This window comes from Variovorax sp. GW531-E2 (assembly GCF_059423125.1).
In genome coordinates this window covers 111,119-198,389 of sequence record NZ_JBWKXQ010000004.1, presented here as the reverse complement: position 1 = coordinate 198,389, position 87,271 = coordinate 111,119, and the positions used below count along the sequence as shown (strand labels likewise).

Below are 87,271 nucleotides of genomic sequence, written 5' to 3'. Positions count from 1 at the left end.
CCGCCGCCACCACCGTAGCCGCCGCCGCCACCACCGCCGTAGCCGCCACCACCGCCGGTGCGGGGGGGACGTGCTTCCATCGGACGGGCTTCGTTCACCGTCAGGGCGCGGCCCTGCAGCGATGCGCCGTTCATGCCTTCGACAGCTGCGAGTGCTTCAGCGTCCGTGCCCATTTCGACGAAGCCGAAGCCCTTCGAACGGCCGGTGTCACGTTCCATCATGACCTTGGCGCTGACGATCGAGCCGAACTCGCCGAAAGCCTGTTCCAGGTCGTTGTCACGCACGGAGTAGGCGAGGTTGCCCACGTAAAGTTTCTTGCCCATGGAGGGACTCCTAATTCAAACCAAAAAAACACAAAGCGATGGAGTCCCAGAATCACAACAAACTAATGCGCTGTGGCGCGAAACTGACCGATCACCAAATTACGTGCACGGGAGCCGAAGCTCGCAGACACGTGAGCCGGATTATCCGGCCCGATTTCCGAAAAAAGGGGGGAAATCTTGTGTTATCGAGAAACATTCCGACCCGACGGGCGGTTTCGCAACGGTTTCAGGAGGTCGGACAGGCCGTTGTGGTCTATTTCATGCATCAAAGCGAGCAGCCGGCCAATTTCTCCCGCGGGAAAACCCTCGCGCGCAAACCAGGTCAGGTAATTTCCGGGCAAATCGGCAATCAGCGTGCCCTTGTGCTTGCCAAAAGGCATTTCGAGCGTCACCAGGCGCTGCAGGTCTTCGGGGTTCATGCGATCTTCAGCCGCCCGCGCGCTTGACCGTGTGGCCCTGCTTCACGAGGGCGGCGATGACCACCTCGCGGTGATCGCCCTGGATCTCCACGGTGCCGTCCTTCACCGTGCCGCCCGTGCCGCAGGCCGCTTTCAGCTGCTTGCCCACGGCCGCCAGCGCCGCCGCGTCGAGCGGCAGGCCCTTGACCACGGTCACGCCCTTGCCCTTTCGGCCCTTGGTCTCGTGCGATACGCGGACAATGCCGTCCGTGGCCGCCGTGCGGGCCTTCGCGAGTTCCTTGCAGCGGCATTGCGCCATCGGGGCGCCGCAGTCGGGGCACATGCGCCCGCCCGCCTCGGTGGAGTACACCAGCGTGCTGCCGGTGCGGCTGTTCTTCATCGTTCCCATTCGATCCGTCTTTCTTTCGATCTCTCTCTTTTTCCCGGTGCCCGTTCCATGCCATTCGATACCCTGGGCCTGACCCCCGCGCTCGCGCAAGCGGCCGCCGCGAGCGGCTTTGCCGCGCCGACCGCCATCCAGGCGGCGGCCATCCCTGCCATTTTGCAGGGCCGCGACCTGCGGGGCTCGGCACAGACCGGCTCCGGCAAGACGGCCGCATTTTCCCTGCCGCTGCTGCAGCGCCTGGCCGTGGAGCCCGCCGCGTCGGCGTCGCGCCGGCTGCGCGCGCTGGTGCTCGTGCCCACGCGCGAACTCGCGGCCCAAGTGGGCGAGACGCTGGAAGATTTCGCACGGCACCTGCCCGAGCGCCTGAAGATCGTCGTCGCGGTCGGCGGCGTCTCGATCAACCCGCAGATGATGCGGCTGCGCGGCGGCGCCGACATCGTGGTCGCCACGCCCGGCCGGTTGCTCGACCTGGTCGAACACAACGCGCTCGCGCTCGACGCCGTGTCGACGCTCGTGCTCGACGAGGCCGACCGCCTGTTCGACCTGGGCTTTGCCGAGGAGCTGCAGCGCATCCTGGCGCTGCTGCCCGCGCGGCGCCAGAACCTGCTCTTTTCGGCCACCTTCCCGATCGCCATCCAGGCGCTGGCCGACGACATGCTGCACGACCCGGCCCTGGTCGACGTGCAGGGCGAGCCCGGCACCCGGCCCGACATCGTGCAGCGCGCCATCGAGGTCGACGCCGCCCGCCGCACCCAGCTGCTGCGCCAGCTGTTGAAGGACAACGAAGGCACCTGGGACCGCGTGCTGGTCTTCGTTGCCACGCAGCACGCCGCGCAGACCGTGGCCGAGAAGCTGTACCGCAACGGCATCTACGCCGTGCCCTTCCACGGCGACATCGCGCAGGGCACGCGCCGCGACATCCTGGCGCAGTTCAAGCAGAGCCGCTGGGACGTGGTGATCGCCACGGACCTGGCGGCGCGCGGCCTGGACATCGCGCAGCTGCCCGTGGTCATCAACTACGACCTGCCGCGTTCGCCCACCGACTACATCCACCGCATCGGCCGCACCGGTCGCGCGGGCGCGAGCGGGCTGGCGATCAGCTTCGTGAGCCCCACCACCGAGGCGCACTTCCGCCTGATCGAGAAGCGTCAGGGCCAGCGCGTGCCGCGCGAGCGCATCGCGGGCTTCGAGCCGACCGAGACGGCACCGGTGGTGGTCGACACCTCGGGCAACGGCGGCATCAAGGGTGCGCGGCCGAGCAAGAAGGACAAGCTGCGCGCGGCGGCCGCGCTGGCCGCCGCCGTGCAGCGCGACGACGCCGAGCCGAACGACTAGCCAGCGCTTCGAATCCGCATCGCCCCGCCCTGTCTGGCGGGGAGCGATATGTATCATCCCTCGCAATCAAAAGAGGAGCGAGGATGAGGAATGTCGTGAGCAGCGGCGTGGCGAATGTTCGTCGCGTACGGGGATGGCTTGGCCGCGGATGGGTTGCGAGCGCAGTCGCATTGGTCTTGATCGGCTGCGGTGGCGGTGGAGGCGGCGGGGGCGGCTCGGCGTTGCCTCCGCTCGTCATCGGGGGCGGCAATCCGCCCGGCGCGACTTCATATGTGATCGGTGGCGAGGTGGCTGGCCTTTCGGGCGCAGTCGTCCTGCAGAACAACGGGTCCGATGACCTGAACCTGAGCGCCAGCGGCCCCTTCAAATTCGCCAAGCAAGTCCCCGCAGGAAATCCCTATGCAGTGACCGTGGCACGTCAGCCCACCGGTCAGACCTGCGCGGTCAATGGCGGCGTCGGCTCCGCAGCGGGACCTGTCGACAGCGTGCGTGTCGTGTGTTCCCACCAGACATTCGAACTCGGCGGCACGGTCTCGGGGCTGACGGGCACGGTGGTGCTGCAGAACAATGACGGGGACGACCTGAGCCTGAGCGGAAGCGGGAGTTTCCGGTTTGCGTCCGTTCTTCCGCTCGGCAGTGCCTATCGTGTGACGGTGCGCACACAACCGGCATCGCAGACCTGCACGGTCGCGCAGGGAGAAGGGCGTGTGGAGGGCGCCGTCGGCAGCGTTGCCGTGACCTGCGTGAATGTCGGTCCCCCACCTGTGCCTTCGGTGCCCACGGGTCTGAGCGTCGGCTACGACATCAAGACCTACAAGTTCGCCTGGAACGCCAGTGCAGGGGCCACGCACTACCGGTTGTTCGAGGCGTCCCTGGGCCTGTTCATCACGCCGAAGGTCGACAACATCGGCTCGACGAGCTACGAGTACCAGGACGCACTTCTGTTGTCGAGAGCGGACGTGGTCTTTCCCCCCGTGTTTGGGGTGGCCGCATGCAACGCCTCGGGCTGCAGCGCGGTGTCTTCGCCGCTGCAAGTTGATCTAAGCAAGGCCATCGGCTATTTCAAGGCACCGGTGTCCAAAATCGGAAGTTCCTTTGGGAACCGGGTCGCGCTCTCCGGAGACGGCAAGGTCATGGCCGCGGCGACGGCCAGGACGGGCGAAGTGCATGTGTTTTCGCGTGCCGGAACCAACAAATGGCGAATGCAAGCGACGCTGACGGCTGCAAATGCCGACATCGACGACGAGTTCGGCGCCTCCTTGAAGCTGTCCAGGGACGGCTCGGTCCTGATTGTTGGCGCACCGAGCGAGGCCAGCGTTTCGGGTGACCCTTCCGACAACAGCCAGGTGGGGGTAGGTGCCGCGTATGTCTTCGAGCGCTCGGGCGACAACTGGACGCAGCAGGCCTACCTGAAGGGGTCAGCGCACCGCGGGAACTTCGGCAGGGATGTGTCCATTTCCGATGATGGGCGCACGGTGGCGGTGGGAGCCCCTCACGACGTGAGTGATGTGAACCACGGATATGCCTATGTCTTCCAGCGCAACGGCGGAGCATGGGCTTTGGAGGCCAGGGTGCAGGCGCACAACCGTGATCTGGGCGACCAGTTTGGCGGCGCGGTGGCCTTGTCCGGAGACGGCAAGGTGCTGGCCGTGGGTGCGATCGGCGAGTCGAGCGGCGCCGTCGGCAATGGTGCAGACAATTCGGCCCTGTTGGCTGGCGCGGTCTATGTGTACGGGGCGTCGAGCGGGACGTGGACGCAATCGGCGTACCTCAAGGCGGGGACACCGCAAGCTTTCGCTTTCTTCGGCAACGCGGTTGCGCTGAACGCCAACGGCAGCCGCTTGGCCGTGGGCTCTACGGGCGAAACGAATGCGGGCAAGAACGTGGGGGGATTCGATCCCTCTTCGCCTGTCGTGCAGTCTGCCGGGGCCGTGTTTACGTTCACCCGCAACGCCGATGCGTGGCCACTCGAAAGCTACGTCAAGGCCTCCAACACACATGCATCAGCCGTTTTCGGTTCGTCCGTGGCCTTGTCGGCGGACGGCTCATTGCTGGCCGTAGGGTCTTCGGGCGACAGCGCGGATTCTTCCGGCATCAATGGCAATCCCACGCCTGGAAACACCTTCCTTTCCGGTGCTGTCCATTTGTACGACAACCGGCACGGCAGCTTCATGCATCAAGCGTTCATCAAGGCACCGAACGTCGAGATGGCGGACATGTTTGGACTCTCCGTGGCCATGTCTGGCGATGGGTCCCTGCTGGCCGTGGGCGCCCCTCGTGAAGATGGTGGAACCACAGGCATCAATGGCAATCAGGCAGACAACAGCGGCCCGGAGTCCGGCGCGGTCTACCTGTACTGAGGCTTGTTGATCGGCGGTTGCGGGTGGGTGGAGGGGAGCCCTGGGCTCCCCGACATCCGATCGGCTACACCCACCCCAGCTGCCGCGCCGCCAGCTCCTTCATGATCTCCTCGGCCCCGCCGCCGATCATCATCACCTTGACCTCGCGGTAGATGCGCTCGCTCACCGTGCCGCGCATGAAGCCCATGCCGCCGAGGATCTGCACCGCCTGGTCGGCGCAGAACTGCACGACCCGGCCCTGGTCGACGTGCAGGGCGAGCCCGGCACCCGGCCCGACATCGTGCAGCGCGCCATCGAGGTCGACGCCGCCCGCCGCACCCAGCTGCTGCGCCAGCTGCTGAAGGACAACGAAGGCACCTGGGACCGCGTGCTGGTGTTCGTCGCCACGCAGCATGCCGCACAGACCGTGGCCGAGAAGCTGTATCGCAACGGCATCTACGCCGTGCCCTTTCACGGCGACATCGCGCAGGGCACGCGCCGCGACATCCTGGCGCAGTTCAAGCAGAGCCGTTGGGACGTGGTGATCGCCACCGACCTGGCGGCGCGCGGCCTGGACATCGCGCAGCTGCCCGTGGTCATCAACTACGACCTGCCGCGTTCGCCCACCGACTACATCCACCGCATCGGCCGCACCGGTCGCGCGGGCGCGAGCGGGCTGGCGATCAGCTTCGTGAGCCCCACCACCGAGGCGCACTTCCGCCTGATCGAGAAGCGTCAGGGCCAGCGCGTGCCGCGCGAGCGCATCGCGGGCTTCGAGCCGACCGAGACGGCACCGGTGGTGGTCGACACCTCGGGCAACGGCGGGATCAAGGGCGCGCGGCCGAGCAAGAAGGACAAGCTGCGCGCCGCGGCCGCGCTGGCCGCACAGGCGGGCGGTGGGGAAGACGCGGACTGACGCGCGTCAGGCGTCAGCCGGCATGAAGGGATGCCAGCGGGTGCTTCGAATGGCTTTCCGCTTCCGTGCGTTGCACGCTATGCGTGCTGCTTGCCGAGAAAGCTCGCCATCAGGTCCACCGGCAGCGGAAACACGATGGTCGTGTTCTTGTCCGAGCCGATCACCGTGAGCGTCTCCAGGTAGCGCAGCTGGATGGCCTGCGGCTCCTGCGCCAGCACGCGCGCGGCCTGGAACAGTTTATCGGACGCCTGCAGCTCGCCCTCGGCATGGATCACCTTGGCGCGGCGTTCGCGTTCCGCCTCGGCCTGCCGTGCGATGGCGCGGATCATGGATTCGGTGAGGTCGATCTGCTTGATTTCGACGTTCGACACCTTGATGCCCCATGACGCCGTCTGCACGTCCAGCGATTCGCGCACATCCAGGTTGAGCTTTTCGCGTTCGGCCAGCATGTCGTCCAGCTGGTGCTTGCCGAGCACCGAGCGCAGCGTGGTCTGGGCCAGCTGGCTGGTGGCGTTGAAGAAGTCCTTGACCTCGATGATGGCCTTGGCCGCATCGACGATGCGGAAGTAGACGACCGCGCTGACCTTCACCGACACGTTGTCGCGCGAGATCACATCCTGCGTCGGCACTTCGAGCACCACGGTGCGCAGGTCGACGCGCACCACCTGCTGGATGGCCGGAATCACGAACACCAGCCCGGGCCCTGCCACCTTCGAGAAGCGCCCCAGGGTGAACACGATGCCGCGCTCGTACTCCCGGAAGATCCATATCGCCGAAAAGAGCAGCGCCGCCAGCAGGACCAGAACGACGGCGCCGATGCCATAAGTGAAAGAGAGCATGGTGATCTCCCGCGACTCAGCAAAGGTGCTGAACGGTTGGACACCCGCTGCGCAGCGGCGTTCCGGTCGGGCCGGAAGAAAGGTCGGCGCCGCCGCTACACCCACCCGAGTTGGCGCGCCGCCAGCTCCTTCATGATCTCCTCGGCGCCGCCGCCGATCATCATCACCTTGACCTCGCGGTAGACGCGCTCGCTCACGGTGCCGCGCATGAAGCCCATGCCGCCGAGGATCTGCACCGCCTGGTCGGCGCAGAACTGCATGGTCTGCGTGGCGTGGTTCTTGAGCAGGCAGACCTGCGCCACCCACTCGGGCGCGTTGATGCGGCCCGCCGCCTCGTGCGCGTCGCCCTCGGCGGACACGGCCTCGAGCCAGGCCTCGGTCGAGGCGATGCGCATCTGCATGTCGACCAGCTTGTGGCGCACCGCTTGGTGTTCGATGAGCGCGGCGCCGAAGGTCTTGCGCTCGCGCGACCAGGCCAGCGCCTCGTCCAGGCAGGCCTGCGCGAAGCCCAGCGCGCCGGCCGCGAGCCCGACGCGCTCGCCGTTGAAGTTACCCATGACCATGCGGAACCCGCCGCCTTCTTCGCCGAGCAGGTAGCGCGCGGGCACGCGCACGTTGTCGAAGTGCAGCGTGGCGGTGTCGGAGCACAGCCAGCCCATCTTCGCGAGCCGGGTGCGCGAAAGGCCGGGCGCGTCGCCCGGCACCAGCAGCATCGAGAGCCCGCCCGCGCCGCGGCCTTCGCCGGTACGCACGGCCACGGTGATCCAGTCGGCGCGCATGCCCGAGGTGATGAAGGTCTTCTCGCCGTTGAGCACGTAGTGGTCGCCGTCGCGCTTGGCCGTCGTGCGCACCGCGGCCACGTCGGAGCCGCCGCCGGGTTCGGTGATCGCGAGCGCGGCGATCTTTTCGCCGCGCAGCACGGCCGGCACGACCTCGTGGCGCACCGCGTCGCTCGCATGCAGCACCACGGGCGGCAGGCCGATGTTGTGCGAGAACAGGCTCGCGAGCACGCCGCCGCTCTGGCCGTGGCGCGCGAGCGCGCCCCACGCCGGCAGCTTCAGCGCATACGAGGCCGGCGTGCCGCCGAGTGCTTCCGGATAGCCCAGGCCCAGCAGGCCCAGCTCGGCCGCGCGGGCGTACAGCGCGCGCGGGAATTCGCCGGCCTCGTCCCAGGCCTGCACGTTCGGTGCGATCTCGGCCTGGGCGAAGCGGCGCACCGTGTCGGCGAGCGCCGCACGGTCGGCCTGCAGTTCCGCGTCCATGGCGGTCAGCCGCGCGGCGGGCGCTTGGCGATGCCCATGGTCTTGGCGAGGATGCCGAGCATCACCTCGTCGGCGCCGCCGCCGATCGAGCCCAGGCGGCCGTCGCGGTACAGGCGCGAGACGCGGTTCTCCAGCGTGAAGCCCATGCCGCCCCAGAACTGCAGGCAGGTGTCGGCCACCTGGCGCGTGAGGCGGCCGGTCTTGAGCTTGGCCATCGAGGCGAGCTCGAGCACGTCCTCGCCCTTCACGTGCAGGTCGCAGGCGCGGTAGGTGAGGGCGCGCAGCGCTTCCACCTCGGTCTTGAGCTCGGCCAGCTTGAACTGCACCCACTGCTGGTCGGCCAGCGTGGCGCCGAACATCTGGCGCTGCTGCGCCCATTCGATGGTCTGCGTGATGCAGTCGTCCATCGGTGCGAGCGAGCTGGCCGCGCACCACAGGCGCTCTTCCTGGAACTGCTGCATCTGGTAGACGAAGCCCTGGCCCTCCTCGCCGATGCGGTAGCGCTGCGGCACGCGCACGTTGTCGAAGTAGATGAGGCCGGTGTCGCTCGAGTCCATGCCGATCTTGCGGATCTTCTTGGCCTTCTCGATGCCGGGCAGGTTCATCGGCACCATCACGAGCGACTTGTTGCGGTGCACCGGGCCCTCGCTGGTGTTGACCAGCATGCACATCCAGTCGGCCTGCAGGCTGTTGGTGATCCACATCTTCTGGCCGGTGATGAGGTAGTCGTCGCCGTCCTTCTTCGCGTAGGTCTTCAGGCCCGCCACGTCGCTGCCCGCGCCGGGCTCGCTGACACCGATGCAGCCGACCGTGTCGCCCGCGATGGCGGGCACCAGGAACTCGCGGCGCAGTTCGTCGCTGCCGAAGCGTGCGAGCGCGGGCGTGCACATGTCGGTCTGCACGCCGATGGCCATCGGCACGCCGCCGCAGCTGATGTGGCCCAGGCCCTCGGCGAAGGCCATCGCGAACGAATAGTCGAGGCCGGCACCGCCGAAGGCCTCGGGCTTGTTCAGGCCCAGCAGGCCGAGGTTGCCGAGCTTCTTGAAGACCTCGTGCGCGGGAAAGATCTCGGCCTCTTCCCATTCGTCGACGCGGGGGTTGATCTCCTCGTCGATGAACCGGCGCAGGGTGTTCTGCATCTCGAGGTGTTCATGGGTGTACTGCATCACTGGTCTCCGTTCGTTCGCTCGTTACTTGTCCTGGAACACGCGCGGTGTCTGCGCGAGGTGAAAGCCGTCGTAGGGCCGCACCGCGGGGCGCTGCTGCGCTTGCGCGTCGGGCAGCGCCATGGGCCAGCCCATGCGCGCCTGCGGGCGTGCGCCGTCCACGCGCAGCACGGTGCCGCTGATGAACGCGGCGGCCGGGCCCAGCAGGAAGGCGATGGCGGCGGAGGTCTCGGCCTCGTTGCCGAAGCGGCCGGCCGGCACGGTCTTGCGCATGGCGCGCAGCATGTCGCCGGCCTCGGGCGGGTAGTGGTCCATGCCGCTGGAGGCGATGTAGCCCGGCGCCACGGCGTTCACGCGCACGCCGCTCACGGCCCATTCGGCGGCGGCGGTCTCGGTGAAGCTCACCATGCCGGCGCGCGCGGCGCCGCTGTGGCCCATGTTCGGCATCGACCCCCAGATGTCGGCCACGATGTTGACGATGGCGCCGCCGTGGGCCTGCATGCTCTGCAGGTAGCACTCGCGCGCCACCAGGAAGCCGCCCGTGAGGTTGGTGTGGATCACCGCCTCCCAGCCCTTGGCCGAGATGGCGGACAGCGGCGTGATGTACTGGCCGCCCGCGTTGTTGACCAGCCCGTCGATGCGCCCGTGCGCCGCGACGATGGCCTTCACCGCCTCGCGCACGGCGTCTTCTTGGCGGATGTCGAAGGCCTGCGTGCTGGCGTTGCCGCCGGCGGCCTCGATCTCGGCGCGCACCGCGTCGAGCTTCTCGGGCTTGCGCCCGACCAGCACGACGTGGGCGCCGAGCGAGGCCAGCTCGTGCGCGGTGCAGCGGCCGATGCCCGAGCCGCCGCCGGTGACGACGATGCATTGCCCGGCGAACAGGCCGGGCGCGAAAACGGAGCGGTAGTGGGGTGCGTTCATTCGACAGGTTCTCGAAAAAGGGGAGGGGCCTTCAGGCCTCGGCGATCTCGGCCACGATGTGGCGCGCGGCCACCTGCGTGCCCACGGCCACATGCAGCGCCGCGACGCGGCCCGCGCGCGGTGCGCAGTGCACGTGTTCCATCTTCATGGCTTCGAGCGTGACCAGCGGCTGGCCGGCCGAGACGGTGTCGCCCTCGGCGGCGAGCAGCGCGACCACGCGGCCGTTCATCGACGCGCGCAGCAGGCCGTCGCCGCCGCCCGCGCCGGCGCGCGGGACGGCCACGTGCGTGAGGTCGTCGAGGCGGTGGGCGCGGCCGTCGAAGTGGAGGTCCGTGCGTTCGCCGCGCCGCACCACCCATGCCTGCGCGGCCACGCCGTCGCAGGCGAAGCGCAGCAGGCCGTCGTCCGACAGCGCCAGCAGCGCGAGCGTGGCCGGCGCGGTGTCGTCCAGCACGACCTCGAAATGCGCCGCGCCGCGCGGCGTCACGCGCGCCGTGTGCACGGCGCCGTCGAGCGCAAAGCGCAAGGCGTTGGGCAGCGTGTGCGCCAGCGGCGAGGGCCAGCCGCGTTCGCCGGTCTGCAGCAGCAGGGCCGCGAGCAGGGCGGCGCGCGTGTCGCTCGCGGTGTCGGCGGCGAGCAGCGCGTCGAGGTGGTCGCCGACGAAGGCGGTGGTCGCACCGCCGCTTGCGAACACCGGGTGCGCGAGCGCGCGCTGCAGCAGCGCCTGGTTGGTCGGCAGGCCGAGCGCCACCGTGTCGCGCAGGCCCGCCAGCAGCCGCTGCCGCGCTTCGTCGCGCGTGCGACCCGACGCGATGAGCTTGGCGATCATCGAGTCGTAGAAGGGCGGCACCTCGACGCCGTCGCGCAGCGCGTGTTCGGTGCGCAGCGTGGACGACGGGCGCCACGCCGTGAGCGTGCCGCTCTGCGGCAGGAATCCCTGCTGCGGGTCTTCGGCGCACAGCCGCACCTCGATCGCGTGGCCGGTGATGCGCACATCGTCCTGCGTCAGCGGCAGCGGCTCGCCGGCCGCCACGCGCAGCTGCAGTTCGACGAGGTCGAGGCCCGTCACCGCTTCGGTCACGGGGTGCTCCACCTGCAGCCGCGTGTTCATTTCCATGAACCAGTACTGGCCCTGCGCGTCGAGCAGAAACTCGAGCGTGCCCGCGCCTTCGTAGGCGATGGCTTTCGCGGCGGCCACGGCGGTGGCGCCCATGCGCGCGCGCAGCGCGGCATCGACGGCCGGCGAGGGTGCTTCCTCGATCACCTTCTGGTGACGCCGCTGCACCGAGCAGTCGCGCTCGCCGAGGTGAATCGCGTGACCGTGGCGGTCGGCAAACACCTGGATCTCGATGTGGCGCGGCGCGACGATGGCGCGCTCCAGGATCACGGTGGCGTCGCCGAAGGCATGCAGCGCCTCGGACTGCGCGCTCTGCAATTGCTCGGCAAAGGCGCCGGCCGAGGTCACGAGCCGCATGCCGCGCCCGCCGCCGCCGGCCGTGGCCTTGATCATCACGGGCCAGCCGATGCGCTCGGCCTCGGCGGCCAGCGTGGCGGTGCTTTGATCGTCGCCCTGGTAGCCGGGAATGCACGGCACGCCGGCCGCCTGCATGAGCCGCTTGGCGCCGGCCTTGTCGCCCATCGCGACGATGGCCTCGGGCGATGGCCCGATGAAGACCAGCCCCGCGTCGCGGCAGGCCTGCGCGAACGCGGCGTTCTCGGCGAGGAAGCCGTAGCCCGGATGCACCGCGTCGGCACCGCTGGCGCGGGCCGCGGCAACGATCGATTCGATGGCCAGGTAGCTCTGCGCGGGCAGCGGCTCGCCGATGAACACCGACTCGTCGGCCTGGCGCACGTGCTCGGCGTCTGCATCGGCACGCGAGTACACGGCGACCGTGCGGTAGCCCATGGCGCGCGCGGTGCGCATCACGCGCACGGCGATCTCGCCGCGGTTGGCGATCAGGATCTTGTGAAAGGTGCTCATGGCCGTGCCACCGAAAACTGCATGGGTTGCGGCGCACGCGCCTCGGCGTCGCGGCAGATCGACAGCGCCTCGGCCAGCACGGCGCGCGTGTCGCGCGGGTCGATCACGCCGTCGTCGAGCAGCAGTGCGCTGGTGGTGAAGACGCTCATCTGGCGCTCGAAGCGCTCGACGATCTGGCGCTGCATCGCGTCGATCTTGTCGCGATCGACAGCGCCCTTGCGCGCCATGCCGGCCTCCATCACGATGGCCATGGTCTGCGCCGCCTGCTCGCCGCCCATCACGGCGGTGCGCGCGTTGGGCCAGCTGAAGCAGAAGCGCGGCGCAAAGCCGCGACCGCACATGCCGTAGTTGCCCGCGCCGTACGAGGCGCCGCAGTGCAGCGTGATCTGCGGCACGTTGGCGCTGGTCACGGCCTGGATCATCTTGGCGCCGTGCTTGATGATGCCGGCCTCCTCGTGCGCGCGGCCCACCATGTAGCCCGTGATGTTCTGCAGGTAGACGATGGGCGTGCGCGACTGGCAGCAGGCCTGGATGAAGTGCGTGGCCTTGGTGGCGCCGTCGGAATCGATGGGGCCGTTGTTGGTGATGATGCCCACCGCGTGGCCTTCGAGGCGGATGTGGCCGCAGACCGTGGCGCTGCCGTAGTGCTCGCTGAAGGCCAGGAACTCCGAGCCGTCGGCGATGCGCGCGATGACCTCGCGCATGTCCACCGGCCGGCGGCCGTCGGCGGGCATGAGGCCCATCAGCTCTTCGGCGTCGTGGCGCGGCGGCGCGAAGGTGCGCGGCACCTCGTCGCGCGCCCAGTCGATGCCGCCGAGGATGGCGCGCGCGATGCGCAGCGCGTCGCGGTCGTCCTCGGCCAGGTAGTCGCCCAGGCCCGAGATGTGGGTGTGCATGACGGCGCCGCCCAGTTCTTCCTCGGTGGCGATCTCGCCGGTGGCGGCCTTCAAGAGCGGCGGCCCGGCCAGGAAGGCCCGCGTGCGGTCGCGCACCATCACGATGTAGTCCGACAGGCCCGTCTGGTAGGCGCCACCCGCGGTCGACGAGCCGTGCGTCACGGTCACCACCGGCAGGCCCGCGGCCGAGAGCCGCGCGAGGTTGCGGAAGATGTTGCCGCCGCGCACGAAGTCCTGCACGCGGTACTGCATGAGGTTGGCGCCCGCGCTTTCCACCAGCTGGATGAAGGGCAGCTTGTTCTCCAGCGCGATCTCGTGCAGGCGCAGCTGCTTGTCCAGGCCCATGGGCTGCAGCGCGCCGGCGTCGATGCCGGAGTCGGAGGCGCTGATCATGCAGCGCACGCCCGCCACGCGCCCGATGCCGGCGATCAGGCCGCCGCCGGGCACGCTCTTGGCGAGGTCGGGGTTGTCCTGGCCCAGGCCCGCCAGCGTGGCCAGCGGCAGGAAGGGCGCGCCGGTGTCCAGCAGCAGCGCGAGCCGTTCGCGCGGCAGCAGCTGGCCGCGCTTGGCGAAGCGCTCGGCCGAGGCGCTGGAGGCGGCCACGGCGCGGGCTTCGTGGGACCGGACCTGCTCCAGCAGCGAGAGCATGCTGGCGCGGTTGGCCTGGTAGCTGTCTCCGGCGGTGTGCAGCCGGGATTCGAGGAAGGGCATGGGGGTCTGTGCGGTGCGCGCGTGTCGTTTCGCACAGACTTTAGGAGGCGGGCCCCTGGCCCGCTTGCGCCAACTAGCTGGGGCGCACGCGCCGTTGTGCAGCGGGCGCGGCGTCGAGGCTGCTGCCCGTGACCACCCAGTAGATGAAGATCAGCACCGCGCCGGCCGTGCCGAACACCGTGAGGCCCATGTAGCTGCCGCCCAGCGAGAGCGCGTCGACCGGGGCGGCCGCCGTGCAGATCATGCTGGCCGCGCTCATGCCCACGTAGTGCATGGTGCACACCGCCACGCCCATCACGGCGGCGGCGGCCACCTGGTGGCTCAGCTTGCGCAGGTTGAAGGCCAGCCACAGCGCCGCGGCGGCGGCCGTGATGGCGATGACCACCGACAGCGCGACCATGCTGAAGTCGAAGCTCATCGTGGCCCGCATGTTCATCGCGAACATGCCCATGTAGTGCATCACGCACACGCCCAGGCCCGCCAGCAGGCTGCCCGCCAGCCAGCCCGAGCGGCTGAACTTGGCGCGCCCGCCCGCCAGGTACAGCGCAATGCCCGAGATCAGGATGGCCGCCACCAGCGACACGATGGTCAGCGGCATGTTGTAGGCGATGCCGAAGGGCAGCCGGTAGGCCAGCATGCCGATGAAGTGCATCGACCAGATGCCGATGCCCCCCAGCGCCACCGCGGCGCAGGCCACGATGGCCAGGTTGGGTTTGCCGTCGGCGCCGACCATGCGCCCGGCACAGATCAGGGCCACCAGCGAGCCGAAGAAGGAAATGACGAACGAAAGCGCGACCAGCCCCAGGGAGTATTCGGGCGATAGCACTTGGCCTACGACGAGTGGAGTCATGCGATGTCCCTTCGGAAAGAGCGCTTCGCAGACCCCGACTGCCCTATGCGATCGGAACGCTGCGACGCGTCCCGACCAGTTTGTAATATGTGTTTATAAAAGTAAACAGAAACTTGTACTAATTGTTACCCTGAATAACAGGACGAATTCGATAGATCGAATTGTTCCTGTCGGCCGCCACGTAGACCGTGCCGTCGCGGCCCACGGCCACGCCCGTCACCACGTAGGGCGGGGGCAGGCCGGGCCCGGCCGCCAGGCCGATGGGCAGGTTCTCGGCGACGGTGCGGCGGGTGCCGGTGGCCGGGTCGATCTCGACCAGCCGGCGCGCCGCGCTCTCGGCCACGATGAAGCTGCCCCACGGCGTCTGGGCCAGGCCCTCGGGCAGCGCCAGCCCGTCGGCCACGGTGCGCAGCGGCGCGCTGGCGTCCAGCGGAATGCGCAGCAGCTTGCCGGCGGCCTCGGTCACGTAGAGCGCGCCGTCCTGGCCGACCACCAGTTGCACCGGGCCGTTCAGGCCGCTAGCCAGCACTGACTTCTCTGCAAACTTCGGCCCGCTGGCGCGGGTGATGCTGCCGGTGGCGAGTTCGGCGTAGATCACGCTGCCGTCGGGCATGGGCAGCGCGTCGAACGGGGCCTTCAGGCCGTGGATCGTCTCGACCGTCTTCAGCGTCTGGCGGTCGACCAGCTGCACCGAGCCCGTGAACCACGAGGTGAGCGCGAAGAGCCTGGGCGACAGGCCGACCGCGAAGGGGTAGTCGAGCTCGGGGTCGCGCTGCATGCGGAACACGTCGCGCACCTCGCCGGTGCGCACATCGACCTGCCGGAAGCCGAAGACGTCGGCCACCCACAGGTCGTTGCCGTCGATCTTCAGGCCCGCGGGCACCGCCACCTTGCCGCTGGTGAGCGTGCGCAGCTCGCCGGTGGCGGGGTTGAAGGCCTGCACCTCGTTGTTGGCCATGTTCGAGACGTAGATCGTCCCGTCGGGCGTGTCCTTGGCGATGGCCAGGTTGTCGAGCGACGGACGCAGCTGCTTGGCGACGGTCTTGCGGCCCGTGGCGAGGTCCACCTTCACCAGCTCGCCGCTGCGCGCATCGACCACCCACAGGTTGCCCTTGCCGTCGAGGTTGGCGGCCGCCGGGATCTTGAAGCCGTCGGCGATCACGGTCAGGTTGCCGTTCGCCGGGTCGATCTTCACGACCTGGCCCTTGAACCACAGCGGGCCGTAGAGCAGGCCGTCGGGCCCGACCTCGAAGCCGTTGAAGCCGCCCATGTCCTTCTTGATGAGTCGGGGCGGCTGCTTGCCTTCGCGGTCGATTTCCCACAGCGCGTCGCCCAGGAACACCTGCGAGGCGTAGAGCTTGCCGTTCTTGCGATCGAAGTCGAGGGAGTTCAGGCCGGGCAGGTCCTTGGCGAGCACGCGCAGCGGCGCGCTGTCGTTCTCGCGGTAGCGCAGCATGCCCATGAGGTAGTTGGTCCAGGCCAGCTCGCCCTTCGGGCCGACCGCGATGTCGTCGGCCTGGCCCTCGGGCGCATCGATCAGCACCTTGGCGGCGCCGGTCTGGCGGTCGACCTCCCACAGCGTGTTGCCGAGCACGGAGCCTGCGAGCAGCCGGCCCTTCGCATCGATGGCCAGGCCGTGCACGCCCGCGAAGGACGACGGGGCCACGAGCACCTCGGGCGCAGCCCAGGCGGCGGGGCGCTTGGGCGGTGGCGACAGCGAGCTGCAGGCGGCGAGCAGGGCGAGGGCGGCGGTCAGCGCGGCTGCGCGGATCGAGCGACGGGGCATGGCGATCTCCTCTGGGGTTGGCGTTGTGGATGCGGCAGTGCGCCCGCAGTCTAGGAGCCGGAGGAGGCCGCGCAGTCGCTCGCGGGACAAGACGCGGACTTTCGTCCGCTGCGGATAACCCGCAGCGCCCGGTGATTTTTCAGCCGCGCAGCAGCTGCGTCGCCGTGTGGATCAGCAGCCCCACCAGCCCGCCCACCAGCGTGCCGTTGATGCGGATGAACTGCAGGTCGCGCCCGATGTGGCGCTCGAGCTCGTCGGTCATCTCGTGCGCGTTCCACTCGCCCACGCGCTCCTCGATGTAGCGGCGGATGTCCTCGCGGTAGCGCTCGATGGCCGCCGGCGCCGCGGCTTCGAGCTGCTCGTTGATCCAGGCGCGGATGGCCGCGTCGTTCTGCAGCCGCTGGCCCAGCGCGCCGGCCATCGTCGCGATGCGCTGGCGGATGGTCGAGTCGGGGCGCCCCAGGTCGTCGTGCAGCCAGCCCAGCAATTCGCCCCACAGGCCGTGCAGGTAGTCGCCCAGCGCGGGGTGCGCGATGAGCTCGGCGCGGATCTGTTCGCCGCGCTGCTGGAACTCGGGGTCGAGCTTCAGGCGCACCACGAAGTCGTCCACGAAATGGTCGAAGCGCCGGCGCATCGGGTGGTCGGGCTCGGCCGCCAGTTCGGCCAGCGTGCGCGCGATGGCAGCCACGATCTTGCGCGTGGCGAGCTTGGCCGCCACCTGGTCCAGGCCCACGTAGCGCAGCGTCTTGATCTCGCGCGCGATGGCCTCGGTGATGTGCGCCTGCACCTCCTCGCCGTCGAGCAGCTCGGCCACCTGCTGCAGCACGTCGTCGAGCAGCGCCTGGTGGCGCCCGCCGGCCGTGAGCGCATCGAGCGCCTGGCCGGTGAGGCGCGAGAGGTCGATCTTGGCCAGGCCGGCCGCGGCGGCGCGGCCCATGAAGTCGCGCACCCGTTCGTCGTCGAAGGCGGCCAGGCCGTAGCGCGTGGCGGCCACGCCCCATTCGCCGAGCCGCTCGCCGCTGGCGGGCCGGGCCAGCCACTCGGCGATGCGTCCCGCCGCATCGAACTGGCGCAGCTTGGCCAGCACCTGGGCGGTGCTCAGGAAGTTGTCGCAGATGAAGCCCGCGAGCTTGGCACCGATGCGGTCCTTGTTGCTCGGGATGATCGCCGTGTGCGGGATCGGCAGGCCCAGCGGGTGGCGAAACAGCGCCACCACCGCGAACCAGTCGGCAATGGCGCCGACCATCGCGGCCTCGGCAAAGGCCGCCACGTAGCCCCAGGCCGGGTGCTGGCCGTGCAGCGCGCTGGCCAGCGCATACAGCGCCGCCGCCGCGCACAGCAGGCCGAGCGCGACGCGTTTCATGCGTTGCAGTGCGCCGCTGCCGGGGTCTTCAGCCAATGGTGTGCGAGGTCGCGAGGCGCTCCATGAACAGCTCGCAGCGCGCGAGCTGCTCAAGACTCACGAACTCGTCGGGCTGGTGCGCCTGCTCGATGCTGCCGGGGCCGCACACCACCGTGGGGATGCCGGCGTTCTTGAACAGGCCCGCTTCGGTGCCGAAGGCCACCAGCGTGGTGCGGTCTTCGCTGGCCAGGCGCTGCGCGAGCAGCGTGACCGGATCGCCGGCCGCGCCCAGGAAGCTCGGGATCTCGCAGATCGTTTCGAACTTGAAGCCCGCGTCGGGCGCCACCTTCTTCATGGCGGGCTCGATGCTCGCGGCGTACGCCAGCACGTCGGACTGCATGCGCTTGGCGTCGGCCGTGGGCAGGTCGCGGAATTCGTAGCGGAACTCGGCGTCGCGCGGCACCACGTTGTCGGCGATGCCGCCGTGGAACTGGCCCACGCTGGCGGTGCTGAAGGGCACGTCGAAACCGGCGTAGCGCGGCTCGCTGCGCTCGAAGTCTTCGGCCATGTCGCGCACCTTGCCGATCACGCGCGCCGCCATCTCGATGGCGTTGACCGATTTCGGCGTGAGCGACGAGTGCGCCTCCTTGCCGCGCACGCAGCACTTGTAGCGGTACACGCCCTTGTGGGCGATGGCCGGCACCATGCTGGTGGGCTCGCCCACGATGCAGGCCAGCGGCTTGATGCCGGCGTCGCGCATGTCGGCGATGAGTTCGCGCACGCCGAAGCAGCCGATCTCTTCTTCGTACGTGAAGGCGAAGTGCACGGCGAAGGGCGCGTCGCCCTCGAGGAAGCGCTGGGCGTTGGCCAGCGCGATCGCGATGTAGCTCTTCATGTCGGCCGAGCCGCGCCCGTACAGGCGCTCGTTCTGCACCACGGCCGACAGCGGGTCGACGCTCCAGGCCTGGCCGTCCCAGGGCACCGTGTCGGTGTGGCCCGAGAGGATCACGCCGGCCGGCTTGCCCTCGCCCAGCGTGGCGAACAGGTTCGCCTTGGTGCGTTCGGCGTTGTAGGTGATGCGGCTCTTCACGCCGAGGGCGGCGAGATGCGCCTGGGCGAAGTCGATCAGCTCGAGGTTGCTGTTTGCGCTCACCGTGTTCATGCGAACCAAGGTTTGCGCCATCAAGAGGCTCTGGGGAGAAAGCGTGTGCTGCATGCAACAGATTGTCCGGGAAGTTGAACGCCCGCGCAGATGGGTATCGGCGTTGTCACGCGCAGCGGGTAGCCTGCCTCCTCTTTTTTCTTTGTTTGGATGGAGAAGACAACATGCGCATGTCCCTGCAGATCACCCTGACCGCCGCGGCCGCCCTGAGCCTGGCCGCCTGTGGCACCACCGGCCCGGCGGCGAACAAGCTGCTCACGCTGGACGGCAACCCGCCGCTGGTCATCGCCCACCGCGGCGCCTCGGGCTACCTGCCGGAACAGACGCTGGAGTCGTACGCGCGCGCCATCGAACTGGGCGCCGACGTCATCGAGATGGACCTGGTCTCCACCAAAGACGGCGTGCTCATCGCCCGCCACGACCCCAACCTGGCGATCAGCACCGACGTGGCCAAGCACCCCCGCTTCGCCTCGCGCAAGAAGACCATCCAGGTCGACGGCGAAACCCAGACCGGCTGGTTCAGCAACGACTTCACGCTGGCCGAGATCAAGACCCTGGGCGGCATCTCGACCGACGCGGAGCGTCCGCAGGAATTCAACGGCAAGTTCAAGGTCGTGACCTTCCAGGAGATCATCGATTTCGCCAAGGCCAAGACGAAGGAGACCGGCCGCACCATCGCGATCTACCCCGAGACCAAGAACCCGACCTACTTCCGCGATCTTGGCATGCCCATGGAAGACAAGGTCATCACCGCCATCAACGCCGCCGGCTGGAACAGCAAGACCGCGCCCATCTACGTGCAGTCGTTCGAGCCCGGCAGCCTCAAGTACATGAAGAGCAAGGGCCTGAACACCCGGCTCATCCAGCTGATCGACGGCGACGGCATCGACATGAAGACCGGCGCCATGACCTACGCCGTGCCGGTCGACCGCCCCTACGAGTGGACCAAGGCCGGCGACAAGCGCAACTTCGACGTCATGGTCACGCCCGCCGGGCTGGCCGAGATCAAGACCTACGCCGACGGCATCGGCCCCTGGAAGCGCTACATCGTGAGCGTCAAGGGCACCGTGGGCGCCGACGGCAAGGTGGTGGACGTCAACAAGGACGGCAAGATCAACGACGCCGACGCCACCTCGACGGCCCCCACCACGCTGATCGCCGACGCCCACAAGGCGGGCCTGTTCGTGCACCCCTTCACGTTCCGTAACGAGTCGCGCCGGCTCGCGTCCGACTACAACAAGGACGGCAAGAACGAATACGCGGTCTATTACAAGCTCGGCGTCGATGGCGTTTTCACCGACTTCACCGACACCGCGCTGGCCGCGCGCGCCGAGTACCTGAAGAGCATCGGCCGCTGAGGGTTTGCCCGGCACGGTCTTTGCGGCGCTGATCGCAAAGCCTAGACTGTGTCCTATGAAACTCATCGACTCGCTCGTCACGCAGGCGGCCGGCATCGCGGCCGTCCGGCGTGACCTTCATGCCCACCCTGAACTCTGTTTCGAAGAAGTCCGCACCGCCGACGTGGTGGCAGGCAAGCTCACCGAATGGGGCATTCCCATCCACCGCGGCCTGGGCACCACCGGTGTGGTCGGCATCGTCAAGAACGGCACCAGCAACCGCGCCGTCGGCCTGCGCGCCGACATGGACGCGCTGCCCGTCACCGAGCTCAACACCTTCGCCCACGCCAGCCAGCACCACGGCAAGATGCACGCCTGCGGCCACGACGGCCACACGGCGATGCTGCTCGCGGCGGCCCAGCACCTGGCCAAGCATCGCAACTTCGACGGCACCGTCTACCTGATCTTCCAGCCGGCCGAAGAAGGCGGCGGCGGCGCGCGCGAGATGATCAAGGAAGGCCTGTTCGAGCAGTTCCCCATGGACGCCGTCTTCGGCATGCACAACTGGCCCGGCATGAAGGCCGGCCAGTTCGCCGTGAGCCCCGGCCCGGTGATGGCCTCGGGCAACAAGTTCCATGTGAACGTGGTCGGCAAGGGCGGCCACGCCGCGCTGCCGCAGACCGGCATCGACCCGGTGCCGATCGCCTGCGAGATCGTGCAGGCCTTCCAGACCATCCTCACGCGCAAGATGAAGCCGACCGATTCGGCGGTGATCTCGGTCACCACCATCCACGCCGGCGAGACCAACAACGTGATCCCCGACAACTGCGAGCTGTCGGGCACCGTGCGCACCTTCTCGCTCGAGGTGCTCGACATGATCGAGGCCAAGATGAAGCAGATCAGCGAGCACATCTGCGCCGCGCACGACGCCACCTGCGAGTTTCGCTTCGAGCGCTACTACCCGCCGACCATCAACACCGAGGCCGAGGCTGACTTCGCGCGCCGCGTGATGGGCGGGATCGTCGGCCCCGAGAACGTGCTCAAGCAGGAGGCCGCCATGACCTCGGAAGACTTCGCCTTCATGCTGCAGGCCAAGCCCGGCGCCTACGCCTTCATCGGCAACGGCGACGGCTCGCACCGCGACGTGCACCACGGCGAAGGTCCGTGCACGCTGCACAACGCCAGCTACGACTTCAACGACGACCTCATCCCGCTGGGCGCGACCTGCTGGGTGCAGATCGCCGAGCAGTTCCTCCAGCCCGGCGGCACCGCAGCATGATCGGCATCGGCGAGGCCTTTTCGCCGCGCTACGCCCAGGCGCGCCAGAAGTTCCTGCAGGGCTGCGTCAGCGCCGGCCTCACGGTCGAGCCGCACGCGCACCCGCTCAAGGGCCGCGACGGCGAAGAGCTGTCGATGGACGTGGCGCTCGACGGCGATGCCAACGCCGAGCGGCTGCTGGTCGTCACCAGCGCCTGCCACGGCGTCGAGGGCCACTGCGGCAGCGGCGTGCAGGTGTTCGCGCTGCACGACGCCGAATGGCGCGAGAAGGCCAAGGCGCAGGGCGTGGCGGTGCTGTACGTGCATGCGCTGAACCCGCACGGCTTTTCGTACGGCCGCCGCGTGACGCACGAGAACGTCGACCTGAACCGCAACTTCCTCGACTTCTCGAAGCCCGTGCCGGTGAACGAGCCCTACGCCAAGCTGCACCCGCTGCTGCTGCCCGACACCTGGCCGCCGACGCCAGACAACCAGGCCGCGATCGAGAAGTGGATCGACAAGCACGGCGCCACCGCCTACCAGGCGGCGGTGACGAGCGGCCAGTACCAGTTCGACGACGGCCTGTTCTTCGGCGGCAAGGCGCCCACCTGGAGCAACAAGACGATCCGCAGCGTGCTGCGCCGCCATGCAGGCCACGCGAAGCGCCTGGCCTGGATCGACCTGCACACGGGGCTCGGCCCCAACGGCCTGGGCGAGCGCATCTTTGCCTGCCGCGACGACAAGGTCGCCTATGCCCGCGCCAACGCGTGGTGGGGCACGCCGGCGGCGCCCGTCACCTCGATCTACGACGGCTCCTCGACCTCGGCGCTGCTGCGCGGGTTGATGTGGGACGCCGTGTACGAAGAGTGCCCGCAGGCCGAGTACACCGGCATCGCGCTCGAATACGGCACGCTGCCGATGCTCGAGGTGACCGGCGCCCTGCGCGCCGACCACTGGCTGCACAAGCACCCCGACGCGCCCGCCGACCTGGCCGATGGCATCCGCGCGCGGATGGTGGAGGCGTTCTATACGGACAGCGACGCCTGGCGTGGCCAGATCGTGAGCCAGGCGCGGCAGGCGATGTTCCAGGCGGTGGACGGCCTCTCCGCCTGACCGCTTCCCAGCGCTGCATCCCGTGCCCAGGACACTGGGTGCTTCCCGCAGCGAAATAAAGGGGGAGGCCGCAGGCCGGAGGACATTCGCGGAGGGAAGTACCCGGTGGCCTGGGCACGCCCCCTGGACAAACTAGGTCCGCACCCGCCCATCCCCCGTCAGCATCGACAGCTCGACAAACTTCGAAGCCACATGGCTCTTCGAAGAGAACGACACCTCGAAGCCACCGAACTGCTGCCGCTCGATGCTTTCCAGCCCCGCGATCAGCCCGTCGCGCGTGCCCTTGCCGCCCGGTGCGCGGCGCAGCCCCTCGGTCAGCACCTTGGCGGCCAGGTAGCCTTCCATGCTCGAGAAATTGGCGCTCGCGCCGCCGCCCGCCTTGCGCACCGCTTCGGTGAACTCGCGGGCCAGCGCATTCGCCTGGTTGTAGGGCGAGGGCACCACCTGCGTGACCATCACGCCCGCCGCTTCCTTGCCCAGCTCGTCCGCCAGCGCCTGCGTGCCCACGAACGAGAGGTTGAAGAACACGCCGCCGTAGCCCGCCTTGCGCATCTCGCGGATGAACGCCGCGCAGGCCTTGTAGGCACCCACCTGCACCACCGCCGCCGGCTGGCTCGCCATGATCGTCTTCACGGCGGCGGCCACGTCGGCCGAGTTGCGCTCCACCGTGGCCAGCGCCACGGGCTTGAGTTCCTGCTGGGCCAGTGCCAGCGTCACGCCGTCGAGCCCGGCCTTGCCGTAGGCGTCGTTCTGATAGAAGACCGCGATCTTCTTCATGCCCAGGTGGGTGAGCTGTTTCACCATCAATGCCGTCTCGTCGTTGTACGAAGCGCGCAGATGGAACACGTTGCGGTGAAAAGGCTCGCGCAGCGACATCGCGCCCGTGAACGGCGCGATGAACGGCACCTTGTCCTTCACCGCCAGCGGCAGCGCGGCCAGGCTGGTCGGCGTGCCGATGTAGCCGAACAGCGCGAACACGTCCTCGCCGATCAGCTTCTGCGTGTTGGCCGCGCAGCGGTCGGGCTCGTAGCCGTCGTCCAGATTCTTGATGACCACGTCGCGCTGGCCCGGCTGGGCGTTGTACTGGTCCAGGAACAGCTTGGCGCCCTGGTGGAACTGGATGCCCAGCTGCGCGGCCGGCCCCGTGAACGGCGCCGACTGGCCCAGCACCAGCGGCGTGTCGCCCTGCGCCCGGGCGATGCCGAAGCCGCCCAGCGTGGCGGCGGCCGCCGTGGCGATCGAAAAATGCCTGCGATTCAATTGCATCGTCATGGTGAAATCCTCCCTCTGCCCTGTGTGTTGATACTCAAATTAGACTTGTCCGATGGCCCACGCAACGGATTCCTTCCTCGACACGCCCGACGCCACCGCACCCTCCACGGTGCTGGGCGCCTGCCCGCACGATTGCCCCGACACCTGTGCGCTCGTCACCACCGTCAAGGACGGCGTGGCGGTGAAGCTGCAAGGCAACCCCGCCCACTCGCACACCGGCGGCGTGCTGTGCACCAAGGTGTCCCGGTACATCGAACGCAATGACCATGCCGAGCGGCTCGTGCAGCCCCTGAAACGCGTCGGTCCCAAGGGCAGCGGTCGCTTCGAGCCCGTCTCGTGGGAGACGGCATTGGACGACATCGCCGCGCATCTTCGGGGATTGCAGTCGGAACCGGAAGCAATTCTCCCCTACAGCTATGCGGGCACCATGGGCCTGGTGCAGGGCGAATCGATGGACCGGCGCTTCTTCCACAAGCTGGGCGCCTCGCTGCTGGACCGCACCATCTGCTCGATGGCGGGCGGCGAAGCCATGGTCTACACGCTGGGCGCCAAGGTCGGCATGCGCATCGAGTTCTTTGCCGAGGCCAAGCTCATCCTCATCTGGGGCAGCAACTCCATCGCCAGCAACCTGCACTTCTGGCGCCACGCCCAGGCCGCCAAGCGCGCCGGCGCACGGCTGGTGTGCATCGACCCGCGCAAGACCGAAACCGCCGACAAGTGCGACGAGCACATCGCACTGCTGCCCGGCACCGACGCCGCGCTGGCGCTGGCGCTCATGCACGAACTCATCGTGCACGACTGGCTCGACCACGACTACATCGCCAACCACACGCTGGGCTGGGAGCAGCTGCGCGAGCGCGCGCTGCAATGGCCGCCGTCGCGCGCGGCCGAGGTCTGCGGCATTCCCGAGGCACAGATCGTCGCGCTGGCCCAGGCCTACGGCACGACCAAGCCGGCCGCGATCCGCCTGAACTACGGCATGCAGCGCGTGCGCGGCGGCGGCAACGCGGCGCGCGCCATCGCCTGCCTGCCGGCGCTGGTCGGCGCCTGGCGCGACCGCGCGGGCGGCCTGCTGCTCAGCAGCTCGGGCCACTACCCGGTCGACCGCGCCGCGCTGCAGCGCCCCGACCTGCTGGCCGGGCGCAAGCCGCGCACCATCAACATGAGCACCATCGGCGATGCGCTGCTCGACACCGCCAGGCCGGTGAAGGCCGTCGTGGTCTACAACAGCAACCCGGTGGCGGTGGCGCCCGAGTCGGCCAAGGTGGTGGCGGGCTTCGCGCGCGAAGACCTGTTCACCGTGGTGCTCGAGCAGTTCCGCACCGACACCGCCGACTACGCCGACTACCTGCTGCCCGCCACCACGCAGCTCGAGCACTGGGACATCCACTGCAGCTACGGCCACACCGACGTGCTGCTGAACCGCCCGGCCGTGGCGCCGCGCGGCGAGGCCCGCAGCAACGCCTGGGTGTTCCGCGAACTGGCGCGCCGCCTGGGCTTCGACGAGCCCTGCTTTTCGGAGAGCGACGAGTCGCTGTGCCGCACCGCTTTCGCCGAGAAGGCGATCGACTTCGACCAGCTGCGCGCCCAAGGCTTCACCAGCCTGAGGCTGGCCGAGGCGCCGTTCGCCGAAGGCACGTTCCCTACGCCTTCGGGCCGCTGCGAGTTCTTCAGCGAGCGCCTGCAGGCCATGGGCATGGACGGCCTGCCCGACCACGTGCCCAACTGGGAGCCGGCCGGCAGCTCGACCGAGTTCCCGCTGGCGATGATCTCGCCGCCGGCGCGCAACTTCCTCAATTCGACCTTCGTCAACGTGACCAGCCTGCGCGCGATCGAGGTCGAGCCGCTGCTCGAGATCCACGCCGACGACGCCGCCGCGCGCGGCATCGAGGACGGCGCCACGGTGCGCGTGTTCAACCAGCGCGGCGAGCACCGCTGCCGCGCCGAGGTGTCGCGCCGCGCGCGCCAGGGCGTGGTGCACGGCATGGGCATCTGGTGGCGCAAGCTCGGCATGGACGGCACCAACGTCAACGAGCTGACCAGCCAGCGCCTGACCGACATCGGCCGCGGCCCGACCTTCTACGACTGCCTGGTGCAGGTCGAAAAGGCGTGATGCGACGGCTGCGCGCGCCCGCGCTGGCATTGGCCGGCGCGCTTTTCTTGAGTGGCTGCGCCGACCTCGGCTACTACTGGCAATCGGCCAACGGCCACCTCGACATCCTGCGCGCGGCCAAGCCCGTGCCCGAATGGCTGGCCGATCCGGCCGTGGGCGCGCCGCTCAAGGCCAAGCTCGAACTCGCGCAGCGCATCCGCCGTTTCGCATCGAGCGAACTCGGGCTGCCCGACAACGCCAGCTACACCTCGTACGCCGACCTGCACCGCCCCGCGGCCGTGTGGAACGTGGTGGCCGCGCCGCCGTACTCGCTCACGCTCAAGAGCTGGTGCTTCCCGGTCGCGGGCTGCGTGGGCTACCGCGGCTACTACGACGAGGCCGCCGCGAAAACCGAGGCCGAGGCGCAGAAGACGAATGGCCTCGAAGTGGCCGTGTACCCCGTGCCGGCCTACTCCACGCTGGGCTGGATGAACTGGGCCGGCGGCGATCCGCTGCTGTCCACCTTCATCGGCTACCCCGAGGGCGAGCTGGCGCGCCTCGTGTTCCACGAGCTGGCGCACCAGGTGCTCTATGTGCCGGGCGACACCGTGTTCAACGAGTCGTACGCCACGGCCGTCGAGCGCATTGGCGGCGCGATGTGGCTGCAGCGCGAAGCCGGCGAGGCGGCGCGCGCCGAGTACGCGCAGTTCAATGCACAGCGGCAGGACTTCCGTGCGCTGGCGCTCAACACGCGCCGCGCGCTCACGCAGGTGTACGAATCGCCCGAAGCCAAGGCCAAGGACTGGACGAAGGTCGAGGCGCAGAAGCAGGCCGCCATGGCCGACTTCCGCGAGCGCTATGCCGCGCTGAAGGCGGCATGGACCGGTCCGCGCCAGAACGCCTACGACGGCTGGGTGGCGCGCGCCAACAACGCGGCCTTCGGTGCGCAGGGCGCCTACGACGACCTGGTGCCGGGCTTCGAAGCCCTGTTCGAACGCGAGGGCCGCGACTGGCCGCGCTTTTACACTGCGGTGCGGCGCATTGCCGCGCTGCCCACGACGGAAGAGCGCCGCAGCGCCCTGCAGGCCGCCACGGGTATCCTGCACACCCACGCGCGCCAAGGCCGCACACACAACGACAACGGAGACGACGGTGCCTGACATCCAAATCGAACGCAACCACACGCTGGGCATTGCCGGCGCCCGCGAAGTCGCGCGCCAATGGGTGCATCAGGTCGAGCAGGACTACGGTCTCGAATGCACCTACACCGAGGGCACCGACTGCGACCGGGCCCAGTTCAGCCGCGCGGGCATCGACGGCACGGTGGAGGTCACGGCCGACACCTTCCGGCTCGAGGCGACGCTGGGTTTCCTGTTCAGCAGCTTCAGCGACCAGATCGAGCAGAAGATCTCGCGCAACCTCGATGCGCTGCTCGCCGAACCGCAGGGCGGCACCCGCTTCGCCTGACGGGCGACGGTCTAGACGATCGTGTAGCCACCGTCGATGGGCAGCGCCACGCCGCTGACCATCGCCGCACCGTCGGACAGCAGGAACAGGATCGGCGCGACCACTTCCTCGACCTGCGCGAAACGTCCCAACGGAATGCTCTTGAGCGCTGCCGCGCTTTTGGCCGGATCGGACCACGCCTGCTCGGCCATCGGCGTGAGCGTGACGGTCGGGTTCACGCTGTTCACGCGGATGCCGTGCGGCCCGAACTCGAGGCACAGCGCACGCGTGACGGCGTCCATCGCCGCCTTCGAGGCGCTGTAGCAAAGATGGGCATCGAGCGCGACCAGCGAGGCCTGGCTCGACACGTTGACGATGCTGCCGCGCACGCCGGCCGCGATCATGGCCCGGCCGCAGCGCGCGGCCACGAGCGCTGCGGCGCGTGCGTTGACGGCCATCACGGCGTCGAAGCTCCTGGCCTGCAGGTCGATGGCGCGCTCGATGCGTGTGGTGCCGGCGCAGTTCACTACGAGGTCGAAGGCGGGCAAGGGGGCGAGCGCTTTTTCCAATGCTAGGACGTCGGCAACGTCGAGCGCCAAAGGCAGGCAGCCGGACTCGGCCTGCAATGCTTCCAGTGCGTCGGCGTTGCGGCCCACGGCGGTGACCTGTGCGCCTGAATGGGCGAGCTGTGCGGCGACCGCGCGGCCGATGCCGCTGCTGGCGCCTGTCACGAGGGCGCGCTTGCCTGAGAAGTCGTAGGTGGGTGTCATGGTGTTCTGCTCATCAAAGGTTGTGGTTCAGGGCGTGTGCACAGGCCACCGGGTACTTCCCTTCGCGAATGTCCCCCGGCCTGCGGCCTCCTCCTTGATTTCGCTGCGGGAAGCACCCAGTGTCCTGCGCACGGGAAGCGGCGCTGGTGTGCAGCTGCTCAACGACCGCACTGCCCACGCTCACGTCGATGCGGTGCCTTGCGCAGCGAAATCAAGGAGGAGGGGCGAAGCCCCGGGGGACATTCGCGGAGCAAGGTACCGCGTCGGCGGGAGCGTCGCCCTGGACAGCGCATGCCTCATCCCAACCGATGCATCGCATCACGCAACGCCGGGTACAGCGAGGTGTAGATATCGAAGCGCTCCCGGTAGACCGCCTGCGCCGCAGGCTCGGGCCGCGCGCGCTCTACCAGCGTGACCCAGCCACGCTCGGCGGTGGCTGCATCGACCAGCCCGGCACCGAGCGCCGCGAGCATCGCCGCGCCGAGGGCGGCCTCGACCTCTTCCTCGATCGTGAACACGCGGTAGCCCGTGACGTCCGCCACGATCTGCATCCACAGGTCGGAATGCGCGGCGCCGCCGACCACGATGAGGCGGTCGTCCAGCGGTTGGCCGCTGCGTCGGCCGGCCTCGATGTTGTGCTGCAGCGCGAAGCTCACGCCTTCGAGCACGGCGCGGTACAGGTGGGCGCGGCTGTGCGCGAGCGAGAGGCCGAGGAAGGCGCCCTTGGCTTGCGCGTCCCAGATCGGGCTGCGCTCGCCCATCAGGTAAGGCAGGAAGACCAGGCCGTCGGCGCCGGGCGGCACCTCGACCGCGCGGCGTTCGATGAGGGCGTGCGCGTCTTCGCCGGTGCGCGCGGCCTCGGCCACTTCGGCCTGGCAGAAGGTTTCGCGGAACCAGGTGACGGCAGCGCCGGCCGTGATCGCACCGCCGAACACGTAGCTGCGGTCCGCGCCGCGGTAGACGTGCGGCATCGTGATGAGCTGGTGGCGCGCGTCCACGGTCGGGCTCACGAAGCCCCAGCACATGCTGGTGCCGATCATCGCGACATGGTCGCCGCTGCCGGTGACGCCCGCGCAGAAGGTGGCCACCGCCGCATCGACGCCGCCGGCCATCAGCGGCATGCCTTCGCGCAAGCCCAGCTGCGTGGCCCACTCGGCGCTCAGATGGCCCACTACCTCGCTCGATTCGACGAGCCGCGGCGGCATCATGCGCGCCGGAATGCCGAGCATGTCGAGCGCCTGCGCCGACCAGCGCCGCCGCGCCGCGTCGTACACGCCGCCGATGTTCCCCGCCGAGCTGTGGTCGACCGCGAGCTGGCCCGTCAGCCGCCAGTTGATGTAGCTGTTGGGCGGCAGGAAGTGGTGCGTCTTCGCCCACACCTCGGGCCGGTGCTCGCGCAGCCACAGCATCTTGGTGAAACCGTAGTAGCTGTCGACGCCGTTGCCCGTGATGGCCTGCAGCCGCGCCACGTCGACCGTCGCGTTCACCGCGTCGACCTCGGCGGTGGCGCGGCGGTCCATCCAGATGAGGCAAGGGTGCAGCGGACGCATGGCCTCGTCGACCGGGATGCCCGCGCCGCCGTAGAGGCTGCTCACGCACAGAGCGGCGATGTCGGCGGCAGCGACGCCGCTTTGCGCCACGCAGGCACGCACGCTCTCGCACACGGCGTCGAACCAGACCTCGCAGTCCTGCTGCGCCCACAGCGGCTTCGGCGTCTCGGGCTGGTAGGCCACGCTGGCCTGCGCATGCACCTTGCCGTCGATGCCGACCAGCAGGCACTTGGTGCTCTGCGTGCCGATGTCGACGCCGACGACGTACTTCATGACACTGCGCGGGGCTGCGGCTTGAGCAGCACCTTGATCGAATCGAGCGAGTTGGCCAGCGCGAAGGCGTGCTCCCATTCGGTCAACGGAAAGTCGTGCGTCACGATGCCCTTCGACGTGACGAGCCCGCGCGCCAGCAGGTCGATGGCGACCGGGTAGCAATACGGGCCCAGGTGCGCGCCGCGCACGTCGAGTTCCTTGCGGTCGCCGATGATCGACCAGTCGGCACTCGTCTCCGAGCCGAACACGCTGAACTCCACGAAGCGGCCGAGCTTGCGGATCATGTCCAGGCCCTGCGTCACGCCGATGGGCGCGCCGGTGGTCTCGATGTACACGTCGCAGCCGTAGCCTTCGGTGAGGCCCTTGACGATGGCGTCGGCGTTCTCGGTCTTCGGGTTGATGACGACGTCGGCGCCGTACTGCTTCGCGAGTGCCAGGCGCTCGGGCACGAGGTCGATCACGATGAGCTTCTTGGGCGTCTTCAGCGCCGCCACCTGCGTCATCATCAGGCCGAGCGGGCCGGCGCCGGCGATCACCACCACGTCGTCGAGCTGGAGTTCGCCGCGGTTCACGGTGTGGATCGCGCAGGCCAGCGGCTCGATGATGGCCGCGTCTTCCAGCGAGATGCCGTCGGGGATCTTGTGCACGCGCGAGGTCGGCGGCAGGCGCATGTAGTCGGCCATGCCGCCATCGGCCACGACGCGCTGGAAGCCGAAGATGTGGTGGACCTCGCACATCCAGTACTTGCCCGAGGTGCAGAAGCGGCACTTGCCGCAGGGCACGATCTGCTCGGCGATCACGCGGTCGCCCTTCTCCACGCCGAAGTGCTCCGCCGCGCCTTCGCCCAGCGCCTCGACGTAGCCGAAGAACTCGTGGCCGGGGATGACCGGCGCCTTGACCCACGAGGGCTGGCCGTCGCCGCCCCAGAACATCTTCGCGCCCGAGTGGCACTTGCAGTCGGAGGCGCAGATGCCGCAGGCCGCGATGGAAATGAGCAGTTCGTTCGGGCCTATGGTGGGCATCGCGACGGTTTCGAGCCGGTAGTCCTTCGGGCCGTGGCACACGACGGCCTGCATGGCGGCGAGTTCGCCGATGGCGCCCGTGGCGCCGGGTTGGAGCTTTTGATAAGACATGGATTCCTTGGGATCGGGAGGGGTGCGAAGAAGCGAAGGAGAAGAGGTCAGCGACGGGCTTCGCGGCTGATGAAGATGGCGAGCAGCACGATGCCGCCCTTGATGATCAGTTGCAGATACGGCGACACGCCGATCATGTTGAGACCGTTGTTCAGCACCGCCAGCAGCAGCGCGCCGACCAGCGTGCCCACGATGGCGCCGCGGCCGCCCGCGATGGACGTGCCGCCCATCACCACCGCCGCGATGGCGTCGAGCTCGAAGCCCACGCCCACGCCGGGCTGGCCGCTGGTGACGCGCGCGGCCTGCACGATGCCCGCGATGGCGGCCGTGAGGCCGCTGAGCACATACACCAGCAGCTTGTAGCGCGACACGCGCACGCCCGACAGCCGCGTGGCTTCCTCGTTGCCGCCGATGGCGTACACGTAGCGGCCGAAGGGCGCCATGTTGAGCAGCACGTAGGCCACGAGGTAGGTGGCCAGCATGATGAGGATCGGCACCTTCAGGCCCGCGAGCGTGCCGCTGCCCAGGAAGGCGAACGACTCGGGCAGCCCGTCGATCGGGTAGCCGCCGGTGTAGATCAGGGCGATGCCGCGCGCGATGCCCATGGTGGCCAGCGTCACGATGATCGGCGGCATGCGCAGGTAGGCCACGCAGTAGCCGTTGAACAGGCCGATCACCGCACCCACGCCGAGCCCGAGCGGCACGGCGAGCACGGGCGGCAGGCCGAAGTGCACCATCAGCCCCGAGGCCAGCGTGCCCGACAGCGCCACCACCGCGCCCACCGACAGGTCGATGCCGCCCGTGAGGATCGCGGCCGTCATGCCCACCGCGATGATCGCGTTGATGGACGACTGCAGCGCGATGTTCTGCAGGTTGCTCACCGAGAGAAAGTTGTCGGTCGCCACGATCATGAAGACCGAGATGGCGATGAGCCCGACCAGCGGCAGGAAGGCCGTCGAGCGGCGCAGCTGCGTGAAGAACCCGCCTGCAGGAACGGGCGGCGTGGGATGGGTGGCGGTGGCAGTCATGGGGGGCTCCCGGAGGAAGAGGGAAGGGAGGGAGCGGACGACGTCGCGTGGCGCATGATTTCGCCCGCGTTGATCGCGTCGCCCGTGAGCGTCGCCACGATGGCGCCGCCCGAGAACACCGCGACGCGGTCGCACAGGCCGACGATCTCGGGCAGCTCGCTGGAGATCATCAGGATCGACTTGCCCTGGCGCGTGAGTTCGCGCATCAGCTGGTAGATCTCGGCCTTGGCGCCCACGTCGATGCCGCGCGTGGGCTCGTCGAAGATCAGCACCTCGCAGTCGTGGCCGAGCCAGCGCGCGATCACCACCTTCTGCTGGTTGCCGCCCGACAGCGTGGCCACGCGGGTGTCGATGCCCGGCGCCTTCACGCCCACGCGGCGCGAGAGCTCGTCGGCCGCGCGCTTTTCAGACGCCGTGTCGACCACGCCTGCGCGGCGGTGCCGCCCGAGGTTGTTCAGCGAGATGTTGAAGCGGATCGTGAAGTCGGTGATCAGCCCTTCCACCTTGCGGCTTTCGGGCAGCAGTCCGATGCCGTGCGCGAGCGCCTGCGTCGGGTCGTCCAGGCGCACGGGTTGGCCGTTGCGCAGCACCGTCTTGCGGTGCGCGCGGTCGGCGCCCATCATGCCCAGTGCGAGTTCGGTGCGGCCCGAGCCCACCAGCCCCGCGAAGCCGAGGATCTCGCCCGCGTGCAGGTCGAAGCGGTTGACCGGGCCGTCCTTCACGAGCTGGATCTCGGGCACCTCGAGCACCTTGCGGCCGTTCGGTGCGGGCTGCGGCTTGGGCGGAAAGCTCTGTTCGATGCGCCGGCCCACCATCATCTCGACCAGCGCGTCGACGGTCGTGGCGGCCACGTCGACATGCCCGGCGTTGGCGCCGTCGCGCAGCACGCTGATGCGATCGCACACCTCGAAGATCTCATCGAGGTGGTGCGAGATGAAGATCATCGCCACGCCCTTGGCGCGCAGCGCGCGCATCACCTTGAACAGGTGCTCGGCCTCGTTGGGCGTGAGCGTGGCGGTGGGTTCGTCGAGCACCAGCAGCCGTGCCTTCAGCGACAGCGCCTTGCCGATCTCGACGAACTGCTGCTGGGCCACCGAGAGCTGGCAGATCGGCACGCCGAGGTCGATCTGCACGCCCAGCTCGTCGAACACCGCGCGGGCTTCGCGCTGCATCGCCGCCTGGTCCATGAGGCCGAACCGGTTCGTGCGGTAGCGGCCCAGGAAGATGTTCTCCACCGCGTTCAGGTACGGCACCAGGCTGAACTCCTGGAAGATGATGCCGATGCCCGCCGCGATGGCGTCGCCGTAGCCGGCGAAGTGGCACTCGGTGCCGTCGATGACGATGCGGCCCTCGTCGGCCTGGTGGATGCCGCCGAGGATCTTCATCAGCGTCGACTTGCCCGCGCCGTTCTCGCCGAGCAGCGCGTGCACCTCGCCCTGGCGCACCGAGAGGTCGATGTTCGACAGGGCCTTCACGCCCGGGAAGCGCTTGGACACGCCTTCCAGCCGCAGCATCTCCCGGGGTGGTTCGTACGTGACGGTCACGGGCGGCGCGTCCGGCAACTTACCAGCTGAAGGTCTTGGCGCCTTCGGCGTCGATGAGCTTCACGTCGACCGGCACGGCCGCGGGCACGTTGGCGCCCCACTTCTTGGCCAGCGCGATGCCGATGGCCAGGCGGATCTGGTCGCGCGGGTACTGCGCGGTGGTGGCGATGAACTTCGAGCCCGCCTTCTGCATCGCCTTGATGGCCTCGGGTGCGCCGTCCACGCTGGTGAGCTTCACGTCCTTGCCGCTGGCTTCGATGGCGGAGAGGGCGCCCATCGAGCCGCCGTCGTTCACGCTGAACACGCCCTTGAGGTTCTTGTTGGCCTGCAGGATGTTCTCGGTCACGGTGAGCGCGGTGGCGCGCTCCTGCTTGCCGTTCTGCGTGCTCACGACCTTGATGCCGGGGTACTTGGCCAGCGCTTCGCGGCAGCCCTTCACGCGCTCCAGGATCGGCACGACCGGGATGCCGTCGAGGATGGCCACGTCGCCCTTCTCGCCGATGTTCTTCGCGAGGTACTCGCAGGCCAGGCGGCCGGCGTCGAGGTTCTTGGAGCCGACGAACGAATCGACCGGGCCTTGCGCGTTGGCATCGACCGCCACCACGATCACGCCGGCCTTCTTGGCCGAGCGCACCGCCGACTGCACGCCGGCCGAGTCGGTCGGGTTCAGCAGCAGGATGTCGATCTTCTTCTGGATCATGTCTTCCACGTCACCGATCTGCTTGGCCACGTCATGGCGCGCATCGGTGGTGACCACGGTGGCGCCGATGCTGGCGGCGGCTTCTTCCAGGGCCTGCTTCATCGTCACGAAGTAGGGGTTGTTCAGTTCCTGGAAGGTCATGCCGATGCGCAGCGGCTGCTTGGGCGCCTGGGCCAGTGCGGCGGTGGTGCCGCAGGCCAGGGCGGCGACGAGGGCGGTGGCTTTGAGAAGGCTCTTCATTGGGTTGTCTCCTTGAGGTTGGTTGTGTGACGGTCTGCAAAAAACGCGGGCAAAGGGGCGCCCTGCGCGGCGCGAAGTGCGCCGCGCCAGGAACGACGCGGGGAACACGGGGGGGCGCGCTACGGCGGGCTGTTGGCGGCGCGCGATGCAGCGAGCTGCATGCGATGGAAATGGCGGAACTTGGTTGGCGGCATGCGCTTGTGCAGCAGGAACTGCCGGTTGAAGTTCGACACGTTGTTGAAGCCCACGTCCATGCAGACGTCGAGCACGGGCTTGTCGCTGTTGGCGAGCAGTTCGCAGGCGCGGCCGATGCGCAGCCGGTTCACGTAGCGCACGAACGACTGCCCCGTGTGCTTGCGAAACGACCGCGAGAACGCGCTCGGGCTCTGGCCCACCAGCTCGGCCAGCATCGGCTCGCGCAGCTCGTCGCCCAGGTTGGCGGCGATGTGGGCCAGCACGTTGTTGATCGCGTGCGACATGAAGGCCTTGGGGTCGGGCGTGAACGCGGGGCTGGCCAGCCGCTGGCGGTCGTCGCTGGCCACCAGCAGCTCGAACAGCGACAGCAGCAGCACCACGCGGCGCAGCCCGCGCGCCTCGAGCAGCGCTTCCATGATCGGCTTGGCGGCGGCGGCGGTGGCGGCCGAGAAGAGCAGGCCCGAGGCCGACTCGGCCAGCAGCGGCTCGATGCGGCGGAACTCGGGGAAGGTGGCCGCCATGTTGCGCACCAGTGCGGCGGGGAACTGGATCACGATGCCGCGGCGCTCGACGCTCTGGCCGGCGGGCACGTCGCTGATCCAGTTGTGCGGCAGGTCGGGGCCCATGAACACGAGGTTGCCCGGCTCGAAGTGGCCGACGTGGTCGCCCACGAAGTACACGCCCTGGGTCTCGACGATCAGCTGGATCTCGTACTCGGGGTGGAAGTGCCAGCGCACCGTGCGATACGGATAGCCGTGCGCCCAGGCGGTGAACGATTCGTCACCTTGGACTTCGACGATTTCCAGATCGGGTTGCATGGCCGGCGGTCTTTCCTCTGTGGTTGTGGCCCCGGGGTGGGGTGAGGCGGACTGTACGAATCGCTCCGGATGCCAACAACCAGCGTTGGGGTGCGCAACTGATACTTTTTTGAGTCGCGGTCCTGCCCGGTGGCGAGGGGTACGGCGGCTCGCTGCGCTGCAGCAAACCCCTTTCTCCTCGGGGCGTGGCGCGTGCGGGAGTGCAATTGCTGCAGTGCAAAAGAGCCGCGTCGCGCCGTGTCAAGATTTCATAGGTGTTTTCCCGGCCTGACCCGGTACTCCGGGCGGCACGGCACACTCGGAAACCATGACGCAAAGCTCTCTTTCCCCTCCGGCCGCGGGCCCGCTGGCCGGCCTCAAGGTCGTCGAACTCGGGCAACTGATCGCCGGCCCCTTCGCAGCGCGCACGCTGGCCGACTTCGGCGCCGACGTGGTCAAGATCGAGCCGCCCGGCGCAGGCGATCCGCTGCGCACCTGGCGGCTGCTGAAGGACGGCACCTCCGTCTGGTGGCAGGTGCAGTCGCGCAACAAGCGCTCGCTGGCGCTGGACTTGCGCCAGCCCGAGGCGCAGGCCATCGTGCGCCAGCTCGCGGCCGAGGCCGACGTGCTGGTCGAGAACTTCCGCCCCGGCGCGATGGAAGGTTGGGGCCTCGGGCCCGACGAGCTGCTGGCAGCCAACCCCGCGCTCGTGATGCTGCGCATCAGCGGCTACGGCCAGACCGGCCCCTACCGCGACCGCCCCGGCTTCGGCGTGGTGGCCGAGGCCATGGGCGGGCTGCGTCACCTCACGGGCGAACCGGGCCGCGTGCCGGTACGCGTGGGCGTGTCGATCGGCGACACGCTGGCCTCACTGCATGGCGTGATCGGCGTGCTGATGGCCATGCAGCATCGCCACGCCACCGTGAGCGCCGAATTTCCGAAGGGGCGGGGCCAGGTGGTCGACGTCGCGCTGTACGAGGCGGTCTTCAACTGCATGGAAAGCCTGCTGCCCGAGTACGCCGAATTCGGCGCGGTGCGCGAGGCCGCCGGCAGCGCGCTGCCGGGCATTGCGCCCACCAACGCCTACCGCTGCGCGGACGGCGGCTACGCCATCGTCGCGGGCAACGGCGACAGCATCTTCAAGCGGCTCATGGCCTGCATCGGCCGGCCGGACCTTGCGGCCGACCCGGCGCTGGCCGGCAACACGGGGCGCGTGGCGCAGGTCGGGATGCTCGACGCCGCCATCGGCGACTGGGCCGCGCAGCGCACGGTGACCGAGGTGCTGGCCGCGCTCGATGCGGCGCACGTGCCGGCCGGGCGCATCTACACCATCGCCGACATCGCGGCCGACCCGCACTACGCCGCGCGCGGCATGCTGCAGGAGGTGAAGATGCCCGACGGCAGCGCGCTCGCGGTGCCCGGCTTCGTGCCCAAGCTGTCGCTCACGCCGGCCGGCCACCGGCGCAATGCGCCGGCGCTGGGGGCGGACACGCAGGCGGTGCTGGAGGAGATCGGGTTGAGCGCCGGGCAGATCGCCGCGTTGCAGGAACGCGGGATCGTCGGTTGATCGACGCGGCCGGTCAGGCGCGCAGGGATTCGATCAGGTCGATGTACTTCTGCTTGGCCTCGTCGGCCGTGGCGCCCTTCTGGGCGGTCCACGCGTCCCACTTGGCGCGCGCGACGATGTCGCTGAAGCTGGGCTTCTTGGCGGTGTTGTCGCCTTCGGTCGCCTGCTTGAACAGGGCGTAGATCTTCAGCAGCGTCGGGTTGTCGGGGCGCTCGGCCAGCAGCTTGGAGTTGGCCTGGGCGGCTTCGAATTGGGCGTTGAGGTCGGACATGGCGGTCGGGAAGAAGGTCAGAAACCGCGCATCTTAAATGGATTGGTACCAAGTGGTACCAATCGTGAGCGTTCAGGCCCTTCAGTCCGTCAGGCCTGCGCGCGCCAGTTCCACGTCCAGCCGCTCCCGCGCATCCGCCGGCGTCAGCGCCGCCGCCTTCTCGTACAGCCCGTTCGCCTCGCCGAGGCGCGACTCGCCGTGCAGCATCAGCAGCGCACGCGCGTACTCCATCATCCCGGCCGCCGACTGCGGGTGCAGCGTCAGCCCGCGCTCGAACAGCTCGATCGAGGTTTCGGCGCGCACGCCATACGTCATGCGCCCGACCAGCGCGCCGACCTTGTCGATCACCTCGGCGTGGAAGGCGGCCAGCGCGAGGTGCGCGTCGCCGTGTTCCGGCTGCAGTTCGATCACGTGCTCCAGCGCGCCCTTGAGCTTGGTGCCCAGGCCCTGCGCCAGGGCGCGCGCCACGCTGATGCCCTGGCTGTAGCGGCCCAGCGCGTAGGCCTGCCAGTACAGCGCCTGGCAGTTGTCGGGTTCGGCCGCGACCTGCGCGCCGGCGCGTTCGATCACCTGGCGGAACATGGCGAGCCGCACGGCCTCGCGCGGCTCCAGGTAGTTGGCGTAGATGGCGGTCGCCTGGTTGGCGAGCGCCAGGCCGTCGGGGCCGTGCCGCAGGCCGAGGGCGGCGGCGCGTTCGAACTCGCCGCTGTGGTACAGCGCCCAGCCTTCAGCCAGCGGCGCGTCGGGCGCGGGCGGCGGCAGCGCGTGGCCGGCGTGCAGGCGCTGCCAGTGGGCGAGCAGGCTGCGCGCGTCGTAGCGGGGCACGTCGGGGTAGGGAAGGGGCGTCCAGGGTTCGGTGCCGGCGGTGGCCGTGGCCGCGGCAGGGCCGGCGGACAGCAGCGAGAGCGGTTTGAAATCGGAGTGGGGCATGGATGTTCTAGGCCGCCATATCGACAGTCGGTGGCACGGGGCTGGGGTTGCTGGCGGCGCTTTCGCCGTTGTAGGCATTGCTCAGCGCCAGCAGGTGGCGGCGCTGGTCGCGTGCGAGGTAGGGCGCGAGCAGATGCAGCGTGTGGTGGCCGCCGCGCATCAGCGCGCCCTGCGCGTGCGCGGGCTCCAGCGCCTGGCGCGGGTTGCGCACGTACTCGTAGCTGAGCCAGTAGGTCAGCACGACGACCATGCTCTGGGCCAGCGTGTCGACCTCGTGCGCGTCGATGTCCAGGTGGCCGGCGCGGCTCAGGCCGGCGATCAGCTGGCGGATGGCGCGCGCCTTGTTCTTGAGCACGAGTTGGAACTGGGTCTCCAGGTGCCGGTTCTTGCTCAGCAGGTCGTTGAGGTCGCGGTACAGGAAGCGGTAGCGCCAGATCAGCTCGAACAGGCTGTGCATGAAGAACCAGGCGTCCTCCACGTCGTGCACGCCTTCGCTGGCGTGCAGCAGCTCGTTGAGCTCGGCTTCGTAGCCTTCGTAGAGCTTGTTGATCAGCTCTTCCTTGGCGGGGTAGTGGTAGTAGAGATTGCCGGGGCTGATGTTCAGCTCGCCGGCCACCAGCGTGGTCGACACGTTCGGTTCCCCGAAGCGGTTGAACAAATCCAATGCGGCTTCGAGGATGCGTTGCGCAGTGCGGCGTGGCGCCTTCTTTGCCATGTCGGTGCCCCCGTGGTTTCTCTTGGTCTTGGGGGCACTCTAGCGCATGTGCGCTGCACCATGAACGGTGCGGGACATGTTTTGCGGCGCTGAATTTTTGTGCAGTGCCGCAATTACAGAACGATGTCAGCCGGCCTTGGTGCGGCGCAGGGTCTTCTTGGCGGCGGGGGCCGGCGCGGCCTTGCGCGCGGCGGACTTGCGGGGCGCCGTGGCGGCGGCCTTGGCGTCGCGCTGCTTGAGCTGGGCTTCGAGCGCCTCGACGCGCGCCTGCAATGCAGCCACGTCGGCGGCCGAGGGCACACCGAGCTTTTCGAGCGCGCGTGCCACGCGGTCTTCGAAGATGTTCTCGAGCTTGCCCCACTGACCGGCGGCCTTGGTGCCGAACTCGCTGGCGAAGCCGGCCATGCGCTGCTGGGCCTGGGCCAGGGTTTCCTCGGCGGCCTGCTGGGTCTTCTTCTGCATGCCGGCGCCGTCCTTGACCAGCGCCTCGAAGGCCTTGCTGCCTTCCTGCTGCATCTTGGCGAAGGCGCCGAGGCCGGCCAGCCAGATCTGCTGGGCCGAGTCCTTGATGCGGTCGGTCTTGTCGTTGCTGTCGTCGTCTCGGGAGGTGGCCATGCGGTGTGTTCCTTGGGATGCAATCACACGACTCTAGCCGCCCGGGCGCGCCGTGGTTAGGGCGCGCCGCCTATCCCCGCGCCCGTGATCAGGGCGTGCCGCCGGCGGCGCGGCTGGCGTCCAGGTGCGCCTTGGCGCGCTCGGCCAGCGCCATTTCGCCGGGGGTGCCGGGCACGAAGGCTTCCACCGGCAGCGGCCGGCCGTGCGAGTCGACCGAGACGAAAACGATCAGGCATTCGGTGGTCTTTTCCATCACGCCGCCCTTCATGTCGCCGCTGCGCACCTCGACCGAGATGTTCATGCTGGTCTTGCCGGTGTAGGCCAGGCGGGCCTCGACCTCGACGAGGTCGCCGATCATGATCGGCCGGTGAAAGCGGATGCTGCCGATGAAGGCGGTGACGCAGTAGCGCTTGGCCCAGCTGGTGGCGCAGGCGTAGCCGGCCTCGTCGATCCACTTCATGACCGTGCCGCCGTGGACCTTGCCGCCGAAGTTGACGGTGCTGGGTTCGGCCAGGAATCGGAGGGTGATGGAAGACATGGGGCGCCTTTTTTCTGTGGGCTGTGGGTGGGGAGCCGCGATTATGCGAGCGCCCGGGCGCCCTTTGGCGTCTGCCCGCCGCCGTTCAGCTGCCGCTGAACAGCTGGGCCAGCGTGCGGCGCAGCCAGGCGTTGCCCGGGTCGGCATGAAAGCGCTCGTGCCAGTGCTGCTTGACCGCATAGGCCGGCAGCGTGAAGGGCGGCGCCAGCACCTTCACCGGCTCCTGCGTGGCCAGCACGTTGCCCAGGATGCGCGGCACCACCACGATCAGCTCGGTGTGGGCCACGATGCGCGCCACGCTCAAAAAGCTCGACAGCCGCACCACCACGTTGCGCTTGAGGCCCAGGCGCGCGATGGTGGTGTCGACGATGGCGTGCCCCGTGCCCGAGCTGGACACCACCGCGTGCGCTTCTTCCTCGAAGCGCTTGCGCGTGAGCTTGGCACCGATGCGCGGATGGTTCTGCGCCGCCAGGCAGACGAAGTTCTGCATGAACAGCACCTGCTGGTAGAAGCCCGCGTCCAGCTGCGGCATGAAGCCCACGGCCAGATCGACGTCGCCATCCTGCAGCCGGCGGCCGCTGTGGGTGGAGATGATCTCGGTCTCGATGTGCACGCCCGGCGCCGCATGGCGCAGGTGGTCGAGCAGGCCGGGCAGCAGCACCACCTCGCTGATGTCGGTCATGCAGATGCGAAAGCGCCGCTGCGCGCGCGCCGGCTCGAAGCTGCTGCGGTTGCCCTGCGCCTGCGCCAGCTGCGCCAGCGCCTCGCGCAGGTTCGGGTAGATGCGTTCGGCGTGGGGCGTGGGCTGCATGCCCTGCGCGGTGCGGGTGAACAGGCGGTCGTCGAAGTGCGCGCGCAGCTTGTTCAGCGCCGTGCTGGCCGCCGCCTGCGCCATGCCCAGGCGCTCGGCCGCCTTGGTGACGTTGCCGGTCTTGTAGACCTCGTCGAACACGGCGAGCCATTCGAGATCGAGCTTGGACATGGGATGAGGCGGGACGGAGCCCTGAAGGCGAAAGGCACCATTATCGAAATTTCGAATTCCGTGTATTGGCACGCGGTCTTGAGGAAATAGTGGTGCAGGTCAACAATGCCGCCAACGGAGACACCGACCCCATGAACCCCGCTTCTTCCCATGCCGCCAGCGCACCGGCCAACGCCGCCGAGCGCCGCGACTACTACGCCCGCATCCGCCCGCTGAACCTCTCGCCGCTGTGGGAGTCGCTGCACGCGCTGGTGCCGCGCGAGCCCGCGAGCCCGTGCGTGCCCGCGCTGTGGCGCTACGACGAGATCCGCCCGCTGCTCATGGAGTCGGCCGACCTCATCACCGCCGAAGAGGCCGTGCGCCGCGTGCTGGTGCTCGAGAACCCCGCGCTGCCCGGCAACGCGTCGATCACGCAGTCGATCTACGCCGGCCTGCAGCTCATCATGCCGGGCGAGGTGGCACCGTCGCACCGCCATGTGCAGTCGGCGCTGCGCTTCATCGTGGACGGCAAGGGCGCCTACACCACCGTGGGCGGCGAGCGCACGACGATGCACCCCGGCGACTTCATCATCACGCCCTCGTGGGCCTGGCACGACCATGGCAACGAAGGCATCGAAGGCGTGACCGAGCCGGTGATCTGGCTCGACGGGCTCGACATTCCCATGCTGCGCTTCTTCGACGCCGGCTTCGCCGAGAACGACGACGCCAAGGTGCAGCACGTGGCGCGCCCCGAAGGCCACAGCCTGACGCGCTTCGGCCACAACATGGTGCCGGTGCGGCACGACCACACCTCGGCCACCTCGCCGATCTTCAACTACCCCTACCTGCGCAGCCGCGAGGCGCTGGCCCAATTGCAGAAGCAGGAGGCGCCCGATGCCTGGCTCGGCCACAAGCTGCGCTACATCAACCCGCTGACGGGCGGCTCGCCGATGCCGACCATCTCGACCCAGCTGCAGCTGCTGCCCCAGGGCTTCGCCGGCCAGGCGCACCGCGCCACCGACGGCACCGTCTACAGCGTGGTTGAAGGCCACGGCACGGCCGAGATTGCCGGCCAGCGTTTCGACTTCGGCCCGCGCGACACCTTCGTCGTGCCCTCGTGGGCGCCGCTGCGCCTGTCGTCGCCGAACGAAGACACCGTGCTCTTCAGTTTTTCCGACCGCCCCGTGCAGCAGGCCATGGGCATCCTGCGCGAAGCCTTTCTCGAAGACGCCTGAAAGCGCGGCGACCTTCTTTCCTTCCTTTTCTTGTTTGTCTGATGTGCCGTCCCACGCGGCAGGAGCTTCCATGTCCTTCGTCTTCACGCCCCCTTCCATCGTCGGCCTGCCCATCATCGGCTCCGACCGGCAGTTCCCCGTGCGCCGCGTCTACTGCGTCGGCCGCAACTACGCGGCGCATGCGCGCGAGATGGGCTTCGACCCCGACCGCGAACCGCCGTTCTTCTTCTGCAAGCCGAACGACGACGCCTCGGTCGTGCCCGTGGCCGAAGGCGCCACCGGCGCCGTGCCATACCCCTCGCTCACGAGCAACTACCACTACGAAGCCGAGCTGGTGGTCGCCATCGGCAAGGGTGGCAAGGACATCCCGGTCGACCAGGCCGCCAGCCACATCCACAGCTACGCCGTGGGCCTGGACATGACGCGCCGCGACCTGCAGATGAAGATGCGCGAAGCCGGCCGCCCCTGGGAGATCGGCAAGGCCTTCGACTTCTCGGCCCCCATCGCGCCGCTGCGCTCGCTGGCCGACGTGGGCGAGATCAACGCCGGCGCCATCACGCTCGAAGTGGACGGCCAGGTGCGCCAGAACAGCGACATCACGCACCTGATCTGGTCGGTGAACGAAGTCATCGCCAACCTCTCGACCTTGTTCGCACTGCAGCCCGGCGACCTGATCTTCACGGGCACGCCCGAAGGCGTGGGCGCGGTGAAACCGGGCCAGACGATCAAGGTCAGCATCGAGCGCCTGCCGTCCCTGACTGTTCGCATCGACTGAGCGCCCCGGCCCGCGCATGACCCTCTCGAAGCAACCTCCTTCCGTGCTGCTCGTCGGCGGCGGCATCGGCGGCATGGCCGCCGCGCTGGCGCTCGCACGCCTGGGCGTGGCCATCGACCTGCTCGAACAGAGCGCTGTCATCGGCGAGATCGGCGCCGGCCTGCAGCTCGGCCCCAACGCCTTCGCGGCGCTTGACGCGCTGGGCGTGGGCGAGGCCGTGCGTCGCAGCTCGGTGTTCACCGACCGGCTCGTGATGATGGACGCGGTCGATTGCAGCGAAGTGGCCTCGGTGCCCGTCGGCGAGGCCTTCCGCGCGCGCTTCGGCAATCCGTATGCCGTGAGCCACCGGGCCGACCTGCACGGCGCGATCCACGAGGCCGTGAAGCAGCATCCGCTGATCCGCTTCCACACCTCGGCGCAGGTCGAGGCGATCGACATCGGCGCGCACGGCGTCACGGCCGTCACGCGCGACGGCCGCCGTTTCCAGGCCGACGCCATCGTCGGCTGCGACGGCGTGAAGTCGGTGGTGCGCGCCACGCTCATCGGCGACGCGCCGCGCGTGTCGGGCCACGTGGTCTACCGCGCCGTGGTGCCCGCGGCCGACATGCCCGCCGACCTGCAATGGAACGCGCCCGTGGTCTGGGCCGGCCCGAACTGCCACCTGGTGCACTACCCGCTGCGCCACGGCGAGCAGTACAACCTGGTCGTCACCTTCCACAGCCGCGATGCCGAAGAATGGGGCGTCACCGACGGCAGCAAAGAAGAGGTGCTGTCGTACTTCGAAGGCGTGCACGCGCGCCCGCGCCAGCTGCTCGACCGCCCGACCTCGTGGCGCCGCTGGAGCACCGCCGACCGCGACCCGGTCGAGCGCTGGAGCGTCGGCCCGGCCACGCTGCTGGGCGACGCGGCGCATCCCATGATGCAGTACCTCGCGCAGGGCGCCTGCATGGCGCTCGAAGACGCCGTGACGCTCGGCGAGGCCGTGAAGGCCTGCGACTTCGACATGGCCGCCGCCTTCCAGCGCTACGAGCAGGCCCGCATCGCACGCTGCGCGCGCGTCGTGCTGTCGGTGCGCGAGATGGGGCGCCTGTACCACGCCCAGGGCGTGGAGCGCCTGGTGCGCAACAGCCTGTGGACCGGGCGCACGCCCGAACGTTTCTACGATGCGGTCGAATGGCTTTATGCCTGGCGACCCGAGCACTGTCTGGGCGATGCGCCCATGCCGCGCTGACACGCGTTTTTCTACGATATCCCACCAACGAGGCCGAAGGCCCAGGAGACAACCCATGAACTTTCCGCGCGCATTGCTGACGACCGCCGTCCTGGCCCTGACCGCCGCTTCCGGCGCCTGGGCGCAGGGCAGCGACTACCCGAGCAAGCCGGTGACGCTGATCACCCCGTTCGCGGCCGGCAGCGGCCCCGACGCGGTGCTGCGGCTCGTGTCCGACAAGCTCTCGCGGCTGTGGAACCAGCGCGTGGTGGTCGACAACCGGCCCGGCGGCGGCGGCTTCATCGCCATCGACCAGGCGCGCCGCGCCGCGCCCGACGGCTACACCTTGCTGCAGCTGGACAGCGAGCACATCGCCGCGCTGCCGCACCTGTACAAGTCGCGCAACTTCGTGACCTTGCAGCACTTCGACCCGGTCGCCTCGCTGTTCCGCACGCCCTTCTTCGTGGCCGTGGGCACCGAGTCGAAGTGGAAGACCATGGGCGACCTGGTCGCCGCCGCCAAGGCCAACCCCGAAGGCGTGGTCTACGGCTCGTGGGGCGTCGGCAGCCCGGGCCACCTGGGCGCGCAGCAGCTCGAGGCGCTCACGGGCATCCGCATGCGGCACGCGCCGTACCGTGAGGTGTCGCAGCTGTATTCCAACGTGGGCACCGGCGAGGTGCCGTGGGCCTTCGCGAGCATCCCGTCGAGCCAGGGCATCTACAAGGCCGGCAAGCTGCGCTACATCGCCGTGGCCGCGCCCAAGCGCATCCCGCAGATGCCCGACGTGCCCACCATGGCCGAGGCCGGCGGCCCGGCTTCGCTGGAGGTCAACTCCTTCGTGTCGCTGCTGGCGCCCAAGGGCGTGTCGGCCGCCGTGAAGGCCAAGATCAACGCCGACGTGGCCAAGGTCATCGCCGATCCGGACATCCGCGCCCGCTTCGACACCTTCGCCTTCGAGCCGCTGGCCTGGTCGCCCGAGGAGATCGAGCGCAATGCCGAGGCCAAGTCGAAGGTGTACGGGGAGCTGGTGCGCCGGGGCAACATCAGCCTCGACTGACGAGGGTGCGCCTTGCCCAGGGCTCGGCGCGCCAGTTAAGCTGGCTCTCTTTGCATTTTTGTTTACCTTTTAACTGTCTTTTTCCATGCAAGCCACCAAGAGAGCCCTCCTGATCGCCTGCGGCCTGGCCGCCACCGCGGCGCTGCCGCTGTCCGCCAGCGCCGACACCCCCGCGTGGCCGACCAAGCCGATCCGCCTGCTGGTGGGTTTCCCGGGCGGCTCCACGCCCGACATCGCGGCGCGCACCATCGCCGAGCCGCTGTCCCGCGCGCTGGGCCAGCCGGTCGTGGTGGACAACAAGGCCGGCGCCTCGGGCAACATCGCGGCCGACCAGGTGGCCAAGGCCACCGACGACCACACGCTGGGCATCGTCATCAACGGCAACCTCACGTCGTCGAAGATGCTGTACCCCAAGCTGCCGTACGACCCGGCGAAGGACTTCACGTACCTGTCGCTCATCGCCACCGCGCCCCTGGTGCTCGTGGCGCAGAACAGCCTGCCCTCGGGCACCGCGTTCTTCGACGCCGCGCGCCAGGCCGGCGACAAGTGGAACTACGGCTCGGTGGGCGTGGGCTCGGTCGGCCACCTGGGCATGGAACTTCTCAAGAGCCGCGTGAACGGCTTCAAGCCCGAGCACGTGCCCTACCAGGGCAACCCGCAGGTCGTCACCGGCATGTTGGGCGACCAGGTGCAGATGGGCCTGATCCCGCCGGGCGTGGCCATGCCGCAGATCCGCGCCGGCAAGCTCAAGGCCGTGGGCCTCACGGGCGGGCGCAGCGCGCTGGTGCCCGAGATCGCCCCGCTGGCCGACGCCGGCGTGAAGGACTTCAGCCTCGAGGTGTGGGTGGCGCTGCTCGGCCCGGCCAGCCTGTCGAAGACCGCGCAGGCACGCATCAGCCGCGAGATCGAGATCGTCATGAAAGACCCCGACGTGCGCCGCAAGCTCTTCGAGCAAGGCTGGCAGGCCGTGGGCACCTCGCCCGACGGCATGCGCACGCGCGTGAAGGAAGAGGCGGCGATCATGAGCAAGATCATTTCGACCCGCGGCATCAAGCTCCAGTGATGGCGACGACGCAGCAACAACACACCCTGACCGAACCGGCACGCGCGCTGCCGGTGTTCGGCGACTTTGACGTGGTCGTGGTCGGCGGCGGCCCCGCCGGCATTGCCGCCGCCGTGAGCGCCGCGCGCCACGGCGCGCGCACGCTGCTGGTGGAGCGCTACGGTTTTCTCGGCGGCATGGGCACCGCGGGCGGCGTGACCAACTTCGCGGGCCTGTACGGCAAGCGCCGCGGCGAGATGACGCAGCTGGTGCGCGGCGTGGTCGACGACCTCATCGACCGCATCGCCGGCTTCAACGGCATGAACGCGCCGCAGAACGGCATGGGCGGGCGCATCTGCGTGCGCTCGTACGACACCTCGGCCTACAAGCTGGCCGCTGACCAGCTGCTCGAAGCGGCCGGTGTGCAGATGCTGTTCCACGCGTATGCCGCGGCGGTGCTGCACGATGGCGCGCGCATCGCCGCGCTGGTGGTCGAAACGAAATCGGGCCGCCAGGCGATCCGCGCCAACGCCTTCATCGACGCCAGCGGCGACGCCGACGTGGCGGCCTTCGCGGGCGTGCCCTTCGAAGTGGGCGACGGCCACGGCAGCGGGCTGTTCCCGACCACCATGTTCCGCATCGGTCAGGTCGACGCACCGGCCGCGCTGGAGGCGGTGGGCGAGTTCTCGGCCATCAACGGCTTCATGGCGCGCGCCGAGCAGCAGCACCCGGGCAAGTACAGCTTTCCGCGCGAAGGCGCGATCCTGCGGCCCAACAAGGACCCGCGCGAATGGCGTGCCAACGTCACGCAGATCCGCAACGCCGAAGGCCGCGCGATGAACGGCGTCGATGCGCGCGAGCTCAGCGACGGCGAGCTCGAAGGCCGGCGCCAGATCGCTGCGTACTTCAAGTTCCTGCAGGCCGAGGTGCCGGGCTTCGCGCCGTCGGCCATCGTGGAGATCGCGCCGCAGGTCGGCATCCGCGAGACGCGGCGCATCCAGGGCCTGTACGCGCTGGGCCGCGAGGACATCCTCGGCTCGGCCACCTTCGACGACACCATCGGCCTGAACGCCTGGCCGATGGAAATGCACGCCGACGGCCGCATCGAGTGGGCCTTCCCGCGCGACGAAGCCAACGCCTACAACCACCTGCCGTGGCGCATGCTGGTGCCGCAGACGCTCGACAACCTGCTGGTGGCCGGGCGCTGCGCCTCGATGACGCACGAAGGCCAGTCGGCCGCGCGCGCCAGCGGCGGCTGCTTCGTCATGGGGCAGGCGGCGGGCACCGCGGCGGCCTCGCTGGGCAGCGGGCGCTTCGCGGCGATCGACGTGGCGGCGCTGCAGAAAAAGCTGCTGGCCGACGGCGTCGACCTGGACCGTTGAGGGCTGCGCGGCGCTAGAGTCCGGGGCTGGATGAACTCGAACCCCGGACACACCGTGCCTCTTTCTTCTTCGCTGTCGACCCCCGCGCGTCGATTCTTCCTGGCGCTGGCCTGCGCCGCCTTCGGCCTGCTGCAGGTGGGCTGCGCCAGCACCCCCGAGGGCGACCCCGTCCACGGCAAGGACCGCGTGCTGAGCTTCGTCGCGGCCAAGGACGGCCGCAAGGTCGCCATCGCCGGCGACAAGTACCACTACGTGTTCGACGGCGACCCGTCCGTGGCCGCGCTGCTGCGCTGGGACGGCCGCACCAAGGTCACGCCCGCGCTCATCGGCGAACTGAAGGTGGCTCGCAACCAGAGCTTCGAAGGCCAGTACGTGCTGATGGCCTTCGACGCCGACCTGACCCCCGAAGACCGCAACTTCCTCGTCCAGACCGGCTTCGCGAAGGCCGAGGTGAAGTACGGCGACCGCACCGGGCCGGTGCTGCGCTACTTCGGCACGGTCTACGGCAAGCGCTACGCGGCGGTGGCGCTGAAGTCGGCCGACACGGTCGATTTCTCGCGGCGCCAGTACCTGAAGTACGTCGAGCAGGAAACGCTCAGCGGTCCGTTCACCCAGGCCGCGCGTTCGCCGCTGACGTACGGCGCCGACGGCGCGATGCTGCTGGGCGGCGTGCCGGTGCGCATGGTGGACGGCGGCACCGACCACGGCTGCAGCCTGCGCCTGATGCTGGACATCTGCTTCTTCAAGTAGGCCCGCCGGGCGCCGCTGACCGGGCCGCGACAGCGCGCGGGCCCGGCCTTTGCTATCGTCGTGGATTGCTTTTCTGCGCCGAATCCCTTCCCCCGATGACCCCTGAACCCGTCCTTGCCGCCCGCCTCGTTGCCGACCTCGTCGCCCTCATGCAGCTCGAACCGCTGGGCGGCGACCGTTTCCTGGCCCAGAGCGAGGACATCGGCACGCCCGCCGTCTTCGGCGGCCAGGTGCTCGGCCAGTCGCTCATGGCCGCCAGCCTCACGGTGGGCGCCGAGCGCCCGGTGCATTCGATGCACGCCTACTTCCTGCTGCCCGGCGAGCACGCGCCCATCGAGTACAGCGTCGACCGCGTGCGCGACGGCCGCAGCTTCACCACGCGCCACGTGGTGGCGCGCCAGCAGGACCGCATCATTTTCGAGATGTCGGCCTCGTTCCAGACCGTGGACGAGGGCGTCGAGCACCAGTTCCCCATGCCCGCGGTCGAAGGCCCCGAGGGCCTGACCAGCGAACTCGACCAGCGCATCGCGCTCGGCGACCGCCTGCCCGAACCCTGGCGCTCCAAGGCGATCCAGCCGCACGGCATCGAGTACCGGCGCGTCGACCCCGAAGACCTGCTGCGGCCCGAGGTGCGCCCCACCGAGAACCAGAGCGCCATCTGGATGCGCGCCATCGCGCCGCTGCCCGACGACCTGACGGTGCACCGCGCGCTGCTGGCCTACGCCTCCGACCACGGCCTGCTGCGCGCCGCGATGCTGCCGCACGGGCTGAGCTTCATGAGCGGCCAGGTGCGCCCTGCCAGCCTGGACCACGCGATGTGGTTCCACCGCGATTTCCGTTTCGACGACTGGCTGCTCTACGTGGTCGACTCGCCCAGCGCGGGCGGCGCGCGCGGCCTGTGCCGCGGCAGCCTCTACACGCGCGACGGCCGCCTCGTGGCCTCGGCGGCGCAGGAGGGCATGCTGCGCATCCGCAAGCCGGGGTCGCCGCGCACGCCGATCACGGGCTGAACGGCCTGCCTCCTTTTTCAACACCTACTCGCTCACTCCGGCCATGAAGATCTTCTTCTCTCCCGCGTCTCCCTTCGTGCGCAAGTGCATGGTCGTGGCCCACGAGCTGGGCGTGGCCGACCGCATCGAGAAGCTGCCCAGCGCGGCCGGCCCGGTGAAGCGCGACGCCCGCATCCTGCCGACCAACCCGCTGGGCCAGGTGCCGACCTTTCTCACCGACGACGGCCAGGCACTGTTCGACAGCCGCGTGATCTGCGAGTACCTCGACACCGCGTACGCCGGCGGTCTGTTCCCGGCCTCCGGGCCCGCGCGCTGGGCGCGCCTGACCGAGCTGTCGCTGGCCGACGGCATGACCGGCGCCGCGCTGCTCGCGCGCTACGAGACCATGCTGCGCCCCGAGGCGCTGCGCTGGAGCGACTGGACCGATGGCCAGCTCGACAAGGTGCGCACCGGCCTCGAATGGCTGGAAGCGGCGGCGCCGTCGTTCGGCGATCGCGTCGACATCGGCACCATCGCCTTCGGCTGCGCGCTGGGCTACATGGACTTCCGCTTTCCCTCGGTGGACTGGCGCGCCCAGGCGCCGAACAGCGCGAAGTGGTTCGCGGCGTTCAACCACCGGCCGTCGATGCAGGCCACGTTGCCGACGGCCTGAGCGATGACGTTCGACGATCTCTCGCGCCGCACCGGCATCGAAATTCCCCCGCTGCTGCAACAGCTCCTCGCCAGCGGGCCGCCTGATCTGGTCGGCTTCCCCGACTTCGAGTGGCTGGACGCCGAGCAGGCGGCCAACGACCTCGATGAGTGGCTCGACGCCAAGTGGCAGGACGGCCGCCGCTTCCTGCCCTTTGCGCAATCGGGCGCGGGCGACGCCTACTGCCTCGTGCCGCTGGATGGCGGCGCCGTGGGCGTGGCCTTCGTGTGGCACGACGATGAGGAAAGCAGCGTCGGCCACGGCTCGTTCGCCGATTTCGTCTGCGCGAAATTCCTGGAAGCCTTTGTCGACCTGAGCTACCTCGGCGACTGGGACCTGTCCGAGCCCGAGATGGCCGAGCGCATCGCGGCCGACGTGGCCACCGTCACGGCTTTCATGGACGACACGGAAACCGCCGCCTACCTGCGGGCGCTGAGCCGGCAGCCGCTGGTGTCGCGGCCTTTCAAGACGGGCCCGCGCGCCAGGCCCGAGCAGGTGCCCTCGCTGATGCCGCAGGCCGAGTTCGACGAAGACCTGAAGCGCTTCACCCTGCAGGACAGCGCGCCTTTCCCCGTGAAAGCGCGCTGGGACATCGAGGGGTAGGCTACGGGGTTTCATCCGAAGGAAGAACCCACCATGTCAGATCAGAAAGTAGCCATCGTCACCGCCGGCGGCAGCGGCATGGGCGCCGCCGCGGCGCGCAAGCTCGCGGACGACGGCTTTCGCGTGGCCATCCTGTCCTCGTCGGGCAAGGGCGAGGCGCTGGCGCAGGAACTCGGCGGCCTCGGCGTCACCGGCTCCAACCAGTCGAACGACGACATCCAGCGCCTCGTGGACCAGGTCATGGCCGAATGGGGCCGCATCGACGTGCTCGTGAACAGCGCCGGACACGGCCCGCGCGCACCGATCCTGGAGATCAGCGACGACGACTGGCACCGCGGCATGGACGTCTACTTCCTGAGCGCCGTGCGCCCCGCGCGCCTCGTGGCGCCGCACATGGTGAAGCAGGGCGGCGGCGCGATCATCAACATCTCGACCTTCGCCGCCTTCGAGCCCGACCCGGTGTTCCCGACCTCGGGCGTGTTCCGCGCCGGCCTCGCGGCCTTCACCAAGCTCTTCGCCGACCAGTACGCCAAGCACAACGTGCGCATGAACAACGTGCTGCCCGGCTTCATCGACAGCCTGCCCGAGAAAGAAGTGTTTCGCGAACGCATCCCGATGGGCCGCTACGGCCGCAGCGCAGAGATCGCCGCCACCATCGGCTTCCTGGCCTCCGAGGGCGCGGGCTACATCACGGGGCAGAACCTGCGCGTGGACGGCGGCATCACGCGCTCGGTCTGAACCCGGCAAAGGCGCCCATGACCGCCCCCACCCCGGTGCGCGAGCACATGGACCGCACCCTTGCGTCCTACGAAGCGTCCGCGCGCGACTACAACGCGATCGTGGCGGGCCACCGGCCGCCCGAGATCGAGGAGGCGGTGCGCCGGATGATGCAGCGCGTGCCCGCCGGCGGCACCGTGCTCGAGATCGGTTCCGGGTCGGGGCAGGACGCCGACTTCGTCGAATCCCTGGGCGGGGTCGTGAAGCGCACCGATGCGGTCCAGGCGTTTCTCGACCTGCAGGCCGAACGCGGCAAGCAGGGCGAGCTGCTCAACGTCGTCACGGATGCGCTGGGCGGGCCCTACGACGCAGTCCTTGCGATGTGCGTGCTGATCCATGTCGATCGCGCGCAGATCGCGCCGGTGCTGCGCAAGGTGTTCGATGCGCTCGCGCCCGGCGGGGTTTTTCTCGCGGCCATGCGCATCGGCGAAGGCGAGACCCTCGGCGACTACCAGACCGTGTACTGGGCGAAAGACGCGTTCGCCGAAGCGCTGGCGACGGCGGGCCTTGACCTGCAATGGGACAGCCAGTGGATCGGCCGCGACGACGTGACGTGGGCCAACTTCCTGGCGTGCCGTCCGCGCTAGCAGCGAACGGACGAGCGCCGGCTCACACGCCCAGGTAGCGCGTCCACAGCGACCGGTCGGCATCGAGCGCGGCCGAGTCGCCCTGCCACACCACGCGTCCGCGTTCGAGGATCACGTGGCGGTCGGCCAGCGGCAGCAGGCGCTGCACGTACTTGTCGACCACGAGGATCGCCTCGCCCTCCGACTTCAGCGTGGCGATGCAGTGCCAGATCTCCTCGCGGATCACCGGGGCCAGGCCCTCGGTGGCTTCGTCGAGGATCAGCAGGCGCGGGTGCGTCGACAGTGCGCGCGCAATGGCCAGCATCTGCTGCTCGCCGCCCGAGAGCTGGTTGCCCGCGTTGGCCTTGCGCTCCGACAGGCGCGGAAAGAGCTTGTACAGCGCCTCCACGGTCCAGCGTGGCGCGCTGCCGGGCCGGGGCCGTGCGAAGGCGCGCAGGTGCTCGTCCACGCTGAGGTTGGGGAACACGTGGCGCCCCTCGGGCACGATGGCCATGCCGCGCCGCGCGATGGCGTCGGGCCGGTGGCCGCCGATGGCCGCGCCGCAGAACTGCACGCCGCCGCGCATCGGCGCGATGGTGCCGGTCAGCACCTTCAGCAGCGTGCTCTTGCCCATGCCGTTGCGGCCCAGCAGCGCCATCACTTCGCCCGCACCGACGCGCACGTCGATGCCGAACAGCACCTGGCTGGCGCCGTAGCCGGCCTCGATGGCGGTGGCCTCGAGCAGGGTGGATGTCGTGGTCGTCGTGCTCATGCGTGTCCTTCCGCTTCGGTGCCGAGGTACACGGCTTGCACATCGGGGTGGCCCCGCACTTCGTCGGCCGTGCCGCTCATCAGCACCTTGCCCTGCACCAGCACCGTGAGCCGGTTGGCGAGGCGGAACACGGCGTCCATGTCGTGCTCGATGAGCAGGATGGCCATCGAGGCGCGCAGCGATTCGATCAGATCGACCATGCGCGCCGACTCGTCGGGGCCCATGCCGGCCATCGGCTCGTCGAGCAGCAGCAGCTTGGGTTCGGCGGCCAGCGCCAGGGCCACGTCGAGCGCGCGCTGCGCGCCGTGCGGCAGCGTGCCCGCGATGCGGTGGCGCTCGCTGCCCAGGCCCACGCGGTCGGCCAGCGCGTGGGCGCGGTCGACCAGGTCGCGTTCGTTCGCACGCGGTGCCAGGAAACGCAGGCTGCTCCCTGCATGGGCCTGCGCCGCGAGCATCAGGTTGTCGTGCACCGTTTCCTTGGCGAACACGCGCGTCACCTGGAAGCAGCGCGACATGCCGGCGGCCACGCGCTGGTGGTCCTTGTAGGCCGTGATGTCCTGCCCGTCGAGCATCAGCCGGCCCGCGTCGGCCTCCAGCAGGCCGGTGATGAGGTTCACCAGCGTGGTCTTGCCCGCGCCATTGGGGCCGATGAGCGCATGCACTTCGCCGCGCTCCACCGTGAGGCTCACGTGGTCGGTCGCCAGCAGGCCGCCGAAGCGCTTGACCAACCCTTCGATTCTGAAAAGGCTCATGGCTTGGCGCTCCCTGCGGCAGTTGCAGCGGAAGCCGCTGCTGCTGCGACCGTGCGGCGTTTCGTCGACAGCGCGGCCAGGCCGCGCGGGGCCCAGAGGGCGACGGCGATCAGCAGCAGGCCCAGCGGCATGTGCCAGTGTTCGGTGTGCTGCTTGAGCGCTTCCTCGAGCACCAGCCAGACCACGGCGCCCACCGGCCCGCCCCAGCTGCGGCCCAGGCCGCCGATGACGACCATCACCACCAGCGTGGCCGACTGCGTCCAGTGCATGGTCGCGGGGCTCACGAAGCCGTTGCCGCCGGCCAGCAGCGCGCCGGCCAGCCCGGCGATCGCGCCCGCGATGGCAAAGGCGACGAGTTGCAGCCGGAACACCGGGTAGCCCAGCGCGCGCATGCGCGTCTCGTTGTCGCGGATGCCCATCAGCGCATGGCCGAAGCGCGCCTGCGTGGCGCGGTGCAGCCACCACAGCGCGAGCGCCACCACCACGAGCACCACCCAGTAGAAGGTCGATTCGTTGCCCAGGTCCAGGCCCGGCAGCAGCGTGGGGCGCGACATCAGCGTGTAGCCGTCGTCGCCGCCGTACTTGCGCAGCGACACGACGACGAAGTACAGCATCTGCGCGAAGGCCAGCGTGGTCATGATGAAGTACACGCCGCGCGTGCGCAGCGCCACCGTGCCGATCAGCGCGGCCACCAGGCCGGCCACCAGCGCGGCCATGGGCCACAGGATCCAGGCCGACATCACGCCGGCGTCGCTGAGCGCCACCACCGTGTAGGCGCCCATGCCGATGAAGCCCGCATGCCCGAGCGCCACCATGCCGCCGAAGCCGAGGATGAAGTTCAGGCTCGCGGCGGCCAGCGCGACGACGAGCACGCGCCGCACGAAGCCGATGTAGAAGTCGAGCCCGAACAGCGGCGCGACCAGCGGAAAGGCCGCGAGCGCCACGAGGAGCAGCCCGAGGCCGAAGGTGCGTGACGAGGGTTTCATGCGCGGGCGGAGAAGAGGCCGGAGGGCCGGAAGATCAGGACGACGACCATCAGCGCGTACATCGCCACTTCGGCGAACAGCGGCCCCAGGTCGGCCGCCGTGGCGGGCGGCAGCGTGGCGCGCAGCAGCATCGGCACGAAGGCGCGGCCGATGGTGTCGACCACGCCGACCAGCAGCGCGGCCACGAAGGCGCCGCGCACCGAGCCGATGCCGCCGATCACCAGCACCACCAGCGCCGGGATCAGGATGGCTTCGCCCATGCCCACCTGCACCGCGACGATCGGGCCCATGAGCGCGCCGGCCAGCGCGGCCAGCGCCGCGCCGAGCAGGAACACGCCGTTGAAGATGCGGCCCACGCGCACGCCCATCAGCTCGGCCATCGGCCGGTCGGACGCGCCTGCGCGCACCCGCATGCCGATGCGCGTGTGGTTCACCAGCACGTACAGCGCCAGCGCCATCAGCAGGCCGCCCGCGAGCACCACGAGGCGGTACGAGGGGTAGGGCAGGCCGTCCATCAGCTCGACCGGGCCCGAGAGCGCGGCCGGCGTGGGCGCCATCACGGGCGAGGGGCCCCAGATCATCTTGACGATGTCGTCGGCCACCAGGATCACGCCGAAGGTGGCGAGCACCTGCGCCAGGTGGTCGCGCTTGTAGAGGCGGCGCATCAGCAGCACCTCGATGAGCAGCGCCACCACCACGGTGACGAGCACCGCCACCACGATGGCGGCGGCGAACGAGCCGGTGCGCGTGTGCGCCTCGGCTGCCACATACGCGCCGGCCATGAACAGCGAGCCGTGCGCCAAGTTCAGCACGTCCATGATGCCGAACACCAGCGTGAGGCCCGCCGCCAGAAGAAAGAGCATCAGGCCGTAGCCGATGCCGTTGAGCAATTGCTCGAGGACGAGGATGCCGCTCATGGAAAGACGAGCCGCATCACTTCATGTTGCACTTGGCGGCATAACTGTCGCCATAGTTCGTGAGAACCGTATTGATCAGCTTGTTCGTCACCTTGCCTTGCGCGTCCTTGCCGATCACGCGCAGGTAGAAGTTCTCGATGGGGAAGTGGTTGTTCGCGTACTTGAAGGTGCCGCGCGTCGAGGCGTAGTTGGCCTTCTTCAGGGCGGCGACCACGGCGTCGCGGTTCTGCGCGTTGCCGCCCGATTGCTTCACGGCGGCGTCCATCGCGAGGATCGCGTCATAGGCCTGCGCGGCGTACACCGACGGGTAGCGGCCGTTGTATTCCTTGCGGAACGCGGCCACGAAGGCCTTGTTGGCGGCGTTGTCCAGGTCGTGCGCCCAGTGCGAGGTGTTGAACAGGCCGAGCATGGGCTCGCCCACGGCGCCGATCACGTCCTCGTCGGCCGAGAAGCCGCTGGTGACCAGCGTGATGTCCTTCGACAGGCCCGCGCCCACGAACTGCTTGATGAAGTTGATGCCCATCGCGCCGGGCAGGAAGAAGTAGATCGAGTCGGGCTTGGCCGCGCGCAGCTGCGCGAGTTCGGCGGCATAGTCGATCTGGCCCAGCTTGGTGTACAGCTCGTCGGCCACCTGGCCCTTGAACTGGCGCTTGAAACCGCCCAGCGCATCCTTGCCGGCCGGGTAGTTGGGGGCGATCAGCACGATCTTCTTGAACGCGCGGTCTTGTGCGAACTTGCCGGCGGCCTCGTGGAACTGGTCGTTCTGGTAGGCGGTGCCGAAGAAGTAGGGGCTGCACTGCGCACCGGCGAACTGGCTCGGGCCGGCGTTGGCCGACAGGTAGGGCACCTTGGCGTTGAACAGCGTCGGGCCCACGGCCAGCGCCACGTTGGAGCCGATGGGGCCGCTGAAGATGTCGATCTTGTCGCGCTGGATCATGCGGTCGACCAGCTGCTTGGCCTGGTCGGGGCTGCCGGCCATGTCGGCCTGCACGAACTCCACGTCCTGCCCGCCGAGCTTGCCGTTCAGCTGCTTGATGCCCAGCGCGAAGCCGTCACGCGCCTCGGCGCCCAGGGCCGCGAAAGGCCCCGAGATGTCAAGGGCCAAACCCACCTTGACCGGCGCGGCCACGGCCGACACCGAGGCCCCGAGGGCGGCGCCGCACAGCAGCAGCGAGATCAGGGTGCGCGGCAGCGCGGGCGATTTCAGGAACGTGGGGCGCATCGGGTTCTCCGGCTAGGGAAGGGTTGAGACAACTGAACTGTTGATAGTTAAATACTTTAGCCGTAAACAATTCGGTGTCAACGGTACTAGCACGAATGGTGCCAGTGAACCGTGTCGCCTTCGCCGCGCCGGACCCTCGCGAAAGGTTACGCAAACGTCAACCGAACGGACTTGCAGTGGCGAACCAGAGGCCGATGCCGGTCGCGATGATGAAGGCCCCGTCGGTCACGCCTGCGACCAGGAAGAACTTGGTCTGCAGCGTGTCGACCAGCTCGGGCTGGCGCGTCGTGCCTTCGAGGAACTTCTGGCCCACCAGCGCGATGCCGATGCACGACCCCAGTGCGGCAATGCCGATCAGCAGGGCGACGGCGAGCGGGAGGATGTTGAAGCCGGTCATGGTTTTTTCTCCTGGTTGGTGAATCGATGGACCCACTGTTCCAGAACGGGTGCATCGAATCCATGACGCGGGAGGTCATGCGCCAGACGAAAAAAAGGCCGGCCGTCGAAACGGCCGGCCTGGGCTCAGGCGCGAAGCGAAGAGCTTACGGCAGCTGTGTCCAGTTCTGGTTGTTGCCGCCGTTGCAGGTCCAGGTGATCAGCGCCGTGTCCTGCGTGGTCGAGCCGTTCGGCACGTCCAGGCACGAGCCCGAGGCGCGGTTGCGCACCGTGCCGCCCACCAGGCTCCACTGCGCCGTGTTGCCCGACGAGCAGGCCACCTGCACCACGGCCGCGTTCGTGGTCGCCGTGCCGTTCTGCGCCAGGCACAGGCCGCTGTGCTCGGCGATGAACTGCACGTAGCCGCCGGTGACGGGCGTCATCGTGAACTTCTCGTTGCCCGCGTTGCCGCACGGCCACTGCACCGCCGTCGCGCCGCTGGTGGTCGAGGCCCCCTTGATGTTCACGCACATCGTCGGGTTGAGGTCGGAGCGCAGCCGCGTGACCACCGCCGGGGCGGTGTCCTGCGAGCGCACGTACTCGCGCAGCGCCACCACATCGTTCGCCGGCAGGCTGGAGGCGTTGCCGTGGCCGCCCGCGAGCAGGTCCTGCAGCGTGGCCGCCTGGCCGTTGTGGAAGAACGCGGTGGTGTTCCAGGTGCCCGACAGGGTCGGCGTGTCGAAGCCCACGCCCGCCAGCGGCTGGTTGCTGCCCTTGCCCGACGAGGCCTGGATGGTCCCCACGTCGTGCCGCAGGCCGTCGCGGAAGGTGGCGCCCGTGTGGCAGGTGGCGCACTGGGCCGTGTTGAACACGGTCTGTCCGCGCACCGCGTCCACGCTCAGGCTGCCGTCCGCGGCGCGCGCCGGGCTGCGCATGTACTTGTTGAGCGAGCCCAGGTACACGGCCAGGTCGTCCAGCTGCGCGCTCTTGCCGGCCTTCGGCGCCCCCAGCGGAGCCTGCGTGGCGGCCCAGTCGGCGTTGCTCAGGAAACCGGTGCCGCCGAACTCGTTGCGGATGTCGTTCTCGAAGTCCTGCACCTCGTCGAAGTTGGCCGTCCAGTGCAGCTTGCCGTGGCTGGTGCCGCGCCGGCCCTGCAGGCTGATGGTGCGACGCAGACCCTCGCCGCGCTGGGTGAAGTCCCACACCATGCCGTCGTCGCCGCCGTCCGCGTGGCAGCTGGCGCAGGAGATGTAATTGTCCTTGCTCATGCGCCGGTCGGCTGCGTTGTAGAACACCTGCTTGCCGCGCAGCGCCGCGGCCGCCATCGGCTCCTGCGCCACGGTGGCCACGTTCTGCAGGAAGATCGCCGCGTTGGTCTCGGCCGACAGCACCTTCGCCACGTCGTGCACCGACACCGAGCGCGCCAGGAAGTTGTTCACGAACAACCGCTTGCGCGCCGCGTCCAGGTACAGGCCGTGCGGGGCGCTGCTGGCGTTGATCTCGCCGCGAATCGCGCGGGTGTAACTGTCGACGATGGCGACGCGGTTGCCTTCCATCTGCGCCACGAACAGGTAGTCGCCGGCCGGCGAGTACAGCGCGGCGCGCGCGGGGGCGCGGTCGTCGAAGTCGATCTGCTCGGAGAACACCTCGGCGGCGTTTTGCAGGTTCACCTGCGACAGGATGGAGCGCACCGTCTGGTCGTGCGGCAGGTCCTTGCCGTCGCGGAAGCGCCCGCGCACGATGTTGTCCTTCTTCGAAGGCAGCACGGCACGCGAGCCGTCGGGCGAGATCACCACCTGGCTCAGGTAGTTGGCCACGCCGCGCGCGCGGCTCTCGGTGTCGACGGTCGTGGTGTCCACCGGCAGCGGGATGGTCTGCAGCGCGGTCAGCGACTGCAGGTTCACCTTGTGCAGCTGGCCGCCCGTCATCTTCGACTTGAAGCGCGTGACGTAGGCCACCTGCGAGTCGGCGCTCACGGCGATGCCGCGCACGCCGCCCTCGAGCGCCAGCGCGCCGGTGGTGGCGCCGTTGCTCGGGTCGAAGCTCATGAGCACCGACTTGCTTTCCAGCGTGAGCAGGCCCTTGGCGCCGTTGGGCGTGAAGGCCACGCCGTAGGGACCGCTGCCGTAGGCCAGCGGGATCGACACCGACTGCGAGCCGTCGGCGGCGTTGAGCGCCACCAGCTTGTCCTCGCCCTGCACCGCGACCCAGATGCGGCCGTCGGGGCCCACAGCCAGCGTCTTGGCCTCGTCGCCGACGCGCACTTCCCACAGCTTGGCGAGGGTCTGCGCGTCGATGGCGGCCACCGTGCCGCTGTCGGGGTTCACCGAGTACACCCGGCTCGCATCGCCCGCGATGTTGGTCGTGTGCGTGGGCGCGGTCGCGGTGACCGGCGCGATGACGGTCACGTTGTAGGTGTAGTAGGTCTCGCGGCCGCTGCTGTCCTTCACCGTCAGGGTCACCGTGTAGTGGCCGGGGGTGGTGTAGGTGTAGCTCGTGTTCGGCTGGTTCGAGAAGGCCGTCTGCGTGCCGTTGCCGAAGTTCCAGCGGAACTGCACGCCGCTGGCGCCGAGCGTCGCGGGGTTGAAGCTCAGCTGGCCGTTGACCAGCTTGGGCCCGCCGCCCAGGCCCGGGTCGCCGATGATGGCCTGGCCGCGCAGCGTGTCCACTTCGGCCTGGCCGAGCACGCGGCCGTACACGCGCACCTCGGCCAGCGTGCCCTTGAAGAGCGCGGTGTTGCCCTGGATCTGGCCCATGACCTGGAACTTGGTCGACAGGCCCTTGGTGCCGGTCGGCCCGGTCGACGTGGTCTTCACGCCGTCGACGTACACCGCCTGCGCGCCCGAGGCCGCGTCGCGCGTGAGCACGACGTGGTGCCAGTTGCCGTCGTTCACGGCCGCGGTGGAGGTGGTGCCGCCGTCGTTGCCCACCGAGAGCTTGATGCGACCGCCGGTGTCCAGCCAGCCCCAGAACACGTCGTCGGTGCCGCCCGACTGGTCGCGACCGAAGATGCCGGGCGCGGTCCACGAGTTGGCAGCGCCGGCCTGCGTGGTCTTCATGTAGAAGCTCAGCGAGGCGGTGCCGCCCAGCGCGCTGGCCACGGTGTCGTTCTTCAGCGGCACGCCGGCGGTGCGGTTCGCGAAGTTCAGGCCGATGCTCTCGAAGGCATCGCCGGTGGCGGGCGTGCCGTTGTTGGCGCCGATCTGGTCGCCCAGGTTGCCCGTCAGCGGCCAGTGGTGCATCAGGTTGATGTCGCTGGCGTTGCCGGTGTTGAAGGTGGAGCGGTAGTCGGCGCCGATGGCGTTGCCCGCATAGTCCTTCACGCCGTTGGCCGGCAGGAACACCTCATAGCTGGTGCCCGGCAGCAGCGGCTGCGCGGGATGGAAGTTGACGATGCCCAGCTGCACGCTGTAGGTGCCCGCCAGCGTGTTGCCGCCCACCGGACGCACGATGAAGGTGTTGCTGTTCACGCTCTCCGGCAGGATGTTGTCGGTCATGCCCAGGCCGATGCGCGAGCTGAGGGCCTGCTGCTTCGCACCGTTGGCGGGCGAGACCTGCTTCACTTCGGGCTTGGTGGTGTCGGGGTCTACCGCGTGCACGACGAAGCCGCTGCCCGAGCCGTGGTCGTTGCCCACGAAGACGAGGTTGCCGAACATCGCGACCTGGCCGTTGTCCGAATGCGAGAAGTTCGGGTCGTCTTCGCGCAGGATGCTGCCGCGGCCCACTTCCACGTGGTTCAGCGGGTTGCTCACGTCGACCTTGTGGATGCGCGTCTGCGCGCCCTGGATGACGTAGTTGTCCTGCGTGGCGCAGTACAGCTGCTCGTCGATGACGAGCCGGTTGTCCTCGGCCACGAAGCGCGAGCGGTCGCTCAGGTCGTAGCTGTACATCTTGGCGCCGCTGCCGCGCGCGGAGGCGTGCACGCTCTTGCCGTCGAAGCAGGTCGCGTAATAGAACGGCGTGGCGCCGGCGATGGAATCGAGCACCTTGGGGTTGAGCGGGTCGGAGATGTCCAGGCTCGCGAAACCGCCGTTGCTTTCCATCGCGGTCAGCACCATGTGGTTGCCCATGGTGAAGATCGGGCCAAGGCGGAAGCCGCCGAGCTCGCCGGTGGGCACCGGGTTGGGCTTGCCGGCGCCGCGGTTGGCGACCACCGCGTTCGCGGGGTCCGTCGCGTCGACGATGAACATGCCCCGGCCGGCCGAGGCCACGTACAGGTAGGGCGCCTGCCACCACAGCTGCCAGGACACGTTCTCGTAGTCGCCCGAGTTGACGCCGGGCAGCGCCAGCTTCTTCACCTGCTTGATGTCGTTGATGTCGGTGAAGTCCCAGAACTCGACGCCGTTGATGCTGGGCAGCACGACGTAGGTCTTGCCGCCGATCTTCGCGGTGCCGAAGGAGTGCGTCTCGCGGAATTCCTTGGTGCGACCGCCTGTCGCGTCATCGGGCTCGTAGATCTTCTTGACGAGCCTGATCTGGCGCGGGTTCGACACGTCGTACAGCAGGAAGCCGCCGGGGCCGAGGCCGCTGTCCGGCGCGAAGGAGGTGAGGAAGTAGCCGTTGACCATGATGCCGGCGTTCATGCCGTAGTCCTTGCGGCCCGGGTACGTGGCGGGCACGTCGCGCGCCTCGTAGGCGTCGCTGTGCGCCGGGTCGAGCGGGTGCGCGGCGCTGGTGATCATCGACACCGGCTTGAACAGTTCCGCCGAGGTGTAGGTGAGGTTGCCCAGGCCCGGCCCCTGCAGCGGGAGCGGGTCGGCCACGACAGCGGCAGCCGCCGTGGCCATCTTGTTGAGGGTCGTCATCGGACTGACCCCGGTGATTGCCGCATGCGTCAGCAATGTGACGCACGGCACCAGGAACGCCATCAGGAAATACCGGATCTTCATCGTCGCCTCCAGGTTGTTTGAAGTTCGCAGGGAACCCTCTTGTCCTTGGTTCTCTCGAGTCACTCGGTCGCTTGCAGGGAAAGCGCACGCGCAGGCGCGCCCCCGGCGGGCAACGCATGCGTTGTCCGCCGTCCACTTCTTCTTCTGTCTTGCTCTCCCGCTGGTTGGCGCCGGCGCCTTCCGCGTGGAAGGCACCGGCGCCTGGGCGCTCTTATTTCACGCCGCCCGATTCGTAGAGGTTCCAGGCCGCTTCGGCGCTGGCACCGTCGTGGATCATGGCCATCAGCGCGCTCACCACCGCCGAGGGGTTGGCGTGCTGGTAGACGTTGCGGCCGTACACCATGCCGACGGCGCCCTGGTCCAGGAGCACGCGCGAACGCGCGAACACCTGCTGCAGGTCTTCGCGCCCGCCGCCGCGCACGAGCACGGGGCAGCGCGCGGCCTGCACCACGCGGTGGAAGTCGGTGGCGTCGGTGGTCGGGTCGGCCTTGACGATGTCGGCGCCCATCTCGCGCGCCAGGCGCGTGAGCGTGACGATTTTTTCGGCGTCGCCGTCCACCATGTAGCGGCTGGTGGCCGTGGGCGCCTGCATCACCAGCGGCTCGATCATGAGCGGCATGCCGTAGCGGTCGCAGTCGGCGCGCACGCGGGCGATGTTCTGCACGCACTGGCGGAACAGGTCGGGCTCGTCGGGCAGCATGAACAGGTTGACGACCACGCAGGCCGCGTCCCGCTGCACGGCAGGCAGCACCGGGTCGTCCTGGTTCTGCAGCACGGCCCACATCACGCGGTGGTGCACGGCGTTGTAGGGGTTGCCCATGTCCAGGCGCATCACCAGCGCGGGGCGATCGCGCCCGGGCCGGTCCTGCAGCAGGTCGGACTGCCCGTAGTTCAGCTGGATCGCATCGGGCTTCGCGGCCACGAGCTTGTCGATCACGCCGGGCATGTCCTCCAGGCCGTCCAGGAAGGTGGGTTCGTTGCACACGCCGTGGTCCAGGGCGATGTCCAGGCAGCGGCCGTTGTGCAGCAGGCGGTTGAGCCGCGCGGTCTTGTCTTTCGACATGAAGGAAGAACTCCGTGTTGAGGAAAAAGGAAGGGAAGAAATGCGCGCGCTCAGGCGAGCGCGTCCAGGTGGCGCTTGGCCGCAGCGTCGATCAGCTGCAGGGCTTCGCTGTCGAGCACGACCGCACCGGCGCCGGCGTTTTCAATGGCCTGCTGGCGCACGCGCGCACCGCACAGTGCCACCGAGACGGTGCCGCGAGCCACGGTCCAGGCGATCATCATCTGGCCGAAGGAGCAGCCCAGGTGCGTGCGCAGCGGCTCCAGCGTGTCGAAGAAGGCCTTCAGCTTCGCGCGGTTGGCTTCGCTGAAGCGCGGGTTGGTGGCGCGCTGGTCGTCGCCCTTGAACTCGCGCGCGGGGTCGATGGGGCCGGCCAAGAGGCCCAGCGCCAGCGAGGAGTAGCCCAGCACCGCCACGTTGTGCTCGGCGCACAGCGGCGCCAGCGTGGTCTCGATGCCGCGGTCGATGAGGCTGTAGAGCTCCTGCGCCGCATCGACCGGGCCGTGCTTCAGGTACTCCGAAAGAATCTCGGGCGTCGCGTTGCTCACGCCGATGGCGCGGATCTTTCCCTGCTTCTTGAGCGCCAGCAGCGCGTCCATGGTCTCGGCCACGGGCGTCGTGTGGTCCTGCCAGTGCGTGATGTACAGGTCGATGTAGTCGGTCTGCAGGCGCTTCAGGCTCTCTTCGCATTCATGGAAGATCGAGTCGCGTCCGAGGTAGCGGTACACCGGGTGGCCGTCTTCCTCGAAGAAGTGCGTGCCCTGCTGCGTGTGCCACACCAGGCCGCACTTGGTGGCGATCACGGCCTCGTGGCGGCGGCCCTTGAGCGCGGTGCCGACGATGCTCTCGGAGCGGCCCAGACCGTAGGCCGGCGCGGTGTCGATCAGGGTCACGCCCGCATCGAGCGAGGCCTGGATGGCGATCACGGCGGCTGCGTTGTCGCCACCGCCCCACATCCATCCGCCCATGGCCCAGGTGCCCAGGCCGATGGCCGAGCATTCGATGCCCGAGGGGCCGAGGGTGGTTTTCTTCATTGGGGTTGCGCTGCTCATCGCTTGGTCTTTCTCGTGTTCAGGATGTGGTCGATGGTCACGGCCGCGAGCAGGATCAGGCCCTTGATCACGTCCTGCCAGTAAGGAGACACGTCGAGCAGGATCAGCGAGCTGGTCACCACCGACAGCAGTGCCAGGCCGAGCACGGCGCCGAGCACGGTGCCCGAGCCGCCCTTGAGGCTGGCGCCGCCGATCACGGCCGCGGCAATCACGTTGAGTTCCATGCCCATGCCGAAGGTCGGCGTGGCGGCGCCGAAGCGCGCCGTGTAGATCACGCCGGCCAGGCCCGCCGAGGCGGAGCACAGCACCGTGACCCAGAACTTCACGCGGCCCACGCGGATGCCGGCGTACAGCGCGGCCTTCTCGTTGCTGCCGGTGTAGAACACGCGGCGCAGCAGGGTGGAGCGGCGCAGCACGAAGTCGCTCACGATCACGATGGCCAGGAAGATCAGGATCACGGCCGGCACGCCGAACAGCGTGCCCTGGCCGATGAACTTGAACTCGGCCGGCAGCGAGAACAGCGACTGCGGCGTGCCCTGCGTGAGCGCCAGGCACAGGCCGCGCACGATCACCATGAAGGCCAGCGAGGCGATGAAGTGGTTCAGCCCGATGCGCGTGACGCAGCCGCCGATCATGGCGCCGATGAGGCCGCTGGCGCCGATGGCCACCAGGCTCGCGAGCCACGGGTCCATGCCCATGAGAAAGAGCTTGCCGGTCACCACCATCGCGAAGCACACCACCGAGCCCACCGACAGGTCGATGCCGCCGACGATGAGAAGGATGGTCATGCCCACCACCACGATGCCTTCGATGGAGAAGGACAGCAGCATCGCGCGCACGTTGTCCCAGGTGAGGAAGTAGGGCGATGCGAAGCTCATCGCAACGCACAGCGCCACGATGATCAGCACCAGCCCGGCCTCGCGCATGCTCGTGAGCTTGTTGGCCTGCTTCACGGGGTCTCCTGTTCGGCGGGGTTGCAGGGAGCCGGCCGTGGCCGTGGCCGCGGCGCCTGCGTCGATTCTGGTCGGAAAGTTCATGCCATTGCCTCTTCGGGTTCGCAAAGTCCGGAGGCCAGCCGCAGCAGGGCTTCCTCCGTCATCTCGTCATGGGCCAGTTCGCCCGCCAATCGCCCTTCGCGGATCACCAGTGCGCGGTCGCACAGGCCGATGATCTCGGGCAGTTCGGAAGAGATCACCACCACGCCCACGCCCTGGTCGGCCAGGTCGCGCAGGATGTGGTGGATCTCGGATTTCGCGCCCACGTCCACGCCGCGCGTGGGCTCGTCCATCAGCAGCACCGCGGGCTGCGTGGCCAGCAGCTTGGCGATCGCCACCTTCTGCTGGTTGCCGCCCGACAGGCTCGACACCTCGATCGCCACGCCGTCCGACTTCAGGTTGAGCTTGGCGCCCAGCTGCACCGCGAGCCGGTGTTCGGTGGCGCGCTGCAGCAGGCCCAGGGCCGAGCTCACGCGGCGCAGCGCCATCGACGAGATGTTCTGCGCGATCGGCAGGTCGAGGAACACGCCGGCCGCCTTGCGGTCTTCGCTGAGGTAGGCGATGCCTTCGCGTAGCGCGTCGCTGTACTTGCGGATGGCGAGCGTCTTGCCGTTCAGGCGCACGGCGCCGCGCCGCGCGGGGCGCAGGCCGCACACGGTCTCGGCCAGCTCGCTGCGCCCGGCGCCCATGAGCCCGGCAATGCCGAGGATCTCGCCACGCTTCAGCGTGAAGGAGATGCCGTGCACGCGATCGTCGTCGGCGATGCCGTCGACTTCCAGCACGGGACCGGCGTTCGCGTCAGCGGCAGCGCCGGCTTGCTTGGGCGGGTAGTAGTTGCCCAGGTCGCGCCCGACCATGCGGCGCACCAGCTCGTCGGGCGTCATGCCTTCGAGCGGGCCGCTGTGCACGTTGCGCCCGTCGCGCAGCACGGTGGCGCGGTCGCAGTGCGTGAAGATCTCGGCCATGCGATGGCTGATGTAGATGATGCCGATGCCCTGCGCCTTGAGGTCGTGCAGCACCCGGAAGAGCGCGGCCGATTCGTTGTCGGTGAGGGCGGCGGTGGGCTCGTCGAGGATGAGCACCTTGCAGTCGAGCGTGAGCGCCTTGGCGATCTCCACCAGCTGCTGGCTCGAAATGCTCAGGTCGCGCACCAGCGCGGCCGGGTCGATGTCCTGGCCCAGGCGCGCCAGCACTGTCGCGGCGCGCGTGTTCAAGGCGGAGAAGTTCATCCACGCCTGCTTGCCGGCGTTGATTTCCGGCATGAAGATGTTCTCGGCCACGGTGGCGTCGGCGCACAGGGCGATTTCCTGGTGCACCAGGCCGATGCCCAGGCGCATGGCGTGGGCGGGACCGTCGATGACGACCTTCTGGCCGCACAGCACGATCTCGCCTTCGTCGGGCTGGTGGATGCCGTCGATGATGTTCATCAGCGTCGACTTCCCCGCGCCGTTCTCGCCGCACAGGGCGTGGATCTCGCCGGCCTGCAGCGAGAAGTCCACGCCCGAGAGCGCGCGCGAAGCGCCGAAGCGCTTCGCGATGCCGCGCAGTTCAAGCAATGCGGCAGGGGTGCTCACTCGCCGATTCCCTTGGTGCCACGGCGGGCAAGGTACTTGTCCCAGTAGAAGTCGTCGGCGTTGGCCTTGCTGACCACGGCCAGGCCGTTGTCCAGGAAGGGCACCGACATCGGGTTCGTGCCGTTGCGCTTGGCGTCGTTCATCGGGTCGATGAGGCCGGGGTTCTTGGCCAGGAACAGCATCATCATGCCCATGTAGCCCTGCATGCCCTGGTTCGGGTTGATGGCGCCGAACACGTCGCCCGACTTGATCATGTCCAGGATCTTGGCGTTGACGTCGCAGCACATCACCTTGATGTTCTTCTTGGTCTCGACCTTGGCCTGCGCTGCGCCGAGCGCCGAGTTGGCCTCGGGCATGAAGAGCGCGCCCAGGTTCGGGTTGGCCTGCGCCAGGCTCAGCACGGCCTGGTAGGCCTTGTTCGGGTCCTGGTTGCTGGCGGCGCGGCCGACCAGCTTCATGCCCGGGTGCTTGGCCTTCATGCGGTTGACGAAGGCGGCGATGCGGCGGTCGTGGTTGTCCTGGCCCGGGTTCTCCAGCACGGCGTACTCGCCCTTGCCGTTGAGCGAAGCGGCGATGGCGTCGGCGGCCTGGTTGCCTTCGCGGTCGTTGTCGGAGGTGATGAACGAGGTGCGCTTGGAGTTGGGCGAGTCGGCCGCGAAGGTCACGACCGGGATGCCCATCGCGGCGGCGCGGTTGATGGGTTCGATGAACGGATCGGGGTTCATCGGGTGCAGCAGGATGCCGGCGGGCTTGCGCGCCAGTTCCTGTTCGAACGATGCGAGCTGCTTGTTCACGTCGTATTCCGGCGTGCCGGTGTAGCGGGTGCGAACGCCCAGCGTGCGGCCGAGCTGCTTCATCATTTCGTAGACCGGGAACCAGTACTCGACGCCCGAGACCATCACGTTCATCACGTAGACGTCGCTGGCATTGCCGCGCAGGCCGGCACCTGCCGCGGGGGCTGCGGCTTGCTGTTGCGCGAACGCGCTCGCACCGGCCAGGCCGATACCGGCAGCGGCCGCGGACTTCAGGAAATTACGCCTCATTCTTTGTCTCCTCACGTTGACTGGCAGAGCTTTCGGCCCGCCGTTGGGTGGCGGACCTGTGGACCGTGGTGTCACGACAGTTGTTATGACAGGCTAGAATGTAATGGCGGGCCGTTTCTCCCGATAACTAGGGGAAACGCTACTGGTGACAGCCTTTTTTTCCGCCGAAGCTGTTATGACATGAAGACCAAAATACTGATCGGCATCGACATGGGCTCGAGCAGCCTGAAGGCGCTGGCCCTGGACGCGGGGAGCGGGCGCAGCCTGGCCGTGTCGCGCCTGCCCCTGCGGCATGCGCGGCTGCCCGGCGGCGGGTGCGAGGTGGGCGCGGCGGCGATCCGCGCGGGGTTGACCCACGTGCTCGGCGACGTGGCGCGCCAACTCGGCCCGCGCGCGGCGGACATGTGCGCCATCGGCTGCACCGGCCACGGCGCAGGCCTGTACGCCCTCGATGCACAACACGAACTCGTCGGCGGCCGCGCCGTCGCCTCCACCGACCAGCGCGCCGATGCGCGCGCGCTCGCCCTCTCGGCACGCCACGGCGACCGGCTGTTCGCGGACGTCGGCTGCCGCCCCTGGCCCGGCCAGCCCACGGTGATCGCGGCCGAGCTGCTGGGCGCCGACGCCGTGCAGCGCGGCGAGCTGCACCGCCTGCTGTTCGCCAAGGACTACCTCGGCTTTTTGCTGACCGGCGAGATCGCCACCGACGCGAGCGACGCCAGCACCGCCGGCCTGCTCTCGCTGGCCATCGGCGACTGGTCGCCCCTGGCCTTCGAGGTCGCGGGCATCGACGGCCTCGGGCCGCGCGCCTTCGGCCCGCTGGTGCCCAGCGGCCAGACGATGGGCCGGCTGCGCGCGGCCGAAGCGGCGCTGTGCGGCCTGCCCGCGGGCATTCCGGTGGCGATGGGCGCCATCGACCTGCTCGCCTCGATGACCGCCATCGGCGCCGAAGACCGCGGCCGTGCCGTGTCGGTGCTGGGCACGTGGTGCGTCAACGCCGTCATCGGCCCGGTGATCGAGCCGCAGCCGCAGGTCGCTGCGCTCGTCAATTTCGGCCGCACGCGCGAGCGCCTGTACATGGAGAACAGCCCCTCGTCGATGGCCAACATCGCGTGGCTGGCCGGCGCGCTCGGGCTGCCCGATGCGCGCGCCGTGGTCGACCTGGCCATGGGCGTGCCGCTGGGCGCGAACGGGCTGCGGTTCCTGCCCTTCATCAACGGCGGGGGCGGCATCACGGCCGGCTTCGTCGGGCTCAAGAGCCACCACACGCCCGCCGACATGGCGCGCGCCGTGGTCGATGCCGTGGCCGCGCTGCATGCGCGCCACACCGCGCGCCTGGCGTCGCAGGGCCTGCCGGTGTCGGCCTCCAGCGTGCTGGGCGGCGGCGCCAGCGATGCGCGCCTGGTGCGCCTGCTCGCGGCGCTGCTGGGCCATCCGGTCGAGCGCTGCGCCGACGACGAAACCGGCGCGCGCGGCGCCGCCCTCTATGCCGCGATGTCGCAGGACCTCGACGACGCGGGCCCCGCCAGTCCGCTGCGCGCGCCCTGCGAACTCATCGAACCCGACGCGCGCGACGCGCGGGCCCATGCCGATTTCAACGCCGAATTCAACGAACTGATCGATCGCATGTCTCCTGTCTTCAACCATCTTTCGGGCGGTGCGTCATGAGCGCGTGGCAACTGCCTTTCGTCCGCCCAGCCTCGCTGGAGGGCCGCCACTTTTCGACGGTGATCGTCGGCGCCGGCATCAACGGCGTGGGCGTGTTCCGCGACCTGTCGCTGCAGCGCGTCGATTGCCTCATCGTCGACAAGGGCGACTTCGGCGCGGGCGCCAGCAGCGCGCCCTCGCGCATGATCCACGGCGGCCTGCGCTACCTGGAAAACGGCAGCTTCTCGCTGGTGGCCGAGGCCACGCGCGAGCGCAACCTGCTGCTGCGCAACGCGCCGCACCTGGTGCAGCCGCTGAAGACCGTGGTGCCGCTGTCGAGCTTCTTCGGCGGGCTGCTGAGCAGCGCGCTCAAGTTCTTCGGCCGCACGCCGCCGCAGCGCACGCGCGGCCTGCTGGCCGTGGCCGCGGGCCTGCGCCTGTACGACCTGCTGGGCCGCCGCCAGCGCGTGATGCCGGGCCACCGCATCAGCCGCGTGCCCACCAACGACCGCCGCCTGTTCCGCGCCGCCATCCGCTGGACCGCCACCTTCTTCGACGCCTGGATCAGCCATCCCGAGTGGCTGATCCTCGAGCTCATCGGCGACGCCTGCCGCGACCAGCCGCGCTCGGCCGCCGCCAACTACTGCCGCGTGACGGGCTGCGCGGGCAACATCCTCACGCTGCGCGACGAGATCACCGGCGCGCTGGTGCGCGTCACGGCCGACACCGTGGTGAACGCCACCGGCGCCTGGCTCGACCGCAGCGCGGCCGTGCTCGGCGGCGCCGGCCCGCGCGTGATGGGCACCAAGGGCTCGCACCTCGTGCTCGACCACCCGGCGCTGCGCGACGCGCTCGAAGGCCGCATGGCCTACTTCGAGGCGGTGGACGGGCGCGTGTGCATCGTCTACCCCTTCCTCGACCGCGTGCTGGTGGGCTCCACCGACATCCCGGTGGAAGACCCCGACCAGATCGTCACGGAGCCGGCCGAGATCGACTACCTCATCGACGTGCTGCGCGAGGTGTTCCCGAACATGGCCTTCGACCGCAACCACGTGATCTACACCTACGTCGGCGTGCGCCCGCTGGCGCGCTCCGACGCCGACAAGCCGGGCCAGATCTCGCGCGACCACTCGGTGGTGGTCGACCCGCCGAGCGCCACGCGCGACGTGCCCATCGTCGGCCTCGTGGGCGGCAAGTGGACCACCTTCCGCGCCCTGGCCGAAGAAGCCACCGACCACGTGCTGCGCCACCTGGGCCGCTCGCGCACCGCCTCGACCGAGTCGCTGCCCATCGGCGGCGGCGCGGAGCTGCCGGCCGACGCGGCCGCCACCGAACGCTTCATCGACAAGATGACGGCCGGCTCGGGCCTGGGCCGCGCGCGGGCGCTGGGCCTGCTGCGCCGCTACGGCTCGAAGGCGCTGCCGCTGGCGCAGCGCCTCGCGGCCTCGGGCGACACGCCGCTGCGCCATGCGCCCGAGTACTCGGCGGCCGAACTCTCGTACCTGTGCATGGAGACCGGCGTCGTGCACCTGGACGACCTCGTGATCCGCCGCACGCTGCTGGCCATCCGCGGGCTGGTCACCGACGACGCGCTCGCCGAGATCGCCGCCGTGGCCGCCGAAGCCCTCGGCTGGGACGCGACCCGCGCGCACCAGGAACTCAGCGCCTGCGCCGCCGCCCTGCGCGAACGCCATGGCGTGCGCCTGCAGCCGGTGGCGGCCAATGAGCCGGCGCCTTCCGCTTTCGATGCATCATTGATGGCCAGCCCCGTCCTCGGCCCGACCTAACGTGACCCTTTCCACCGCCCCCGACACCGTGTCGACGACCTCGCTCGACCGCAACTCCGAATCGCCGCTGTGGGCGCAGTTCCGCGACGCCATCCGGCTGCAGATCCTGCAGGGCGTGCTGCCCATCGGCGCCAAGCTGCCGTCCGAGGCCGAGCTGGGCGAGCAGTTCGGCATCTCGCGCATCGTGGTGCGCGAGGCGCTGGCCGACCTGGTGCGCAACAACCTCATCTACAAGATCAAGGGCCGCGGCGCCTTCGTGTCGGCGCGCGAGCGCGACGAGGATTTCGTCTCCACCGTGCTGGGCTTTTCCGACGAGATGGAGCGCAAGGGCCGCTCGGTGCGCACGCAGATCCTCGTGCAGGAACTGCGCGCCGCCACCGCGCAGGAAGCCGCCGCATTGGGCCTCACCGAAGACGCGCAGGTGGTCGGCCTCAAGCGCCTGCGCAGCGTCGACGGCGAACTGCGCCTCCTGGTCGAGACGGCGGTGCCGGCCGACCTGGCGCCGGGCCTGCACCGCACGCGGCTGGACGACCGCTCGCTGTACGACGTGCTGCGCCGCCAGTACGGCGTGCGGCTGGTGCGCGCCGAACGCTGGATCGATGCCGTGCTTCCCGACGCGGAAACCTGTCGCCTGCTCGACCTGCCGCAGCCCGAGCCGCTGCTGCGCATCGAGTCGATCGCCTACGGCGCCAATGGCCGGCCGCTGGAGCACTACCGCGCGCTGCACCGCTGCAAGACCAGCCGCCTGCACGTGCAGACGACGACCTGAGCTCAGGCCTTCGCGCTGCTGCTGCGCGAAGGCAAGAGCACCGAGGCGATGGCGACCATCATCAGCGCCACCGCCACCCAGTCCTGCCAGTGCACGACCTCGCCGAGCCACACGGCGCCGCTGAACACGCCGAGCACAGGAATGAACATCACGCTCAGGGTCGAGGCCACCGGCGGCAGGCCGCGCGCCAGGTAGAACCAGGCCGCGTGCGCGAAGCCGAAGATCAGCACCGCGTTGTAGGCGATCGATCCCCAGGTCACGGCGCCCGGCGAGCGCCACTGGTCGCGCTCGAACAGCAATGAGAGCACCGTCATCACCACGGCCGTCATGGCCGTCATCCAGAACGAGAGCGTGAGCGTGGGCAGGCCGATGCGCGTGTGGCGCAGCAGCTGCGTGCCCAGCGCCCAAGTGGCCGCAGCCACCAGCGCCAGCGCCACGTAGCCGGGACGGCCCGCGAAGTCGGTGAGCTCGTGCCACAGCAGCAGCCCGACGCCGATGGCGCAGGCGCCCACGCCGGTCCATGCGCGGCGCGTGAGCACGGCCGAGAACAGCAGCGCGCCGATGACGGCGGAGAACACCGGCATCGTGTAGCCCAGGATCGCGGCGCGCCCGCCCGAGAGTGCCTTCACCGCCAGGATGATGCAGGCGTGCCAGACGAACATGTTGGTCGCGCCCAGCCACACCAGCTCGGGCCAGGCGCTGCGCGGCACGCGGAACGGCACCTTCATCACCACCAGCGCGATCGCCAGCACGGGCACGCCCAGCCAGATCGAAATCGCGCGGAAGGCCAGCGGCGGGTAGTCGGCCACGCCGAGTTTCATCACCGGCCAGTTGAAGCCCCACGCGAGGGTGAGGAGGACGAGAAGAACGAACTGGCGCGGCGTGAAGGAAGGCATGGGCCGCGATTGTGGCGCGGCCCGTGCATTCGTGCTGGCGGCGCGGCTACAGCAGGCGCTTGAGGTAGCGGCCCGTGTGGCTCGCCTCGTTCGCCGCGATGTCTTCCGGCGTGCCTTCGCCCACCACCGTGCCGCCGCCGGCGCCGCCTTCGGGGCCCATGTCGATGAGCCAGTCAGCGGTCTTGATGACGTCCAGGTTGTGCTCGATGACGACGATGGTGTTGCCCGCGTCGCGCAACTGGTGCAGCACCTTGAGCAGCAGTTCGATGTCCGCGAAGTGCAGGCCGGTGGTCGGCTCGTCGAGGATGTACAGCGTGCGACCCGTGTCGCGCTTGCTCAGTTCGAGCGCGAGCTTCACGCGCTGCGCCTCGCCCCCCGAGAGCGTGGTGGCCGACTGGCCGAGCTTGATGTAGCTGAGGCCCACGTCCAGCAGCGTGCGCAGCTTGCGCTCGATGGTCGGCACGGCTTTCAGGAACTCGTGCGCGGTCTCGACCGTCATCTCGAGGATCTGCGCGATGTTCCGGCCCTTGTACTGGACCTCGAGCGTCTCGCGGTTGTAGCGCTGGCCATGGCAGACCTCGCAGGGCACGTACACGTCGGGCAAAAAGTGCATCTCGACCTTCACCACGCCGTCGCCCTGGCAGGCCTCGCAGCGCCCGCCCGCCACGTTGAAGCTGAAGCGGCCCGGGCCGTAGCCGCGCTCGCGCGCGGTGTTGGTCTCGGCCATCAGCTCGCGGATGGGCGTGAACAGGCCCGTGTAGGTGGCCGGATTGCTGCGCGGCGTGCGGCCGATGGGCGACTGGTCGACGTTGATGACCTTGTCGAAGTACTCGATGCCTTCCACCGACTCGTGCGCGGCCGGCTCCTCGTGTGCGCGGTACAGCGTGCGCGCCACGGCGGTGTAGAGCGTGTCGTTCACCAGCGTCGACTTGCCCGAGCCCGACACGCCCGTCACGCAGGTCAAGAGGCCCACGGGGAAGGCCACGCTCACGTTCTTCAGGTTGTTGCCGGTGGCGCCGACGACGCGGATCTCCTGCAGGTCGGTCTGCGAGGCCAGGTGGGCCGCCTCGCGCGCGGCGCGGCGTTCGGCCGCGGGGCTCTGCGGAAAGCGCGAGGGCTTCTTGCCTTCATTGAAGGCCGGCTTCTTCACGGCCGGCAGCCAGGCGGTGCGGTGCTTGGGCACCTCGATCTTCTTCACGCCCGAGAGGTACTGGCCGGTGAGCGACTCGGGGTTGGCCGACACCTGGGCGTAGGTGCCCTGCGCCATCACGCGTCCGCCGTGCACGCCGGCGCCCGGGCCCATGTCGATCACGTGGTCGGCGGCGTGGATCATGTCCTCGTCGTGCTCGACCACGATCACGCTGTTGCCGATGTCGCGCAGGTGTTTGAGCGTGCCGATGAGGCGGTCGTTGTCGCGCTGGTGCAGGCCGATGCTGGGCTCGTCGAGCACGTACATCACGCCCGTGAGGCCCGAGCCGATCTGCGACGCGAGGCGGATGCGCTGCGCCTCGCCGCCCGAGAGCGTCTCGGCGCTGCGGTCCAGGCTCAGGTAGTTCAGGCCCACGTCGTTCAGGAATTTCAGGCGCAGGCCGATTTCGCGCACCACCTTGTCGGCGATGTCGGCCTTGGCGCCGCGCAGCTTGAGCGTGCTGAACCAGGCGTAGGCGTCGCGCAGCGTGAGGTGGCTGAGCTCGAAGATCGCCATGCGCGGCGGCTCGCCGCCGTTCGCGCCCACGTGCCCGGCATCGTCCACCAGGAACACGTTGCGCGCCTCGCGCCGCAGCCGCGAGCCGCCGCAGTCGGGGCAGGGCTGCTGGTTGCGAAAGCGCGCGAGGTCTTCGCGCACCATCACCGAATCGGTCTCGCGGTAGCGCCGCGTCATGTTCGGGATGATCCCCTCGAAGGGGTGCTTCTTCGTGAGCTTCTTGCCCGCGAAGTTGCCCGACTCCATGGTGTAGTTGAACTTGATCTCTTCACCGCCCGAGCCGTGCAGCAGCGTCTGCTGCACCGAGGCCGGCAGCGACTCGAAGGGCGCGTCGACGTCGAACTTGTAATGCTTGGCGACGCTCTCGACCATGCTGAAGTAGTAGCCGTTGCGGCGGTCCCAGCCTTTGATTGCGCCGCTGGCGATCGACAGCGACGGAAACGCCACCACGCGCACCGGGTCGAACACCTCGCGGTGGCCCAGGCCGTCGCAGCTGGGGCAGGCGCCCACGGGCGAGTTGAACGAGAACAGGCGCGGTTCGAGCTCCGACAGCGAGTAGTGGCAGATCGGGCAGGCGAACTTGGCGTTGAACAGGTGTTCCTTGTCGGGCGCGCCCGCAGCGCCATCGGCGCTGCCTTCCGGCTTTGCACCCAGCTCCAGCGCAATGGCGCGGCCCTCCGCCAGGCGCAGCGCGGCCTCGAAGCTCTCGGCCAGGCGCTGCTGCATGTCGGGGCGCGCGCGCAGGCGGTCGATGACCACGTCGATGTCGTGCTTCTCGGTCTTCTTGAGCTTGGGCAGGTCGTTGTATTCGTAGGTTTGCCCGTCGACGCGAAAGCGCACGTAGCCGGCCGCCTGCATCTCGGTGAAGAGCTCGAGGAACTCGCCTTTTTTCTCGCGCGCCACGGGCGCCAGGATCATCAGCCGGGGCTCGTCGGGCAGGGCCAGCACCGCGTCGACCATCTGCGACACCGTCTGCGCCTGCAGCGGCAGGTGGTGGTCGGGGCAGAAGGGCGTGCCGGCGCGGGCGTACAAGAGGCGCAGGTAGTCGTGGATCTCGGTCACCGTGCCCACGGTCGAGCGCGGGTTGTGGCTGGTGGCCTTCTGCTCGATGCTGATGGCGGGCGACAGGCCCTCGATCACGTCGACGTCGGGCTTGTCCATGAGCTGCAGGAACTGCCGCGCATAGGCCGAGAGGCTTTCCACGTAGCGCCGCTGCCCCTCGGCATACAGCGTGTCGAACGCCAGGCTCGACTTGCCCGAGCCCGACAGGCCGGTGATCACCACCAGCTTGTTGCGCGGGATGTCGAGATCGACGTTCTTCAGGTTGTGGGTGCGCGCGCCGCGGATGCTGATGCGCTGCTGGGCGAGCAGGGCGCCAAGGTAGGCGTCACGCTCCGGGGTGTCTTCAGTGGTGGGTGAATTCAAGGGGTGCGGTCGTCCGAGGGCAACCGGACATGATAGAGGCGCCGGCCCCGCCTGTCATGACCAGGGGATGGACGGCGGCGGACGGCCCCCGCCCAGGCTGGCCGGCGCCGGGCCGATTTCGGCTCAGGCAGAATGGAGGGTTCCTCTCAACCTCCTCCTTCATCTACTTATCAGGGGCAGTGCATATGGCATCGGTCAATAAAGTCATCGTCGTCGGCAACCTGGGGCGCGACCCCGAAATGCGGACATTCCCGAGCGGCGATCAGGTCGCAAACGTCACCGTGGCCACCACCGATCGCTGGAAAGACAAGCAAAGCGGTGAGATGCGCGAAGCCACCGAATGGCACCGCATCGTGTTCAACGGCCGCCTGGCCGAAATCGCCGGCCAGTACCTGCGCAAGGGCTCGCAGGTGTACGTCGAAGGCTCGCTGCGCACGCGCAAGTGGACCGACAAGGACGGCATCGAAAAGTACACCACCGAAATCCGCGCCGACCAGATGCAAATGCTGGGCAGCCGCCAGGGCCAGGGCGGCCCGTCGGGCGGTCCGGAAGACGACGGCGGCTACTCGCAAGGCGGGGGCGGCGGCGGTGGTTACTCGCAAGGTGGTGGTGGTGGCGGCGGTGGCGGTTACGCCCCGCGTGCTCCCGCAGCCGCACCGCGTGCCCCGGCACCGGCGCCGCGCCAGGCTCCGGCCAAGTCGTCGTCGGGCTTCGACGACATGGACGACGACATTCCGTTCTAGAACCTACTCAAACGTAGATCGGTTGATTGAGGCTCCTCTCTCAGAGGAGATCTGCTTCTTTTTTCCACCCACATTTTAGTTTGTGCTCTAGTAGCGTAGTTGTTTAACTACGATGGGCTACAAATGGCGGGTAGATGACGAGCTTCGTCGCAAAACGCCTCCGTTTTCAGAACGGAGAGCATCATTCCTTGCTGAGCAGGCCGGGCGGCTTGCCAGTCCATGAAGTTACCCTTTACCTGGCCAGATACAGAAAGCGTGGGCTGAAGGCCAACACGATTCACAGCGTGTGCACAACGCTCGCATTGCTTTATCGCGAGCTTGACAAAGCGGGCATCAACTTGCTCGGCCGATTAGGGCAAGGTCGTTTTCTGACCCTTACAGAACTCAACAATCTAGCCGAAGCAGCTCAATATCAGATGGCGGATCTGTCTTGCGAGGACGCAGACAAACCGCGGCGTCGGAACGTCATCGATATCAAGCGGATCCGGTATCGCCGTAAGGCAGCTACGGCAGAGTTCAAGGCTGTCGTTGTCGCAAGCCAAGCCACTCGTCTTCACTACATCGCCAACTATCTGGAGTTTCTGGTTTCATACTTCGGAGAGTTGCTGCCAGCACCTCACCAACGCAGAGAGCTTGAACTTGAGAGTGACATTGCGCTCAAGGCGTTCCGTGCCGAAATCCCGAAGGTGTCCAGAAGAGCGACGCTGGGCGCCCGAGAGGGACTGTCAAAGGAGGACCAGACCCGGCTTTTGGACGCGATCCATCCGAATTCACCCAACAACCCGTGGAAGCGGGGCTTCGTGCGTGAGAGGAATTGGCTCATCGTCGTACTTTTGCTCGCGACCGGTATGCGCCGCGGCGAACTCCTGGGGATGCAAATCCGAGACCTCGACCAACATCTGCCCAAGCTGCGCATTGTGCGGCGGGCGGATGCTGACGAAGACCCCCGTCGCATTCAGCCCAACGTCAAGACCAATGACAGAGAAGTGGAGTTGCGGCCGGCCATCATGAAGGCGGTCTGGAGCTACATCAAGGACCACAGGAAGAAGATCAAAGCCGCGCGCAAATACCCCCAGCTCATCGTCGCAGACGATGGCCAGCCGTTGTCCTTGAAAAGCATTGACAAGATTTTTAAGCTGCTTCGCGAAGCCTGCCCTGGCGTACCGGTCAAGCTGACGAGCCATGTCATGCGCCACACTTGGAACGATCGCTTCTCCGAGCAAGCTGAACTTTTGGGGCTGACGGATGCCGTCGAAGAGAAGGCCAGGAATGAGCAGCAGGGGTGGACAGAGAACTCGAAATCGGCCGCAACGTACACCCGCCGTCACGCGACCAAAAAAGGACGTGAACTTTCTTTGAAGCTTCAGGAGCAGCTGGATGTCCCAGACAATTGAGTTCAGTACATCCACCACTATTGCAATCAGGCTGCCAGAACGCGTTTTCACGCGCAGCGGTGCGAGTTTCGACCCAAGGGGCGACTTATGGGAATGGGACGATGGTCCGTTCAACGCTCGACTTGACTTTCGTCGATACCACAATGGGTTCGAAGCCTTCGTACCTTCGCTGAAACAGGCGCTGCTGCCTTTCTTGAAGGGACACTCGTCTGCGCATATCGCCAACCTGCTCCAAGCGTTTTCGCATTTTGTAGAGGTCATCCAGACATGTCCAGACGAAGCGATCGACGTGCCACATATATCCAGCTTTGTGTCGCGCTTGGGCGCTCATGAAGTCGGACGACTCGGCTCCTTCAACGTGCTGCTACAGAAATGGGTGGCCCTAGGATTGCCAGGCATAAAGCCCGAATGTGCGAAATTCCTGTCCGAACGTCGAAAACCAGGAAACGTTAAAGGCAACGCAGTCAGAACACGGGACCCCGTCGAGGGACCTTTGAGCGAGGATGAATATACCGCTCTCTATTCTGCTTCGAACGCGGCTTATGGGCGGGGAGAACTTCCCTTGTGGACGCTGTTGCTGACCCGAATTTTACTCGCGTGCGGTGGGCGCATCTCTCAGTACGCATCCCTGAAGTTTTGCGATTTCGATGGTGCCGCTTCAGTGCTCAATCTGCCGCAGGCCAAGACCGGTGAAGCGCACGCCCGAATGAGCTTCCTTCAGTTTGATATCAGCCCGCAGACGACACGACTCATCTCCGACTACCTTGATGGCTTGCGAAAGGAGGGGTACGAAGAACACTCAGCTTTCTTCCCTCAGGCCTTGGTAATGCCCCTTGGGCCCACGAAAGAGCTACGTTCAAAAGAGCATCTTTTTTTTGGGCACTGCCTTCCGAACACGCTGTCCATCTGGTTCAAGCAACTGATGAGCGCTATCGCGCCGCCGACCGCGAGGCTGGATTTTGCGCCGATGCCGTTGACGCCGCAACGATTCCGTTACACGTTTGGCACCCGCTTGGCCGAAGAAGGTGCCAGCAAAATGGTGATAGCCAATCGCCTCGGCCACGCAGATCTTCAGAACGTCGAGGTTTATGTCGCTGCCTCGCCAAAAATTATCGAAAACATCGATAGAACCATGGGCGCGCTTCTCGCCCCGCTTGCCAGGGCGTTCAAGGGACGGCTGGTCGAGGACGAGGCGCACACGACCCACAACGCTGCTCCCGGCAGCCGCATCATCGACTTCCGGGTCTCGAAGGACCCGCTTGGCAGTTGTGCTGGCAAAGGCAGTGGCTGTGCATTCGACAAACCGGTCGCTTGTTATGGCTGTTTTCGCTTTGAGCCCTGGCTTGACGCTCCGCACGAGAAGGTTTTGCACCGACTGCAAGCTGATCGCGAAAAATGGGCGACCGATGAGCGAATGGCTGCGGTCAACGATGAGCCCATCAGAGCAGTGCAGGAGGTCATCGCGCTCTGCGCCGAAGTCTGGGAGCAACGTTGTGTAAGCAAGTCAGAGGGCGGGCCGTGATCGGTGCGGTCCTTCACTTCACGCCTCGTGTCGAACTGAACTCGCTGGCAAATCTTGAAGCATTCGTGCAGCTCTGCAAGACATCGGCAGTCCTCGGTGCCGACAAGCAGTTCGAAGTGGACGTTTGGGACATTGGTCACATCAAGGGCAGTAACAAAATTCACCGGGCGGTCTTCAGCACATTGGAGGCATCCAAGGCGCGTGAATCCACGCCAAGCCTGCCGCCTCCTTTTCTGGACTTCGCCAAAGCCACCCTGGTCTACCTGCAAGACAAGCGACCGGTGACGTCTCAAAGCATCCGTGTGGCGGCGCTTCGCAATCTGGAAGCCGCCTTGCGCGAGTTGTGCAAAGGCTCGAGGCCCACAGCTGTGGACGAAATGGTGCTGGACGAAGCCGTCGAACTTGCAAAAAAACAGGCCTCGCCAAATGTGGCCTATCAGATTGGCGGTCAGCTGCAAAACATTGCGGACTTCATGCGGTCCAAGGGATTCATCTCTCTTCGCCAAGGCTGGATCCACGGCGTCAAAAAGCCCCAGGAACTGGGGTCGCGCATTTCGAAGGCGGCACTGACGGCGCGCCAGGAGAAGCTACCGTCAGCTTCTACGCTTCGTGCATTGGGCGGCATCTTTCATGAGGCGGTCGAGCCCGCTGATGTCCTGATTTCAAGCATGACCAGCATGATGCTTTGCGCGCCCGAGCGTATCAACGAGGTGCTTCGGCTTAGGCGAAAATGCCTCGTTGAAGGTGATGGCGAGTATCGCGGGAAGCTGGGATTGCGGTGGTCCGGCTCTAAAGGCTTTGAAGACACGACGAAGTGGCTCCCGACAGAAATGGCGCCGATCGCCCGCGAGGCCGTGGCGAACATCATTCAAGTGACGGCCGCCGCTCAGCATTTGGCAGCGTGGTACACCGCGAATCCAACAAAGCTTTACCTGCACGAGGATGTTGCGCATTTCAGAGATCGCGCGGTGCTGACGCCGACCGAGATAGGCCTTGTCCTGTGGGGCTACGAAGCTGCATACAGCGAAGCCAGCCTCTGGGCGAGGACCACCAAACAATTGACTTCCGTACCGCTTGGCGGGCGACGCATCGGATACCGTTTTGAAGACGTTGAGCGCGCCGTCATCGCAATGCTGCCGACGACCTTCCCGTATGTACCTGGCGCTCCAGAACTTCTGTGCCAAAACGCCATGGCCATCGCGCGCACAAACGAAGTGCATTCCAAGCGGGCAACATTTCTATGCATGTTCAATTGCATTGACTACAGTGTGATTTCGTTCCAGTTGGGCGGCCGGATCGACGGGCAGTCCATCTTCGAGCGCTTCGGTTACACCGAGGACGACGGTTCGCGCATCAATCTACGCAGCCACAGCCTTCGTCACTATCTGAATATGCTGGCGCAGACAGGTGGTCTGAGCAGCGCTGAAATCGCTATCTTTTCAGGGCGAAAAGATGCTAGACAGAACCGAGCTTACGATCACATGAGCTCTGACGAGGTTCAGGCGCCCATCAGTCAGGCACTGAATGAGGGGTTCACGTCCGAATTAGAGCCAGCCATCCATGTCGGCCGCGATCTGGTGGCTCGCAGTGAATTCGGAAGCTTGGGACTCACGGCTGCACACACAACCGAATACGGATGGTGCGAACATGACTTTGCGAGCGAACCCTGCCAGATGTATCGCGACTGCATGAATTGCGAAGAGCAAGAGTGCATCAAGGGAGAAAAGAAAAAGGAGGCGAATCTGCGCCTGTTCAAGAGCGAGACCGAGTACCTTTTGAAGCAGGCCCGGGAAGCTTTGAGCGACGAGGAATACGGCGCCGACACGTGGGTAGAACACCAAGTCAAAACGCTGGGAAAAGTCAACGCGATGCTGGCGATTCTGGACGATCCTGCAGTGCCCGCTGGAGCGCGAATTCGTCTGGACGTTTCCAACGCACCGCTCATCACGGTCGACAACATTCATCCGATCAAGCTTGTCAGAACAACACGCAGGAAGGCGTTGGAATGAAGAAGTCGCGCGCGCCGGACATGACCAGCGAGCGCATTGCCATGATCCTGGACATACTTGATGTCTGGAAAGGCAAGCTCACGTGGGAACTGCTATTGGCCGGAGTGGAAAAATCCACCGGGCACCTTTATTCGCGATTCACGCTCGCCGAGTACCCTCAAGTTGCAATTGCTTTCTCGCTCAAGAAGGACGCGCTGCGCGGCACATTGCTGCCAAGCCGTGGCGAGCCGCGAGATGAACGGGTTCGTGCGGCTCTGGCGCAAGTTGAACGCCTCAAGGGCAAAGTAGTACGGCTCGAAGCGGAGAACGAGTTACTGTCCGAGCAGTTCGTGACGTGGGCACTTAATGCCGAGCGCAGGGGTGTCACGATGACAATGTTGAATGCCCCACTTCCAAAGCCCCAGCGTGATCGCACCAAAGGGGAGGGTTGATGGCGAGGGTAAGAAATTTCGTCTGGATCGACGCCCTTCTCATGGCCACCCGGGCGAAGCGTCGTGCGGTGAACGAGGGTACTGTCGCTGCTACCCTGAAATGATCGTTCCCGGGTTCGATTAACCCCTGCAGACGAGACGTAGCCGGCCTACCGACTCGGTTCAGCTTCGCGCCCAACTGGCGATTCGGCGCCAGAGCAGCGCGAGATCGCCAAGGATCTGATGCCCGAAGCGGATGAGGTGCTGAAGCTCATCCATGCCGACTGAGGGCTGCTGCAGGGGAGCCCAACGCGCAGCGATGTTCAAGGTTGATCAATTGGCGAGTCGGACATCGGATGCGCACAAGCGTTTCGGCGGTACTGGCCTTTTCAGCGCATGGCTCGCAAAACTAAGAGCGATCACACCAAGGCAGGTAGCGAAGAATGGATGCATACCGCAGCAAGAACTGGAAGGTGTTTCGAGCGGAAGTGTTCCGCTTGGACAATTACACGTGCACCGTGTGCGGCCGGTCGGCCGCACTGGGCGGGTTGGTCCTCCAGGTGCATCACAAGCGTTACCTCCCTGGACATAAGCCTTGGGAGTATCCCTACGATTTGTGCTCGACGATGTGCAAGGGCTGCCACGCTGCCGAGCATGGCATCGTGGCTCCGCGTGTCGGCTGGACGCACTGCGGATGGGACGATCTCGGCGGCCTCAATGGCGAATGTGAATTGTGCGGCAATGAGATTCGATATGTCTTCGCTGTGTTCCATCCGAAGTGGGGGACGATGGAGGTCGGAGAAACATGCTGCGACCACCTCACCGACACCACGCTAGCCAGCAACCTCATGGAGTCGCAGCGCCGCTATCTGAGCCGTCGCCGGACCTTCGTTGAATCCAGTCGTTGGCACGAGCGCAGCCATTCCCACCACAGCATCAAGCACAAGCGCTTCATCATCGAAGTTCTTTGGACCATGACGGCCGGCGCCTACCAACTGCAGATCGACGGCCAGCGCGGCAAGCTGAAGTTCCGCGACATGCTTGAAGCCAAAATGAAGGCCTTCGACATCGTGGAGTCAGGTGATCTGCAGAAGTACACCGAGCGCCAGCGGAAGAAGTCGCGAGGCCGATGGTGGGACTGATGGCTGCAGAGCCAGAGTGCGACATCGACTACGTCACTCGGTAGAGCGCGGCGAGCGCGGGCCCGGCCTCCTCGCTATTGCCCTTGAGAGCGCTTGCAGGCAAGCTCGACGGGCATCCGTACGAACCGGCCGCTCGACGTACTCGCCGCCGCCATTGCCATATCGCTGCAGCACCAACCAACGCACTGACCGCAACCACTGCCAGCGGAACAATCCCGCCGGCGTAGGCCAGCCAGGCACCCGCGCCGCCAGCGAAGAGCGCCGCGATGCCCGCTGCGATTGGCGCAGCGCAACACACAGCGCATGCGACGCCCAGTCCAAGTACCACCTGCCATTTTTTCGTCGTCATAGGTCTTTGATGTAGCGTGGGACGCGTCGCTCACATGCGCACCATAGGACCTCAAGTAGCTTGAGAGGCAAGAAGAACCTTTGTCCTTTCGGATGAGCGGTTTGTGGCGTGGCCCGACCTGCGGCTCAAAGAGAATCATCGAATGGAAGCGCTCAAGACCCTCTCTCTCTTCATCGTCACGGCGCTGGCGGAAATCGTCGGCTGCTATCTGCCCTATCTCTGGCTGAAGCAGGATCGCTCTGCCTGGCTACTCGTGCCTGCGGGGATTGCCTTGGCGCTCTTTGCCTGGCTGCTTTCGCTTCACCCGGCGGTAGCCGGCCGTGTCTACGCTGCCTACGGCGGCGTCTACATCGGCGTGGCCATCCTGTGGCTCTGGTCGGTGGACGGCATTCGGCCGACCACAACCGATTTGGTTGGCGTCGCGGTGAGCCTCGTCGGCATGGCGATCATCATGTTCGGTCCCAGGCCAACCGTCTAGCCCGGGAGGCCGGACGCCGCCACGGGCGGTCGGCAACGACCTGGTTCGAGTTGGTCCAGTCGGATTTGCTACTGCGCGTGCCGCCGACAGAAGCAGTAGACGAACTGTTGTGGCGCCCCCCAAGGGGTGGTGTGCACTTCGGTGCTGCTCTCGACAAGTTCGAACGGCACACCGAACCGGGCGTGCAATTCGTTGGACGCGTAGCGGGTCACGGGCAGACCGCTGCATTGTTCCGGCCCCTGTGGCCCGAATGCACCAACGATGGCGAAGCCACCAGGCTTGAGCGCGTGAAGCACCTGAGCCACGTACCGCTCCCGCTGCGCGTCGGTGGTGAGGAAATGGAACACTGCTCGGTCATGCCAGACGTCGAATGAGCTTGCAGCAAACTCGGCCTCCAGTACATCAGCGGCTTTCCAGACAACATTCGCGGCCCGTTGGCCGAGCCGCTGCACCGTGACATTCAAAGCTGTCGCAGAAACGTCCAGCACGGTCAGGTTGGCGTAGCCGTCCGTCAACAGATCGTCGACCAGGGTCGACTCTCCACCACCCACATCGATGATGGCGGCCTCCTTGTCTGGCACCGCCTTTTTCACGTACTGGAGCGACCGCACCAGGTGCGGCGCATACCAGCTGACCGACTCCGCGGATTTTGTGCCGTAGACAGTTTCCCAATGCGACTTCACGTTCATGGTCCCGTCCAAAAAGGTTAGATGGTCATGGCCCAGCCCGCCAGTGCGGCCAGCAGCACGACGACCACCGGTGAAATTCGAGCATAGACAAGCAAGCCGAACGCTGCGAGCGCGAGGCCGAAATCCGCCTTGTTGTGAATGGCACTCGTCCAGACCGGATCGTAGAGTGCAGCACCGAGGATGCCGACCACGCCTGCGTTGACGCCGGCCATGGTCACCTGAACGGATGCGCGCCGGCGCAGACTCTCCCAGAAAGGCAGAGCTCCGACGAGCAGCAAGAAAGCGGGCAGGAAGACGGCGACAAGGAAGACCAGTCCGCCAATCTATCCGTGGAGCGGCCCGGTGGCGACCGTGCCGAGATACGCTGCGAAAGTGAACAGCGGCCCGGGAACGGCCTGTGCCGCGCCGTAACCAGCCAGGAAATCGGCGTTGCTCACCGCGCCCGATGGCACCACGGTGGCCTGCAGCAGCGGCAGCACCACATGGCCACCGCCGAACACCAGTGCGCCAGACCGGAAGAACCCGTCCAGGAGGGTCACCGTCTGCGAGCCGGTGGCTGTTGCCCACAAAGGCAGCCCGATCAACAGAAGCGCAAACAGCACCAGCGCCGCAACGCCGACCTTCCGCGAGATCCGGTAGTCATGTGGTTGCACGGTGCCCTGGCTGGGCAGTTTGAGCAACCAGCGGCCAAGCAACGCGGAGATCACAATGGCCGCAACCTGCCCCGCGGCCGAGGGAAGTACGAGGGTCAGCAGTGCCGCCAGAATGGCCAAGCCGGCCCTTGGGCGGTCGGGGCACAAGGACTTGGCCATCCCCCACACCGCCTGCGCCACCACCGCCACGGCCACCACCTTGAGGCCATGCACCCAGCCCGAATCCGCGAGCCCGCGGTACTCGGCAACGCCGTAGGCAAAGAGAATCAGGGCCAGTGCGGACGGCAGCGTGAAACCGATCCACGCGGCCAGCGCTCCCCACCATCCCGCACGTCCCATCCCGAGCGCCATGCCAACCTGGCTGCTCGCCGGACCGGGCAGGAATTGGCACAGCGCCACCAGGTCGGAGTACGTCCGGTCGTCCAGCCACCGGCGGCGTTCGACGAACTCGCTGCGGAAGTAGCCCAAGTGAGCGACCGGTCCACCGAAGGAGGTCAGGCCGAGCTTCAGAAAGGCCAAAAACACCTGCCATGCGCTGCCGGGAGGCAGTGCAGGTGTGGCGATGTTTTCAGGGGCCGGCGACGTGGAAATCATGGGGTCGATCATCTGATTCGCATGTCGGCCCTGTCGGGCCCGGCATGCATTCGGCGGATCGATCGCGCGGCGCTTTCAAATGACTCTGCACTACGCGCCGGCGATCTGTACTGGCGACATCGGCCCTTCAGCCTTTGCCTCTTGCGGATTTTCGCGCAGCTTGGCGTCTCGCCCATGCGCAAGCCGGTAAAGAATCGGCAGAACCAGAAGCGTCAGCACGGTCGACGACAGGATGCCGCCGATCACCACGGTCGCCAGCGGCCGCTGCACTTCGGCGCCAGTGCCGACCGCAATCGCCATCGGCACGAAGCCGAGAGATGCCACCAGCGCCGTCATCAGCACGGGCCGCAAGCGCGTCAGCGCGCCTTCGCGGATGGCATCGTCCAGCGGCATGCCGTCTTCGCGCAAGCTGCGGATGTAGGAAAGCATCACCAGGCCATTCAGCACGGCCACGCCCGAGAGCGCAATGAAGCCGACGCCCGCAGAGAGCGACAAGGGAATGTCGCGAAGCCACAGCGCGAGCACACCGCCCGTCAGCGCGAACGGCACACCGGTGAAGACCAGCAGCCCGTCCTTCGCATTGCCGAACATCACGAACAGCAGCGTGAACACCAGCAAGAGCGCCACCGGCACGACGATCTGCAGACGCTTGCTGGCCGACTGCAGCTGTTCGAAGGTACCGCCCCACTGGGTCCAGTAGCCGCTGGGAACCTGTACCTGCTCGCGGATCTTCTGCTGCGCTTCGGTGACGAAGCTGCCGATGTCCCGTCCCCGGACGTTGGCCGTCACGACGACTCGCCGCTTGCCGTCCTCGCGGCTGATCTGGTTCGGGCCGGGGGCCGAAACGATCGTCGCGACGTCGGCCAGCCGCACGAATCCGCGTGCCGCGCCGCTGTCGCCTGCGGGGAGGCGCACGGGCAGCCGCTTGATGGCCTCGATGTCACCGCGCACGCCATCCGGCAGGCGCACGAGGATGTCGAAGCGGCGATCGCCCTCGAAGACGGCGCCGGCTTCCTGTCCCCCGAGCGCCGCGGAGACGTTCTCCTGAATGTCCGCGACATTCAAGCCAAGCCTCGCTGCCTTCTCGCGATCGATCTTCAGCGTCAGCATCGGCAGGCCCGTGGTCTGCTCGACCTTGACGTCGGCAGCACCTGGAATGCCTTCGAGCACGCGCGAGATGCGCTCGGCGCTCTCGTTCATTTCATCCATGCTGTCACCGAACACCTTGACCGCTACATCGCTGCGCACGCCGGAGATCAGCTCGTTGAATCGCATCTGGATCGGCTGCGTGAACTCGTAGTTGTTGCCCGGCACCTTGCCGACGGCCTCCTGCAGGGCCGCCACCAG

The 87,271-nt window shown here is 68.0% G+C and carries 74 protein-coding genes and 3 pseudogenes (1 of these 77 only partly in view); 32 read left to right on the top strand and 45 right to left on the bottom strand.

The genetic code is table 11. The features are described from left to right. The 3 genes from rbp to AC07XP_RS04985 all read right to left on the bottom strand — a co-directional run. On the bottom strand, nucleotides 1-323 hold a 323-nt coding region (gene rbp, locus AC07XP_RS04995; protein WP_495263993.1), incomplete at its 3' end, for an RNA-binding regulator. Nucleotides 324-505: 182 nt separating this feature from the next. After that, nucleotides 506-742: a DUF3820 family protein gene (locus AC07XP_RS04990; RefSeq protein ID WP_056584018.1), complete on the bottom strand. Its 237-nt coding sequence runs from the start codon at nucleotides 740-742 to the stop codon at nucleotides 506-508. Between the two features lie 7 nt (nucleotides 743-749). Continuing rightward, a complete protein-coding gene (locus AC07XP_RS04985; RefSeq protein WP_062472780.1) occupies nucleotides 750-1,130 on the bottom strand; it encodes a translation initiation factor Sui1 in 381 nt (126 codons plus the stop codon). A gap of 48 nt (nucleotides 1,131-1,178) precedes the next feature. Here AC07XP_RS04985 and AC07XP_RS04980 point away from each other — a divergent pair, with 48 nt between their 5' ends. Together AC07XP_RS04980 and AC07XP_RS04975 are read left to right on the top strand one after the other, a co-directional pair. Next, a complete protein-coding gene (locus AC07XP_RS04980; protein WP_495263992.1) occupies nucleotides 1,179-2,462 on the top strand; it encodes a DEAD/DEAH box helicase in 1,284 nt (427 codons plus the stop codon). Nucleotides 2,463-2,557: 95 nt separating this feature from the next. Then, on the top strand, nucleotides 2,558-4,822 hold the full coding sequence (locus AC07XP_RS04975) for a hypothetical protein (RefSeq protein ID WP_495263991.1): 2,265 nt from the start codon (nucleotides 2,558-2,560) through the stop codon (nucleotides 4,820-4,822). Between the two features lie 64 nt (nucleotides 4,823-4,886). On the opposite strand, the pseudogene AC07XP_RS04970 reads toward AC07XP_RS04975, so the two are convergent. Then, nucleotides 4,887-5,057 (bottom strand): annotated as a pseudogene (locus AC07XP_RS04970) (acyl-CoA dehydrogenase family protein); the annotation flags it as partial. On the opposite strand from AC07XP_RS04970, the pseudogene AC07XP_RS04965 reads away from it, so the two are divergent. Beyond that, nucleotides 5,046-5,717, top strand: a pseudogene (locus tag AC07XP_RS04965) (helicase-related protein); the annotation flags it as partial. The pseudogenes AC07XP_RS04970 and AC07XP_RS04965 sit on opposite strands and share 12 nt — an antisense overlap. Before the next feature lie 77 nt (nucleotides 5,718-5,794). Here the strand turns inward: AC07XP_RS04965 and AC07XP_RS04960 are convergent. The 10 genes from AC07XP_RS04960 to argE form a co-directional block, all read right to left on the bottom strand. Beyond that, nucleotides 5,795-6,556, bottom strand: a complete 762-nt coding sequence (locus AC07XP_RS04960) for a slipin family protein (RefSeq protein ID WP_495263990.1) — start codon at nucleotides 6,554-6,556, stop codon at nucleotides 5,795-5,797. A 95-nt stretch (nucleotides 6,557-6,651) separates the two neighbouring features. Then, nucleotides 6,652-7,818, bottom strand: a complete 1,167-nt coding sequence (locus tag AC07XP_RS04955) for an acyl-CoA dehydrogenase family protein (protein ID WP_495263989.1) — start codon at nucleotides 7,816-7,818, stop codon at nucleotides 6,652-6,654. A gap of 5 nt (nucleotides 7,819-7,823) precedes the next feature. Beyond that, a complete protein-coding gene (locus AC07XP_RS04950; protein WP_062472787.1) occupies nucleotides 7,824-8,984 on the bottom strand; it encodes an acyl-CoA dehydrogenase family protein in 1,161 nt (386 codons plus the stop codon). A 24-nt stretch (nucleotides 8,985-9,008) separates the two neighbouring features. Then, the gene (locus tag AC07XP_RS04945) at nucleotides 9,009-9,905 is read right to left on the bottom strand and encodes an SDR family NAD(P)-dependent oxidoreductase (RefSeq protein WP_495263988.1); all 897 of its coding nucleotides are present in this window, start codon (nucleotides 9,903-9,905) and stop codon (nucleotides 9,009-9,011) included. Between the two features lie 31 nt (nucleotides 9,906-9,936). Then, the gene (locus AC07XP_RS04940; protein ID WP_495263987.1) at nucleotides 9,937-11,886 is read right to left on the bottom strand and encodes an acetyl/propionyl/methylcrotonyl-CoA carboxylase subunit alpha; all 1,950 of its coding nucleotides are present in this window, start codon (nucleotides 11,884-11,886) and stop codon (nucleotides 9,937-9,939) included. Next, nucleotides 11,883-13,493, bottom strand: coding sequence for an acyl-CoA carboxylase subunit beta (locus AC07XP_RS04935; protein ID WP_495263986.1), 1,611 nt, complete (start codon nucleotides 13,491-13,493; stop codon nucleotides 11,883-11,885). Before AC07XP_RS04935 ends, AC07XP_RS04940 begins: the two co-directional genes overlap by 4 nt. Nucleotides 13,494-13,566: 73 nt before the next feature. Further along, entirely contained in the window at nucleotides 13,567-14,343 is a 777-nt protein-coding gene (locus AC07XP_RS04930; protein WP_062472795.1) for an MHYT domain-containing protein, read from the bottom strand. Between the two features lie 118 nt (nucleotides 14,344-14,461). Further along, nucleotides 14,462-16,129, bottom strand: a complete 1,668-nt coding sequence (locus AC07XP_RS04925) for a Vgb family protein (RefSeq protein ID WP_495263985.1) — start codon at nucleotides 16,127-16,129, stop codon at nucleotides 14,462-14,464. Nucleotides 16,130-16,268: 139 nt separating this feature from the next. Next, nucleotides 16,269-17,492, bottom strand: coding sequence for a DUF445 domain-containing protein (locus AC07XP_RS04920; RefSeq protein ID WP_492700240.1), 1,224 nt, complete (start codon nucleotides 17,490-17,492; stop codon nucleotides 16,269-16,271). A gap of 28 nt (nucleotides 17,493-17,520) precedes the next feature. Further along, nucleotides 17,521-18,687 (bottom strand): acetylornithine deacetylase, encoded by a 1,167-nt coding sequence (gene argE, locus AC07XP_RS04915; protein ID WP_495263984.1) that lies wholly within the window; start codon nucleotides 18,685-18,687, stop codon nucleotides 17,521-17,523. Nucleotides 18,688-18,797: 110 nt separating this feature from the next. On the opposite strand from argE, the gene AC07XP_RS04910 reads away from it, so the two are divergent. The 3 genes from AC07XP_RS04910 to AC07XP_RS04900 are packed head-to-tail and all read left to right on the top strand — an operon-like array spanning nucleotide 18,798 to nucleotide 22,340. Then, nucleotides 18,798-19,991, top strand: a complete 1,194-nt coding sequence (locus AC07XP_RS04910) for a glycerophosphodiester phosphodiesterase (RefSeq protein WP_495263983.1) — start codon at nucleotides 18,798-18,800, stop codon at nucleotides 19,989-19,991. Nucleotides 19,992-20,046: 55 nt separating this feature from the next. After that, nucleotides 20,047-21,249 (top strand): M20 aminoacylase family protein, encoded by a 1,203-nt coding sequence (locus AC07XP_RS04905; protein ID WP_447740328.1) that lies wholly within the window; start codon nucleotides 20,047-20,049, stop codon nucleotides 21,247-21,249. Beyond that, nucleotides 21,246-22,340 carry a M14 family metallopeptidase gene (locus AC07XP_RS04900; protein ID WP_495263982.1) on the top strand — a complete coding sequence of 365 codons (1,095 nt, stop codon included), beginning with the start codon at nucleotides 21,246-21,248 and terminating at the stop codon, nucleotides 22,338-22,340. Before AC07XP_RS04905 ends, AC07XP_RS04900 begins: the two co-directional genes overlap by 4 nt. A 132-nt stretch (nucleotides 22,341-22,472) precedes the next feature. On the opposite strand, the gene AC07XP_RS04895 is transcribed toward AC07XP_RS04900, so the two are convergent. After that, entirely contained in the window at nucleotides 22,473-23,606 is a 1,134-nt protein-coding gene (locus tag AC07XP_RS04895; RefSeq protein WP_095950737.1) for an ABC transporter substrate-binding protein, read from the bottom strand. Between the two features lie 58 nt (nucleotides 23,607-23,664). On the opposite strand from AC07XP_RS04895, the gene AC07XP_RS04890 reads away from it, so the two are divergent. Genes AC07XP_RS04890 through AC07XP_RS04880 form a run of 3 tightly spaced genes read left to right on the top strand, consistent with a single transcriptional unit; the run spans nucleotide 23,665 to nucleotide 27,171 of the window. After that, the gene (locus tag AC07XP_RS04890) at nucleotides 23,665-25,725 is read left to right on the top strand and encodes a molybdopterin-containing oxidoreductase family protein (protein WP_495263981.1); all 2,061 of its coding nucleotides are present in this window, start codon (nucleotides 23,665-23,667) and stop codon (nucleotides 25,723-25,725) included. Continuing rightward, nucleotides 25,725-26,864 (top strand): aminopeptidase, encoded by a 1,140-nt coding sequence (locus tag AC07XP_RS04885; protein ID WP_354345374.1) that lies wholly within the window; start codon nucleotides 25,725-25,727, stop codon nucleotides 26,862-26,864. Before AC07XP_RS04890 ends, AC07XP_RS04885 begins: the two co-directional genes overlap by 1 nt. Beyond that, nucleotides 26,857-27,171, top strand: a complete 315-nt coding sequence (locus tag AC07XP_RS04880) for a polyhydroxyalkanoic acid system family protein (protein ID WP_095743253.1) — start codon at nucleotides 26,857-26,859, stop codon at nucleotides 27,169-27,171. Before AC07XP_RS04885 ends, AC07XP_RS04880 begins: the two co-directional genes overlap by 8 nt. 11 nt (nucleotides 27,172-27,182) lie before the next feature. Here AC07XP_RS04880 and AC07XP_RS04875 read toward each other — a convergent pair whose 3' ends face one another. The 7 genes from AC07XP_RS04875 to AC07XP_RS04845 form a co-directional block, all read right to left on the bottom strand. After that, nucleotides 27,183-27,920, bottom strand: a complete 738-nt coding sequence (locus AC07XP_RS04875) for an SDR family oxidoreductase (RefSeq protein ID WP_495263980.1) — start codon at nucleotides 27,918-27,920, stop codon at nucleotides 27,183-27,185. Between the two features lie 296 nt (nucleotides 27,921-28,216). Then, nucleotides 28,217-29,743 (bottom strand): FGGY-family carbohydrate kinase, encoded by a 1,527-nt coding sequence (locus AC07XP_RS04870; RefSeq protein ID WP_495263979.1) that lies wholly within the window; start codon nucleotides 29,741-29,743, stop codon nucleotides 28,217-28,219. Further along, nucleotides 29,740-30,876 (bottom strand): alcohol dehydrogenase catalytic domain-containing protein, encoded by a 1,137-nt coding sequence (locus AC07XP_RS04865; protein WP_495263978.1) that lies wholly within the window; start codon nucleotides 30,874-30,876, stop codon nucleotides 29,740-29,742. The genes AC07XP_RS04870 and AC07XP_RS04865 overlap by 4 nt, the downstream gene beginning before the upstream one ends. Before the next feature lie 47 nt (nucleotides 30,877-30,923). Then, the gene (locus AC07XP_RS04860) at nucleotides 30,924-31,904 is read right to left on the bottom strand and encodes an ABC transporter permease (protein WP_492686647.1); all 981 of its coding nucleotides are present in this window, start codon (nucleotides 31,902-31,904) and stop codon (nucleotides 30,924-30,926) included. After that, nucleotides 31,901-33,418, bottom strand: a complete 1,518-nt coding sequence (locus tag AC07XP_RS04855) for a sugar ABC transporter ATP-binding protein (protein ID WP_495263997.1) — start codon at nucleotides 33,416-33,418, stop codon at nucleotides 31,901-31,903. The genes AC07XP_RS04860 and AC07XP_RS04855 overlap by 4 nt, the downstream gene beginning before the upstream one ends. A 49-nt stretch (nucleotides 33,419-33,467) precedes the next feature. Beyond that, complete coding sequence (locus AC07XP_RS04850; protein ID WP_493195487.1) at nucleotides 33,468-34,388, bottom strand: ABC transporter substrate-binding protein; 921 nt, start codon at nucleotides 34,386-34,388, stop codon at nucleotides 33,468-33,470. Nucleotides 34,389-34,507: 119 nt separating this feature from the next. Then, nucleotides 34,508-35,401, bottom strand: a complete 894-nt coding sequence (locus AC07XP_RS04845; RefSeq protein ID WP_062476111.1) for a helix-turn-helix domain-containing protein — start codon at nucleotides 35,399-35,401, stop codon at nucleotides 34,508-34,510. 307 nt (nucleotides 35,402-35,708) lie between these two features. Between AC07XP_RS04845 and AC07XP_RS04840 the strand changes: the two genes are divergently transcribed. Next, nucleotides 35,709-36,947 carry a CaiB/BaiF CoA transferase family protein gene (locus AC07XP_RS04840; RefSeq protein ID WP_492731545.1) on the top strand — a complete coding sequence of 413 codons (1,239 nt, stop codon included), beginning with the start codon at nucleotides 35,709-35,711 and terminating at the stop codon, nucleotides 36,945-36,947. Between the two features lie 13 nt (nucleotides 36,948-36,960). Here the strand turns inward: AC07XP_RS04840 and AC07XP_RS04835 are convergent, their stop codons facing one another. The 6 genes from AC07XP_RS04835 to AC07XP_RS04810 all read right to left on the bottom strand — a co-directional run bounded on the left by AC07XP_RS04835 (nucleotide 36,961) and on the right by AC07XP_RS04810 (nucleotide 40,998). Then, entirely contained in the window at nucleotides 36,961-37,218 is a 258-nt protein-coding gene (locus tag AC07XP_RS04835) for an acyl-CoA-binding protein (RefSeq protein WP_070063442.1), read from the bottom strand. Nucleotides 37,219-37,299: 81 nt separating this feature from the next. Beyond that, the gene (locus tag AC07XP_RS04830; RefSeq protein WP_307589798.1) at nucleotides 37,300-38,148 is read right to left on the bottom strand and encodes a tetratricopeptide repeat protein; all 849 of its coding nucleotides are present in this window, start codon (nucleotides 38,146-38,148) and stop codon (nucleotides 37,300-37,302) included. 7 nt (nucleotides 38,149-38,155) lie between these two features. Next, the gene (locus AC07XP_RS04825) at nucleotides 38,156-38,863 is read right to left on the bottom strand and encodes a TetR/AcrR family transcriptional regulator (RefSeq protein WP_070063441.1); all 708 of its coding nucleotides are present in this window, start codon (nucleotides 38,861-38,863) and stop codon (nucleotides 38,156-38,158) included. A gap of 126 nt (nucleotides 38,864-38,989) precedes the next feature. Then, a complete protein-coding gene (locus AC07XP_RS04820) occupies nucleotides 38,990-39,478 on the bottom strand; it encodes a phasin family protein (RefSeq protein ID WP_495263977.1) in 489 nt (162 codons plus the stop codon). An 88-nt stretch (nucleotides 39,479-39,566) separates the two neighbouring features. Beyond that, the gene (locus AC07XP_RS04815) at nucleotides 39,567-40,016 is read right to left on the bottom strand and encodes an acyl-CoA thioesterase (protein ID WP_062476095.1); all 450 of its coding nucleotides are present in this window, start codon (nucleotides 40,014-40,016) and stop codon (nucleotides 39,567-39,569) included. Between the two features lie 85 nt (nucleotides 40,017-40,101). Continuing rightward, nucleotides 40,102-40,998: a LysR family transcriptional regulator gene (locus AC07XP_RS04810; RefSeq protein WP_062476092.1), complete on the bottom strand. Its 897-nt coding sequence runs from the start codon at nucleotides 40,996-40,998 to the stop codon at nucleotides 40,102-40,104. Nucleotides 40,999-41,129: 131 nt separating this feature from the next. Between AC07XP_RS04810 and gtdA the strand changes: the two genes are divergently transcribed. The 12 genes from gtdA (at nucleotide 41,130) to AC07XP_RS04750 (ending at nucleotide 52,096) form a co-directional block, all read left to right on the top strand. Then, nucleotides 41,130-42,212 (top strand): gentisate 1,2-dioxygenase, encoded by a 1,083-nt coding sequence (gene gtdA, locus AC07XP_RS04805; protein WP_495263976.1) that lies wholly within the window; start codon nucleotides 41,130-41,132, stop codon nucleotides 42,210-42,212. A 70-nt stretch (nucleotides 42,213-42,282) separates the two neighbouring features. Continuing rightward, a complete protein-coding gene (locus AC07XP_RS04800) occupies nucleotides 42,283-42,987 on the top strand; it encodes a fumarylacetoacetate hydrolase family protein (protein WP_495263975.1) in 705 nt (234 codons plus the stop codon). Between the two features lie 16 nt (nucleotides 42,988-43,003). After that, entirely contained in the window at nucleotides 43,004-44,218 is a 1,215-nt protein-coding gene (locus AC07XP_RS04795; protein ID WP_495263974.1) for a 3-hydroxybenzoate 6-monooxygenase, read from the top strand. A 55-nt stretch (nucleotides 44,219-44,273) separates the two neighbouring features. Next, the gene (locus AC07XP_RS04790; RefSeq protein ID WP_495263973.1) at nucleotides 44,274-45,254 is read left to right on the top strand and encodes a Bug family tripartite tricarboxylate transporter substrate binding protein; all 981 of its coding nucleotides are present in this window, start codon (nucleotides 44,274-44,276) and stop codon (nucleotides 45,252-45,254) included. Between the two features lie 85 nt (nucleotides 45,255-45,339). Then, nucleotides 45,340-46,317 (top strand): Bug family tripartite tricarboxylate transporter substrate binding protein, encoded by a 978-nt coding sequence (locus tag AC07XP_RS04785; protein ID WP_495263972.1) that lies wholly within the window; start codon nucleotides 45,340-45,342, stop codon nucleotides 46,315-46,317. Continuing rightward, nucleotides 46,317-47,678, top strand: coding sequence for an FAD-dependent oxidoreductase (locus AC07XP_RS04780; protein WP_062476078.1), 1,362 nt, complete (start codon nucleotides 46,317-46,319; stop codon nucleotides 47,676-47,678). Before AC07XP_RS04785 ends, AC07XP_RS04780 begins: the two co-directional genes overlap by 1 nt. 54 nt (nucleotides 47,679-47,732) lie before the next feature. Continuing rightward, nucleotides 47,733-48,428 carry a hypothetical protein gene (locus tag AC07XP_RS04775; protein ID WP_495263971.1) on the top strand — a complete coding sequence of 232 codons (696 nt, stop codon included), beginning with the start codon at nucleotides 47,733-47,735 and terminating at the stop codon, nucleotides 48,426-48,428. 95 nt (nucleotides 48,429-48,523) lie between these two features. Beyond that, nucleotides 48,524-49,438 carry an acyl-CoA thioesterase gene (locus AC07XP_RS04770; RefSeq protein ID WP_062476073.1) on the top strand — a complete coding sequence of 305 codons (915 nt, stop codon included), beginning with the start codon at nucleotides 48,524-48,526 and terminating at the stop codon, nucleotides 49,436-49,438. 43 nt (nucleotides 49,439-49,481) lie between these two features. Further along, on the top strand, nucleotides 49,482-50,090 hold the full coding sequence (locus AC07XP_RS04765) for a glutathione S-transferase (protein ID WP_492733455.1): 609 nt from the start codon (nucleotides 49,482-49,484) through the stop codon (nucleotides 50,088-50,090). A gap of 3 nt (nucleotides 50,091-50,093) precedes the next feature. Continuing rightward, a complete protein-coding gene (locus AC07XP_RS04760) occupies nucleotides 50,094-50,732 on the top strand; it encodes an SMI1/KNR4 family protein (RefSeq protein ID WP_307696885.1) in 639 nt (212 codons plus the stop codon). Between the two features lie 33 nt (nucleotides 50,733-50,765). Continuing rightward, nucleotides 50,766-51,470, top strand: a complete 705-nt coding sequence (locus tag AC07XP_RS04755; protein WP_495263970.1) for an SDR family oxidoreductase — start codon at nucleotides 50,766-50,768, stop codon at nucleotides 51,468-51,470. A gap of 17 nt (nucleotides 51,471-51,487) precedes the next feature. After that, nucleotides 51,488-52,096 carry a methyltransferase gene (locus AC07XP_RS04750; RefSeq protein WP_495263969.1) on the top strand — a complete coding sequence of 203 codons (609 nt, stop codon included), beginning with the start codon at nucleotides 51,488-51,490 and terminating at the stop codon, nucleotides 52,094-52,096. 22 nt (nucleotides 52,097-52,118) lie between these two features. Here the strand turns inward: AC07XP_RS04750 and AC07XP_RS04745 are convergent, their stop codons facing one another. The 12 genes from AC07XP_RS04745 to AC07XP_RS04690 all read right to left on the bottom strand — a co-directional run bounded on the left by AC07XP_RS04745 (nucleotide 52,119) and on the right by AC07XP_RS04690 (nucleotide 67,712). Next, complete coding sequence (locus AC07XP_RS04745; protein WP_062476058.1) at nucleotides 52,119-52,847, bottom strand: ABC transporter ATP-binding protein; 729 nt, start codon at nucleotides 52,845-52,847, stop codon at nucleotides 52,119-52,121. Continuing rightward, nucleotides 52,844-53,599, bottom strand: a complete 756-nt coding sequence (locus AC07XP_RS04740) for an ABC transporter ATP-binding protein (RefSeq protein ID WP_159273561.1) — start codon at nucleotides 53,597-53,599, stop codon at nucleotides 52,844-52,846. The genes AC07XP_RS04745 and AC07XP_RS04740 overlap by 4 nt, the downstream gene beginning before the upstream one ends. Continuing rightward, the gene (locus AC07XP_RS04735; protein WP_492733465.1) at nucleotides 53,596-54,585 is read right to left on the bottom strand and encodes a branched-chain amino acid ABC transporter permease; all 990 of its coding nucleotides are present in this window, start codon (nucleotides 54,583-54,585) and stop codon (nucleotides 53,596-53,598) included. The genes AC07XP_RS04740 and AC07XP_RS04735 overlap by 4 nt, the downstream gene beginning before the upstream one ends. Beyond that, nucleotides 54,582-55,502: a branched-chain amino acid ABC transporter permease gene (locus AC07XP_RS04730; RefSeq protein WP_062476050.1), complete on the bottom strand. Its 921-nt coding sequence runs from the start codon at nucleotides 55,500-55,502 to the stop codon at nucleotides 54,582-54,584. The genes AC07XP_RS04735 and AC07XP_RS04730 overlap by 4 nt, the downstream gene beginning before the upstream one ends. A gap of 16 nt (nucleotides 55,503-55,518) precedes the next feature. Further along, entirely contained in the window at nucleotides 55,519-56,724 is a 1,206-nt protein-coding gene (locus tag AC07XP_RS04725; protein WP_095743275.1) for an ABC transporter substrate-binding protein, read from the bottom strand. 157 nt (nucleotides 56,725-56,881) lie between these two features. After that, nucleotides 56,882-57,121 carry a F0F1 ATP synthase subunit C gene (gene atpE / locus AC07XP_RS04720; protein WP_062476044.1) on the bottom strand — a complete coding sequence of 80 codons (240 nt, stop codon included), beginning with the start codon at nucleotides 57,119-57,121 and terminating at the stop codon, nucleotides 56,882-56,884. A gap of 145 nt (nucleotides 57,122-57,266) precedes the next feature. Beyond that, nucleotides 57,267-61,988 (bottom strand): Ig-like domain-containing protein, encoded by a 4,722-nt coding sequence (locus AC07XP_RS04715; RefSeq protein ID WP_495263968.1) that lies wholly within the window; start codon nucleotides 61,986-61,988, stop codon nucleotides 57,267-57,269. Between the two features lie 211 nt (nucleotides 61,989-62,199). After that, nucleotides 62,200-63,051, bottom strand: coding sequence for a class I fructose-bisphosphate aldolase (locus AC07XP_RS04710; protein ID WP_070063426.1), 852 nt, complete (start codon nucleotides 63,049-63,051; stop codon nucleotides 62,200-62,202). A gap of 50 nt (nucleotides 63,052-63,101) precedes the next feature. After that, nucleotides 63,102-64,082: an aldo/keto reductase gene (locus AC07XP_RS04705; protein ID WP_307696892.1), complete on the bottom strand. Its 981-nt coding sequence runs from the start codon at nucleotides 64,080-64,082 to the stop codon at nucleotides 63,102-63,104. Nucleotides 64,083-64,096: 14 nt separating this feature from the next. After that, a complete protein-coding gene (locus AC07XP_RS04700) occupies nucleotides 64,097-65,137 on the bottom strand; it encodes an ABC transporter permease (protein ID WP_070063424.1) in 1,041 nt (346 codons plus the stop codon). Continuing rightward, the gene (locus AC07XP_RS04695; RefSeq protein WP_495263967.1) at nucleotides 65,134-66,669 is read right to left on the bottom strand and encodes a sugar ABC transporter ATP-binding protein; all 1,536 of its coding nucleotides are present in this window, start codon (nucleotides 66,667-66,669) and stop codon (nucleotides 65,134-65,136) included. Before AC07XP_RS04695 ends, AC07XP_RS04700 begins: the two co-directional genes overlap by 4 nt. Next, a complete protein-coding gene (locus AC07XP_RS04690) occupies nucleotides 66,666-67,712 on the bottom strand; it encodes a substrate-binding domain-containing protein (RefSeq protein ID WP_056584185.1) in 1,047 nt (348 codons plus the stop codon). The genes AC07XP_RS04695 and AC07XP_RS04690 overlap by 4 nt, the downstream gene beginning before the upstream one ends. Before the next feature lie 180 nt (nucleotides 67,713-67,892). Between AC07XP_RS04690 and AC07XP_RS04685 the strand changes: the two genes are divergently transcribed. Genes AC07XP_RS04685 through AC07XP_RS04675 form a run of 3 tightly spaced genes read left to right on the top strand, consistent with a single transcriptional unit; the run spans nucleotide 67,893 to nucleotide 71,915 of the window. Next, entirely contained in the window at nucleotides 67,893-69,380 is a 1,488-nt protein-coding gene (locus AC07XP_RS04685; RefSeq protein ID WP_495263966.1) for an FGGY family carbohydrate kinase, read from the top strand. Next, on the top strand, nucleotides 69,377-71,146 hold the full coding sequence (locus AC07XP_RS04680) for a glycerol-3-phosphate dehydrogenase/oxidase (protein ID WP_139704282.1): 1,770 nt from the start codon (nucleotides 69,377-69,379) through the stop codon (nucleotides 71,144-71,146). The genes AC07XP_RS04685 and AC07XP_RS04680 overlap by 4 nt, the downstream gene beginning before the upstream one ends. A gap of 1 nt (nucleotide 71,147) precedes the next feature. Then, complete coding sequence (locus tag AC07XP_RS04675; protein ID WP_172438465.1) at nucleotides 71,148-71,915, top strand: GntR family transcriptional regulator; 768 nt, start codon at nucleotides 71,148-71,150, stop codon at nucleotides 71,913-71,915. Between the two features lie 2 nt (nucleotides 71,916-71,917). Here AC07XP_RS04675 and AC07XP_RS04670 read toward each other — a convergent pair whose 3' ends face one another. Further along, nucleotides 71,918-72,811: a DMT family transporter gene (locus AC07XP_RS04670; protein ID WP_369630973.1), complete on the bottom strand. Its 894-nt coding sequence runs from the start codon at nucleotides 72,809-72,811 to the stop codon at nucleotides 71,918-71,920. A gap of 46 nt (nucleotides 72,812-72,857) precedes the next feature. After that, the gene (gene uvrA, locus AC07XP_RS04665) at nucleotides 72,858-75,941 is read right to left on the bottom strand and encodes an excinuclease ABC subunit UvrA (RefSeq protein ID WP_447740396.1); all 3,084 of its coding nucleotides are present in this window, start codon (nucleotides 75,939-75,941) and stop codon (nucleotides 72,858-72,860) included. Between the two features lie 185 nt (nucleotides 75,942-76,126). Here uvrA and ssb point away from each other — a divergent pair, with 185 nt between their 5' ends. The 7 genes from ssb to AC07XP_RS04630 all read left to right on the top strand — a co-directional run bounded on the left by ssb (nucleotide 76,127) and on the right by AC07XP_RS04630 (nucleotide 83,988). Beyond that, nucleotides 76,127-76,684 carry a single-stranded DNA-binding protein gene (gene ssb, locus AC07XP_RS04660; RefSeq protein ID WP_062480453.1) on the top strand — a complete coding sequence of 186 codons (558 nt, stop codon included), beginning with the start codon at nucleotides 76,127-76,129 and terminating at the stop codon, nucleotides 76,682-76,684. 134 nt (nucleotides 76,685-76,818) lie between these two features. Then, on the top strand, nucleotides 76,819-78,078 hold the full coding sequence (locus AC07XP_RS04655; protein ID WP_495263965.1) for a tyrosine-type recombinase/integrase: 1,260 nt from the start codon (nucleotides 76,819-76,821) through the stop codon (nucleotides 78,076-78,078). Beyond that, nucleotides 78,062-79,600 carry a site-specific integrase gene (locus tag AC07XP_RS04650; protein WP_495263964.1) on the top strand — a complete coding sequence of 513 codons (1,539 nt, stop codon included), beginning with the start codon at nucleotides 78,062-78,064 and terminating at the stop codon, nucleotides 79,598-79,600. The genes AC07XP_RS04655 and AC07XP_RS04650 overlap by 17 nt, the downstream gene beginning before the upstream one ends. After that, entirely contained in the window at nucleotides 79,597-81,609 is a 2,013-nt protein-coding gene (locus tag AC07XP_RS04645) for an integrase (protein ID WP_495263963.1), read from the top strand. Before AC07XP_RS04650 ends, AC07XP_RS04645 begins: the two co-directional genes overlap by 4 nt. After that, nucleotides 81,606-82,040, top strand: a complete 435-nt coding sequence (locus AC07XP_RS04640) for a hypothetical protein (protein WP_495263962.1) — start codon at nucleotides 81,606-81,608, stop codon at nucleotides 82,038-82,040. The genes AC07XP_RS04645 and AC07XP_RS04640 overlap by 4 nt, the downstream gene beginning before the upstream one ends. A 422-nt stretch (nucleotides 82,041-82,462) precedes the next feature. Then, nucleotides 82,463-83,161 (top strand): hypothetical protein, encoded by a 699-nt coding sequence (locus tag AC07XP_RS04635; RefSeq protein WP_495263961.1) that lies wholly within the window; start codon nucleotides 82,463-82,465, stop codon nucleotides 83,159-83,161. Nucleotides 83,162-83,652: 491 nt separating this feature from the next. After that, entirely contained in the window at nucleotides 83,653-83,988 is a 336-nt protein-coding gene (locus AC07XP_RS04630; RefSeq protein WP_495263960.1) for a YnfA family protein, read from the top strand. A gap of 68 nt (nucleotides 83,989-84,056) precedes the next feature. On the opposite strand, the gene AC07XP_RS04625 is transcribed toward AC07XP_RS04630, so the two are convergent. From AC07XP_RS04625 to AC07XP_RS04615, 3 genes and pseudogenes are all read right to left on the bottom strand, one after another. Beyond that, entirely contained in the window at nucleotides 84,057-84,677 is a 621-nt protein-coding gene (locus tag AC07XP_RS04625) for a class I SAM-dependent methyltransferase (RefSeq protein WP_495263959.1), read from the bottom strand. Between the two features lie 17 nt (nucleotides 84,678-84,694). Further along, nucleotides 84,695-85,924 (bottom strand): annotated as a pseudogene (gene chrA / locus AC07XP_RS04620) (chromate efflux transporter). 90 nt (nucleotides 85,925-86,014) lie between these two features. Further along, nucleotides 86,015-87,271 carry the final stretch of an efflux RND transporter permease subunit gene (locus AC07XP_RS04615; RefSeq protein WP_495263958.1) on the bottom strand. 1,938 nt of this gene lie beyond the right edge of the window, so 1,257 of the gene's 3,195 nt are visible here — the last part of the coding sequence; its start codon lies beyond the right edge, outside the window; it ends in the stop codon at nucleotides 86,015-86,017.

Excerpts from the sequence above, each read along its gene's own strand:
- AC07XP_RS04990 (WP_056584018.1), bottom strand. The coding sequence starts at position 742 with ATGAACCCCGAAGACCTGCAGCGCCTGGTGACGCTCGAAATGCCTTTT.
- AC07XP_RS04985 (WP_062472780.1), bottom strand. The coding sequence starts at position 1,130 with ATGGGAACGATGAAGAACAGCCGCACCGGCAGCACGCTGGTGTACTCC.
- AC07XP_RS04980 (WP_495263992.1), top strand. The coding sequence starts at position 1,179 with ATGCCATTCGATACCCTGGGCCTGACCCCCGCGCTCGCGCAAGCGGCC.
- AC07XP_RS04960 (WP_495263990.1), bottom strand. The coding sequence starts at position 6,556 with ATGCTCTCTTTCACTTATGGCATCGGCGCCGTCGTTCTGGTCCTGCTG.
- AC07XP_RS04955 (WP_495263989.1), bottom strand. The coding sequence starts at position 7,818 with ATGGACGCGGAACTGCAGGCCGACCGTGCGGCGCTCGCCGACACGGTG.
- AC07XP_RS04950 (WP_062472787.1), bottom strand. The coding sequence starts at position 8,984 with ATGCAGTACACCCATGAACACCTCGAGATGCAGAACACCCTGCGCCGG.
- AC07XP_RS04945 (WP_495263988.1), bottom strand. The coding sequence starts at position 9,905 with ATGAACGCACCCCACTACCGCTCCGTTTTCGCGCCCGGCCTGTTCGCC.
- AC07XP_RS04940 (WP_495263987.1), bottom strand. The coding sequence starts at position 11,886 with ATGAGCACCTTTCACAAGATCCTGATCGCCAACCGCGGCGAGATCGCC.
- AC07XP_RS04935 (WP_495263986.1), bottom strand. The coding sequence starts at position 13,493 with ATGCCCTTCCTCGAATCCCGGCTGCACACCGCCGGAGACAGCTACCAG.
- AC07XP_RS04930 (WP_062472795.1), bottom strand. The coding sequence starts at position 14,343 with ATGACTCCACTCGTCGTAGGCCAAGTGCTATCGCCCGAATACTCCCTG.
- AC07XP_RS04925 (WP_495263985.1), bottom strand. The coding sequence starts at position 16,129 with ATGCCCCGTCGCTCGATCCGCGCAGCCGCGCTGACCGCCGCCCTCGCC.
- AC07XP_RS04920 (WP_492700240.1), bottom strand. The coding sequence starts at position 17,492 with ATGAAACGCGTCGCGCTCGGCCTGCTGTGCGCGGCGGCGGCGCTGTAT.
- argE (WP_495263984.1), bottom strand. The coding sequence starts at position 18,687 with ATGCAGCACACGCTTTCTCCCCAGAGCCTCTTGATGGCGCAAACCTTG.
- AC07XP_RS04910 (WP_495263983.1), top strand. The coding sequence starts at position 18,798 with ATGCGCATGTCCCTGCAGATCACCCTGACCGCCGCGGCCGCCCTGAGC.
- AC07XP_RS04905 (WP_447740328.1), top strand. The coding sequence starts at position 20,047 with ATGAAACTCATCGACTCGCTCGTCACGCAGGCGGCCGGCATCGCGGCC.
- AC07XP_RS04900 (WP_495263982.1), top strand. The coding sequence starts at position 21,246 with ATGATCGGCATCGGCGAGGCCTTTTCGCCGCGCTACGCCCAGGCGCGC.
- AC07XP_RS04895 (WP_095950737.1), bottom strand. The coding sequence starts at position 23,606 with ATGCAATTGAATCGCAGGCATTTTTCGATCGCCACGGCGGCCGCCGCC.
- AC07XP_RS04890 (WP_495263981.1), top strand. The coding sequence starts at position 23,665 with ATGGCCCACGCAACGGATTCCTTCCTCGACACGCCCGACGCCACCGCA.
- AC07XP_RS04885 (WP_354345374.1), top strand. The coding sequence starts at position 25,725 with ATGCGACGGCTGCGCGCGCCCGCGCTGGCATTGGCCGGCGCGCTTTTC.
- AC07XP_RS04875 (WP_495263980.1), bottom strand. The coding sequence starts at position 27,920 with ATGACACCCACCTACGACTTCTCAGGCAAGCGCGCCCTCGTGACAGGC.
- AC07XP_RS04870 (WP_495263979.1), bottom strand. The coding sequence starts at position 29,743 with ATGAAGTACGTCGTCGGCGTCGACATCGGCACGCAGAGCACCAAGTGC.
- AC07XP_RS04865 (WP_495263978.1), bottom strand. The coding sequence starts at position 30,876 with ATGTCTTATCAAAAGCTCCAACCCGGCGCCACGGGCGCCATCGGCGAA.
- AC07XP_RS04860 (WP_492686647.1), bottom strand. The coding sequence starts at position 31,904 with ATGACTGCCACCGCCACCCATCCCACGCCGCCCGTTCCTGCAGGCGGG.
- AC07XP_RS04855 (WP_495263997.1), bottom strand. The coding sequence starts at position 33,418 with ATGCTGCGGCTGGAAGGCGTGTCCAAGCGCTTCCCGGGCGTGAAGGCC.
- AC07XP_RS04850 (WP_493195487.1), bottom strand. The coding sequence starts at position 34,388 with ATGAAGAGCCTTCTCAAAGCCACCGCCCTCGTCGCCGCCCTGGCCTGC.
- AC07XP_RS04845 (WP_062476111.1), bottom strand. The coding sequence starts at position 35,401 with ATGCAACCCGATCTGGAAATCGTCGAAGTCCAAGGTGACGAATCGTTC.
- AC07XP_RS04840 (WP_492731545.1), top strand. The coding sequence starts at position 35,709 with ATGACGCAAAGCTCTCTTTCCCCTCCGGCCGCGGGCCCGCTGGCCGGC.
- AC07XP_RS04835 (WP_070063442.1), bottom strand. The coding sequence starts at position 37,218 with ATGTCCGACCTCAACGCCCAATTCGAAGCCGCCCAGGCCAACTCCAAG.
- AC07XP_RS04830 (WP_307589798.1), bottom strand. The coding sequence starts at position 38,148 with ATGCCCCACTCCGATTTCAAACCGCTCTCGCTGCTGTCCGCCGGCCCT.
- AC07XP_RS04825 (WP_070063441.1), bottom strand. The coding sequence starts at position 38,863 with ATGGCAAAGAAGGCGCCACGCCGCACTGCGCAACGCATCCTCGAAGCC.
- AC07XP_RS04820 (WP_495263977.1), bottom strand. The coding sequence starts at position 39,478 with ATGGCCACCTCCCGAGACGACGACAGCAACGACAAGACCGACCGCATC.
- AC07XP_RS04815 (WP_062476095.1), bottom strand. The coding sequence starts at position 40,016 with ATGTCTTCCATCACCCTCCGATTCCTGGCCGAACCCAGCACCGTCAAC.
- AC07XP_RS04810 (WP_062476092.1), bottom strand. The coding sequence starts at position 40,998 with ATGTCCAAGCTCGATCTCGAATGGCTCGCCGTGTTCGACGAGGTCTAC.
- gtdA (WP_495263976.1), top strand. The coding sequence starts at position 41,130 with ATGAACCCCGCTTCTTCCCATGCCGCCAGCGCACCGGCCAACGCCGCC.
- AC07XP_RS04800 (WP_495263975.1), top strand. The coding sequence starts at position 42,283 with ATGTCCTTCGTCTTCACGCCCCCTTCCATCGTCGGCCTGCCCATCATC.
- AC07XP_RS04795 (WP_495263974.1), top strand. The coding sequence starts at position 43,004 with ATGACCCTCTCGAAGCAACCTCCTTCCGTGCTGCTCGTCGGCGGCGGC.
- AC07XP_RS04790 (WP_495263973.1), top strand. The coding sequence starts at position 44,274 with ATGAACTTTCCGCGCGCATTGCTGACGACCGCCGTCCTGGCCCTGACC.
- AC07XP_RS04785 (WP_495263972.1), top strand. The coding sequence starts at position 45,340 with ATGCAAGCCACCAAGAGAGCCCTCCTGATCGCCTGCGGCCTGGCCGCC.
- AC07XP_RS04780 (WP_062476078.1), top strand. The coding sequence starts at position 46,317 with ATGGCGACGACGCAGCAACAACACACCCTGACCGAACCGGCACGCGCG.
- AC07XP_RS04770 (WP_062476073.1), top strand. The coding sequence starts at position 48,524 with ATGACCCCTGAACCCGTCCTTGCCGCCCGCCTCGTTGCCGACCTCGTC.
- AC07XP_RS04765 (WP_492733455.1), top strand. The coding sequence starts at position 49,482 with ATGAAGATCTTCTTCTCTCCCGCGTCTCCCTTCGTGCGCAAGTGCATG.
- AC07XP_RS04760 (WP_307696885.1), top strand. The coding sequence starts at position 50,094 with ATGACGTTCGACGATCTCTCGCGCCGCACCGGCATCGAAATTCCCCCG.
- AC07XP_RS04755 (WP_495263970.1), top strand. The coding sequence starts at position 50,766 with ATGTCAGATCAGAAAGTAGCCATCGTCACCGCCGGCGGCAGCGGCATG.
- AC07XP_RS04750 (WP_495263969.1), top strand. The coding sequence starts at position 51,488 with ATGACCGCCCCCACCCCGGTGCGCGAGCACATGGACCGCACCCTTGCG.
- AC07XP_RS04745 (WP_062476058.1), bottom strand. The coding sequence starts at position 52,847 with ATGAGCACGACGACCACGACATCCACCCTGCTCGAGGCCACCGCCATC.
- AC07XP_RS04740 (WP_159273561.1), bottom strand. The coding sequence starts at position 53,599 with ATGAGCCTTTTCAGAATCGAAGGGTTGGTCAAGCGCTTCGGCGGCCTG.
- AC07XP_RS04735 (WP_492733465.1), bottom strand. The coding sequence starts at position 54,585 with ATGAAACCCTCGTCACGCACCTTCGGCCTCGGGCTGCTCCTCGTGGCG.
- AC07XP_RS04730 (WP_062476050.1), bottom strand. The coding sequence starts at position 55,502 with ATGAGCGGCATCCTCGTCCTCGAGCAATTGCTCAACGGCATCGGCTAC.
- AC07XP_RS04725 (WP_095743275.1), bottom strand. The coding sequence starts at position 56,724 with ATGCGCCCCACGTTCCTGAAATCGCCCGCGCTGCCGCGCACCCTGATC.
- atpE (WP_062476044.1), bottom strand. The coding sequence starts at position 57,121 with ATGACCGGCTTCAACATCCTCCCGCTCGCCGTCGCCCTGCTGATCGGC.
- AC07XP_RS04715 (WP_495263968.1), bottom strand. The coding sequence starts at position 61,988 with ATGAAGATCCGGTATTTCCTGATGGCGTTCCTGGTGCCGTGCGTCACA.
- AC07XP_RS04710 (WP_070063426.1), bottom strand. The coding sequence starts at position 63,051 with ATGTCGAAAGACAAGACCGCGCGGCTCAACCGCCTGCTGCACAACGGC.
- AC07XP_RS04705 (WP_307696892.1), bottom strand. The coding sequence starts at position 64,082 with ATGAAGAAAACCACCCTCGGCCCCTCGGGCATCGAATGCTCGGCCATC.
- AC07XP_RS04700 (WP_070063424.1), bottom strand. The coding sequence starts at position 65,137 with ATGAACTTTCCGACCAGAATCGACGCAGGCGCCGCGGCCACGGCCACG.
- AC07XP_RS04690 (WP_056584185.1), bottom strand. The coding sequence starts at position 67,712 with ATGAGGCGTAATTTCCTGAAGTCCGCGGCCGCTGCCGGTATCGGCCTG.
- AC07XP_RS04685 (WP_495263966.1), top strand. The coding sequence starts at position 67,893 with ATGAAGACCAAAATACTGATCGGCATCGACATGGGCTCGAGCAGCCTG.
- AC07XP_RS04680 (WP_139704282.1), top strand. The coding sequence starts at position 69,377 with ATGAGCGCGTGGCAACTGCCTTTCGTCCGCCCAGCCTCGCTGGAGGGC.
- AC07XP_RS04670 (WP_369630973.1), bottom strand. The coding sequence starts at position 72,811 with ATGCCTTCCTTCACGCCGCGCCAGTTCGTTCTTCTCGTCCTCCTCACC.
- ssb (WP_062480453.1), top strand. The coding sequence starts at position 76,127 with ATGGCATCGGTCAATAAAGTCATCGTCGTCGGCAACCTGGGGCGCGAC.
- AC07XP_RS04655 (WP_495263965.1), top strand. The coding sequence starts at position 76,819 with ATGACGAGCTTCGTCGCAAAACGCCTCCGTTTTCAGAACGGAGAGCAT.
- AC07XP_RS04650 (WP_495263964.1), top strand. The coding sequence starts at position 78,062 with ATGTCCCAGACAATTGAGTTCAGTACATCCACCACTATTGCAATCAGG.
- AC07XP_RS04640 (WP_495263962.1), top strand. The coding sequence starts at position 81,606 with ATGAAGAAGTCGCGCGCGCCGGACATGACCAGCGAGCGCATTGCCATG.
- AC07XP_RS04635 (WP_495263961.1), top strand. The coding sequence starts at position 82,463 with ATGGATGCATACCGCAGCAAGAACTGGAAGGTGTTTCGAGCGGAAGTG.
- AC07XP_RS04630 (WP_495263960.1), top strand. The coding sequence starts at position 83,653 with ATGGAAGCGCTCAAGACCCTCTCTCTCTTCATCGTCACGGCGCTGGCG.
- AC07XP_RS04625 (WP_495263959.1), bottom strand. The coding sequence starts at position 84,677 with ATGAACGTGAAGTCGCATTGGGAAACTGTCTACGGCACAAAATCCGCG.